General features: G+C 71.5%; 102 protein-coding genes and 5 tRNA genes (2 of these 107 only partly in view). 37 read left to right on the top strand and 70 right to left on the bottom strand.

Translation table 11 applies throughout. From position 1 onward, the window contains the following. From lepB (ACZ592_RS32770) to proS, 10 genes are all read right to left on the bottom strand, one after another. A protein-coding gene (lepB, locus tag ACZ592_RS32770) for a signal peptidase I (protein ID WP_471585307.1) crosses the window boundary here: on the bottom strand, positions 1-801 show its 5' portion. 57 nt of this gene lie to the left of the window's left edge; only the first 801 of its 858 coding nucleotides appear in the window; the start codon lies at positions 799-801; the stop codon falls past the left edge of the window. A 4-nt stretch (positions 802-805) separates the two neighbouring features. Continuing rightward, positions 806-1,891: a signal peptidase I gene (gene lepB, locus ACZ592_RS32765; protein ID WP_471585306.1), complete on the bottom strand. Its 1,086-nt coding sequence runs from the start codon at positions 1,889-1,891 to the stop codon at positions 806-808. Next, entirely contained in the window at positions 1,884-2,606 is a 723-nt protein-coding gene (lepB, locus tag ACZ592_RS32760) for a signal peptidase I (protein ID WP_471585305.1), read from the bottom strand. Before lepB (ACZ592_RS32760) ends, lepB (ACZ592_RS32765) begins: the two co-directional genes overlap by 8 nt. A 45-nt stretch (positions 2,607-2,651) precedes the next feature. Continuing rightward, complete coding sequence (rplS, locus tag ACZ592_RS32755) at positions 2,652-3,002, bottom strand: 50S ribosomal protein L19 (RefSeq protein ID WP_030787595.1); 351 nt, start codon at positions 3,000-3,002, stop codon at positions 2,652-2,654. A 169-nt stretch (positions 3,003-3,171) separates the two neighbouring features. After that, positions 3,172-3,993 carry a tRNA (guanosine(37)-N1)-methyltransferase TrmD gene (trmD, locus tag ACZ592_RS32750; protein WP_471585304.1) on the bottom strand — a complete coding sequence of 274 codons (822 nt, stop codon included), beginning with the start codon at positions 3,991-3,993 and terminating at the stop codon, positions 3,172-3,174. Then, positions 3,993-4,553, bottom strand: a complete 561-nt coding sequence (rimM, locus tag ACZ592_RS32745; RefSeq protein ID WP_471585303.1) for a ribosome maturation factor RimM — start codon at positions 4,551-4,553, stop codon at positions 3,993-3,995. The genes trmD and rimM overlap by 1 nt, the downstream gene beginning before the upstream one ends. 93 nt (positions 4,554-4,646) lie before the next feature. Beyond that, complete coding sequence (locus ACZ592_RS32740; RefSeq protein WP_014176063.1) at positions 4,647-4,886, bottom strand: RNA-binding protein; 240 nt, start codon at positions 4,884-4,886, stop codon at positions 4,647-4,649. Between the two features lie 2 nt (positions 4,887-4,888). Beyond that, positions 4,889-5,326, bottom strand: a complete 438-nt coding sequence (rpsP, locus tag ACZ592_RS32735; RefSeq protein ID WP_471585302.1) for a 30S ribosomal protein S16 — start codon at positions 5,324-5,326, stop codon at positions 4,889-4,891. Between the two features lie 190 nt (positions 5,327-5,516). Next, on the bottom strand, positions 5,517-6,149 hold the full coding sequence (locus ACZ592_RS32730; RefSeq protein WP_471585301.1) for a hypothetical protein: 633 nt from the start codon (positions 6,147-6,149) through the stop codon (positions 5,517-5,519). A gap of 225 nt (positions 6,150-6,374) precedes the next feature. Beyond that, positions 6,375-7,793, bottom strand: a complete 1,419-nt coding sequence (gene proS, locus ACZ592_RS32725; protein ID WP_471585300.1) for a proline--tRNA ligase — start codon at positions 7,791-7,793, stop codon at positions 6,375-6,377. A gap of 216 nt (positions 7,794-8,009) precedes the next feature. On the opposite strand from proS, the gene ACZ592_RS32720 reads away from it, so the two are divergent. Further along, on the top strand, positions 8,010-8,906 hold the full coding sequence (locus ACZ592_RS32720) for an SAM-dependent methyltransferase (protein WP_471585299.1): 897 nt from the start codon (positions 8,010-8,012) through the stop codon (positions 8,904-8,906). 12 nt (positions 8,907-8,918) lie between these two features. On the opposite strand, the gene ftsH is transcribed toward ACZ592_RS32720, so the two are convergent. From ftsH to nsdA, 6 genes are all read right to left on the bottom strand, one after another. Next, the gene (gene ftsH / locus ACZ592_RS32715; protein WP_471585298.1) at positions 8,919-10,853 is read right to left on the bottom strand and encodes an ATP-dependent zinc metalloprotease FtsH; all 1,935 of its coding nucleotides are present in this window, start codon (positions 10,851-10,853) and stop codon (positions 8,919-8,921) included. A gap of 151 nt (positions 10,854-11,004) precedes the next feature. Next, complete coding sequence (gene ffh, locus ACZ592_RS32710) at positions 11,005-12,558, bottom strand: signal recognition particle protein (protein WP_471585297.1); 1,554 nt, start codon at positions 12,556-12,558, stop codon at positions 11,005-11,007. Positions 12,559-13,203: 645 nt separating this feature from the next. Continuing rightward, entirely contained in the window at positions 13,204-15,732 is a 2,529-nt protein-coding gene (locus ACZ592_RS32705) for a [protein-PII] uridylyltransferase (protein ID WP_471585296.1), read from the bottom strand. A gap of 99 nt (positions 15,733-15,831) precedes the next feature. After that, a complete protein-coding gene (locus ACZ592_RS32700; RefSeq protein ID WP_055698112.1) occupies positions 15,832-16,170 on the bottom strand; it encodes a P-II family nitrogen regulator in 339 nt (112 codons plus the stop codon). After that, positions 16,167-17,531, bottom strand: a complete 1,365-nt coding sequence (locus ACZ592_RS32695) for an ammonium transporter (RefSeq protein WP_471585295.1) — start codon at positions 17,529-17,531, stop codon at positions 16,167-16,169. The genes ACZ592_RS32700 and ACZ592_RS32695 overlap by 4 nt, the downstream gene beginning before the upstream one ends. A 335-nt stretch (positions 17,532-17,866) precedes the next feature. Then, positions 17,867-19,342, bottom strand: a complete 1,476-nt coding sequence (gene nsdA, locus ACZ592_RS32690; RefSeq protein WP_471585294.1) for a transcriptional repressor NsdA — start codon at positions 19,340-19,342, stop codon at positions 17,867-17,869. 431 nt (positions 19,343-19,773) lie between these two features. Here nsdA and ACZ592_RS32685 point away from each other — a divergent pair, with 431 nt between their 5' ends. Next, positions 19,774-20,436: a bifunctional DNA primase/polymerase gene (locus ACZ592_RS32685; RefSeq protein WP_471585293.1), complete on the top strand. Its 663-nt coding sequence runs from the start codon at positions 19,774-19,776 to the stop codon at positions 20,434-20,436. 167 nt (positions 20,437-20,603) lie between these two features. On the opposite strand, the gene ftsY is transcribed toward ACZ592_RS32685, so the two are convergent. Beyond that, complete coding sequence (ftsY, locus tag ACZ592_RS32680; RefSeq protein ID WP_471585292.1) at positions 20,604-21,815, bottom strand: signal recognition particle-docking protein FtsY; 1,212 nt, start codon at positions 21,813-21,815, stop codon at positions 20,604-20,606. 198 nt (positions 21,816-22,013) lie between these two features. Between ftsY and ACZ592_RS32675 the strand changes: the two genes are divergently transcribed. Next, positions 22,014-23,471: a purine-cytosine permease family protein gene (locus tag ACZ592_RS32675; RefSeq protein WP_471585291.1), complete on the top strand. Its 1,458-nt coding sequence runs from the start codon at positions 22,014-22,016 to the stop codon at positions 23,469-23,471. A 128-nt stretch (positions 23,472-23,599) separates the two neighbouring features. Continuing rightward, positions 23,600-24,583, top strand: a complete 984-nt coding sequence (locus ACZ592_RS32670) for an LLM class flavin-dependent oxidoreductase (protein WP_471585290.1) — start codon at positions 23,600-23,602, stop codon at positions 24,581-24,583. 52 nt (positions 24,584-24,635) lie between these two features. Here the strand turns inward: ACZ592_RS32670 and ACZ592_RS32665 are convergent, their stop codons facing one another. From ACZ592_RS32665 to ACZ592_RS32650, 4 genes are all read right to left on the bottom strand, one after another. Continuing rightward, complete coding sequence (locus tag ACZ592_RS32665; RefSeq protein ID WP_471585289.1) at positions 24,636-26,060, bottom strand: sugar porter family MFS transporter; 1,425 nt, start codon at positions 26,058-26,060, stop codon at positions 24,636-24,638. A 243-nt stretch (positions 26,061-26,303) separates the two neighbouring features. After that, complete coding sequence (gene smc / locus ACZ592_RS32660; RefSeq protein WP_471585288.1) at positions 26,304-29,855, bottom strand: chromosome segregation protein SMC; 3,552 nt, start codon at positions 29,853-29,855, stop codon at positions 26,304-26,306. A gap of 240 nt (positions 29,856-30,095) precedes the next feature. Then, on the bottom strand, positions 30,096-30,299 hold the full coding sequence (locus ACZ592_RS32655) for a hypothetical protein (protein WP_471585287.1): 204 nt from the start codon (positions 30,297-30,299) through the stop codon (positions 30,096-30,098). A gap of 403 nt (positions 30,300-30,702) precedes the next feature. Further along, positions 30,703-30,984, bottom strand: coding sequence for an acylphosphatase (locus tag ACZ592_RS32650; RefSeq protein ID WP_471585286.1), 282 nt, complete (start codon positions 30,982-30,984; stop codon positions 30,703-30,705). Between the two features lie 220 nt (positions 30,985-31,204). On the opposite strand from ACZ592_RS32650, the gene ACZ592_RS32645 reads away from it, so the two are divergent. Together ACZ592_RS32645 and ACZ592_RS32640 are read left to right on the top strand one after the other, a co-directional pair. Then, positions 31,205-32,059: a CAP domain-containing protein gene (locus ACZ592_RS32645; protein ID WP_471585285.1), complete on the top strand. Its 855-nt coding sequence runs from the start codon at positions 31,205-31,207 to the stop codon at positions 32,057-32,059. Positions 32,060-32,134: 75 nt separating this feature from the next. Beyond that, on the top strand, positions 32,135-32,515 hold the full coding sequence (locus ACZ592_RS32640; protein ID WP_471585284.1) for a winged helix-turn-helix transcriptional regulator: 381 nt from the start codon (positions 32,135-32,137) through the stop codon (positions 32,513-32,515). Here ACZ592_RS32640 and mutM read toward each other — a convergent pair. The 9 genes from mutM to ACZ592_RS32595 form a co-directional block, all read right to left on the bottom strand. Then, positions 32,488-33,348, bottom strand: coding sequence for a bifunctional DNA-formamidopyrimidine glycosylase/DNA-(apurinic or apyrimidinic site) lyase (gene mutM, locus ACZ592_RS32635; protein ID WP_471585283.1), 861 nt, complete (start codon positions 33,346-33,348; stop codon positions 32,488-32,490). The genes ACZ592_RS32640 and mutM overlap by 28 nt on opposite strands. Positions 33,349-33,476: 128 nt before the next feature. Then, entirely contained in the window at positions 33,477-34,295 is an 819-nt protein-coding gene (gene rnc, locus ACZ592_RS32630; RefSeq protein ID WP_471585282.1) for a ribonuclease III, read from the bottom strand. Positions 34,296-34,302: 7 nt separating this feature from the next. Continuing rightward, entirely contained in the window at positions 34,303-34,476 is a 174-nt protein-coding gene (gene rpmF / locus ACZ592_RS32625) for a 50S ribosomal protein L32 (protein WP_026165248.1), read from the bottom strand. 2 nt (positions 34,477-34,478) lie between these two features. Beyond that, positions 34,479-35,129, bottom strand: a complete 651-nt coding sequence (locus ACZ592_RS32620; protein WP_471585354.1) for a YceD family protein — start codon at positions 35,127-35,129, stop codon at positions 34,479-34,481. A gap of 163 nt (positions 35,130-35,292) precedes the next feature. Next, positions 35,293-36,426: a cell division initiation protein gene (locus ACZ592_RS32615; protein ID WP_471585281.1), complete on the bottom strand. Its 1,134-nt coding sequence runs from the start codon at positions 36,424-36,426 to the stop codon at positions 35,293-35,295. A gap of 126 nt (positions 36,427-36,552) precedes the next feature. Further along, positions 36,553-37,032 (bottom strand): pantetheine-phosphate adenylyltransferase, encoded by a 480-nt coding sequence (gene coaD, locus ACZ592_RS32610; RefSeq protein ID WP_471585353.1) that lies wholly within the window; start codon positions 37,030-37,032, stop codon positions 36,553-36,555. A gap of 26 nt (positions 37,033-37,058) precedes the next feature. Further along, entirely contained in the window at positions 37,059-37,688 is a 630-nt protein-coding gene (gene rsmD, locus ACZ592_RS32605; RefSeq protein WP_471585280.1) for a 16S rRNA (guanine(966)-N(2))-methyltransferase RsmD, read from the bottom strand. Between the two features lie 48 nt (positions 37,689-37,736). Next, a complete protein-coding gene (gene recG, locus ACZ592_RS32600; protein WP_471585279.1) occupies positions 37,737-39,980 on the bottom strand; it encodes an ATP-dependent DNA helicase RecG in 2,244 nt (747 codons plus the stop codon). Between the two features lie 128 nt (positions 39,981-40,108). After that, the gene (locus ACZ592_RS32595; protein WP_471585278.1) at positions 40,109-41,773 is read right to left on the bottom strand and encodes a DAK2 domain-containing protein; all 1,665 of its coding nucleotides are present in this window, start codon (positions 41,771-41,773) and stop codon (positions 40,109-40,111) included. 239 nt (positions 41,774-42,012) lie between these two features. On the opposite strand from ACZ592_RS32595, the gene rpmB reads away from it, so the two are divergent. From rpmB to ACZ592_RS32580, 3 genes are all read left to right on the top strand, one after another. Further along, complete coding sequence (gene rpmB, locus ACZ592_RS32590; protein WP_016642993.1) at positions 42,013-42,198, top strand: 50S ribosomal protein L28; 186 nt, start codon at positions 42,013-42,015, stop codon at positions 42,196-42,198. A gap of 160 nt (positions 42,199-42,358) precedes the next feature. Beyond that, positions 42,359-45,430, top strand: coding sequence for an ATP-binding protein (locus tag ACZ592_RS32585; protein WP_471585277.1), 3,072 nt, complete (start codon positions 42,359-42,361; stop codon positions 45,428-45,430). Between the two features lie 34 nt (positions 45,431-45,464). After that, positions 45,465-46,772, top strand: coding sequence for an FAD-dependent monooxygenase (locus ACZ592_RS32580; RefSeq protein ID WP_471585276.1), 1,308 nt, complete (start codon positions 45,465-45,467; stop codon positions 46,770-46,772). A 65-nt stretch (positions 46,773-46,837) separates the two neighbouring features. On the opposite strand, the gene ACZ592_RS32575 is transcribed toward ACZ592_RS32580, so the two are convergent. After that, the gene (locus ACZ592_RS32575; RefSeq protein ID WP_471585275.1) at positions 46,838-47,806 is read right to left on the bottom strand and encodes a thiamine-phosphate kinase; all 969 of its coding nucleotides are present in this window, start codon (positions 47,804-47,806) and stop codon (positions 46,838-46,840) included. Positions 47,807-48,017: 211 nt separating this feature from the next. Between ACZ592_RS32575 and ACZ592_RS32570 the strand changes: the two genes are divergently transcribed. Continuing rightward, positions 48,018-48,251 carry an Lrp/AsnC family transcriptional regulator gene (locus ACZ592_RS32570; RefSeq protein ID WP_016642988.1) on the top strand — a complete coding sequence of 78 codons (234 nt, stop codon included), beginning with the start codon at positions 48,018-48,020 and terminating at the stop codon, positions 48,249-48,251. A 20-nt stretch (positions 48,252-48,271) separates the two neighbouring features. After that, positions 48,272-48,769 (top strand): DUF3515 domain-containing protein, encoded by a 498-nt coding sequence (locus ACZ592_RS32565; RefSeq protein WP_471585274.1) that lies wholly within the window; start codon positions 48,272-48,274, stop codon positions 48,767-48,769. A gap of 22 nt (positions 48,770-48,791) precedes the next feature. Here ACZ592_RS32565 and ACZ592_RS32560 read toward each other — a convergent pair whose 3' ends face one another. The 3 genes from ACZ592_RS32560 to ACZ592_RS32550 are packed head-to-tail and all read right to left on the bottom strand — an operon-like array spanning position 48,792 to position 51,803. Continuing rightward, positions 48,792-49,949 (bottom strand): D-alanine--D-alanine ligase family protein, encoded by a 1,158-nt coding sequence (locus ACZ592_RS32560; RefSeq protein ID WP_471585273.1) that lies wholly within the window; start codon positions 49,947-49,949, stop codon positions 48,792-48,794. 46 nt (positions 49,950-49,995) lie between these two features. After that, positions 49,996-51,024, bottom strand: a complete 1,029-nt coding sequence (locus tag ACZ592_RS32555) for an NAD(P)H-dependent glycerol-3-phosphate dehydrogenase (RefSeq protein WP_471585272.1) — start codon at positions 51,022-51,024, stop codon at positions 49,996-49,998. Next, the gene (locus ACZ592_RS32550) at positions 51,021-51,803 is read right to left on the bottom strand and encodes a lysophospholipid acyltransferase family protein (RefSeq protein ID WP_471585271.1); all 783 of its coding nucleotides are present in this window, start codon (positions 51,801-51,803) and stop codon (positions 51,021-51,023) included. Before ACZ592_RS32550 ends, ACZ592_RS32555 begins: the two co-directional genes overlap by 4 nt. Before the next feature lie 199 nt (positions 51,804-52,002). On the opposite strand from ACZ592_RS32550, the gene cofC reads away from it, so the two are divergent. Both cofC and ACZ592_RS32540 read left to right on the top strand, forming a co-directional pair. Further along, positions 52,003-52,638, top strand: coding sequence for a 2-phospho-L-lactate guanylyltransferase (cofC, locus tag ACZ592_RS32545; RefSeq protein WP_471585270.1), 636 nt, complete (start codon positions 52,003-52,005; stop codon positions 52,636-52,638). 14 nt (positions 52,639-52,652) lie between these two features. Continuing rightward, the gene (locus ACZ592_RS32540) at positions 52,653-52,856 is read left to right on the top strand and encodes a hypothetical protein (protein ID WP_471585269.1); all 204 of its coding nucleotides are present in this window, start codon (positions 52,653-52,655) and stop codon (positions 52,854-52,856) included. Positions 52,857-52,965: 109 nt separating this feature from the next. On the opposite strand, the gene ACZ592_RS32535 is transcribed toward ACZ592_RS32540, so the two are convergent. The 4 genes from ACZ592_RS32535 to leuC all read right to left on the bottom strand — a co-directional run bounded on the left by ACZ592_RS32535 (position 52,966) and on the right by leuC (position 56,352). Continuing rightward, the gene (locus ACZ592_RS32535) at positions 52,966-53,682 is read right to left on the bottom strand and encodes an HU family DNA-binding protein (RefSeq protein WP_471585268.1); all 717 of its coding nucleotides are present in this window, start codon (positions 53,680-53,682) and stop codon (positions 52,966-52,968) included. A gap of 161 nt (positions 53,683-53,843) precedes the next feature. After that, positions 53,844-54,080 carry an SCO5555 family protein gene (locus ACZ592_RS32530; protein WP_471585267.1) on the bottom strand — a complete coding sequence of 79 codons (237 nt, stop codon included), beginning with the start codon at positions 54,078-54,080 and terminating at the stop codon, positions 53,844-53,846. A 248-nt stretch (positions 54,081-54,328) separates the two neighbouring features. Continuing rightward, a complete protein-coding gene (leuD, locus tag ACZ592_RS32525) occupies positions 54,329-54,922 on the bottom strand; it encodes a 3-isopropylmalate dehydratase small subunit (RefSeq protein ID WP_471585266.1) in 594 nt (197 codons plus the stop codon). 5 nt (positions 54,923-54,927) lie between these two features. Then, positions 54,928-56,352, bottom strand: coding sequence for a 3-isopropylmalate dehydratase large subunit (gene leuC / locus ACZ592_RS32520; protein WP_471585265.1), 1,425 nt, complete (start codon positions 56,350-56,352; stop codon positions 54,928-54,930). A 180-nt stretch (positions 56,353-56,532) separates the two neighbouring features. Between leuC and ndgR the strand changes: the two genes are divergently transcribed. Continuing rightward, positions 56,533-57,249: an IclR family transcriptional regulator NdgR gene (gene ndgR / locus ACZ592_RS32515; protein WP_471585264.1), complete on the top strand. Its 717-nt coding sequence runs from the start codon at positions 56,533-56,535 to the stop codon at positions 57,247-57,249. Between the two features lie 177 nt (positions 57,250-57,426). On the opposite strand, the gene ACZ592_RS32510 is transcribed toward ndgR, so the two are convergent. Next, positions 57,427-57,915: a DUF4188 domain-containing protein gene (locus ACZ592_RS32510; RefSeq protein WP_471585263.1), complete on the bottom strand. Its 489-nt coding sequence runs from the start codon at positions 57,913-57,915 to the stop codon at positions 57,427-57,429. 134 nt (positions 57,916-58,049) lie between these two features. On the opposite strand from ACZ592_RS32510, the gene ACZ592_RS32505 reads away from it, so the two are divergent. Next, positions 58,050-58,706 (top strand): MerR family transcriptional regulator, encoded by a 657-nt coding sequence (locus tag ACZ592_RS32505; protein WP_471585262.1) that lies wholly within the window; start codon positions 58,050-58,052, stop codon positions 58,704-58,706. Positions 58,707-58,789: 83 nt separating this feature from the next. On the opposite strand, the gene ACZ592_RS32500 is transcribed toward ACZ592_RS32505, so the two are convergent. The 9 genes from ACZ592_RS32500 to ACZ592_RS32460 form a co-directional block, all read right to left on the bottom strand. Then, positions 58,790-58,862 (bottom strand) — tRNA-Glu (locus ACZ592_RS32500). 28 nt (positions 58,863-58,890) lie between these two features. Then, positions 58,891-58,962, bottom strand: a tRNA-Gln gene (locus tag ACZ592_RS32495). A gap of 31 nt (positions 58,963-58,993) precedes the next feature. Continuing rightward, a tRNA-Glu gene (locus tag ACZ592_RS32490) sits at positions 58,994-59,066 on the bottom strand. Between the two features lie 62 nt (positions 59,067-59,128). Beyond that, positions 59,129-59,201 (bottom strand) — tRNA-Glu (locus tag ACZ592_RS32485). 39 nt (positions 59,202-59,240) lie between these two features. Further along, positions 59,241-59,312 (bottom strand) — tRNA-Gln (locus ACZ592_RS32480). A gap of 86 nt (positions 59,313-59,398) precedes the next feature. Beyond that, a complete protein-coding gene (locus ACZ592_RS32475; RefSeq protein WP_471585261.1) occupies positions 59,399-60,127 on the bottom strand; it encodes an HAD family hydrolase in 729 nt (242 codons plus the stop codon). Positions 60,128-60,205: 78 nt separating this feature from the next. After that, positions 60,206-61,684, bottom strand: a complete 1,479-nt coding sequence (gene gltX, locus ACZ592_RS32470) for a glutamate--tRNA ligase (RefSeq protein WP_471585260.1) — start codon at positions 61,682-61,684, stop codon at positions 60,206-60,208. Further along, positions 61,677-62,453 (bottom strand): fumarylacetoacetate hydrolase family protein, encoded by a 777-nt coding sequence (locus ACZ592_RS32465; RefSeq protein ID WP_471585259.1) that lies wholly within the window; start codon positions 62,451-62,453, stop codon positions 61,677-61,679. The genes gltX and ACZ592_RS32465 overlap by 8 nt, the downstream gene beginning before the upstream one ends. A 140-nt stretch (positions 62,454-62,593) precedes the next feature. Further along, positions 62,594-62,794: a hypothetical protein gene (locus ACZ592_RS32460; RefSeq protein WP_471585258.1), complete on the bottom strand. Its 201-nt coding sequence runs from the start codon at positions 62,792-62,794 to the stop codon at positions 62,594-62,596. Positions 62,795-63,370: 576 nt separating this feature from the next. Here ACZ592_RS32460 and ACZ592_RS32455 point away from each other — a divergent pair. The 9 genes from ACZ592_RS32455 (at position 63,371) to ACZ592_RS32415 (ending at position 77,191) form a co-directional block, all read left to right on the top strand. Further along, positions 63,371-67,282: a sensor histidine kinase gene (locus ACZ592_RS32455; protein ID WP_471585257.1), complete on the top strand. Its 3,912-nt coding sequence runs from the start codon at positions 63,371-63,373 to the stop codon at positions 67,280-67,282. A gap of 9 nt (positions 67,283-67,291) precedes the next feature. Beyond that, positions 67,292-67,705, top strand: a complete 414-nt coding sequence (locus tag ACZ592_RS32450; protein WP_030787430.1) for a roadblock/LC7 domain-containing protein — start codon at positions 67,292-67,294, stop codon at positions 67,703-67,705. Positions 67,706-67,847: 142 nt separating this feature from the next. Next, positions 67,848-68,249 carry a DUF742 domain-containing protein gene (locus ACZ592_RS32445; protein WP_055564453.1) on the top strand — a complete coding sequence of 134 codons (402 nt, stop codon included), beginning with the start codon at positions 67,848-67,850 and terminating at the stop codon, positions 68,247-68,249. Beyond that, complete coding sequence (locus tag ACZ592_RS32440; RefSeq protein WP_471585256.1) at positions 68,230-68,808, top strand: GTP-binding protein; 579 nt, start codon at positions 68,230-68,232, stop codon at positions 68,806-68,808. The genes ACZ592_RS32445 and ACZ592_RS32440 overlap by 20 nt, the downstream gene beginning before the upstream one ends. A 339-nt stretch (positions 68,809-69,147) precedes the next feature. Next, a complete protein-coding gene (locus ACZ592_RS32435) occupies positions 69,148-72,339 on the top strand; it encodes a nitrate- and nitrite sensing domain-containing protein (RefSeq protein WP_471585255.1) in 3,192 nt (1,063 codons plus the stop codon). A 10-nt stretch (positions 72,340-72,349) separates the two neighbouring features. Beyond that, entirely contained in the window at positions 72,350-72,763 is a 414-nt protein-coding gene (locus ACZ592_RS32430) for a roadblock/LC7 domain-containing protein (RefSeq protein WP_055564496.1), read from the top strand. Between the two features lie 95 nt (positions 72,764-72,858). Beyond that, a complete protein-coding gene (locus tag ACZ592_RS32425; protein ID WP_471585254.1) occupies positions 72,859-73,449 on the top strand; it encodes a DUF742 domain-containing protein in 591 nt (196 codons plus the stop codon). Next, positions 73,430-74,014, top strand: coding sequence for a GTP-binding protein (locus tag ACZ592_RS32420; RefSeq protein WP_030361923.1), 585 nt, complete (start codon positions 73,430-73,432; stop codon positions 74,012-74,014). Before ACZ592_RS32425 ends, ACZ592_RS32420 begins: the two co-directional genes overlap by 20 nt. Positions 74,015-74,143: 129 nt before the next feature. Continuing rightward, positions 74,144-77,191: an NACHT domain-containing protein gene (locus ACZ592_RS32415; RefSeq protein WP_471585253.1), complete on the top strand. Its 3,048-nt coding sequence runs from the start codon at positions 74,144-74,146 to the stop codon at positions 77,189-77,191. Between the two features lie 65 nt (positions 77,192-77,256). Here ACZ592_RS32415 and ACZ592_RS32410 read toward each other — a convergent pair whose 3' ends face one another. The 7 genes from ACZ592_RS32410 to ACZ592_RS32380 form a co-directional block, all read right to left on the bottom strand. Further along, positions 77,257-77,448, bottom strand: coding sequence for an acyl-CoA carboxylase subunit epsilon (locus ACZ592_RS32410; RefSeq protein ID WP_471585252.1), 192 nt, complete (start codon positions 77,446-77,448; stop codon positions 77,257-77,259). A 54-nt stretch (positions 77,449-77,502) separates the two neighbouring features. After that, positions 77,503-79,095, bottom strand: coding sequence for an acyl-CoA carboxylase subunit beta (locus ACZ592_RS32405; RefSeq protein ID WP_471585251.1), 1,593 nt, complete (start codon positions 79,093-79,095; stop codon positions 77,503-77,505). Positions 79,096-79,279: 184 nt separating this feature from the next. Next, on the bottom strand, positions 79,280-81,625 hold the full coding sequence (locus ACZ592_RS32400) for a polysaccharide lyase 8 family protein (RefSeq protein ID WP_471585250.1): 2,346 nt from the start codon (positions 81,623-81,625) through the stop codon (positions 79,280-79,282). A 190-nt stretch (positions 81,626-81,815) separates the two neighbouring features. Beyond that, the gene (locus tag ACZ592_RS32395) at positions 81,816-82,694 is read right to left on the bottom strand and encodes an ABC transporter permease (RefSeq protein WP_471585249.1); all 879 of its coding nucleotides are present in this window, start codon (positions 82,692-82,694) and stop codon (positions 81,816-81,818) included. Beyond that, complete coding sequence (locus ACZ592_RS32390) at positions 82,691-83,656, bottom strand: ATP-binding cassette domain-containing protein (protein WP_471585248.1); 966 nt, start codon at positions 83,654-83,656, stop codon at positions 82,691-82,693. Before ACZ592_RS32390 ends, ACZ592_RS32395 begins: the two co-directional genes overlap by 4 nt. Positions 83,657-83,893: 237 nt before the next feature. Next, positions 83,894-84,733 (bottom strand): DUF4097 family beta strand repeat-containing protein, encoded by an 840-nt coding sequence (locus ACZ592_RS32385; RefSeq protein WP_471585247.1) that lies wholly within the window; start codon positions 84,731-84,733, stop codon positions 83,894-83,896. A 132-nt stretch (positions 84,734-84,865) separates the two neighbouring features. Beyond that, positions 84,866-85,420 carry a hypothetical protein gene (locus ACZ592_RS32380; protein ID WP_471585246.1) on the bottom strand — a complete coding sequence of 185 codons (555 nt, stop codon included), beginning with the start codon at positions 85,418-85,420 and terminating at the stop codon, positions 84,866-84,868. Positions 85,421-85,920: 500 nt separating this feature from the next. Here ACZ592_RS32380 and ACZ592_RS32375 point away from each other — a divergent pair, with 500 nt between their 5' ends. Then, positions 85,921-86,541, top strand: a complete 621-nt coding sequence (locus ACZ592_RS32375) for a YceI family protein (RefSeq protein WP_471585245.1) — start codon at positions 85,921-85,923, stop codon at positions 86,539-86,541. A gap of 155 nt (positions 86,542-86,696) precedes the next feature. Beyond that, a complete protein-coding gene (locus ACZ592_RS32370) occupies positions 86,697-87,245 on the top strand; it encodes a hypothetical protein (protein WP_471585244.1) in 549 nt (182 codons plus the stop codon). 181 nt (positions 87,246-87,426) lie between these two features. On the opposite strand, the gene ACZ592_RS32365 is transcribed toward ACZ592_RS32370, so the two are convergent. The 7 genes from ACZ592_RS32365 to ureA form a co-directional block, all read right to left on the bottom strand. Then, positions 87,427-88,344: an alpha/beta fold hydrolase gene (locus ACZ592_RS32365; RefSeq protein WP_471585243.1), complete on the bottom strand. Its 918-nt coding sequence runs from the start codon at positions 88,342-88,344 to the stop codon at positions 87,427-87,429. Positions 88,345-88,522: 178 nt separating this feature from the next. Then, positions 88,523-89,893 (bottom strand): hypothetical protein, encoded by a 1,371-nt coding sequence (locus tag ACZ592_RS32360; protein WP_471585242.1) that lies wholly within the window; start codon positions 89,891-89,893, stop codon positions 88,523-88,525. Positions 89,894-89,979: 86 nt separating this feature from the next. Beyond that, positions 89,980-91,584, bottom strand: a complete 1,605-nt coding sequence (gene cimA / locus ACZ592_RS32355) for a citramalate synthase (RefSeq protein WP_471585241.1) — start codon at positions 91,582-91,584, stop codon at positions 89,980-89,982. Between the two features lie 339 nt (positions 91,585-91,923). Continuing rightward, complete coding sequence (locus tag ACZ592_RS32350; protein WP_471585240.1) at positions 91,924-92,535, bottom strand: TetR/AcrR family transcriptional regulator; 612 nt, start codon at positions 92,533-92,535, stop codon at positions 91,924-91,926. 14 nt (positions 92,536-92,549) lie between these two features. Further along, on the bottom strand, positions 92,550-93,587 hold the full coding sequence (locus ACZ592_RS32345; RefSeq protein ID WP_471585239.1) for an agmatine deiminase family protein: 1,038 nt from the start codon (positions 93,585-93,587) through the stop codon (positions 92,550-92,552). 23 nt (positions 93,588-93,610) lie between these two features. Next, positions 93,611-95,293, bottom strand: a complete 1,683-nt coding sequence (locus ACZ592_RS32340; RefSeq protein ID WP_471585238.1) for an urease subunit alpha — start codon at positions 95,291-95,293, stop codon at positions 93,611-93,613. After that, positions 95,290-95,976: an urease subunit gamma gene (gene ureA, locus ACZ592_RS32335; protein ID WP_471585237.1), complete on the bottom strand. Its 687-nt coding sequence runs from the start codon at positions 95,974-95,976 to the stop codon at positions 95,290-95,292. Before ureA ends, ACZ592_RS32340 begins: the two co-directional genes overlap by 4 nt. Before the next feature lie 154 nt (positions 95,977-96,130). Between ureA and ACZ592_RS32330 the strand changes: the two genes are divergently transcribed. Continuing rightward, entirely contained in the window at positions 96,131-97,579 is a 1,449-nt protein-coding gene (locus ACZ592_RS32330; protein WP_471585236.1) for a cytosine permease, read from the top strand. Positions 97,580-97,649: 70 nt separating this feature from the next. Beyond that, a complete protein-coding gene (locus ACZ592_RS32325) occupies positions 97,650-97,847 on the top strand; it encodes a hypothetical protein (protein WP_471585235.1) in 198 nt (65 codons plus the stop codon). 96 nt (positions 97,848-97,943) lie between these two features. Here ACZ592_RS32325 and ACZ592_RS32320 read toward each other — a convergent pair whose 3' ends face one another. Beyond that, positions 97,944-98,873, bottom strand: coding sequence for a zinc-binding dehydrogenase (locus tag ACZ592_RS32320; RefSeq protein WP_471585234.1), 930 nt, complete (start codon positions 98,871-98,873; stop codon positions 97,944-97,946). Between the two features lie 130 nt (positions 98,874-99,003). Between ACZ592_RS32320 and ACZ592_RS32315 the strand changes: the two genes are divergently transcribed. After that, entirely contained in the window at positions 99,004-99,639 is a 636-nt protein-coding gene (locus ACZ592_RS32315) for a TetR/AcrR family transcriptional regulator (RefSeq protein WP_471585233.1), read from the top strand. A 106-nt stretch (positions 99,640-99,745) separates the two neighbouring features. Here the strand turns inward: ACZ592_RS32315 and ACZ592_RS32310 are convergent, their stop codons facing one another. Beyond that, the gene (locus ACZ592_RS32310) at positions 99,746-100,837 is read right to left on the bottom strand and encodes a branched-chain amino acid aminotransferase (protein ID WP_471585232.1); all 1,092 of its coding nucleotides are present in this window, start codon (positions 100,835-100,837) and stop codon (positions 99,746-99,748) included. 246 nt (positions 100,838-101,083) lie between these two features. Further along, the gene (locus ACZ592_RS32305) at positions 101,084-102,124 is read right to left on the bottom strand and encodes a 3-isopropylmalate dehydrogenase (protein ID WP_471585231.1); all 1,041 of its coding nucleotides are present in this window, start codon (positions 102,122-102,124) and stop codon (positions 101,084-101,086) included. A gap of 198 nt (positions 102,125-102,322) precedes the next feature. Here ACZ592_RS32305 and ACZ592_RS32300 point away from each other — a divergent pair, with 198 nt between their 5' ends. Next, on the top strand, positions 102,323-103,912 hold the full coding sequence (locus ACZ592_RS32300; RefSeq protein WP_471585230.1) for a purple acid phosphatase family protein: 1,590 nt from the start codon (positions 102,323-102,325) through the stop codon (positions 103,910-103,912). 10 nt (positions 103,913-103,922) lie between these two features. Here the strand turns inward: ACZ592_RS32300 and ACZ592_RS32295 are convergent, their stop codons facing one another. Together ACZ592_RS32295 and ACZ592_RS32290 are read right to left on the bottom strand one after the other, a co-directional pair. After that, complete coding sequence (locus tag ACZ592_RS32295; RefSeq protein ID WP_399535932.1) at positions 103,923-104,051, bottom strand: hypothetical protein; 129 nt, start codon at positions 104,049-104,051, stop codon at positions 103,923-103,925. A gap of 205 nt (positions 104,052-104,256) precedes the next feature. Continuing rightward, complete coding sequence (locus tag ACZ592_RS32290; protein WP_471585352.1) at positions 104,257-105,270, bottom strand: LysR family transcriptional regulator; 1,014 nt, start codon at positions 105,268-105,270, stop codon at positions 104,257-104,259. Positions 105,271-106,043: 773 nt separating this feature from the next. On the opposite strand from ACZ592_RS32290, the gene ACZ592_RS32285 reads away from it, so the two are divergent. Then, on the top strand, positions 106,044-107,048 hold the full coding sequence (locus ACZ592_RS32285) for an NADP-dependent oxidoreductase (protein WP_471585229.1): 1,005 nt from the start codon (positions 106,044-106,046) through the stop codon (positions 107,046-107,048). 25 nt (positions 107,049-107,073) lie between these two features. On the opposite strand, the gene ACZ592_RS32280 is transcribed toward ACZ592_RS32285, so the two are convergent. Further along, positions 107,074-107,679, bottom strand: coding sequence for a GNAT family N-acetyltransferase (locus ACZ592_RS32280; protein WP_471585228.1), 606 nt, complete (start codon positions 107,677-107,679; stop codon positions 107,074-107,076). On the opposite strand from ACZ592_RS32280, the gene ACZ592_RS32275 reads away from it, so the two are divergent. The 4 genes from ACZ592_RS32275 to ACZ592_RS32260 all read left to right on the top strand — a co-directional run bounded on the left by ACZ592_RS32275 (position 107,678) and on the right by ACZ592_RS32260 (position 111,216). Then, positions 107,678-108,283, top strand: a complete 606-nt coding sequence (locus tag ACZ592_RS32275) for a CDP-alcohol phosphatidyltransferase family protein (RefSeq protein WP_471585227.1) — start codon at positions 107,678-107,680, stop codon at positions 108,281-108,283. The genes ACZ592_RS32280 and ACZ592_RS32275 overlap by 2 nt on opposite strands. Continuing rightward, positions 108,280-109,143, top strand: coding sequence for a phosphatidate cytidylyltransferase (locus ACZ592_RS32270; RefSeq protein ID WP_471585226.1), 864 nt, complete (start codon positions 108,280-108,282; stop codon positions 109,141-109,143). Before ACZ592_RS32275 ends, ACZ592_RS32270 begins: the two co-directional genes overlap by 4 nt. Positions 109,144-109,256: 113 nt before the next feature. Then, on the top strand, positions 109,257-110,408 hold the full coding sequence (locus ACZ592_RS32265; protein WP_471585225.1) for a lysophospholipid acyltransferase family protein: 1,152 nt from the start codon (positions 109,257-109,259) through the stop codon (positions 110,406-110,408). 100 nt (positions 110,409-110,508) lie between these two features. After that, on the top strand, positions 110,509-111,216 hold the full coding sequence (locus ACZ592_RS32260; protein ID WP_471585224.1) for a nitroreductase family protein: 708 nt from the start codon (positions 110,509-110,511) through the stop codon (positions 111,214-111,216). Here ACZ592_RS32260 and ACZ592_RS32255 read toward each other — a convergent pair. Continuing rightward, a complete protein-coding gene (locus ACZ592_RS32255; protein ID WP_471585223.1) occupies positions 111,195-112,358 on the bottom strand; it encodes an alkene reductase in 1,164 nt (387 codons plus the stop codon). The two genes, ACZ592_RS32260 and ACZ592_RS32255, sit on opposite strands and share 22 nt — an antisense overlap. A 57-nt stretch (positions 112,359-112,415) precedes the next feature. Between ACZ592_RS32255 and ACZ592_RS32250 the strand changes: the two genes are divergently transcribed. Together ACZ592_RS32250 and bla are read left to right on the top strand one after the other, a co-directional pair. After that, positions 112,416-112,781 carry a MerR family transcriptional regulator gene (locus tag ACZ592_RS32250; protein ID WP_471585222.1) on the top strand — a complete coding sequence of 122 codons (366 nt, stop codon included), beginning with the start codon at positions 112,416-112,418 and terminating at the stop codon, positions 112,779-112,781. 191 nt (positions 112,782-112,972) lie between these two features. Beyond that, positions 112,973-113,899 (top strand): class A beta-lactamase, encoded by a 927-nt coding sequence (gene bla / locus ACZ592_RS32245; RefSeq protein ID WP_471585221.1) that lies wholly within the window; start codon positions 112,973-112,975, stop codon positions 113,897-113,899. A gap of 87 nt (positions 113,900-113,986) precedes the next feature. Here bla and pruA read toward each other — a convergent pair whose 3' ends face one another. Next, positions 113,987-114,020, bottom strand: partial view of an L-glutamate gamma-semialdehyde dehydrogenase gene (gene pruA, locus ACZ592_RS32240; protein ID WP_471585220.1) — the 3' end only. It continues 1,598 nt past the right edge of the window; only the last 34 of its 1,632 coding nucleotides appear in the window; its start codon lies beyond the right edge, outside the window; it ends in the stop codon at positions 113,987-113,989.

Raw genomic sequence — 114,020 nt, 5'->3', positions numbered from 1 at the left:
CCGGCGTCGGCGCCACAGCACGATCGGCACGGCACCCGCGAGTCCGATGGCGCCCGGCGCCGCGCTGGAGAGCGCGTTGAGGCCCGGCTGGTCGAAGGTGTCCGGCTTGGGCAGCGTCGCCCAGCGGGTGGGCGGCCAGGCGATGACGATCGCGCGGCCCACGACGTTGTCCACGGGGACGGCGCCGCCGCCGGGCTGGTTCTGGTGGTAGCGGGAGTCCAGCGAGTTCTGCCGGTGGTCACCCATGACCCAGATTTTGCCCTTGGGCACGGTCACCTTGAACTGACCGCCCTGGTCGTCGACGCTGCAGGGGGTGTTGCCCGCGAAGACGTACGGCTCGTTCAGCGCCTTGCCGTTGACCTTCACCGGGCCGGTGCCCTTGCACTCCACGGTGTCGCCGCCGACGCCGATGACGCGCTTGATGAGGTCCTTCTCGTCGGCGGACGGCATCAGACCGACCCAGCCGAGGACCCGCTGGATCGCGTTCGGGTCGGGCGTGGGCTCGCCGTCCAGCCAGTGGCCGGGGTCTTTGAAGACGACGACCTCGCCGCGCTCGGGCTCGGAACCGAACCACGGCGTCAGCTTGTCGACGAGGACGCGGTCGCCCTGCTGCAGCGTGTTCTGCATCGAGTCCGACGGGATCGAGAACGCCTGGACCAGGAAGGTCTTGATGACCAGTGCCAGGACCAGCGCGATGCCGATGAGGAGCGGGAGCTCCTTCCAGAAGGACCGGGGCTTCTTCGGCTGCTTGGCGTCCTCCGCGCGCGTGGCGCCGTCGCCGCCGTGGCCGTCGCCGTCCACGGTGTCACTCCCGGGGGTCGCACCGCCCGCGACGGCGTCGACGCCCGGCTCGTCGGATCGTCCCGGCTGCTCCTCGGGCCCCTCGTGTCCGGATCGTGCGCCGACCGCCAAATCCCCCACATCCACTCCTCAGTCCGTGCCGCCGCCTGCCCCAGATGCGATGCAGGCCCACCACTCCCATAACGAGCGGGAGTTCCGCAGGGGTCGGGAGCCGGATCAATCCGTATCGATCGTCGGCAGCCACCCTATGCGACGCTCGTGTGGCGGTGTCCGATCCCGCACGCGCGTCGGCTACTGCCGCGAACGTCTCCGGAGCATCAAGTTTGCGCCAGTGGCCGAAGGGCCAGGCGATGACCATCGCGCGCCCCACCACCTCGTCCTCGGAGACCGTCCCGTTGAACTTCTCACTGCGGTGGAACCGGGAGTCGGCCGAGTCGCTGCGGTGGTCACCCATCATGAACAGGCGCCCCTTGGGGACCTTCACTTCGAACGCGAAGGCCGAAGGCTTGTCCCCGGGGTGGATGTAGGGCTCGTCCAGCGGCACGCCGTTGACGGTGACCTTGCCGTTCTTGTCGCAGCACTTCACCGTGTCGCCGCCGGCACCGATCACGCGCTTGATCAGGTCCCGCTCGTTGTCGGAGGGCAGCAGACCGATCTGGGTCAGGCCTTCCTTGAGCTGCTTGACGACCACCGGGTCGTCCTTCTTCTTGCCCTGTTCCTCTTCGAGCCAGTTGCCGGGGTCCTTGAAGACGACGACGTCGCCGCGCGACGGCTTCGACCCGAACCAAGGGGTGAGCTTGTCGACAAGGACACGGTCACCGACCCGGATCGTCTGTTCCATGGAGCCCGACGGGATGACGAAGGCCTGCACCAGGAAGGTCTTCAGGACGAGGGCTATCAGCAGCGCCACGCCTATGAGCAGCGGTATCTCCTTGATCGCCGAGCGTCGTCGGCGCCGCTTGACCTTCTTCGCCAGCTTGCGGCGGTCGGCCCGGCCCGGCAGTACGGGACCGTCGGTCGGCCGGGATCCGGTGGGCAGCGGGGTGTCGCCGCGGTGGCCGGCGGCTCGTGTCCGCCCTCGGTTACCCATGGGGGCCGCCCGGTGCCGGCACGCGCGCGTAGCTGTCGGGGCGCTCCAGGGAGGTCCACCGGCCGATCGGCCAGCCGATCCAGTCGGCCCTGCCGATGACCTCGTCCACGGGGATCATGCCGCCGCCGGGCTCCCCCAGGTGGTCGCGGGAGTCCCGGGAGTCGCTGCGGTGGTCTCCGAGCAGGAAGAGGCTGTCCTCGGGGACGACGACGTCGAAGGGGACCTGGGAAGGGGCGTCCCCGGGGTACAGATAGGGCTCGTCGACGGGCTCGCCGTTCACCTTGATCCTCCCCCGCTTGTCACAGCAGACCACCCGGTCTCCCCCTGTGCCCACGACCCGCTTGATGTAGTCGGCGTCCCCGAAGTACCCGCTGCCGTCAAAGACGACCGCGTCACCCCGCTGCGGCTCGGACCCGAAACGGTACGCCAACTTGTTGACGAGTACCCGGTCCCCGGACCGGAACGCGGGCTGCATGGAGCCGCTCGGGATCTGGAAGGGCTGCAGCACGAAGGTGCTGACGACCAGCAGGAACGCCAGGCACAGCAGGAGCGTCAGGGTGAGCCTGCCGCCCGGCAGCCAGTCGGTCAGCCACATGACGACGGAGCGCGACCGTTCCTCCGTCTCCTCGGACGCTTCGGCGACGTGCGGGACGTCTCCGGATCCGGAGGGTGGGGAGGAGCGGTCGCGCTCCGTGTGCTGTGCTTCGGTGTCCATCGGGGCCAGATGCTATCCGGCCCCGCTGTGGACCCGCGCGCGAGCTCAGTTGTCGCGCTTCTCCTTGATCTTCGCGGCCTTGCCGCGCAGGTCACGGAGGTAGTACAGCTTCGCGCGACGCACGTCACCGCGGGTGACGAGCTCGATCTTCTCGACGATCGGGGTGTGCACCGGGAAGGTGCGCTCGACGCCGACGGAGAAGGAGACCTTGCGGACCGTGAAGGTCTCGCGCACGCCGGCACCCTGGCGACGGATGACTACGCCCTTGAACTGCTGCACACGGGAGCGGTTGCCCTCGATGACGCGGACGTGGACGTTGACGGTGTCACCCGGGCGGAAGGCCGGGATGTCGCTGCGCAGCGACGCGCTGTCGACGGAGTCGAGCAGGTTAGCCATGATCGTCTGCTTTCTTCACTGATGCCACAGGTCATCAGCGGAACGTGGTGATGAGGATTCGGTAGCTGATCGCGTCGGGCGGGCGTCTTGGCCCTCTCCGCAGCCGCGGAGAGAAAGCTTCGGCCGCTCCCCCTGTGGCAGGGGCGCACGCTGGACGTACAGCAGCGGCCTATTCTTCCACGGCCTCGGGGTCTGGCCCAAATCGGCCGTCGGGCCCCGGGCGCCACCCCAGGATCGAGAGCATCTCGCGGTCCTTCTTGTCGAAGACTCCGGGATCGCACCGCTCAATGAGATCGGGCCTGTTGCGCGTGGTGCGCCGCAGCGCCTCGTCCCGGCGCCAGCGCGCGATCTTGCCGTGGTGGCCGCTGAGCAGGACGTCGGGGATGCCGTGTCCGCGCCACTGGGGGGGCTTGGTGTACACCGGGCCCTCCAGGAGGTTGGCCATGGCTCCCGGGGCGAAGGAGTCGTCCTGGTGGGACTCGGCATTGCCGAGGACGCCGGGCAGGAGCCGGGCCACGGCCTCCGTGACGACCAGGACGGCGGCTTCCCCGCCCGCGAGGACGTAGTCGCCGATGGAGACCTCGTAGACGGGCATGCGGGTCGCGTACTCGTCCGTGACGCGGCGGTCGATGCCTTCGTAGCGCGCGGGCGTGAAGACCAGCCAGGGGCGTTCGGAGAGCTCCACGGCCAGTTCCTGGGTGAAGGGGCGGCCGCTGGGCGTGGGGACGACCAGGACGGGACCGTGGGCCCCGGACTCATACCCCTCGGCGAGCACGTCGTCGAGGGCCGCGCCCCAGGGCTCGGTCTTCATGACCATGCCGGGGCCGCCGCCGTAGGGGGTGTCGTCGACCGTGTTGTGCCGGTCGTACGTCCACTCCCTGAGGTCGTGCACCTGGACGTCGAGCTGCCCACGCGCGCGTGCCTTGCCCACGAGGGAGACGTTCAGGGGTTCCAGGTACTCCGGGAAGATCGTGACGACGTCGAGCCGCATTACGCCTCGTCCCCGGTGGAGGACTCGTCCCGCGCGGAGGCGACCTCGGCGCGGTCGTCGATCAGCCCGGGCGGCGGGTCGATGACGGCCTTCTGCTCCTCCAGGTCGATCTCGACGACGATCTCCTCGACGAAGGGGATCATCACCTCGCTGCCGTCGGGCCGCTCCACGATGAAGAGGTCCTGCGAGGGCAGGTGGGAGATCTCGGTGATCCGGCCGATCTCGGTGCCGTCCTTCAGGACGACGTCGAGGTCCATGAGCTGGTGGTCGTAGAACTCGTCCTCGTCCTCGGGGAGTTCCTCCGGGTCCACCTCGGCGATCAGGATCGTGTTGCGCAGCGCCTCGGCGCCCGTGCGGTCCCGCACGCCCTCGAAGCGCAGCAGGAGGCGGCCGCTGTGCACCCGGCCGGTCTCGATCGTCAGCGGGCCCGCAGAGGCGGGATCCGTGGCGAGGACGGCGCCGGGACCGAGCCGCAGCTCCGGCTCGTCGGTGCGGACCTCGACGGTGACCTCACCCTTGATGCCGTGCGCACGGCCGATGCGGGCGACTACCAACTGCACTGCGTTTCTCCTCATCCAACGACTACGGGCCGGGGAAGGCCCTGAAGCCCTCCCCGGCCCGAGCCGGTGCTGCTGTGGTTCTGCGAACCCGGTTCAGCGAACCTGGTCCACGTCGACGAGGTCGACGCGGACACCGCGGCCACCGATGGCTCCCACGACGGTGCGCAGAGCGCGTGCGGTGCGGCCGTTGCGGCCGATCACCTTGCCGAGGTCGTCGGGGTGAACCCTGACCTCGAGAACGCGCCCGCGGCGCAGGTTGCGCGAGGCGACCTGCACGTCGTCGGGGTTGTCCACGATGCCCTTCACGAGGTGCTCGAGAGCCTCCTCGAGCATGCTCAGGCCTCGGTCGACTCGGTGGACGCGGCCTCGGCCTCGTCCGCCTTCTTGTCAGCCTTCTTGGCCTTCTGGGTGATGGCTTCGCCCTTGGTGTCGTCGCCCTCGAGGCCCTTGGTGAAGGCCTCGAACGCGGCGCGCTTGTCCTTGGGCTCCGCGACGAGCAGCGGCGCCGGGGCCGGCAGGCCCTTGTGCTTCTGCCAGTCACCGGTGAGCTTCAGGATGGCCATGACCGGCTCGGTCGGCTGGGCGCCGACGGACAGCCAGTACTGGGCACGCTCCGAGTTGACCTCGATGCGCGACGGGTTCTGCACCGGGTGGTACAGACCGATCTCCTCGATGGCCCGGCCGTCACGGCGGGTACGGGAGTCGGCGACGACGATGCGGTAGTGAGGCGAACGGATCTTGCCCAGACGCTTCAGCTTGATCTTGACTGCCACGGGAGTGGTGTCTCCTGGTCTTGACGTGGGTGGGCACAACAGTGATGCCGCGTGGGGTTGCGGTACTCGAGTGCCCGATGGACGCGTCAGCCGGAGGAGAGAGGGGTCCTGTGCGACTGTCGAGTACAGCTAGCCATTGTGCCATACGTCGCCGGGGCGCCCGCACCCGGTCCGGGCGCCCCGGTCCAGCTCAGCCCACGCCCACGCCCACCACGTCCGGGATGCGGAAGGGCTTTCCGCAGCCACCGCACATGATCGGCGCCTGGGCCAGCACGGAGGGGACGACGCGGACGTTCCGTCCGCAGTCGCAGACCGCCTTGACGCGGACGCCGCCCCCGGAGGAGCCGTGCCGGGCGGCGGGGCCCCGGAAACTGCGGGCGGTGTCCGCCGTCGTCGCAGCGGTGTGCGCCTTGAGGGCGCGCTGCAGACGCTCGATGGTCGGGCGGTAGCGCTTCTTCGCCTCGGGGTTGAGTGTGACCAGTGAGAAGCCACTGCTGGGGTGTGGCTCCTCGGGGTGGTCCAGGCCCAGCTCCTCGGCGATCGAGAGGAATCTGCGGTTGTGATAGCGGCCGGCGCGTGAGGTGTCGCGTACGCCGCGCGAGGCGGCGATGCCATGGACTGCCTCGTGAAGCAGTCGCTCGAAGGAGAGCTCGGCGCCGCAGGCGGACGACGACTCTCCGATCAGGGATTCGGGCGCGGCAAGGTCGGGCAGCTCGGGGTGGTGCCGCTGAATGTCGGCCCACGCCTGTGCCAGCTCTGCGGCGAGAACAGGTGGTGTCGTGCTCACGTCGTGACAACGAGCCGGATGCCCTGGGGGTTCCATTCCGGGGCATCTCAAATAATTTGCACGTACCCGTCAGTTGCCGTTGATGCGTCCGGACGAGGGCGGGTGCGCTGATCTGCGGAGAAGCCTCACAGCTCGCACCAAGCCGGTACGTAGTGGCGCGTACGCCCCAGCGCGTAGAGCAAGTCCTCGCGCCGGGGCTTGTGTTGCCACGGCGGGCGCACGAGCCGAGAGCGGGGTGCGCCGGCACCGGAACCGCGCGCCTCAGTAGGCGCGGGCCACGAGAGCGACGTTACCCGGGGTCTCCTCGGCGTCCGGCACCGCCCCGTCCTCGGCGACCAGACACCGTACGGTCACGGAGTGCTCGGCCAGCCGGGCCTCGCCCTCCTCGCCGAGCACGGCCCACGGGATGCGCGCCCAGCCCCCGGCGGCGGTGGCCTCCACGGCCTCGTCGACCGTGGTGACGTCCGAGGTCCGGGACTCGCGGCGGTGCCGGGCCTGGGTCAGGAGGAGCGCCTGGTCCTCCTCGAGGACGGTGGGCAGCAGGGTGGCGAGGGCGTCGATCGCGACCGGCTCCTTGCCGCCCCCGGGAATGCGGCGGGTCACCATCGCGGTGCCGTTCTCCAGGTCGCGCGGCCCGACCTCGACGCGTACCGGCACACCCTTGAGCTCCCAGTCCACCGCGCGCCTCCCGAAGGGCGTGTCCGTGCGGTCGTCGACCTGGACGCGGATGCCCGCGGCCTTCAGGGTCTCGCCGATCTCGCGGACCCTGGCGAGCACGGCGTCGTCGCCCTTGACGGCGAGGACGACGGCCTGGACGGGGGCGAGCCGGGGCGGCACGCGCAGTCCGTCGTCGTCGCCGTGCATCATCACCAGAGCGCCGATCATCCGTGTCGTACTGCCCCAGGAGGTCTGCCAGACCAGCTCCTGCTTGCCCTCCTTGGACAGGTACTGGGTGTGGAAGGCCCTGGCGAAGTTCTGGCCGAGCTCGTGGCTGGTGCCGAGCTGGAGGGCCTTTCCGTCGCCCATCATCCCTTCGAGGGTGAGGGTGTTGATGGCGCCGGCGAAGCGCTCCTTGGCGGTCTTGCGGCCGAGCACGAAGTCCATCGCGAGGACGTCGCGCATGAAGTCTCCGTAGACGTGCCGGTGGATACGGGCCGCGAAGTCACGCGCCTCTTCGTACGTGGCGTGGGCGGTGTGGCCCTCCTGCCAGAGGAACTCCGACGTGCGCAGGAACAGGCGCGGGCGCATCTCCCAGCGGACGACGTTCGCCCACTGGTTGATGAGCAGCGGCAGGTCGCGGTAGCTCTGCACCCACTTGGAGAAGTACTCGTTGACGATCGTCTCCGAGGTGGGCCGGACGACGACCGGCTCCTCGAGTTCCTTGCCGCCCCCGTGGGTGACGACGGCGAGCTCCGGGGCGAAGCCCTCGACGTGTTCCGCCTCGCGGGTCAGATACGACTGCGGGATGAGGAGAGGAAAGTACGCGTTCTGGGTACCCGTCGCCTTGATGCGGGCGTCCATGTCCTGCTGCATCCGCTCCCACAGCCCGTAGCCGTACGGTCGGATCACCATGGTGCCGCGCACCGGGCCGTTATCGGCCAGCTCGGCCTTGTTGATCAGGTCCTGGTACCAGCGCGGAAAGTCGTCCGCCCGGGGCGTGAGCACAGGTGTCTTGGCCATGGCGCGCATGGTAGGGGCGAGCCTTCGGGGAAGGTGAATTCTTTTCCCGGAGGGGCGCACGAGGGTGGTACGCAAGGATTGGCACACAACCCCTGGACGCCACGACGGATGCGGAGTTCTCTGGCATACGGGGGGAGTGCGAGCGCACTGCACGGGGGCGGACGAACCGTTGATTTCCGGCACGGCACTAACTCTCGTTGGATTGGGGCGCTTTCGATGACACCAACACTCGTGCAGTCGCACCACCCCCACGCGGGCACGTCGCCCCGCGTGGAACCGGGTGCACGCGCGCGTGACTGGGCGGAGATCCAGGAACGGATGCTGGTCCCGCTCTATGAAGCGGTGTACGAACGACTCGAAGTGGGACACCACACCCGGCTCCTCGGCCTCGGCTGCGGCTCCGGGCTCGCTCTGCTGATGGCGGCCTCGCGGGGCGCCGCGGTCACCGGCGTCGACCCGGCGCATCCCGAGCGTCTCGCCCTCGCGCGAGAACGCCTGCTGTCCGATGCCACGGGAGGCGCACGCACGCGTGGCGACGCCCGTCTCGTCGACGGCGATCTCGCGGACGTGGCAGCCGCGACGGACACGGCCGCGACCTCGTCCGCCACAGACACGGACGGCCCCGCGTACAACCTCGTCACCGCGTTGCAGCCGATCGGCTGCACGGCGGGCGACTCCGAAGGGTTGTCCGGCCTCTTGGAGGCGGCGGCCCCGCTGGCCGGGCGCGGCGCCCCGATGGTGCTGGCCGGCTGGGGTCCCCCGGAGCGCTGCGCCACCGCTTCCGTGCTGAGGGTGGCGAAGAAGCTCGCCGACCCCATGCGGAGCACGGGCATCTGGCGTCCTGCGCTGCGGGACGACCTGGAGGAGGTCGCGCACCGGGCGGGACTCAAACCGGACGGCTCGGGCCGCGTCGCCTGTCCCTTCGGGTACGCGGACGTGGAGAGCGCGGCCCGGGGGCTGCTCTCGACAGGGTTGTTCGACGCCGCGGTGCGGGCGACCGACCAGGAGCAGGTCGACAAGGAGCTGATGGAAGCGCTGCATCCGCACCGGCGCGAGGACGGGACGGTGTGGATGTCGAACGTCTTCCGCTATCTGATCGCCCTCACTCCGTAGCGGTGCGAAGCGCTAACCGTCCTTGGTCATCCGCGTGATGCCGGCGACCCGGTAGGCCGCCGCCTCCTCCAGCGTCTCGTTCTCAAGAAGGGCCGCGGCCAGCGCGTCCAGCTGGTCCCGGTGGTCGCGCAGCTGGCGGCAGGCGCTCTCGTAGCACTCGTCGACGATCCTTCGCATCTCGACGTCGATGGCGTCGAGGGTCCCGGGTGCGGCGGCGAGCCCGTACGCCTGCTGGGCGTCGTTCGGCAGCGCGGAGAGACGGCCCACGCGCTCGCTCATGCCCCAGCGGCCGACCATGCCTCGGGCGATGTTGGTGACCTGTTCCAAGTCGTTCTCGGCGCCCGTGGTGATGACTCCGTAGACGACGTGTTCGGCGGCCATGCCTCCTAGGGCGCCGATGATGCGACCTCGGAGGTACTCCTCGGTGTAGGCGTACTTGTCTGAGTCCGGGGTCGAGAGCGTCACGCCCAGCGCCCGCCCGCGCGGCACGATGGTGATCTTGCGGACCGGGTCGGCGCCGGGCTGCAGCATGCCGAGCAGGGCGTGCCCGCTCTCGTGGTAGGCCGTTCGCCTGCGCTCCTCCTCGGGCATCACGAGCGGCCGCTCGGCGCCGAGCTGCACCTTCTCCATGGCTTCGGAGAGGTCGGACTGCGTGACCGTCTTCTGCTTGCGCTTGACGGCGATGAGGGCGGCTTCGTTGGCGAGGTTGGCGAGCTCGGCACCGGTCATGCCCGGGGTCGTCCGGGCGACCTGGGCGAGGTCTACGTCGTCGGCCAGCGGGATGGGCCTGGTGTGGATCTTGAGGATCGCCTCGCGTCCGCCCCGGTCGGGGGGCGAGACGTTGACGACCCGGTCGAACCGGCCCGGCCGGGTGAGCGCGGGGTCGAGGATGTCGGCGCGGTTGGTGGCGGCGAGCACGATGACGCCCTCCGCCCCCGAGAAACCGTCCATCTCGGTGAGGATCTGGTTGAGCGTCTGCTCGCGCTCGTCGTGCCCGCCCATCCCGCTGCCGCCGCCCCGCGCGCGTCCGATGGTGTCGATCTCGTCGATGAAGATGATCGACGGCGCGACCTTGCGGGCCTCGGCGAAGAGTTCCCGTACGCGCGAGGCGCCCACGCCCACGATCATCTCGATGAACTCCGACGCGGACGCCGAGAAGAAGGGCACGCCCGCCTCGCCGGCGACCGCACGCGCGAGCAGCGTCTTGCCGGTGCCGGGCGGTCCCGCGAGCAGTACGCCGCGCGGCATCTTGGCGCCCATCTCGCGGTAGGCGTCGGGGTTCTTCAGGAAGTCGACGACGTCGTTGAGCTCGCCCTCGACCTCGTCGATGCCCGCCACGTCCTCGAACGTGGTCCGCTTCGCCCCGGGCTCAAGCTCGACCGGCTTGGGGGGCGTCTTGCGCCCGAGCATGCCTCCCCCGCCGCCCATCCCGGCGCTCATGCGGCGGGCGATGAAGATCCACAGCACGACGAGCAGCAGCATCGGCGCGAGCGAGATGAGGAGGTTGGAGAGGAAGCTGCGCTCCTGCACCACGGGCTCGGCGGTGACGGTGACGTCGTGCTTGGTCAGGTCGCCCCAGAGCTTGTCGTCGGCGAAGGCGGGCCGCTGGGTCGTGAACTTGGTGTAGTTCCCCTTGTCGTCGCCCGGCTTGGGCTGCTCCTTCTTGAGCTGGCCCTGGATCGCGTCACCCTTGGAGTAGATCTTGGTGACGTTGCCGGCGTCGACCTGCTTGCTGAACTCCGTGTACGAGATCGTCGGCTCGTCGCCGTCGTTGAAGAAGGACAGGACGAGGTTGGCGATCAGGTACACGATCAGAGCCGTCAGGATCAGACTTCCCCAGCCGCCCGGCATCTTCTTCTTCGGCGGCGGTGTGGGGGCGGGCGGCGGCGCGCCCTCGGAGCGCCACGGCTGATCGGGCGCCTGGCGCGGTGGCACAGGGTTGCTCATATTCGGACGTTACGTCAGAAATCGAACCCGGGCACCCGCTCCGAGCCGCCCCGGAAAACGCCGGAGGCGCCCCTCCGCAGAGGGACGCCCACACGACGTACAGGCCCCCAGGCCTCGAGGAGACGAGCCGACGCCCGCCCCCACACCGGCCTCAGCCCATGAACTTCTTGAACTCGTCGGGCAGCTCGAAGTCCTTGGCCTGCTGGCCGCCCGGAAGGCCGAGGGCACCGCCGGCCTGACCGGCCGCCTCGCGGCGCGCGGCCGCCTCCTGCTCCTCCTGCTTGCGCTTCATCGGGTTGCCCGACTTGCGCTTGCCCTTGGCCTGCTTCTGCTTCTTCTTCTGCTTGCCGGGGCCACCACCCATGCCCGGCATCCCGGGCATACCCGGCATTCCACCGCCCTGGGCCATGCGGGACATCATCTTCCGCGCCTCGAAGAACCGCTCGACCAGGTTCTTCACGGCACTGACGTCGACACCGGAACCCTTGGCGATACGGGCACGGCGCGAGCCGTTGATGAGCGTCGGCTCCTGGCGCTCGGCGGGCGTCATCGACTTGATGATCGCGGCCGTGCGGTCCACGTCCCGCTCGTCGAGGTTGTTGATCTGGTCCTTGATCTGCCCCATGCCGGGCATCATCCCGAGCAGCTTGCTGATGCTGCCCATCTTCCTGACCTGCTCCATCTGGGCCAGGAAGTCGTCGAGCGTGAAGTCCTGGCCCTTCTTGGAGGCCAGCTTCTCGGCCATCTTCTCGGCCTCTTGCTGCGAGAAGGTCTGCTCGGCCTTCTCGATCAGCGTGAGCATGTCGCCCATGCCGAGGATGCGCGACGCCATGCGGTCCGGGTGGAACGCGTCGAAGTCGTCCAGCTTCTCGCCGTTCGAGGCGAACATGATCTGGCGCCCGGTGACCTGCGCGATCGAGAGCGCGGCACCACCGCGGGCGTCACCGTCGAGCTTGGAGAGCACGACACCGTCGAAGCCGACGCCGTCGCGGAAGGCCTCCGCGGTGTTGACGGCGTCCTGGCCGATCATGGCGTCGACGACGAAGAGCACCTCGTCGGGGCTGACGGCGTCGCGGATGTCCGCGGCCTGCTGCATCAGCTCCTGGTCGATGCCGAGGCGGCCGGCGGTGTCGACGATGACGACGTCGTACTGCTTGGTCTTCGCGAACTCGATGGAGTCCTTGGCGACCTGGACGGGGTCACCGACGCCGTTGCCCGGCTGGGGGGCGTAGACGCCGACGCCCGCGCGCTCCGCGACGACGCTCAGCTGGTTGACGGCGTTGGGGCGCTGCAGGTCACAGGCGACGAGCAGCGGCGAGTGGCCCTGCCCCTTCAGCCAGAGACCGAGCTTTCCCGCGAGGGTCGTCTTACCGGCACCCTGCAGACCCGCGAGCATGATCACGGTCGGCCCGGTCTTGGCGAACCGCAGGCGGCGCGTCTCGCCACCCAGAATGCCAATGAGCTCCTCATTGACGATCTTGATGACCTGCTGGGCGGGGTTGAGGGCCTGGGAAACCTCGGCGCCGGCCGCGCGCTCCTTGACCTGCTTGATGAAGGCGCGGACGACGGGCAGGGCGACGTCCGCCTCGAGCAGGGCGATGCGGATCTCGCGGGCCGTGGCGTCGATGTCCGCCTCGGACAGGCGGCCCTTGCCCCGGAGGTTCTTGAATGTCGCTGCGAGGCGGTCGGAGAGAGTATCGAACACGGCGGTCGCGAATCCTCGGGTCGGGGGAAGGGGGACAGGTCGCCTTCCAGAGTATCTGCCGACCGCGGGTGCCTGGAGCGGTGGTCGAGATTGTTCTCGCCGGGGGGCGTTGGGCAGTGCGGGGTGGGTGGGGGTTGCCCTGCCTGGGCGGGTGCGGGTTCGTCGTGGCCTTTTGCGCAGTTCCCCGCGCCCCTAAAGACCCACTCGCCGTTGCGGGCCGCGCTGCGTGGGCGACTGCGGGTCCGCTGTGGCTTGTCGCGCAGTTCCCCGCGCCCCTGAAAGCAACAGCTCGCCGCCCCCGTACCCCTAAAAGCAACGGCCCGCCGCCTCCACGCCCCAGGAGGCAACGGCCCGCCGCACCCTCGAGGCGCCGACCCGCCCAAAGCCCCCCTGAGGCACCGCCCCACCCGAGGCCACACCCGAGACCCCCAGGAGGCACCGGCCCTGCGGGGCTTGCCCGAAAAGCCCCCGCCGGGCCGCAGCCGCACACGCGCCCGAGGGGGCGCGGGGGTATGTGCGCACGGAGCACCGAGGAAACAATGGCGTCTTTGTTCGTGCAGCGTGGCGCAGGGATAGCGAGTACGTACATACCCCCGCGACCCCGCCCCACAGACGAACCCCAGGCGACACCGCCGGGCCCCAGGCCTACCCCCGCAGCACCCCTTCCACCCCCCGAGCCACCCCCACGGCCCGCTCCCCCGCCAACGGCACCCCATCCACCCCCGTCACATAGAACGCGTCCACCGCGTTCGCCCCCAGCGTCGACACGTGCGCGCTCCGCACCACCACCCCCGCCGCCTCCAACGCCCGCCCGATCCGATGCAGCAGTCCCGGCGCGTCCTGGGCCCGTACCTCGATCACCGTCGCGTGGCGCGAGGCCGCCGGTGCCACCGTCACCCGTGCCGGTGGAGCGAGCGTGCCCCGGCGACGGGGGTACGCCGCCTCCCGCTCCGCCAGCCTCGCCTCGATGTCCAGGGAGCCGTCGAGCGCCCGCGCCAGATCCGCCCGCAACCGCGCGGCCTGCGGCAGCGAACCGAACTCCGCGGCCACCCGCCAGCTCAGCAGGAGCACCGAGGTGTCACGGGGCACGCCCACCGCCACACGGGACCCGACGCCGGAAGGCAACGTCACCCCCCGCAGCTCCGCGGCCCGCACGGTGAGCCGATGCATCGCCAGCACCCCCGCCACCGCCGACAGCACCCCCGGCTGATCCGGCACCGCGACCAGCAACTCCACCCCGACCGGCTCGGAAACCCCGTCCGAACCTGAGGCACCCGACGCGACCGACCGGTCGCCGACCTCGCCCTCTGCCTCTACCCGCGCGCGCAGCGCCAGCACCGGGCCCCCCGTGCGGAACGCCTCCACCGCGAGCCGCTCCTGCTCGGCCGTGGGCGCCGCGTCCTCGGCCTCCTCCGGCGCGGACCCGGACAGCACCGCGGCGACCCGCTTCACCAGGTCGGCGACCAGCGCCCCCCGCCACGCCGACCACGCCGCCGGCCCCGTGGCCAGCGCGTCCGCCTCGGTCAGCGCGTGCAGCAGCTCCAGTGTCCCCACGGAACCCACCGCCTCGGCCACGCCCCGCACCGTCGCCGGGTCGTCGAGGTCACGCCGGGTGGCGGTCTCCACGAGGAGCAGGTGGTGGCGGACGAGGCAGGCGAGAACCGCCACGTCGGACCGGTCGAAGCCGATCCGCGTCGCGACGTCGCGCGCGATGATCTCCCCGGCGGCGGAGTGGTCCCCGGGCCAGCCCTTGCCGATGTCGTGCAGCAGCGCGGCGACGAGCAGCAGGTCGGGACGGCCCACCCGCCGGGTGAGTTCGGATGCGCGGACCGCCGTCTCCACGAGATGGCGGTCGACCGTCCACGTGTGGACGGCGTTCCGCTGGGGCCTGCACCGCACCCGCTCCCAGTCGGGCAGCAGCCGCGTGACGAGGCCCTCGGCCTCCAGTGCCTCCCACACCGCGACGGTCGGCCGCCCCGCGCCGAGCAGCGTCACGAGCTGCTCGCGCGCCTCGGCGGGCCACGGCGTGGGCAGGGGCCGCGCCGCCGCGGCGAGGCGGCGTACGGCGTGCAGCGACAGCGGGAGGCCGGCCTGTGCGGCGGCCGCGGCGGCGCGCAGCGGCAGGACGGGGTCCCGTTCGGGGCGGGCGGCGCGGGCGAGCACGGCCTCGCCGTCCTGTTCGACGACCCCCTCGGCGAGCGGCGAGCGCTCGGCAGTGGCTCCCCGGCCACCGCCCAGCATGGCCCGCAGCCTCGGCCGTACGGACCGCGCCCGCAGCACGCGCCCGACCTCGCGCCAGGTGACGTCGCCCGCGTACGAGACGACGCGGGCGGCCTCGTACACCTGTCGCAGCAGGGTGTCGGCATCCAGCAGGCCCAGCTCGGCGGCGACCTGGTCCTGTTCCTGGAGGGCGAGCCGGTCGGTGGCCCGGCCCGTCGCGAGGTGCAGGGCGTCACGCACGTCGAGGAGGCGTCGCCGGGCGTCGGCGAGCCCTTCGCGCGGGGCGTCCGCGAGCCAGGACGCGGCGACGGCCCGCAGCGCGGTGGCGTCCCGCAGGCCGCCCCGCGCCTCCTTCAGGTCGGGTTCGAGGAGGTAGCTCAACTCGCCCTGGCGCTCGGCACGTTCCTCGCACAGCTCGCGCAGTTCGGGCAGTCGTTTCGGCGCCTGGTTGCGCCAGTCGGCGAGCACGGTGGTGCGCAGCGAGGCCGTCAGTCCGAGGTCGCCCGCGAGGTGGCGTGCGTCGAGGAGCCCGAGGTGCACCTTGAGGTCGTCGCCCGCGGTCTTCCTGGCCTCGGCGGGCGTGCGCACGGAGTGGTCGAGGTCGAGCCCGAGGTCCCAGACGGGGTACCAGAGGCGGTCGGCGAGGGCGGCCACCTCGGCGACGTCCGCGTTCCCGTCGTGCAGGAGGAGGAGGTCCAGGTCGCTGCGGGGCGACAGCTCGCCGCGGCCGTAGCCGCCGACGGCGACGAGTGCGGCGCCCCGGGGCACGCCCGCGGCCTCGCCGCCGGACCGGAAGAGCCCGGCCAGCCACGCGTCCGTCAGTTCGGCGAGGGAGGAACGGCGCGGCGGCCCGGACCGCGACTCCTCCTGGAGGAGTCGCAGCCGGGCCGCCGCGTAGCCGCTGGGTCCGGAGTCTTCCGATTCCGATTCGGTAGATACGTCCACACTCGTCACCCGGCAGCTCCTGTTCTGTACTGCTCTGTCGTGCTCGGTCCCGCTCAGCCTTGTGCCGTCACGCTCGGTTCCGTTCAGCCCTGCCCGCGCGGGCGGGGTTCACAACGCGTCGGGCCCGCGCTCCCCGGTTCGCACCCGGACGGCCGTGTCGACCGGGACGCTCCAGACCTTGCCGTCCCCGATCTTGCCGGTTCGGGCGGCCTTCACCACGACTTCGAGGAGCTGTTCGGCGTCGTCGTCCTCGACGAGCACCTCGATGCGGATCTTCGGCACGAGGTCGACGGTGTATTCGGCGCCCCGGTAGACCTCGGTGTGGCCGCGCTGGCGCCCGTAGCCGCTGGCCTCGGTGACGGTCAGGCCCTGGACGCCGAAGGCCTGCAGGGCTTCCTTGATCTCGTCGAGCCGGTGCGGCTTGACGACCGCGGTGATGAGCTTCATGCGTCCACCTTCTTGTTCCGCTGGGCCTGGGCACGGTCCTGAGCGCCGTCGGGGGCGGGCACCGCCGCCGTGCGCGGGGCGGTGCCGCCGCCCGCGCCGCTGAAGTCGTAGGCCGTCTCGGCGTGTTCGACCTGGTCGATGCCCGCGACCTCGTCGTCCTCCTCGACCCGCATCCCGATCGTCTTGTCGATGAGGAGGGCGAGGATCGCGGAGGCGATCAGGGAGTACGCGAGGACCGCGCCGACCCCGGCGAGCTGCTTCCACAGCTGGGTCAGGCCGCCGCCGTAGAAGAGGCCCTCGGCGTCGGACTGGCCGCCGCCGGTGGCGAAGAAGCCGACGAGGACCGAGCCCACGATGCCGCCGACCAGGTGGACGCCGACGACGTCGAGGGAGTCGTCGTAGCCGAACTTGAACTTGAGTCCGACGGCCATGGCGCAGAGCAGACCGGCGATGGCACCGATGGCGATGGCGCCGAGCGGTGAGCAGGAGCCGCCGGACGGGGTGATGGCGACGAGCCCGGCGACGGCGCCGGAGGCCGCGCCCAGCGTGGTGAAGGCGCCGTGCCGGAGCTTCTCGTAGAGGAGCCAGGCGAGCATGGCGGCGGCGGTGGCGACCTGTGTGTTGACGAACATGAGCGCGCCGACGCCGTCGTCGTTGCCCAGCCACGAGCCGGCGTTGAAGCCGAACCAGCCGAACCAGAGCAGGGCCGCGCCGAGCATCACGAGCGGCAGCGAGTGCGGCCGCATCGGGTCCTTCTTGAAGCCGACGCGCTTGCCGATGACGAGGATCACGCCGAGCGCCGCGGCACCGGCGTTGATGTGCACGGCCGTGCCGCCCGCGAAGTCGATGACGCCGAGCTCGAAGGCCCAGCCGCCGGTGCCCCAGACCCAGTGGGCGACGGGGAAGTACACGACGGTGGCCCACAGGGCGATGAACAGCGCCCAGGCCGTGAACTTCACGCGGTCCGCGAGGGCGCCGCTGATCAGCGCGGGGGTGATGATCGCGAACATCAGCTGGAAGACGGCGAAGACGTAGACCGGGATGGTGTAGCCGTCCCAGAGTTGGTTGATGCCGAGGCCGCTGAGCCCGACGTAGTCGCCCTCCCAGCCGAGGAGGCTGCCGTGGTCGGTGCCGAACGCGACGGAGAAGCCGTACAGCACCCACAGGATGGTGACGATCCCCAGGCTGATGAAGCTCATCATCAGCATGTTCAGGGTGCTCTTGACGCGGACCATGCCTCCGTAGAAGAAGGCGAGACCCGGCGTCATGAGCATCACCAGGGCGGAACAGATGAGCATGAACCCGGTATTGGCGGCAGACAGCTCGGGGGCGTCTGCGGCGATCGTGATGCCTGGGGGCATCGGCGTCTCCTCGTCGTCGTATGCGGCCCGTGCGGGCGAAGCCTGTGCGGTGCCGAGGGGCCCCTGCTCGGGGAGCGCGGGGCGGTGGGCCGGTTGTGCGCCAGAGATTGGCGCAGCGCGGTTTCGGCGCGTGCCCCTCGGTGTTTCGCCGCAGTGACGAAGAGGTCGTACGTGTTACGCGTCCATGAACTGCCGGGTCGCGCGGGGTGCGATTTCCTACCCTGCGCACACGATGAGAACCGGCCGCGGCGGCCATCCGGCTGACCTGGCGCGGGGGAGCCGAGTCGGGCTGTTCGGGATGGTCCTGCCGCGGCCGGGGCCGGGTGTGCCGGGCTTCAGACCGCCTCCGCGGTCTCCGGCATCTCAAGGGCGAGCCGCTCGGTGATCTGGACGACTTCGGCGACGTCCCCGAAGTCCCGCACGGCGGTGTCGACGGTCTTGCGCAGGCGGGTGTTGACCCGCTCGGAGCGGACCTTCTTGGCGATGTCGAGGGCCTGTCCGGTCAGGACGGTGCTCTGCTCGGGCTCGCGTTGAAGCAGGTGGACGGTGGCTTTGCCGATGAGGTTCAGCGCGTACGAACGCTGGTGCTCCAGGTCCTTCTGGAAGAGCTCCACGGCGCGGTCCATGACGGGCTCGGCGAGCGAGGCGTACGTGGGGCTGCGGCCTGCCACGTAGGCCAGGTCGCGGTACGAGTGGGCGTTCTCCCCGTTGAGCTCGGCCTCGGAGAAGAAGCGGATCCAGTCCGGCTCGGGCTCGGTGAACTCCTCGGCGTCGGCGAAGGTGTCCTCGGCCATCCGCACGGCCCGCTTGCACTTGCCGGGCTGGCCCATGCTGGCGTACGCCCGGGCCTCCATCGCATACAGCATGGCCTGGGTGCGCGGGCTCGCCACGTCCCGGCTGCCGTACTGCGCGAGGTGGATCAGTTCGAGCGCGTCGTCGGGCCGGCCGAGGTGGATCATCTGGCGGCTCATGCTGGAGAGGATGTACGACCCGAGGGGCTTCTCGCCCGCCTCCTTCGCGGCGTGCAGCGCCAGGACGAAGTACTTCTGGGCGGTGGGCTGCAGGCCCACGTCGTAGCTCATCCAGCCTGCCAGCTCGGCCAGTTCGCCCGCGACCTTGAACAGGCGCCGGGAGGTGGCCTCGGGCTGGGGCTCCTGGAGCAGGTCCGTCACCTCGTGCAACTGCCCGACGACGGCCTTGCGCCGCAGCCCTCCCCCGCACTGGGCGTCCCACTGGCGGAACATCACCGTCGTGGACTCCAGGAGGTCGAGCTCCGGCTTGGACAGCCGCGCGGGGCGGCGCAGCGCGGCGGACTCGGGCTCCGCGGACGGCGCGGCGGTCGGCGAGGGCACCAGCCAGCGCTGCATGGGCTCGATGAGCGCGGGGCCCGCGGAGAGTGCGAGCGAGGTGCCGAGGAAGCCGCGGCGGGCGAGCATCAGGTCGCTGCGCGAGAACTCGCTGATGAGCGCGACCGTCTGGGGGCCGGTCCAGGGCAGGTCGACGCCGGAGGACGCGGGCGTGCGGTGGGCGGCGCGCAGGCCCAGGTCCTCGACGGCGACGACGCAGCCGAACCGCTCGGAGAACAGCTCGGAGAGGATGCGGGGAATCGGCTCGCGGGGATTCTCGCCGTCGAGCCAGCGACGCACCCGCGAGGTGTCCGTGGAAATGTGGTGGGCACCCAACTGCCGTGCTCTGCGGTTGACTTGACGGGCCAGCTCACCCTTCGACCAGCCACTGCGCACGAACCACGACGTGAGCATCTCGTTGGGGCGCTTCTCAGCGTTCACTCCGCCTCCGCCGTTGCCGCCCACTGGAACGCCCCCATCCCTCATGACGCTTACACGCTGTCCACGCCAAGCCCTAACAGAATGCCGCGTCTTGCGGCCGCCCGTCCGGAGAATGTCACCCATCGAACAGGAAACCGACTTGCCTCCGGCATACCCACGGGTGCTCGAACTCCCGGGGCCGTGTACTGAAAGTAATCCTACGATCACCCCTCTCGCGAGGGCGATCCCGGAAACGCCACCATTCGCCACCCCTTCGAATGAACTCCCGGGCGGCCACAAGCGATTCACTTGACATAGGTCGACGGAAAGTGGGCGGAACGGAGTGCGCCGGGGCGTGTACAGCCGGGCGCACCACCCGGGAGCCCACCGGGCGCCGTCGCCGAACGGACCAGAACAGCGGGTAACGATCCCATTCCGTCACGTAACCGCGGCACGCTCGACCCGTTGGAGGGGGCATGGGCTTCACGATCGGCGGCATCCGGGGTACCGACAAGCCCCGGACCGGAACACGGCGGCGCGGCCGCACGTCGGAGTGCACCACGGTGGCCGAGTACACCGGGCTCTGGGGCTGGGACGCGGTGCCCGGCGCGCGGGCCCAGGACGGTGCCTGCTCGTGCGGGACGGCCGGCTGCGCCGCACCCGGCGCCCACCCCCTGGACTTCGCCCCCGAGGTTCCCGCGGGCGCCACGCTCGACCAAGTGACGGACTCCTGGGCGCAGTTCCCCGGCTCGGCGGTGCTGCTCCCGGTGGGGCGGGCCTTCGACGTGATCGAGGTGGCGGAGACGGCCGGGCGCCGCGCCCTGGTCCGGCTGGAGCGGATGGGGCTCCCCCTGGGACCCGTGGCGGTCACGCCGGACGGCCGCGCGCAGTTCTTCGTCGCCCCCGGCGCCGCGGCCGAACTCCCCCAACTGCTCTACCGGATGGGCTGGGACGACGCCGCCCTCGACCTGCACGGCCTGGGCCTCGGAGACCACATCACCGCCCCGCCGTCCGACCGCGGCGGCCTCGGCCCGGTCCACTGGCTCCGCTCCCCCGCGCTGGACACGGCGACGAACCCGCCCCAGGCCCGCCTCCTGCTCGGCACCCTGGCGTACGTCGCGCACCGGTCACCCGCGTAGGCCCGGTCGCCCGCGTAGGCCCGGTCGGCAGCTCGCCCGCAACGGGCCCGCACACGGAAGGGCCCCTCGCACCTGCACCGTGCGAGGGGCCCTTCTTTCAGGACTGTCAGGGCATGTCAGGGCCGTCAGGGCACTTCAGGACCGTCCGGCCCCGGCCGCTCAGACCCTCATTCGCCAATGAGCGCGTCCACGAACGCCTCGGGCTCGAACGGCGCCAGGTCGTCCGCACCCTCGCCGAGGCCGATCAGCTTGACCGGCACGCCCAGTTCGCGCTGGACGGCGACGACGATGCCGCCCTTGGCGGTGCCGTCGAGCTTCGTCAGGACGATGCCCGTGATGTCGACGACCTCGGCGAAGACCCGCGCCTGCACCAGGCCGTTCTGTCCGGTCGTGGCGTCGAGGACGAGCAGCACCTCGTCGAGCGGGGCGTGCTTCTCGACGACGCGCTTGACCTTGCCGAGCTCGTCCATGAGGCCGGTCTTGGTGTGCAGCCGGCCCGCGGTGTCGATGAGGACGACGTCGGCGCCCTCCGCGATGCCCTCCTTGACCGCGTCGAAGGCGATCGACGCGGGGTCGCCGCCCTCGGGCCCGCGGACCGTGCGGGCGCCGACGCGCTCGCCCCAGGTCTGCAGCTGGTCGGCGGCGGCGGCGCGGAAGGTGTCGGCGGCGCCGAGGACGACCGAGCGGCCGTCGGCGACGAGGACGCGCGCGAGCTTGCCCGTGGTGGTGGTCTTGCCGGTGCCGTTCACCCCGACGACCATCACGATGCCCGGCGTCTCCAGGCCGGACTCGGTCTTCACGGTGCGGTCGAAGTCGGTGCCCTCGGCCGTGCCGAGGAGTGCGACGAGCTCCTCGCGGAGCAGGGTGCGCAGTTCGTCCGGCGTGCGGGTGCCGAGCACGCGTACGCGCTCGCGCAGTCGCTCGACGAGCTCCTGGGTGGGTGCGACGCCGACGTCCGCGGTGAGCAGCGTGTCCTCGATCTCCTCCCAGGTGTCCTCGTCGAGGTGCTCGCGGGACAGCAGCGTGAGCAGCCCCTTGCCGAGCGCGTTCTGCGAGCGGGAGAGCCGGGCGCGGAGCCGGACCAGGCGGCCGGCGGTGGGCTCGGGGGTCTCGATCTCCGGCGCGGCCGGCTCCTCGACGACCGGGGCCGACGGCTCGGCGAGCGGGAGTTCCACCTCCTCGATCGTGCGGCGCGGTTCGTCGCGCGGCGTCTCGGCCTCTTCGCCGACCTTCGGTTCGGCGGGAGGGGCGGTGATGGTGGGCGTGCTGGACGGGGCCTGCGGGGGCAGCTGCTTCTTCTTGCGGCTGCCGATCACGAGCCCGCCGAGCGCGCCGATCACGACCACGGCGATGACTACAGCAAGGATGACGATTTCCATAACCCGTCCAGTATCGGCCATGGCCCCCACAGAGGCCCATCTTGTGGTTTCCTCCAAAGAACATAAGCCCTGGGAGGGTACTACTCGGACTAAAGTACGATGGAGCTCGCCGCATCAACGCGCGTAGAGTCCATCGCGATCACCCCCACCGACGGATCGCAGCGTTGCGAGCCGAGCGAGAGGCACGGACCCACCCCCATGAGCACCACCGCCGAATCCGAAGGCGCACTCGAGACGCGCGGCCTTGAGCCCGTCCCGGACGCCGAGCGCACCGGCCGCACCCGTGAGCTGTTCCCCACCTGGGTGGCGGCCAACATCAGTGTTCTGCTGCTCACCATGGGCGCCGGCCTCATCGTGACCAACGGCCTCAACTTCTGGCAGGCCCTGGTCGTCGCCCTCGTCTCCCCGGTGCTCAGCTACGGCATGGTCGGCCTGATCTCCATCGCCGGCAAGCGCGGCGGCTCTCCCGGCATGACGCTCTCGCGCGCGGTCTTCGGCCAGCGCGGCAACCTCTTCCCCGGCGCGCTGATCTGGGTCGCCCGGTGGGGCTGGGAGACGATCAACGCGGTCACGGGCGCGTACGCGATCATCACCGTCCTGAACATCTGCTTCGGCGTCGAGTCCAGCACCTGGCTCACCGTCGTGACGCTCGTCGCGTTCGTCGCGTGCACGTTCCTCATCAGCGGCCTGGGCCGCAAGGTGCTGCACGTCTGCAACACCTGGGCGACGTACCTCTTCGGCGCGTTCAGCGTCCTCGTCCTGGTCTACCTGGTGGCCAACACCCCCTGGTCGGACGTCTTCTCCCGCTCCGCGGGGTCCACCGCCGCGATGATCGCGGGCATCGGCACCATCGCCGCGGGCGGCATCAGCTGGGTCCCCACGGGACCCGACTTCACCCGCTACCTCCCGCGCCGGGCCTCGAACAAGGCCCTGGTGGGCAACGCGATCGGCGGCGCCGGCATCGTCGTCGTCCCCATGGTCCTGATGGGCGCCGTGATGGCGGTCTCCACCCCGAGCCTGTCCCAGGCGTCGGACCCGGTCTCCTTCCTCGGCAAGCTCCTGCCGACATGGATCGCGGTGCCGTACCTCCTGATGGCCCTGATCGGCATGCTCCTGATCAACTCGATGTCCATGTACTCCGCGGGCTTCACCGCGATGACGCTCGGCATCAAGGTCCCGCGCGCGTGGGCCGTCTCCATCAACGCCATCATCAGCCTGGTCTTCGGCTACCTCCTGATGAACGTGGCCACCAGCTTCATCGGCTCGTTCATCTCCTTCCTGACCCTGCTCGCCGTCGCCTTCTCCGCCTGGATCGGCGTCTTCGGCATCGACATGCTGCGCCGCAAGACCTACGACGGCGAGGCCCTGATGGACACCAGGCGCACCAGCGCCTACTGGTACAAGGCGGGCTTCGCCTGGCAGGCCATGGCCGCGTGGGCCATCGCCCTGGTGGTGGGCCTGCTCTTCACCAAGGTCGACTGGTTCAGCGGCCCGCTCGCCACGTCCTGGATCGGCCGCAACGGCCTGGGCTGGCTGACCACGATCGTCATCGCCGCCGCGCTGTACGCGGTGCTGCCGAAGACCCCGCTCGTCGAGAAGGACGCGGCGCCCACGACCGGCAAGGGCGAGGGCGACAGCGAGCTGGTCTCCGCCTGACCCCCGCCTGATCCCCGCCAAGTTGCCCCCGGAGTACTCCAACTTCCGTACGAGGCTACCCATCTGACACAACGTCAACTAACGTCCCCCTTCGCCGCCGCCCACGCACGGTGAAGGGGGACGTTCCCATGACCGCCACAGTCGTACGTTTCAACCTCGTCGATCCCGCGGCGACGCCCGCCTCGCTGAGCGAGCGCTACCGGGCCGCCCTGGAGATGGCCGCCTACGCGGACGACCGCGGGATCTCCACGGTCCAGACCGAGGAGCACCACGGCGCCGAGAACAACTGGATCTCCTCGCCCTTCACCTTCGCCGGTGCCGTCTTCGGCGCGACCCGGCGCATCGCGGTCACGGTGTCCGCGATCATCGGGCCGCTGCACGACCCGCTGCGGCTCGCCGAGGACATCGCCGTACTCGACCTGCTGAGCGCGGGACGCCTGGTCACGGTGGCGGGCATCGGCTACCGGCCCGAGGAGTACGAGCAGTCGGGTGTCGACTGGAAGCGGCGCGGAAAGCTCCAGGACGAGCTCCTGGAGACGCTGCTCAAGGCCTGGACGGGCGAGCCCTTCACCTTCCGCGACCGCACCGTGCGCATCACCCCGCGCCCCTTCACCCGGCCGCACCCGCTGCTGCTGGTCGGCGGCTCCTCGAAGGCGGCGGCCCGGCGCGCGGCCCGGCTCGGCCTGCCGTTCTTCCCCAGCGCCCACCTGCCGGAGCTGGCGGCGTACTACGACGAGCAGTTGGCGGAGCACGGCACCGAGGGCTGGACGATGATGCCCGCCGCCGAGACCCCGCTCCTGCACATCGCGGACGACCCGGACCGCACCTGGACCCTGCACGGCGAGCACTTCCTGCACGAGGCCCGCACCTACGCCTCCTGGCAGTCCAAGGACATCCGCTCGGCGGTGAAGTCGGCGGCGACGACGGTCGAGGAGCTGCGCGCCGAGGGCGTCTACCGCGTCCTGACGCCCGACGAGTGCCTGACGTACGCGAAGAGCGGCGCCGAGAGCCTCGTCCTGCATCCGCTCGCCGGCGGCATGCCCGTCGACGAGGGCTGGCGGAGCCTGCACCACTTCTGCGAAAACGTACTGCCCCGGCTCAAGGACAGGTGAGAACGAGTCCTTCGGCCGGGGCAGCTTCCTGAAGAGGAGGGGGCAGCGGGGGTTAGCCCATCTCCTCCAGGGCCTTGCCCTTCGTCTCCTTGACGAACTTCATAACGAAGGGGATCGAGATCGCGGCGAACGCGCCGTAGATGATGTACGAGCCGGTCAGGGACCACTCGGACATGCTCGGGAAGGTCTTGGTGATCGCGAAGTTGGCGAGCCACTGGGCGGCCGCCGCGACACCGAGCGCGGCGGCACGGATCCGGTTGGGGAAGATCTCGCCGAGCAACACCCAGACCACCACGCCCCAGGAGAGGGCGAAGAAGAGCACGAAGGCGTTGGCGGCGATGATCGCGGTCAGGCCCTGCGCGTTGGGCAGCGAGACGTTGTCACCGGAGCCGGTCCGGTACGAGAACGCCCAGGCCATGGTGAACAGCGCCGCCGCCATGCCCGCGGAGCCGATGATCGCCAGCGGCTTGCGGCCGATCCGGTCGACGAAGATCATCGCGATGACCGTACCGACGATGTTCACGATCGACGTCTCGAACGAGTACAGGAACGAGCTGGACGGATCCTTGCCGATCGACTGCCACAGCTGGTTCGAGTAGTAGAAGATCACGTTGATGCCGACGAGCTGCTGGAAGACCGAGAGCCCGATGCCGATCCAGACGATCGGCAGGAAGCCGACCTTGCCGAGCAGGTCCTTGAAGGACGGCTTGTGCTCGCGGTGCAGACCGGCCTCGATCTCGGCGGCGCGCGCGTCCAGGTCGATGTCCGTGCCCTCGACCTCGCCGAGCACCTTCTTCGCCTCGGCGGTGCGGCCGACCGAGATCAGAAAGCGCGGCGACTCGGGAATGATGAAGGACAGCAGCCCGTAGAGGAGAGCCGGGACGACCATGACGCCGAGCATCCACTGCCAGGCCTCAAGGCCGAGCAGCTTGCCGCGCTGGTCGCCGTCCGCCATGTTCAGGATTCCCCAGTTGACCAGCTGGGAGACGGCGATGCCGATGACGATGGCGGCCTGCTGGAACGAGGCGAGCCGGCCGCGGTAGGCGGGCGGCGCGACCTCGGCGATGTAGGCCGGGCCGATCACGGAGGCCATGCCGATGCCGATGCCGCCGATGAGCCGCCACACCGTCAGGTCCCAGGCCGCGAAGGGCAGGGACGAACCGATGGCGCTGGCCGCGAAGAGGACGGCGGCGATCTGCATGCAGCGGATGCGGCCGATGCGGTCGGCGATGCGGCCCGCCACGGCGGCGCCGATGGCACAGCCGAGCAGCGCGGTGGCGATGATCCAGCCGAGCATGTTGGCATCGACGTCGAAGCGGTGCTGGATGGCGACGGTCGCGCCATTGATCACCGAACTGTCGTAGCCGAAGAGGAAGCCACCCATCGCGGCGGCCGCCGTAATGAAGATGACATGGCCGAGATGGTCCGGCTGGGCCGCTCTGGCTCCGGACTGAGGCGCCTGCGATGTGCTGGTCACGTGTACTCCTCGGGCCACCGGCAGCGTTGCCGGGGGTGGGGGCGAGCTCTTCAAGTGGCGCACAACTTCACGCCGCCCACCACCTGAAGGTAAAAGCAACGTTGCAGAGACTATGCCTTCAAGTTTCGAAGTCAATAGGGGGGCTGCTGTGAATTTATGGGCACTCTGCGGCTTCATACGTTCAAGCCTTGAAGTATTGGATACGGGGTACCCGGGTGGGCCTTCGGGGCGCCCGGGCGGTCCCTACCGGAGGCGCTGGCTGATGACCTTGGAGACGCCGTCGCCCTGCATCGAGACGCCGTACAGCGCGTCGGCGACCTCCATCGTGCGCTTCTGGTGCGTGATCACGATGAGCTGCGAGGCCTCCTGCAGCTCCTGCATGATGCGGATGAGCCGCTGCAGGTTGGTGTCGTCGAGCGCCGCCTCGACCTCGTCCATCACGTAGAACGGGCTGGGCCGCGCCTTGAAGATGGAGACGAGCAGCGCCACGGCCGTCAGGGACCGTTCACCGCCGGAGAGCAGGGAGAGCCGCTTGACCTTCTTGCCGGGCGGCCGGGCCTCGACGTCGATGCCGGTGGTCAGCATGTTGTCCGGGTCGGTCAGGACGAGCCGGCCGTCGCCGCCGGGGAAGAGCCGCGAGAAGACGCCCTCGAACTCCCGGGCCGTGTCGTAGTAGGCCTCGGTGAAGACCTGTTCGACCCGCTCGTCGACCTCCTTCACCACCTGGAGGAGGTCGGCCCGTGTCTTCTTCAGGTCTTCGAGCTGCTCGCTCAGGAACTTGTGGCGTTCCTCCAGCGCCGCGAACTCTTCGAGGGCCAGCGGGTTCACCTTCCCGAGCTGCTGATACGCCCGTTCGGCGGACTTCAGCCGCTTCTCCTGCTCGCCCCGGACGAACGGCACCGGCTTGTTGCGCGGGTGCTCCGGGTCCTCCGGCAGCTCCTCGCCCTCGGCGGCGGGCGAGGGCGGCACGGGCTGGTCCGGGCCGTAGTCGGCCACGAGTCCCGCCGGTTCCACACCGAGTTCCTCCAGCGCCTTGGCCTCCAGCTGCTCGATCCGCAGCCGCTTCTCGGCACCGAGTACCTCGCCGCGGTGGACTGAATCCGTCAACTTGTCGAGCTCGGCCTTGAGATCGCGCCCCTGGTTGCGCTCGGCGACCAGATCCCGCTCCCGCACCTCCTTGGCCCGCTCGGCGGCGGTACGTTCCTCCTGCGCCCGTACGAGGGAGACCTCGACGTGGGCGAGGAGCTGACGCCCGCCGGACGCGACGGCCTCGGCGACCGCGGCCTCGTGGCGAAGGCGTGCCCTGCGCTGCTCGGCACGCGCGCGTGCCTCGCGTTCCGCGCGCGCGGCCCGGTCCAGGGAGTCGGCGCGGCCCGCGAGCGCCTTGACCCGCTCCTCGTGCGTACGGGCCTGGAGCCGGGCCTCCATCTCGGTCTGCCTGGCGTTGGCGCCGTCGGCGGCGAGCCGGTCGCGCACGGAGGTGTCGGGCTCCTCCTGCACGGGCGTCTCCTCGGCGACGGTCAGCCGCTCGGCCAGCTCCTCGGCCTCCTCGACGGCCCTGTCCAGCGCGTCCTGGGCCTTGGCCGCGGCGGCGGTGCTGCGCTCGGCCTCGCCCGCGGCGCCCCGCGCCTGACCGGCGAGCCGCCCCAGCTGCTGCGCCACGGAGGACTTCTCCCGGTCGGCGGCCCTGCGCCGCTCCCCCAGCTCCTCGACGAGCGCGGCGCACGCGGTGCGCCGCTCCCCCGCGTGCTCCTGCACCTCGGCCAACTCCTCGCACTGCGCCGCCAGGTGCTCCAGCTCGGCGGCGGCCTCGTCGACGGAGGCCTGGACCTCGAGCAGGCTCGGCGCCCCCGCGGACCCGCCGTGGGCGAAATGCGCCCCGAGGAGATCGCCCTCGGCGGTGACGGCGGTCAGCTCCGGATGCGCGTAGACCAGGTCCTCGGCGTCCTCCAGCGTGCCCACGGCGACGGTCCCGCGCAGCAGCCTTCGCACGGCGGGCATCAGGTCGTCGGGCCCGCGTACGAGGTCGGCGACGTGCGGCGGCCCGTCGGAACGTTCCGCCTGCGGGGTGTCGGGGGCGCCGCCGAGCAGCAGCGAGGCCCGTCCTGCGTCCTGCTTGCGGAGCAGGCGGATCGCCTCGGCGGCCGTGGCCGGGCCGTTCACGGCGACGGCGTCGGCGCACGCGCCGAGCGCGGCGGCGACCGGCACCTCGTAGCCGGGGGCGACGGTGAGCAGCGTGGCGGCCGGGCCGAGCAGCCCGGTGAGCTGATCCTTGGCGGCGACCAGCGCGCCGGTGCCGTCCTTGCGGCGCAGGCCGAGCGCGAGGGCCTCGTGGCGGGCGGCGACGGCGGCCCGCTTGCGTTCGGCGGCGGTGGCCGCCTCCCGCGCCGCGCTCAGCGCGGCCTCGGCGTCGGCGAGCTCCCGCTTCGCCGTGTCGTGCCGATCGCCGAGCTCCGCGTCGCCCGCGTCGAGTCCGTCGACCTCTGCCTTGAGCTGCTCGTACTCCTCCTGGGCGGCGCCGGCGCGCTCGCCCGCCTCGTCCCGCGCCACGGCGAGCCGGTCGATCTCGGCCTGGGCGGAGGCCGCCCGTGAACGGGCCGCGTTGACCTGCCCGTGCAGCCGTGCGAGCCCCTCGCGCCGGTCGGCGATGGCCCGTGCCACGTCCTTGAGCCTGCGCTCCTCGACCGCGAGCTGCTGTTCGAGGTCGGCGCGGTGGGTGACCGTGTCGTCCAGGGCGTGCTCGGCCGCCTCGAGCGCCGCCTCCAGTTCGGCCTCCTGCTCGCGGATCCGGGCGGCCTCGCGCTCCATGTCCTCGGGGTCGCGGCCGCGCCGTTCCTCGGGGGGCGCGGCGGTGGCGCTCTTGACCCGCGCGTCGGCCAGGGAGACGGTGCCGCGCACCCGTTCGGCCAGCTGGGACAGCTCGTACCAGGTCTGCTGGGCGCGCTGCAGGCGCGGCGTGAGGCGCCGCACCTCCTCCTCCAGGCGGGCCTCGCGGTTCTGGGCGGCCTTGAGCTCGGCCTCGGCGCCCTCCTTGCGCTCCTTGAGGGCGGCCTCGTCGGCGACCTCGGCGTTCAGCGCCGCGCGCATCCGTACGAGGTCGTCGGCGAGCAGGCGCAGGCGGGTGTCGCGCAGGTCGGCCTGGATGACGGCGGCCCTGCGGGCCACGGCGGCCTGCCTGCCGAGCGGTTTGAGCTGGCGCCGCAGTTCGTCGGTGAGGTCCTGGACGCGCGCGAGGTTGGCCTGCATCGCATCCAGCTTGCGCAGCGCCTTCTCCTTGCGCTTGCGGTGCTTGAGGACGCCTGCGGCCTCCTCGATGAACGCGCGCCGCCCCATCGGGTCGGCGTGCAGCACCCCGTCGAGCTGGCCCTGGCCGACGATGACGTGCATCTCCCGGCCGATGCCGGAGTCGGAGAGCAGTTCCTGGATGTCGAGGAGGCGGCAGGTGTCGCCGTTGATCTGGTACTCGCTGCCGCCGTTGCGGAACATGATCCGCGTGATGGTGACCTCGGCGTACTCGATGGGCAGGGCGCCGTCGGAGTTGTCGATGGTGAGGGACACCTCGGCACGGCCGAGCGGGGGCCGCCCGGTGGTGCCGGCGAAGATGACGTCCTCCATCTTGCCGCCGCGCAGGGACTTGGCGCCCTGCTCGCCCATGACCCAGCTCAGCGCGTCCACGACGTTGGACTTGCCGGAACCGTTGGGACCGACGACGCAGGTGATGCCCGGCTCGAACTTCAGCGTCGTCGCCGACGCGAAGGACTTGAAGCCGCGCAGAGTCAGGGCCTTGAGATGCACGCCGTCGGACTCTACCTTTCACTGACCGTTTCACCCATGAAGGTGCAGGGCACATCAGACGGTAAAGAAAGCGCGTGCGCCGGAGCAAGCAAAGACGCCGGAGCAAGAAAGAAGGGACGCCGAAGCGTCCCTTGCAGATCTGGAGACAAGCGGCTGACACGAACAGCCTGACCACTTGGCTTACCTATGGGCGCAATTGCTGCAAGGCCCTTGTCGCATGCTCTCGTGCACTAGGAGTGGTCAGGTGAGCGCAGGCTCCGCCTGGGGTACGTCGATGCTCTCCAGGAGCGATTCGTGAGAAGCGGCAGCCGCGAGCTCGTCGTTCTCGGCCTGGATCCGAACGAGCTCGGATTCCAGGTCCTGGACGCGCTGCTGGAGCCGTCGCATCTCGGCGAGGAGTCGCGGGTCGCTGCCGCCGACGTAACCGAGAAGCGCCTTTGCCATGATGGATGGTCCTCCACACTGAGTGACCGACCGAAGCGGTGTGGGTCGTGAGGGAATCGCACCCGCGGTGCTTGGCACTCTTGCGTCTTGCGTGGTCTTGCTGGCCGTTCTCACATGCCAAACAGCTAAGGTGCGCGGGGCTTTCAGAGTCTCACCAAAAAGTTTGACGGTCAACACGATCACACCCCGTATTGACGGGCGGCCCGGGGGCGCGCGGCCTCGGAACGGGCGGCGCGGCTACTCCATCGGGGCCCTGGGGGCGTGGAGATCATCCTTACCTGCGGAGCCTGCCACTGCAAGCGATTCTTGGCAACCACCAGGCTTTTCCTGCCTCAGACAGGTGCCGCGGACACTCCCCCGGCACCGCGGCGCCCCCTCCCCGCCGCGTTCGCCCCGGTCACGCTCAGCGAATGGCGAAGGTCTCGTATATGCCACGCGGTGTGTCCCAGATCTCGGTGACTCCGTCCACCCGCCCGGGTGTGTCGCCCTCGCGGAGCCAGTCGAGCAGCTTCTGACAGCCGGCCCGGGGCCCCTCGGCGACGACCTGTACGCGGCCGTCCTCCAGATTGAGAGCAAAACCACTCAGGGCGCCGATCTCCAGCGCCTTGGCCCGCGTGAACCAGCGGAATCCCACGGCCTGCACGCGCCCGCGCACCCAGGCGGTGAGTCGTACGTCTTCGTTCATGGGTGCACGCTAACCGGCCAATTGCTCTCGGAGCACTTCGTCCCCATGCGCCATCGCGTACAGTCGCGACTCGATGAGCCTCACCCATATGGGTGAGTCACGTTGATCTTGGATCTTAACGCACGAAGATCCGAAAGAACGAAAGGCACAGGAGATGGGACGCCACCGACGCTCCGGCGCTGGACAGGCCGCCGCCACCCCTGAATTCCCACCGGGGACGGTGTCGCACCGTCGCAAGGGCCGCGCCTCCACCCCCGTGCGCACGGGTCTGCTCGGCGTCTCCGCCGCCGTGGCGATGGGCGCCGTCGCGGTCGCCGCGGGCGTACTCCCCGGCAGCGACACCTACCAGCTGGGCGGCGGGGGCGATCCCGGCAAGGTGCGCTCGGCCGCCGCACCGACCGAGGTGGACACCCACGGCGGCTCGGACTCGACCGCCGACCGGGGCGAGCCGTCACCGAGCCGCGGCACCGGCCGCTCAAAGGCGCCGGAGCCCACGCCCTCCCGGGCCGCCCCGAAGCCGTCGAAGACGCCCTCCGAGAAGCCTTCGGCACCGGAGCCGGACGCTGACGGGACCGGCAGGAACGACAGGAACGACAGGAACACTGAGGCCCGCAAGGACGAGTCGGCTCCGAGCCCGTCGCGCACGCCCGAGGAGAAGCCCGAGGCTCCCGCGGCGGGCTCCGCGTCGTCCGGCGACGAGAGCGCGGCCGAGGCCGCGGTGCTCACGCTCGTCAATCAGGAGCGGGCCAAGGCGGGCTGCCGTCCCGTCCGGTCCGACCAGCGGCTCGCGAAGCTGGCCGGCGACTTCAGCGCCGACATGGCCGCGCGCGACTTCTTCGACCACACCGACCCGGACGGTGCGACGCCGTGGGACCGCGCGGAGAAGGCCGGCATCTCGAACCTGGGCGGCGAGAACATCGCCCGGGGCCAGGCCGACGCCCGGTCCGTCATGGACGCCTGGATGAACAGCGCAGGCCACCGCGCCAACATCCTCAACTGCGAGTACAAGACCCTCGGCGTCGGAGCGCACTTCGCGGCGGGCGGCCCGTGGTGGACGCAGGACTTCGGCTTCTGACGCACCCTTTCCGGCGCGCCGAGGGACCCTCGGCACTACCGAATAGTTAGCGCTGTGCGGGAGTACGCTGTCGGCATGGAATCCACCGACCTGGCGTACGACGTGTTCTCCCGGCAGTGCCCGTCGCGGAGCACGCTGGAGCACGTCACCGGACGCTGGGGCGCGCTCACCCTCGGAGCCCTGCACGAGAGCACGCTCCGCTTCAACGAACTGCGTCGGCGCGTCGACGGCGTGAGCGAGAAGATGCTGTCCCAGACCCTGCACGCGCTGGAGCGCGACGGCCTGGTGCACCGGGACGCGCAGCCGACCAACCCGCCGCGCGTGGACTACCGGCTCACCCCGCTGGGACAGGAGATCGCCGGGCGGCTGTTGTCCCTGATCCACTTCGTGGAGGGGCGGCAGGACGAGGTCCGCCGGGCGCAGGAGCGTTACGACACGACGCGCGGCGCCCGCTGACAGCGGGGGCAGAAGTAGCTGGACCGGTTCATCCAGGGGCGTCGGCGGATCGCGGTGCCGCAGCGCCGGCACGGCTCGTCCTCCCGGCCGTACGCGTCCAACGACCGGTCGAAATAGCCTGATTCGCCGTTCACGTTGACGTAGAGGCTGTCGAAGCTGGTGCCGCCGACGGAGAGCGCCGCGTTCATCACGTCCCGCACGTGGCCCAGGAGTTCGGCCGTGCGCGGGCGCGTGAAGGCGCCGGTGGGTCGTTCGTAGTGCAGCTTGGCGCGCCACAGCGCCTCGTCCGCGTAGATGTTGCCGACACCGCTGATCAGCGACTGGTCGAGCAGCGCCCGCTTGATCGTCGTACGGCGGCCGCGCAGCGCCAGATGGAAGGCGTCGTCGTCGAACGCGTCGTCGAGCGGGTCCCGCGCGATGTGCGCGATGACGTCCGGGAGGCCGTCGGCGGTGTTGTCGTGGAGCGAGAGCCCGCCGAACGTGCGCTGGTCGACGAAGCGGAGCTCGGTGCCCTGCTCGTCCGCGAACCGCACCCGGATCCTCAAGTGCTTCTCGTCCGGGGCCTCTTCGGGCTGCACGAGCAGCTGCCCGCTCATGCCCAGATGGGCCAGGACGGACTGCGAGGTGTCGGCGAGCGGCAGCCACAGATACTTGCCGCGCCGCTGGGCGAGCCCGATCCGGTGCCCCACGAGACGGGCCCCGAAGTCCTCCCCGCCCGCCACGTGCCGCCGTACCGCACGCGGGTGGAGCACCTGCGCCGCGGCCACGATCCGGCCGCTGACCCACCGCTCCAGACCACGCCGGACGACTTCGACTTCGGGCAGCTCGGGCATGTCCGCTCCGGGGTGACGGGGTGGTGGGCTGGTGGACGGCGGGACGGCCGCCGGGGCGGCGCGGGAAAGAACGGTGCCGGCCGCCCTCTGGTTCAGAGGGCGACCGGCACCAAAAGGAGGGGCGGCCGTCAGGCCGAGGGAGTGTCGGCGGTTCCCTCGGGCTGTGCGGCAGCGGCGGCCTCGGCCGCCTTGATCCGCTCGTCCGCCGCGGCGCGAATCGCACGCCAGGCGGACTCCGCGGCCTGCTGCTCCGCTTCCTTCTTGCTGCGGCCGGTGCCGGTGCCGTACGAGACGCCTCCGACGCGGGCGGCAGCAGTAAAGGTCTTCTCGTGGTCGGGTCCGCTCTCCGTGACGAGGTACTCGGGCACGCCGAGGCTCTCCGTCGCGGTGAGCTCCTGGAGACTGGTCTTCCAGTCCAGGCCCGCACCCAGGTTCGAGGACTTCTCGATCAGCGGGTCGAAGAGCCGGTGCACCAGCTCGCCCGCAGCGTCCAGACCCTGGTCGAGATAGACCGCGCCGATCACCGCTTCAAGGGTGTCGGCGAGGATGGATGCCTTGTCCCGGCCTCCCGTGCCCTCTTCGCCCCGGCCGAGCCGGATGAAGGAGCCGAGTTCGAGGCCGCGACTGACCTCCGCCAGCGCACGCGAATTGACCACCGCGGCCCGCAACTTGGCCAGCTGGCCTTCGGGCAGGTCGGGGTGGGTGCGGTACAGCGTGTCCGTGACGACGAGACCGAGCACCGAGTCCCCGAGGAACTCGAGCCGCTCATTCGTCGGCAGGCCGCCGTTCTCGTACGCGTACGAACGGTGGGTCAGCGCGCGCACCAGAAGGGCGGACTCGAGCTTGTACCCGAGCCGCCCTTCCAGAAGCGTGTGGGACGAGGCCGTTGTCTCCGCCAATTTCTTGGCGTCTTCCGCCTTCTTGGGGCTAGACACGGTGCCTCTCACCAGCCGCTCAGACCTCGAGGACCTGGCGCTTGTTGTAGGTGCCGCAGCTCGGGCACGCGATGTGCTGCTGCTTGGGCTCCTGGCAACGCTCACACGAAACCAGGGTGGGGACCGCAGCCTTCCACTGCGACCGGCGGTGGCGCGTGTTGCTGCGCGACATCTTCCGCTTCGGAACAGCCACGGCTACTTCTCCTGCTTCTCGTCGACGCCCGCTTCCGCTTCGGCGCCGCTCATCTCGTCCTTCTCGCCGTCCTGGATGGTGCCAGCGAGTCCCTGCAATGCCGCCCAACGGATGTCGACGGCATCATGGTGGTGGTCCGGGTCGTCCGCGAGCCGCACTCCGCACTGGGAGCACAGGCCCGGACAGTCGTCCTGGCACACCGGCTGCATCGGCAGTGCGAGCACCACCGCATCACGCAGCACGGGCTCGAGGTCGAACATGCCGTCCTCGAGGTAGAGCCTGTTCTCGTCTTCCTCGGCGTCGTCGGCCGGTTCCGCGGTGCGGCCCCGGTCGTCGGCGTCAGGGTACGAGAACATCTCCTGGAAGTCCGCGTCGAGCTCCAGCTCAAGCGGCTCCAGACACCTTACGCACTCCCCCTCGGCCGACGCACGGGCGGTGCCTGTGACAAGCACCCCTTCCATGACCGACTCGAGACGGATCTCCAGCTGGACCGGGGCGCCCTGCGGCACTCCGACGACCCCTTCGATCCCGAAGGCGCCCGGCGGACCGGGTGCCTCGATCTCGCGGGTCAGCCGCTGCATGGCACCGGGACGCCGACCCAGCTCGTGTGTGTCGAACACGAGGGGGTTTCGGTGGTCGAGGCGCGTGCTCAGGGCTTTTCCTGCTTTCGAATCCTGGAAGTCCGGGGGAGGGCCGCCGCACCGGTGCCGCGTGGACGCGGCTCGTGTGGGCAGCCTGGGTCGCGGACGTATGCGCGACCGAAGAGCCAGGATACTTGACCTTCCGCTCTCGGCCCAATCCGGTCCCGATGTGCCGCTAACGCCCCTGCTCGTACGCGCGCAGCTGCTCCGCGCTGATCATGGTCGTGTCGAAGAGGCTGGTCTCGTCCAGCACCGCGGGCTGCTGGGGCTGGACCTGCGGGTGGTCCTGGGTGTGGTGGTGCGGGTGGTCCTGGGTGTGGTCCTGCATCGGGGCCTGCTGCAGCTGGTCGTAGCCCTGCGGCGGATACCCGTACTGGTCGTGCTGCTGGTACCCGTACGGATCCTGCTGGCCGTACGGGTCCTGCTGGTACCCGTAGGGGACCTGCTGCTGGTATCCGTACGGATCCGGCTGCTGCTGCACCGGCTCGTAGGCCTGGTGCGCCGGCTCGTAGGGCTGCTGGGCCGGGATCGGCGGGGTCGGGGCCTGGACGGGCTGCTGCCGTACGGGCTGCTGCGCGGGCTCCCCGACGGCCGCGGGTCCGGCCAGATCGGCGAGGTACTCGGCGTCGGTGGTGTGCCCCTGGGCCCCGGCGCTCTCCCCCAGGGTGCCGAGCTCGTCGGCGGGGGCCCGGCCGTGCAGGGTCTGACGGCCGCGGCCGACGGCCTCCAGCGTCTTGGCGAGGACCGCCTCGAAGGCGCCGAGCTTGGCGTCGACGTACGCGTCGGCGTTGCGGCGCAGCGTCTCGGGGTCGTGGCTGCGCTCGGGGGCGTCCTCGTCCTCGTACCCCTGCTCGTCGAGGCCGGGTCCGGTGCCGAGGAGCTTCTCGCGGCCGCGGCCGACCGAGCCGAGCGTCTTGGTGAGGACGACCTCGAAGTTGGCGAGCTTGCTGTCCACGTAGTCGTCGGCCTCGACGCGGACCTCGTCGGCGGTCTGGCGGGCCTCGGTGAGGATGCGGTCGGCCTCGCCCTGGGAGCGGCGGGCGACCTCCGTGTCGGAGATCAGGGAGCCGCGCTCGGCGTGCGCGGTCTCGATGATCCGCTCCGCCTCCTGGCGGGCCTGCTCGACCAGCTGCTCGCGGCCTCCGATGAGCTCCTGCGCCTGGGCGAGGGAGCCCGGCAGGGCCTGGCGCACCTCTTCGAGCATCGAGAGCAGATCGGCGCGGTTGACCACGCACGAGGCCGACATGGGCATGGACCGGGCGCTGCCGACCGCCTGGACGATCTCGTCGATCTTCTTCTGCACGTCCACCGTGTGCTCGCCACTCTCTACAGCTGGTTGGGAGACGGACGGGACGACTGTAAGGCCACTGGCCGCCCGTCCGACACCGGGTGACGAGCCGTCAGCGCACGGGCCGCCGGCGCCCCGGCGGGGGCGTCACTTCTTGCCCAGGCGTTCGACCAGGGCCTCGTGGACCACGGGCGGCAGCAGGTGCGCGACGTCGCCGCCCCAGGCCGCGACCTCCTTGACCAGCGAGGAGGAGAGGAAGCTGTAGGTGGGGTTGGTCGGGACGAAGAGGGTCTCGACGCCCGAGAGCCCGTTGTTCATCTGGGCCATCTGGAGTTCGTAGTCGAAGTCGCTGACCGCGCGCAGGCCCTTGACGATGGCCGGAATGTCGCGCTGCTTGCAGAAGTCGACGAGCAGGCCGTGGAAGGCCTCCACCTCGACGTTGCCGAAGTCGGCGGTCACCTGGCGGATCAGTTCGATCCGCTCGTCGATCTCGAACAGGCCCTTCTTCGACTGATTGATCATCACCGCGACGTGCACCACGTCGTACAGCTTGGAGGCGCGGGCGATGATGTCGAGGTGTCCATTGGTGATGGGGTCGAACGACCCCGGACAGACTGCGCGGCGCAACGTGAGTCCCTCGCTCTCCGGTCCGGTCATGGCGCGACGCTGGAGTCGTCGCACGTAGAGGCGGCGCGACCGTACCAAAACGTCCCTTCGCCGTAGCGACGGGACCTGAGGGCCTCGAAACCCTCCGGCCAGCCGAATTCTCCGCCTCTTGTACTGCGTTCAACGGTGACGAGCGCGTCGCCCGTGAGCCAGCCCCCCGAACGGAGTGTGAGCAGGATCTCCCGAAGATCGTCATCGCCGACGGCGTACGGAGGATCGAGGAAGACCAGGTCGTACGGGCCGGCCGGGGTCCCTTCCCGGACGATCTGGGCGGCTTTGCCCGCCCGCACCTCGGCACCGGGCAGCGCGACCGCCCGCACGTTCTCCCGGATGGTGCGCGCCGCCCTGGCGTCCGCCTCGACGAGCAGGGTGTGCGCCGCCCCCCGGGACAGCGCCTCCAGGCCGACGGCGCCTGAACCCGCGTAGAGATCGAGGACGCGTGCTCCGTCGAGCGTGCCCTGGAGTGCCTGCCAGGTGGAGAAGAGGCCCTCGCGCGCGCGGTCGGACGTGGGGCGGGTGCCGTTGCCCGGCGGGACGGCCAGGCGGCGTCCGCCGGCCGTGCCGGCGATCACGCGGGTCATCTGATTCCTTCTGGCTGAGGGGTGGTCCGGCTCCACGATATGGCGTGCGCGGGCGTCTGCCCTCGTCAGCCCGCGCCGGCCGGGTCAGCCCTTGTCGAGGTACTGCTCGCGCTCCGCGTCGAGCAGGGCGTCCAGGGCGGTGCGCAGGGCGGGCAGCCGCTCCAGTTCGGGGTCGTCGGCTACCACGGCGACCGCCTCCCCGCGGGCGGCGGCGATGACCTCCTCGTCCTCGATGACGGCGAGCATGCGCAGGCTGGAGCGGACGCCGGACTGGGCCTGGCCGAGCACGTCGCCCTCGCGCCGCTGCTCCAGGTCGATGCGGGAGAGCTCGAAGCCGTCGAGCGTCGAGGCGACGGCGCCGAGGCGGCCCCTGGCGGGGCTGGCCTCGGGCATGTCGGTGACCAGGAGGCAGAGGCCGGGGGCCGAACCGCGGCCGACGCGGCCGCGGAGCTGGTGCAGCTGGGAGACGCCGAATCGGTCCGCGTCCATGATCACCATGGCGGTGGCGTTCGGGACGTTGACCCCGACCTCGATGACGGTCGTCGCGACCAGGACCTGCGTCTCGCCCGCGGCGAAGCGGCGCATCACCGCGTCCTTGTCGTCGGGCTGCATACGGCCGTGCAGGACCTCGATCCTCAGCCCCTGCAGCGGGCCGCGGGCGAGCTGCTCGGCGACCTCGATGACGGCGAGCGGGGGCCGCTTCTCCGCGGTGGCCTCCTCCTCCGCCTTCTTCTCGGCCTTCTTCGCCTTCTTGTCGGTCTTGCCCGTCTTGCCGGCCTTGTCTGCGGGATCGTCGACGTCGTCGCCGATCCGCGGGCAGACCACGTACGCCTGGTGGCCGTTCTCCACCTCCTCGCGCACGCGCTCCCACGCGCGGGCCAGGAAGTGGGGCTTGTCCTCGGCCGGGACCACATGGCTGGCGATCGGCGAGCGTCCGGCGGGGAGCTGGTCGAGGACCGAGGTCTCCAGGTCGCCGAAGACCGTCATCGCCACCGTGCGCGGAATGGGCGTGGCGGTCATGACCAGCAGGTGCGGGGGCTGCTTGCCCTTGCCGCGCAGGGCGTCACGCTGCTCGACGCCGAAGCGGTGCTGCTCGTCGACGACGACCAGGCCCAGGTCGTGGAACTGGACCTTGTCCTCGATCAGCGCGTGAGTGCCGATGACGATCCCGGCCTCGCCGGTCACCAGGTCGAGCAGGGCCTGGCGGCGGGCGGCCGTCCCCATGGAGCCGGTCAGCAGCGTGACCTTCGTGGCGTGCTCGGTGCCGCCCAGCATGCCGCCCTCGGCCAGCTCGCCCATCATCTCCACGATGGAGCGGTGGTGCTGCTGGGCGAGGACTTCGGTGGGCGCGAGCATCGCGGCCTGCCCGCCCGCGTCCACGACGGCGAGCATGGCGCGCAGGGCGACCATGGTCTTGCCGCTGCCGACCTCTCCCTGCAGGAGGCGGTGCATCGGGTGCTCGGTCGCGAGGTCGTCGAAGATCTCCCCGGAGACCTTCTGCTGTCCCTCGGTGAGCGTGAAGGGCAGCTTGGCGTCGAAGGCGTCGAGGAGGCCGCCTTCCTGGGGCCTGCGGGCCACGGCGGGCAGCTGCGCGTCCGCGTACCGCCGTCGGGCCAGGGCGACCTGGAGGACGAAGGCCTCGTCCCACTTCAGGCGGTCGCGGGCGGCGGCGATGTCCGCCTTCGAGTGCGGCCGGTGGATCTTCAGGAGCGCTTCGGTGAGCGGGAGGAGACCGCGGTCGTCGCGGAGCGCGGGCGGCAGCGGGTCCACGGCCTCCTGGGCGCTCGGCAGGACCATGTCGACCGACTTGGCGATCTTCCAGGACTCCAGCTTGGCGGTGGCCGGGTAGATCGGCAGGAGGGCACCGGCCCAGGAGCCGACGGCTTCGCCGACCTCGTCGGCGTCGGCCTTCAGCAGTTCGTACGCGGGATGGGCCAGCTGCATCTTGCGGTTGAAGACCGACACCTTGCCCGCGAACATCGCGCGGGTGCCGGGCAGCAGGTCCTTGTGCGGCTTGTGGATGCCGCGGCCGAAGAAGACGAGCTGGACCTGTCCGCTGCCGTCGGTGATCGTGACCTCGAGGCGCTGGCCCCTGCCGCCGTTGAACGTCAGGATGCGCGCGCTCGCGACCTGGGCGACCACCGTGACGTGCTCGTCCAGCGGGAGGTCGGCGAGGCGCGTGAGCTCACCGCGCTCGGCGTAGCGCCGGGGGTAGTGGTGCAGGAGGTCGCCGACCGTGTGCAGGTCGAGATGGTCGGCCATCACCTTCGCCGTGGCGGGGCCGACCACTTTCTTCAGGGGTTCTTCGAGCGCGGGCACGAGATCCATTGCACACCACGGCACTGACAATCCGCCGAACGTCCCCCGGATCCACCGTCCGTACGCCGTGTCAGCCGGGGCCGCCGTGCCGGGTCTTGTCCGTCTCCGCCCGCGCGCTCCCGCGCCCGCTCGCGCCGCTACTCGACGCCGATCAGCATCAGCGCCGCCTGGCGTCCGCCGCGGTAGACCACGGTGTCGACGGCCAGGTACGCCTCGCGCACGTGCTTCTCCAGGTGGTCGGCGACGGTGTCGGGCACGGACTCGCCGAGCACGAGCGTGACCATCTCGCCGCCCGCCGACAGCATGCGGTCCAGGACGGACACGGCGGTGCGGGCCACCTCGGAGCCGATCACCGCGACGTCACCGTCGATGATGCCGAGCATGTCCCCGGCCTGGCAGATGCCCGCCATCGTCCAGGACTGCCGCTCGGCGACGGCCAGTTCGCCGTACCGGGTCGCACCGGCCGCGGAGGTCATGGCGACGACGTCCTCGTCGAAGCGGCGGTCCGGCTCGTGCACGGCGATGGCCGCGATGCCCTGGACCGCGGAGCGCGTGGGGATCAGCGCGACCCGGACGCCTTCCGTGCGGGCCTGCTCGGCGGCGGCCGCCGCCGTGTGCCGCAGCTCGGCGTCGTTCGGCAGGAGCACCACCTCGCGGGCGTGGGCCCGCCGGATGGCGTCGACGAGCTCGCCGCTGACGGGCGGCTCCCCCACGCGCGCGGGCACGGTGGTGGCGCCGGCCTCGGCGTACAGCCCGGCGAGGCCCTCGCCGGGCACGACGGCGACGATGGCCCGCCCCGCGCGCTCGCGGGGCGGCTGCGCGGTGGTGTGGGCGTCGCCGACCCCGAAGTGGGTGATGCGGATGCGGTGGGGGCGGCCCGCCTCCACGCCCGCCTCGACGGCCGCTCCCGCGTCGTCGACGTGCACGTGGACGTTCCAGAGGCCGTCGCCGCCGACCACGACGAGGGAGTCGCCGAGCCGGTCGAGGCGGGCCCGCAGCCGGGTGACGGCGGCGTCGTCCGCCTCCAGGAGGTAGATCACCTCGAAGGCGGGGCCGCCCTCGTCGGCGGGCGGCTCCTCGCACTCGACGGCCGCCACGCGTGTGTGCGGGCTCTCCGCGCCCTTGGGGACCACGGTCTCGCCCGCCAGGGCGGCGACCAGCGCCCCCAGGACCGCGACGAGCCCCCGGCCGCCGGCGTCCACCACTCCCGCGCGCCCGAGCACCGCGAGCTGTCCCGGCGTCGCCTCCAGGGCCGCGCAGGCGCCTTCGTACGCCGCCCTGGCGACCGTGCCGCAGTCGCCTGCGGTGCCCGCAGCCGCCTTCGCCGCCGCCGTGGCCACCGTCAGGACGGTGCCCTCCACGGGGTGGGCGACCGCTTGGTAGGCGGAGTCGGCCGCCTGCCGCAGTGCGAGTTCCAGGGCCGGCCCGTCGGCGTGATCTGCCTCACCGGCCTCGGTGCTGACCGTGCTGTCAGTGCCGTCGGCACCGCCGATGACCTGGGCCATCCCCCGCAGCAGCTGCGACAGGATCGTGCCCGAGTTCCCGCGGGCCCCGATGAGCGCTCCGTGCGCCATCGCGCGCACCGTCTCGGCCAGTGAAGGGAGGGCCGGATCGTGGCCCGTGAACGCCGCGTCGACCGCCTGCGAGGCGGATTCCACGGTCAGATAGAGGTTCGTCCCCGTGTCCCCGTCGGCGACCGGATAGACGTTGATGGAGTCGATCTCCTCGCGCGCCCTGCCGAGGGCGTCCAGAGCCAGTCGGCACCAGGCGCGCACCGCGACCGCGTCGAGGTTCTGCGGCACCTGTTCGCCTCCTTGACCATCCGGAATGGACGCAGCGTAGACCCAGGGTGAACAGCGGGCCCGGGGCGGGGGACGGACGAGCCATGGTAGTTTCGTTGTACCGAAGCAGTCGTTGTATGCTGCTCCGGTTGCCCGATACACATCGGGACATTCCTCCTGGCAACGCCACTCCGATCATTGCACTGATCCCGGCATGCCGGGATTAACCGTAAGTGCATCTGAAGTCTTTGGAGTGACCCGTGGCTGCCAACTGCGACGTCTGCGGCAAGGGGCCGGGCTTCGGCAACAACATCTCGCACTCGCACCGCCGTACGCCCCGTCGCTGGAACCCGAACATCCAGCGTGTGCGTGCCGTGGTGAGCGGGACGCCGAAGCGCCTCAACGCCTGCACCTCGTGCATCAAGGCCGGCAAGGTCTCGCGCTGACGTCAGCGCGGCCACCTAGCTGGTTGCTGAAAGAGCCGGTTCCCTTCGGGGAACCGGCTCTTTCGTATGTCCCGGCCCCCCTTCGCATGTCCCGGCCCCCCTGTAGGTCTGCACGCCTTCGCTCCCCCACGCGCGCGTGGGGGCTGCCAGAATCTGGCGGATGCGCTTCGGCATCCTCGGCCCCCTCGACGTACGCGCCCCCGACGGCACCCCGCTCGATCCCGGCGGGCCGCGCCCCCGCGCGCTGCTGACCCTGCTGCTCCTCGACGCGGGCCGCGCGGTCTCCGCGACGGGGCTGACCGGCCGCCTCTACGGCGACGAGCCGCCCGCGGGCGCCGCGAACGCCCTGCAGTCCCAGGTATCCCGGCTGCGCAAGCGCCTCGGCCTGGCCATCGAGGCCGTCCCCACCGGCTACCGCATCGCCGTCTCCCCCGAAGACGTCGACCTGCACCGCTTCGAGCGGCTGGCCCACGAGGGCCACCGGGCCCTCGCGTCCGGGGACCACCGCCGTGCCGCGGACCTCCTGAACGAGGCGCTCGGCCTGTGGCGCGGGCCCGCGCTCGCCGATCTGCCGGACGCCCTCCCCCTGGCCGTACGCCTGGACGAGCTGCGGCTGACCGCCGTGCAGGACCGGATCGAGGCGGATCTCGCGCTGGGCGGCGGCGCCGAGCTCGTCCCTGAGCTGCGCGAGCTGATCGCCGTGCACCCGCTGAGCGAGCGGCTGCACGGACAGCTGATGCGGGCGCTGCATGCGGGCGGGCGGCCCGCGCAGGCGCTCAGCGCCTACGAGGACGCCCGGCGTGCCCTCGCCGACGAGCTCGGCACGGATCCCTCCCCCGAGCTGTCCGCGCTCCATCTGGAGCTGCTCCAGGGCCGGGAGCCGGCCAGGCAGCGGGGCGTGCCCGCGCAGCTGACGCGGTTCGTCGGCCGGGCCGAGGAGCTCGCGCGGATCGGCTCGCTGCTGGGCGGGCACCGGCTCCTGACGCTCACGGGGCCGGGCGGCGCGGGCAAGACGCGGCTCGCGGTGGAGGCGGCCCGCGCGCTGCCCGACGTCTGCTTCGTGGAGCTGGCGCCGCTCGCCGACGGCTCCCGGGTGACGTACGCGATCCTCGCGGCGCTCGGCGTGCGGGACGGCTTCCACACCCAGGGCGGCGACATCACTGAGCGGCTGCTGTCCGCGCTGCACGGCCGTGAGCTGCTGCTCGTCCTGGACAACTGCGAGCACTTGGTCGACGACGCGGCCCGGGTCGCCGGACTGCTGCTCGGGGCCTGCCCGGGTGTGCGGGTGCTCGCCACCAGCAGGGAGGGGCTCGGCATCACGGGCGAGGCCCTGTGGCCGGTGCCGCCGCTGGCCGCCGGGCCCGCGGCCCGCCTCTTCGCCGAGCGGGCCGCCGCCGTACGCCCCGACCTGGCGGGCCCCCGCGACGAACGCGAGCGGCGACTGACCGACGAGATCTGCGCGGCCCTGGACGGGCTGCCGCTCGCCATCGAACTGGCCGCCGCCCGCCTGCGCACCCTCACCCTGGAGGAGCTCGCCGCACGGCTCGGCGACCGCTTCCGGCTGCTCTCGCGCGGCGACCGCACCAAGGCGCCCCGGCACCGCACCCTGCACGCGGTCGTGGAGTGGAGCTGGGAACTGCTCGACGACGAGGAGCGGGAGCTGGCCCGCCGGCTGACGGTGTTCTCCGGAGGGGCCACGTGCGACGCCGTGGAAGCGGTCTGCGGGATCCCGCACCCGGAGGATCTGCTCGCCTCCCTCGTGGAGAAGTCGTTCCTCGACGTGGTCGACGGGCGCTACGGGATGCTGCGGACCATCCGCGCGTTCTGCGCGGGGCACCTGGCCGGCGCCGGCGAGGAGGAGCGGCTGCGGGCCGCGCACGCGGCGTACTTCCTGCGGCTGGCGGAGGCCGCCGAGCCGCTGCTGCGCGGCCGTGCGCAACTGCCCTGGCTGGCCCGGCTCGACGCCGAGGTGACGAACCTCGACGCGGCGCTGCGCCACCTGACCCGTGCCGAGCCGCACGACGGGCTCCGGCTGATGGCCGCACTGTCCTGGTACTGGCGGCTGCGCGGCCGCTACGGGGAGCGGACGGCCCTCGCCGTCGAACTCCTGGACGCCGTGGGCCCCGTGCCGCCCGATGGCCTCCTTGAGGAGTACGTCCTCTGTCTGATCAACACGATCGTGGGCGACGGCGACGACCCCGGCGAACCGGCACGCCTCACGCGCGCGGACGAGCTGTTCGACGCTCTCGAAGGGCCGCTGCGGCTGCCGTACCTGGTCGTCCTCTGGTCGGTGGCGGGCGGCCCCGCGCGGTCGCGGACGGACCGGGTGCGGGCCCAGGTCGGCGACCACCCCTGGAGTGTGGCCCTCCTCGATCTCGGACTGGGCTTCCAGGAGATGTTCGCCGGCCGCGCCCAGGCGGCGGAGGCGGCCTTCGCCCGGTCCCTGGCGGACTTCCGCAGGACCGGCGACCGCTGGGGCACGGCCAACTGTCTCGACCCGCTGGGCATGTTCGCCGACTGGCGGGGCGACCGGGAGCAGGCGCTCGCCCTGCTCGACGAAGGCCTGCTCCACGTCAGGGAGTTGGGGGCTCCGGAGGAGACCGCCGACCTGCTGAACCAGCGCGCCACCGTCCTGCTGCACCGGGGCGACTACGAGGAGGCCGCAGCCCACTACACGCACGCGGCGGCCCTGGCCCGCACGGTCGGGGTCCCCGACAAGGTGGCGATCGCCCGGCGCGGCCTGGGGAACGTGGCCCGGCTGTCCGGCGACCCGGCACGCGCGCGTGAGCACTACGAAGCCGCTCTGGAGCTGTGCGCCGCCAACTGGTTCAGCCTCGGCGAGAGCGTGCGGACCCTGGTCGGGCTCGGCCGTGCGGCGCTCGCCGAGTCCCGTACGGAGGCGGCCGCCGACTGGTTCGAGCAGGCCCGCGCCCTGGCCTGGGGCACGGGCGGGCGGGCCACGGACTCCGGCACTCTCGACTCGGGCATCCTCGACTCGGGCATCGGCACGCTCGCGGAGGTGGCCGAGGCGTTGGCGGCCGTCGCCGTCGGCCCCGAGGAGGCGGCCCGGCTCCTGGGCGCCGCCCACGGCCTGCGCGGCACGCTGATCGCGGGCGACCCCGACGTCGTGGCCGTCGAGGAGGCCGCCCGCGCGGGGCTGTCCCCGCAGGCGTACGAGAAGGCCTTCGAGCAGGGCAGGAGCCTGCGGTCAGCGGCGGTCAGGAAACGGTAGGCGAACGGTCAGGGGTCCCCCGGACGCTTGCGGCATGACGAACTCGACGCACCCGAAGAAGAGCCCGGACACCGCCACCGCCACCGCCACCAGCCTCGCCCACCTGAAGGTCCTGATCTCCGGGGCCAGCGTCGCGGGCCCCGCCCTCGCTCTCTGGCTCGCCCGTTACGGAGCCCGTGTCACTGTCCTGGAGAAGGCGCCCGCCCTGCGCGAGGGCGGCTTCGCCGTCGACTTCCGCGGCGACGTCCACCGCACGGTGCTGCGGCGCACGGGCATCTGGGACGAGGTGCACCGCAGGCAGACGCACATGGGCCGGCAGACCCTCGTGGAGGCCGACGGCACGGAGCGCGTCGATCTGCCCGCGTTCCTGATGAGCGGCGATGTGGAGATCTTCCGCGGCGACCTCTCCCAGATCCTGTACGAACGCACCGCGGACCGCGTGGAGTACGTCTTCGGGGACTCCGTCGCCTCGCTGACCGAGGACTCCGAAGGCATCGACGTGACCTTCGACCGCGGCGCTCCCCGCCGCTTCGACCTCGTCGTCGGGGCCGACGGGCTGCACTCGCACACCCGCCGTCTGGCCTTCGGCGACGAGTCCCGGTACCTGCGCCACCTCGGGTACTACGTGGCGGGCTTCGGCGTCCCCAACCATCTCGGACTCGACCGCACCGCCCGCATCTACAGCGAGCCGGGCCGCACCGTCATGATCAACAACTATGACGGCGATCCGGACCGGGCGGGGGTGGGCCTGGTCTTCCGGTCCGCGCCGCTGGACCACGACCGGCACGACGTCGACCGGCAGAAGGAGATCCTCGCGGAACGGTTCGCGGGCATGGGCTGGACGCACGCCGCCAAGGCCCTGGAAGGCCTCCAGGACGCCGAGGACCTGTACTTCGACGCCATCGCGCAGATCCACGTCGACCGCCTCTCCCAGGGCCGTGTGGTGCTGCTCGGCGACGCCGGGTACGGCGCCACGATGGGCGGCATGGGGACGGGCACCGCGTTGGTGGCCGCGTACGTCCTGGCCGGTGAGCTCGCGGCGGCACGCGGGGACCACCGGGTCGGCTTCGCCTCCTACGAGGCGCTGATCCGCGACTACGCCAAGGGCTGCCAGAAGTCCTCGGGCAACGCCGGGCCCTTCCTCGCCCCGCCGACCGAGAAGAAGATCCGCAGCCGCGACCGCGCGTACCGCATGCTCAGCTCGCGCCTTTTGGCCGGCTTCTTCAAGAAGCTGACGGAGAAGGCGGCCGGCGACCTGGTACTCAAGGAGTACGTGCCGCTGCCCGCGCGGGGCCACGGCTCCCCTGCGCGGGACCACGCCTTTTTGAACCCTCGTCCGTGAGGGGCGAGTTGGGCGGCCTCGGTGCGCACGAACCTCCTGCCGGCGTCAGGACCGGGGCGGGACGCTCACCCGTCGTCCCCGTCGTCCCCGAAGTGGTCCCAGCCCTTGCTGGCCCACGGGGCGCCGTCGACGGTCACCTGAGGCAGCGCGGAGGGGTTCAGGACCTCGCCGATGACCTTCCAGCGGGCGGGCAGCTTCACGTCCGGCGGGAACGTCGCCACGATCGCGTGGTCCTCGCCGCCGTTGAGCACCCACTGCAGCGGGTCGACGCCGACGGCCTGCCCGATGTCGTTCATCTGCGAGGGCACGTCGACGTCCCCGGAGCGGATGTCGATGCGCACCTTGCTGGCGTCGGCGATGTGCCCGAGGTCGGCGATCAGGCCGTCGCTGACGTCCGTCATGGAGGTCGCGCCGAGACCGGCGGCCGCGGGGCCCGCGTGGTAGGGCGGCTCGGGCCTGCGGTGGGCCTCCACGAAGGCGCGCGGCGAGCGGAAGCCGCGGGAGAGCACGGCGTGCCCGGCGGCGGACCAGCCGAGCCAGCCCGTCACGGCGACGACGTCGCCGGGCTGGGCCCCCGCGCGCGTGACGGGTTCGTGGTTGCGCAGGTCGCCCAGGGCGGTGATCGCGACGGTGATCGTGTCGCCGCGCACGACGTCGCCGCCCACGACGGCCGCCCCCGCGACCTGGCACTCGTCCCTGAGGCCGTCCATCAGCTCGGTGGGCCAGCTCGCGGGGAGCTCGGCGGGCACGACCAGGCCGAGCAGCAGCGCGGTCGGCACGGCACCCATGGCGGCGATGTCGGCGAGGTTCTGCGCGGCGGCCTTGCGGCCCACGTCGTAGGCGGTGGACCAGTCGCGGCGGAAATGCCGCCCTTCCAGGAGGATGTCGGTGCTCGCCACGACCCTGCGGTCCGGCGCGGACACGACCGCGGCGTCATCGCCCGGGCCGAGCCGTACGGCCGGAGTGGAGGTAAGCCGCGAGGTGAGCTCTCTGATGAGCCCGAACTCCCCCAACTCGCCCACGGATCCCTTCACCGAGTCTCACCATGCCCTTTCACGCTGCCCGGCCCCCGGTCGCGAGCCGTCTCTGTCGTCGGTACGGTCGATGTGACCGTCAACTTCTGCTGGCCGTCCACCACGATGTGCGCGCCACAGGTCACCCGGGTCTCCCCGCGGCGTGCGGCGACGCGGTACCGTGGCGTCCCTTTCTCCCCCACATGATCCTCGTGGCCGCCCTGGAGGTTCCGTGGTACAGGCGTACATCCTGATCCAAACAGAGGTCGGCAAGGCGTCGACCGTCGCCGAGCTGATCGGCAAGATCCCAGGAGTGATCCAGGCCGAGGACGTGACCGGACCCTACGATGTCATCGTGCGCGCGCAGGCGGACACGGTCGACGAACTCGGCCGCATGGTGGTCGCCAAGGTCCAGCAAGTGGACGGCATCACCCGAACTCTGACCTGCCCGGTCGTGCACTTGTAGCCCCCGTCTACCCTGGCCCGGTGAACTTCCCCCACCTCCGGCGCCGCTGCCTCACAGGAACGTCCGCCCTCGCCCTGTTGATCACGACAGCGGCCTGCTCATCTACGGACGACGAGGCGTCAGTGGTGGTTCCGTCCCCGGCCGCGAAGGCCGCGGGACTCTGCCGGGACCTGCACGAACAGCTCCCGGAGAAGGTCGAAGGGCTGGGGCGCACCGACCCCGGCCCCAAGTCCGCTCTCACCGCGGGGTGGGGAGACCCGGCGATCATACTGCGCTGCGGCGTGCAGCGGCCCCCCGAGATGATCGACCCCGCCTACGCGGCGAAGAACGGGGTGCGGGTGAACGGTGTCGCCTGGCTGCTGCAGAAGCGCGACGACGGCTCCTACACCTTCACCACGGGGGCGCGCCTCGCCTACGTGGAGGTGACGCTGCCCAAGGAGCGGACGGGGGACGGCCTGGGCCCGCTCACGGACTTCGCCGCCCCCGTCAAGAAGGCCATCCCCAAGGGGATCGCCTGAGCGCCACCGGGGCGCCGGAGCGCTAGCGCAGCCCCGTGGAGCGGTTGAGGGCCGCCTGGATGAGGCGGTCCACCAGCTCCGCGTAGCCGACTCCGCTCTTCTCCCACATCTGCGGGTACATCGAGATGGGCGTGAAGCCCGGCATCGTGTTGATCTCGTTGATGACGAACCGGCCGTCTTCGGTGAGGAAGAAGTCCGCGCGCACCAGACCCTCGCAGGACGCCGCCTCGAACGCCTCGACGGCGAGCCGCTGGATCTCAGCGGTCTCCTCCGGCGTCAGCGGGGCCGGCACGATCCCGGGAGTCGAGTCGATGTACTTCGCGTCGAAGTCGTAGTAGTCGTGCGACTGCACCGGCGGGATCTCGGCCGGGACGCTCGCGCGGGGGCCGTCCTCGAACTCCAGGACACCGCACTCGATCTCACGGCCGCGCAGCAGCGCCTCGACGAGGATCTTCGGGTCGTGGCGCTGGGCCTCCGCGATCGCCGCGTCGAGGCCGTCGAAGGAGTCGACCTTCGTGATGCCGATCGAGGAGCCCGCGCGCGCGGGCTTGATGAACAGCGGCCAGCCGTGCTCGCCCGCGAACTCCGCGATACGCCGGCGGGCGCCCGCCTCGTCCTGCTGCCACTCGCGGGGGCGGATCACCAGGTACGGCCCGACGTCCAGGCCGAAGGAGGTGAACACCCGCTTCATGTAGTCCTTGTCCTGGCCGACGGCCGAGGCGAGGACTCCGGAGCCTACGTAGGGCACTCCGGAGAGTTCGAGCAGACCCTGGAGGGTGCCGTCCTCTCCGTAGGGACCGTGCAGCATCGGGAAGACGACGTCGACCTCGCCGAGCGCCTTGGGAACGGAGCCGGGCTCGCTGTAGACGACCTCACGGTTGCCCGGGTCGACCGGAAGCACGACGCCGCCCTCCACGGAGTCGGCCAGTTCGGTGACGTTCGGCATCCGGCGGTCGGCGATGGCCATCCGCTCGGGCTCGTCCGCGGTCAGCGCCCACCGGCCGTCCGTGGTGATGCCGATCGGCAGGACGTCGTACTTGGAGCGGTCGATGGCGCGCAGCACGGCACCGGCCGTGACGACGGAGATGCCGTGCTCCGAGCTGCGACCGCCGAACACGACGGCCACACGCGGCTTGCGGAGCGGCTGCTCAGGGCTTTGGGGGAGGTTCTCGCTGCTCATATCGCGTTGAGAGTACCCGTTGGCCCGAACGTAGTCAGGCGTGCCGTCAGCGGCGCTCGGGCTTGGCGCTGCGCGACATGAGGTCCTTGAGGGCGACCACCGGGGGCGTTCCCTCGTGCACGATCCCGACGACCGTCTCCGTGATCGGCATGTCGACACCGTGTCTGCGCGCCAGATCCAGCACGGACTCGCAGGACTTGACGCCCTCCGCGGTCTGCTTGGTGACCGCGATGGTCTCCTGCAGGGTCATGCCCTTGCCGAGGTTGGTGCCGAAGGTGTGGTTGCGCGACAGCGGCGAGGAGCAGGTGGCCACCAGGTCGCCCAGGCCCGCGAGGCCGGAGAAGGTCAGCGGGTCGGCGCCCATGGCGAGGCCGAGGCGGGTGGTCTCCGCGAGGCCGCGCGTGATGAGCGAGCCCTTGGCGTTGTCGCCGAGGCCCATGCCGTCGGCGATGCCCACGGCGAGACCGATGACGTTCTTGACGGCACCGCCGAGTTCACAGCCGACCACGTCGGTGTTCGTGTACGGCCGGAAGTACGGCGTGTGGCAGGCCGTCTGGAGGCGCTGCGCGACCGCTTCGTCCCGGCAGGCGACGACGGCGGCCGCGGGCTGCCGTGCGGCGATCTCCCGGGCGAGGTTGGGCCCGGTGACGACGGCGATCCGCTCCCCGGGGACCTTCGTGACGTCCTCGACGACCTCGCTCATCCGCATCGCGGAGCCCAGTTCGACGCCCTTCATGAGGGAGACGATGACGGTGCGGGGGGCCAGCAGCGGCGCCCACTCGGCGAGGTTCCCGCGCAGCGTCTGCGAGGGCACGGCGAGGATCGTGAAGTCGGCGCCGGCCGCGGCATCGGCCGGATCGGTGGTCGCCCGGAGGTTCTCGGGGAGCCGGACGCCGGGGAGGTAGTCCGGGTTGGTGCGCGTGGAGTTGACCGCGTCGGCGAGTTCGGCGCGGCGGCCCCACAGGGTGACGTCGCAGCCGGCGTCGGCGAGGACCATGCCGAAGGCCGTGCCCCAGGAGCCCGTTCCGAAGACGGCGGCCTTCACCGGGCCTGCCGAGTTCACGGGGTTCGTCACTTGCTGTCCTCCGGGGTGCTCTCTGCGGTGCTCTGCGCGGCACTGCGGCCGGCTGCCTTGCGTCGTTGTTCCAGCCGTGCCGTGCGCGGGTCGTACGGCGTCTCGGGGGCCTTCTCGTCCCTGACCTCCTCCAGGAGTTCGGTGATCGCGGCCATGATGGTCTCGGTCACCGCCCGCAGGACGTCGGGCGTCGGCTCCTTGTCGTAGTAGCGCGACAGGTCGACGGGCGGTCCGGCCTTCACCTGGAGGGTCTTGCGCGGGAAGAAGGCGGGCTTCTTGCTGTACGGCGGGAGCGCGAGGTTGGCGCCCCACTGGGCGACGGGGACCACCGGGCACTTGGTCTTCAGGGCGACCCGCGCGGCACCGGACTTGGCCGTCATCGGCCACATGTCGGGGTCCCTGGTGAGGGTTCCCTCGGGGTAGAAGGCGACGCACTCGCCGCGCTCGATGGCGTCGACCGCGGCGCGGAAGGCGTCGAGCGCGTTCGTGGTCTCGCGGTAGACCGGGATCTGGCCCGTGCCCTTCATGACCTTGGCGACGAACCCGCGCTTGAAAAGCCCGTCCTTTGCCAGGAAACGCGGCACTCGTCCGGTGTTGTACTGGAAGTGCGCGTAGGAGAACGGGTCGATATGCGAGTTGTGATTCACGGCGGTGATGAATCCACCGTCGGCCGGAATGTGTTCCATTCCACGCCAGTCCCGCTTGAACAGAACCACCAGCGGCGGTTTTGCAATGACCGCCGCGAGGCGGTACCAGAAGCCGATTCTGCGGCGGGACACGCGGACACCTTCCTCCATGAACCTGGTCGGCCGCACAAGTGTCGCCCCAGGCTGCCGGTCTGTCGAGAACACCGTACGCCCACCCGTCTCCCGCCACCCGCCCCTGTCACGGGGCGCCGCACACCGCCCCCTGGCCGCTCTCCCGTACGCCACCACCCCAGCAGGTCACAATGGGCTCGACGAGAAGGACGGAGCGCCCGTGCAGTGGACCCTGGTCATCCCCCTGAAACCGCTGGCGCGCGCCAAGAGCAGGCTCGCCGCCGCCTCCGGTGACGGTCTGCGCCCCGGCCTCGCCCTGGCGTTCGCGCAGGACACGGTGGCTGCCGCGCTCGCGTGCCGCTCGGTGCGGGGTGTGGCGGTCGTCACGGGCGACGCCCTGGCGGGGCGCGAGCTGGCCGCGCTGGGGGCGAGGATCGTGTCCGACGAGCCGGGCGGGGGCCTGAACGCCGCTCTGGCGCACGGAGCGGCCCGCGTGCGCGCCGAACGCCCCCAGACGCCCGTGGCGGCCCTGAACGCCGATCTGCCGGCGCTGCGGCCCCCGGAATTGGCCCGCGCCCTCGACGGCGCCGCCCTATTCCCCCGCGCATTCATGCCGGATGCCGCGGGAATCGGGACGACACTGCTGTGTGCGGCGCCGGGAGTGGAATTGCGTCCCGCGTTCGGCACGGCCTCACGGAGTCGGCACACGGCCTCGGGGGCCGTGGAACTCGCGCTCGACGGCGTGGATTCCGTGCGCCAGGACGTGGATACCGGGGACGACCTGCGGGCCGCGCTCTCCCTGGGCGTGGGACCGCGTACGTCGGCGGCCGCGGCCCGGTTGCTCATCGCCGACTGAGTACGCTGCTCCTCATGCAGGCGACCGCGTACACCTACGACTCCGAGACCCGCAGCGGCAGCGTGCTGCTCGACGACGGGACCCCCGTGCCCTTCGAGGCCGCCGCGTTCGACGCGGGCGGGCTGCGGCTGCTGCGGCCGGGGCAGCGGGTGCGCATCGAGGTCGACGGCGGGGCCGAGGCCCGCCGCATCACCCTGGTGACCCTGCAGACGTTCTGAACCCGGGCGCACGCTCCGGGCCCGGCGCACCCCGACTCCGCACGGACACACGACGCGGGCCGGGCTCCCCCGTGGGAGTCCGGCCCGGCGCGTGAGTGCCTTCGTGCCCTTACTTCTTGCGGGCCGTGGCCTTCTTGGCGGTCGTCTTGCGCGCCGTCGACTTCTTGGCGGGCGCCTTCTTGGCCGTCGCCTTCTTCGCGGGCGCGGTCTTCTTGGCGGTCGCCTTCTTCGCCGGAGCGGCCTTCTTGGCGGTGGTCTTCTTCGCCGTGGCCTTCTTCGCCGTGGTGGTGGCCGTGGCCTTCTTGGCGGTGGCGGCCTTCTTCGCCGTCGCCTTCTTGGCCGTGGCCGCCTTCTTCGCCGTCGCCGTGGTCTTCTTGGCGGTGGCCTTCTTGGCGGTGGCGGCCTTCTTGGCCGTCGCCTTCTTGGCGGTGGTCGCCTTCTTGGCGGTGGTCGCCTTCTTGGCCGCGGCCTTCTTGACCGTCGCCGAAGCTCCGCCGGTCAGGCTGCCCTTGGGGGCCTTCTTGACCGCGACGTCGTTCTTCGGGAGCTTCTTCGAGCCGCTGACCAGGTCCTTGAAGCCCTGACCAGCGCGGAAGCGCGGAACCGAGGTCTTCTTGACCCGCACGCGCTCCCCGGTCTGGGGGTTGCGGGCGTAACGGGCCGGACGGTCGACCTTCTCGAACGAGCCGAAGCCGGTGACCGAAACCCGGTCCCCGCTGACCACGGCACGGACGACGGCGTCCAGGACCGCGTCGACGGCGTCGGCTGCCTGCTGGCGGCCGCCCACCTTGTCGGCAATCGCTTCTACGAGCTGCGCCTTGTTCACGTCTTCCCCTTCGGAGACATTGCCGGGAGCGAAATACTCCGGCTTTTTCGCACGTTAGGCAGATATATACCGCAAATCAAACACGAAACGGGCTAATCACCCTTGTGCCGCAACGAAGTGGCCCATCTCAGAGTTCCTCGAAGGCCCGTTGAGGCTGCGGATCAGCTGTCTTGGGGGAATCGGCCCTCGTCTGCTTCGTCGAGGGACGCCATCAATCGCTCCAGACGCCTTGCCGCATCGGCGAGATCGTGTTTGGCCGCGGCCGTAATGACCAGCAGCTTCCGGGTCAGCGCCATCCGTACGCCCTCCGGGACTTGCAGTGCGCGCACCCTTGCGTGCGCTTCCTTCAGTTGGTCCGCGACGAGCCCGTAGAGCTCGAGTTGGCTGTCACGTCCCATGCACCGATTGTGCCATCTGGGGCGAGTTGTCGCCTCCGCAGGGGGTAACTGCCGCCGTCCGCCGACTTCCTGAGGGTACCCCGTCCCGCCGAGTACAAGGGGATTTCCAGCCTCTTCTTCCTTCTCGGGCACGGGAGTTGAGACCACCCGTTCAGGTCAGCGGGCGCCCCCGGGAGGGCGCACACAGATGTACCCCCAACCGTCCACGATTGGGGGTACATCAGGGTGTTGCGAGGTGTTGCGGGGTGTCAGACCCGCACCGTCCGCGGCTTGTACGAGGGCCGTCCGGACTCGTACGTGGCGATGTCCGGCTCGTTCTGCAGGGTGATGCTGATGTCGTCCAGGCCGTTCAGGAGGCGCCAGCGGGCGTTCTCGTCGAGCTCGAAGTCGGCGGTGATGCCCTCCGCGCGGACCTGGCGGTCCTCCAGGTCGACGGTGATCTCGGCCTGCGGGTCGTTCTCCGTCAGCTCCCAGAGCGCGTCCACGACCTTCTGGTCGAGCACCACGGTGAGCAGGCCGTTCTTCAGCGAGTTGCCGCGGAAGATGTCGGCGAAGCGGGACGAGATGACGGTCTTGAAGCCGAAGTTCTGCAGCGCCCACACCGCGTGCTCACGGGAGGATCCGGTGCCGAAGTCGGGTCCGGCCACCAGGACCGTGGAGCCTTGGCGCTCGGGACGGTTGAGGACGAACTCGGAGTCCTTGCGCCAGGCCTCGAAGAGCCCGTCCTCGAAGCCATCCCTGGTGACCTTCTTCAGCCAGTGGGCGGGGATGATCTGGTCGGTGTCGACGTTGCTGCGGCGCAGCGGAACGGCCCGGCCGGTGTGCTTGGTGAATGCTTCCATGGCTCTCAGACTCCGGCGGTCACGGGGGCGTCGGACAGGTCGGCGGGCGAGGCGAGGGTGCCGGTGACCGCGGTGGCGGCGGCGACCTGCGGGGAGACCAGATGGGTGCGTCCGCCCTTGCCCTGCCTGCCCTCGAAGTTGCGGTTCGACGTGGAGGCGGAGCGCTCGCCGGGCGCCAGTTGGTCGGGGTTCATGCCCAGGCACATCGAGCAGCCCGCGTGCCGCCATTCGGCCCCCGCGGCGGTGAAGACCTTGTCCAGACCCTCGTCGATGGCCTGCAGCGCGACCCGGACCGAGCCCGGGACGACCAGCATCCGCACGCCGTCGGCGACTTTGCGGCCCTCCACGATGGAGGCCGCCGCCCGCAGATCCTCGATACGGCCGTTGGTGCACGAACCTACGAAGACGGTGTCGACCTTGATGTCCCGCAACGGCTGCCCTGCGGTCAACCCCATGTACTCCAGGGCCTTTTCGGCGGCGTACCGCTCCGAAGCGTCTTCGTACGAAGCCGGATCGGGGACGGTCGCCGAAAGCGGCGCTCCCTGGCCCGGGTTGGTGCCCCAGGTCACGAACGGCGCCAGCGAGGCGGCGTCGATGTAGACCTCCGCGTCGAAGACCGCGTCGTCATCGGTCTTCAGGGTCTTCCAGTACGCGACCGCGGCGTCCCAGTCCTCGCCCTGCGGGGCATGGGCGCGGCCCTGGATGTAGTCGAAGGTGGTCTCGTCCGGGGCGATCATCCCGGCGCGGGCGCCCGCCTCGATGGACATGTTGCAGATGGTCATGCGGGCCTCCATCGAGAGCTTCTCGATGGCCGGGCCGCGGTACTCCAGGACGTAGCCCTGGCCGCCGCCGGTGCCGATCTTCGCGATGATCGCGAGGATCAGGTCCTTGGCCGTGACGCCGTCGGGCAGTTCGCCGTCGACGGTGATGGCCATGGTCTTCGGGCGGGACATCGGCAGCGTCTGGGTGGCGAGCACGTGCTCGACCTGGGAGGTGCCGATGCCGAACGCCAGCGCGCCGAAGGCGCCGTGGGTGGAGGTGTGCGAGTCGCCGCAGACCACCGTGGTGCCGGGCTGGGTCAGTCCCAGCTGCGGTCCCACCACGTGGACGACGCCCTGCTCGACGTCGCCCAGCGGGTGCAGGCGCACGCCGAACTCGGCGCAGTTCTTGCGCAGGGTCTCCAGCTGGGCCCGCGAGACCGGGTCGGCGATGGGCTTGTCGATGTCGAGGGTCGGGGTGTTGTGATCCTCGGTCGCGATGGTGAGGTCGAGCCGCCGCACCTGGCGGCCTGCCTGGCGGAGGCCGTCGAAGGCCTGGGGGCTGGTCACCTCGTGCAGCAGGTGCAGATCGATGAAGAGGAGGTCGGGCTCGCCCTCGGCGCGCCGGACGACGTGGTCGTCCCAGACCTTCTCCGCGAGTGTCCTACCCATCGCTTTCCCTCCGACCGGCCGCATCGCCGGCCCAACTAGAGAATCCGTTCGCCGACGCGCGTACCCCTCGTGCCGCACGTCGACCGCCGATCCGTTGGTCCGCGGATCGCTCGTACAGAGTGGCGCGTTCCACGGAAAATTGAACTTGCGTTTCACAGAGTGAGACGCGAGTATCGACGCATGGACAACTCTAGCGGCGTCGGCGTCCTGGACAAGGCAGCCCTTGTCCTGGGCGCTCTGGAGTCCGGTCCGGCCACCCTCGCGGGCTTGGTCGCGGCCACCGGGCTCGCACGACCCACGGCCCATCGCCTGGCCGTGGCACTGGAACACCACCGGATGGTGGCGCGGGACATGCAGGGCCGTTTCATTCTGGGCCCTCGCCTCGCCGAGCTCGCGGCGGCGGCGGGCGAGGACCGCCTGCTCGCCACGGCGGGCCCGGTCCTCACACACCTGCGCGACGTCACGGGCGAGAGCGCGCAGCTCTACCGCCGCCAGGGCGACATGCGCATCTGCGTGGCGGCCGCCGAGCGCCTCTCGGGCCTGCGGGACACCGTCCCCGTCGGTTCGACGCTCACGATGAAGGCCGGCTCGTCCGCCCAGATCCTGATGGCCTGGGAGGAGCCGGAGCGCCTGCACCGCGGCCTCCAGGGCGCCCGCTACACGGCCACGGCCCTTTCGGGTGTACGCCGCCGGGGCTGGGCCCAGTCGATCGGCGAGCGCGAGCCGGGCGTCGCGTCCGTCTCCGCACCGGTGCGCGGCCCCTCGAACCGCGTGGTCGCCGCCGTCTCGGTCTCCGGACCCATCGAGCGGCTGACCCGCCACCCCGGCCGCATGCACGCACAGGCGGTCATCGACGCGGCGGGCCGCCTCTCCGAGGCCCTGCGCCGCACCGGCTGACCCAGCCCGGCGCCACGGGGGCGCCACTTCGAGCGGGCACACACACAAGCGCCGGAAGGAACCGCCTCAACGCCGCGGCGGCCCCTTCCGGCGCTTTTCCGCGCTCGCGCCGGTGTTCGTGTCCGTATTCGTGTCCGTATTCGTGTCCGCGTTCGCGCCTCTGCGAAGCGGTGAACTTCAGGCGGTGGCCTTCAGGCGGTCGGCCGCCCGTTCCCCGCGACGACCCACCGGAATCACGCCGGTCGCCTCGCCCAGGCCGAACGGCGGCATGTTCACGTAGACCGCCTCATGGGCGCCGGCCGGCACGACGAACGTCTCGTGCCAGAAGCCGACCTTGCCCTTGCCGTCCTTGATCCGCCGGTTGAAGGCCGCCCACGCGGGCCGGTGCTCCTTGTCCGCCGCCGCCGAGTAGGCCAGCAGCTTCTCCGGCGACTCCCAGTACTGGACGACGTACAGCACGCGGGGCCCGCCCAGCAGGAGCCGGTATCCCAGCATGCCGCTCCCCCGGTCCCGCGACAGTTCCTTGAGCATCCGCGGCATGGCCAGGCAGACGGGCCACCAGCTGCGTACGGCGAGGACGTCGTTGATGCGCATCCCGATGTGGAAGACGACCACGCCTCCCTGTGCGTCGGCGGTCATGCGCCCTTCGATCGGCTTGCTGCTCATGGCGGTTCCCCCTTGACGGAGCCTTGGCCGAACATTGGATAGTTCCGCTATCCATGATTGGATAGTGCCACTCTCCAAAGAGGGACGCAAGAGGAGGCACGACAGGATGGGCACGAGTCGATGAGCACGGTCCGATGAGGCTGGCGGAGCTGAGCCGGCGCAGCGGGGTCCCCACGGCGACGATCAAGTACTACTTGCGCGAGGGACTGCTGCCGCCGGGGCAGCGCGTGACGGCGACACAGTCCGAGTACGACGACTCCCACGTGCAGCGACTCCGCCTCGTACGGGCGCTGATCCAGGTGGGCCGGGTTCCGATCGCGTCCGCGCGCGAGGTCCTGACCGCGCTGGAGGACGAGTCGCTGGATCACAACTCCCGCCTGGGCACGGCGGTCTGGGCACTGCCGCACGGTCCGGAGCCCACCGAGGACGACGAGGTGACCGAGGAGGCGCGCCGCACGGTGGACGCGCTGCTCGCGCGGCTCGACTGGCCGTACGCGCAGGGGTACGGGCAGGGATCCCCGGCCTACCGGATGCTGGTGACCGCGGTCGCCACGCTCTCCCGGCTCGGATATCCGTGCGCCGTCGAGGACTTGGCGCCCTATGCGCACGCGGGTCGCCAACTCGCGGTGTCCGACCTGGACTTGATCGAGCGGTACGAGTCGCCCGACCGCCAGCTGGAGGCGGCCGTCGCGCTCACGGTGCTGTACGAGCCGGTGCTGCTGAGCCTGCGCCGCATCGCCCAGGCCGAGGAGTCCCACCGCCGCTTCGGCGAGCGGGACGCGCAGGAGTGAGCGACGCCGGGGACGAGCGGGCCGCCCGCGAGCGGGAAACGACGAAGGGGCCCTCCCGAATGGGAAGGCCCCTTGCCGTTCTGTACCCCCGACCGGATTCGAACCGGCGCTACCGCCTTGAGAGGGCGGCGTGCTAGGCCGCTACACAACGGGGGCAAGGATCTTGCTTGTTCACTTGATCCAGCTGGGCTACCAGGACTCGAACCTAAACTAACGGAACCAGAAACCGTCGTGCTGCCAATTACACCATAGCCCAATGTGGTCTAGACCAGGTCCAGTACCAACCGTACCCCCGACCGGATTCGAACCGGCGCTACCGCCTTGAGAGGGCGGCGTGCTAGGCCGCTACACAACGGGGGCCCTAGCGATCCTGCATCAGAAACAGTGGGTGCGACCCGATCTGTCCCCGCGGGAAGGATCTGTACCCCCGACCGGATTCGAACCGGCGCTACCGCCTTGAGAGGGCGGCGTGCTAGGCCGCTACACAACGGGGGCCTGCGGATGAGATCCGCGGTTGCAGATGAGCTCTGCGAGCTGGCCTACCAGGACTCGAACCTAGACTAACGGAACCAGAAACCGTCGTGCTGCCAATTACACCATAGGCCATCAAAGCGCAACCCCTTGCGGGATTTTCTCTGACTTGCGCTTCCCTGCCGGACCTTTCGGCCCTCTCGGGCGGCGCAGGAAGAACATTACCCGAAGGTGGACGGCGCTCCAAAACGGGTATCCATGCGCAGCAACGCGGGGAGCTCGGCGAGGCGTGAGATGCGGTGCACGCCCGACGGACCGTCCTGCGCCGAGCCGTTGCGGTCGAGCCAGATCCCGAGGAGGCCCGCGTCCCTGGCGCCCCGCGCGTCGGTCTCCGGCTGGTCCCCGACGTAGGCGATCTCGGCGGGTTCCAGGCCCAGGGCCGTGCAGACCGCGAGGAAGGCCTCCGCCGCGGGCTTGGAGAAGCCCAGCTCGGCGGCGCACAGGACGGTCTCGAAGCGGCCGCGGATGCCGAGGATGCTCAGCTTGCGGTCCTGGACGGCCAGGGCGGAGTTCGAGAGGACCGCCTGGCGGTAGTCGCCGGCGAGGGCGTCCAGGGTGGGGACGGTGTCGGGGAAGAGCGACCAGGCCGACTCGTAGTGCCCGACGTAGCGCGAGAACCACGCGTCGGCGTCGGGGTCGGAGAGGGCGGGGAGTTCGAGGAAGTCCCGCACGCGGTCGCGGCGCTGCTCCTCGAAGGCCACCTCGCCCGCGCCGAAGCGGGCCCAGTGGCGCTCGGTGAGGCGCCGCCACAGGGTCAGGGCGCGCTCGGCGGACTCGTACCGCTCCAGGAGTCCCTCGGCGGTGAGGTGCGCGTGCATGCCGGTGGCATCGGCACGCGCGTAGTCGAAGATCGTGTCGTCGACGTCCCAGACCACGGCTTTGACCGGCATGACTCCGACGGTAGGCGAAGGACCCGGGAGCCGTCCCGGCTTCCGGGTCCTTCGTGGGTGCCGCGCGGGCGCTCCGGGCTAGGCGGTGAGCTTCGCCAGGGCCGCGTCGATGCGGGCGAGCGTCTTCTCCCGGCCCAGGATCTCCAGGGACTCGAAGAGGGGCAGACCGACCGTGCGGCCGGTGACGGCGACGCGGACCGGGGCCTGCGCCTTGCCGAGCTTCAGGCCGTGCTCCTCGCCGGCGGCCAGGACGGCCTCCTTGAGGGACTCGGGGGAGGTCCAGTCGGCGGTCTCCAGCTTGGCGCGGGCCGTGCGCAGCAGGGCGTCGGAGCCCTCCTTCATGGCCTTCGTCCAGGACGGCTCGTCGAAGACGGGCTCCGCGCGGAACAGGAAGTCGACGTTGGCCGTGATCTCCGAGAGGACCTTCAGGCGGGTCTGCGCGTGCGGCGCGATCGCCTGCCAGGCCGCCTCGTCGAACTCCTCGGGCGCCCAGTTGGCGTGCGGGGCCCGCAGCCAGGGCTCGCAGGCCTCGGCGAAGGCCTTCACGTCCAGCATGCGGATGTGGTCGGCGTTGATCGCCTCGGCCTTCTTCAGGTCGAAGCGGGCCGGGTTGGAGTTCACGTCCGCGAGGTCGAACTTCTCGATCATCTCGGGGATGGTGAAGACGTCCTGGTCCGCGGAGAACGACCAGCCCAGGAGGGACAGGTAGTTCAGCAGGCCCTCGGGGAGGAAACCGCGCTCGCGGTAGAGGTTCAGGGACGCCTGCGGGTCACGCTTGGAGAGCTTCTTGTTGCCCTCGCCCATGACGTACGGCAGGTGCCCGAACTCGGGGACGCTCTGTGCGATGCCGAGCTGGATCAGCGCCTTGTAGAGGCCGATCTGGCGGGGCGTGGAGGAGAGCAGGTCCTCGCCGCGCAGGACGTGGGTGACCTCCATCAGGGCGTCGTCGACCGGGTTGACCAGCGTGTACAGCGGGGCGCCGTTGGCGCGCACGATGCCGTAGTCGGTGACGTTCTCCGCCTGGACCGTGATCTCGCCGCGGACCAGGTCGGTGAAGGTGGTGGCCTCGTCGGGCATCCGGAAGCGCACGATGTGGCTGCGGCCCTCGGCCTCGTACGCCTGCTTCTGCTCGGCGGTCAGGTCGCGGCAGTGACCGTCGTAACCGGACGGCTTGCCGGCGGCGCGGGCGGCCTCGCGGCGGGCGTCCAGTTCCTCGGTGGTGCAGTAGCAGGGGTAGGCGTGGCCGCCGTCCAGGAGCTTCTGGGCGACGTCCTTGTAGATGTCCATGCGCTGCGACTGGCGGTACGGCGCGTGCGGGCCGCCGACCTCGGGGCCCTCGTCCCAGTCGAAGCCCAGCCAGCGCATCGAGTCCAGGAGCTGCTCGTAGGACTCCTCGGAGTCGCGAGCCGCGTCGGTGTCCTCGATGCGGAAGACCAGGGTGCCCTCGTTGTGCCGGGCGTAGGCCCAGTTGAAGAGGGCGGTGCGGACCAGGCCCACGTGGGGGTTGCCGGTCGGCGAGGGACAGAACCGTACGCGTACGGGGGTCGCGTTAGCCACGCTTGATCACCTTGTTGGTGAGAGTGCCGATGCCTTCGATGGTGACGGCGACCTCGTCGCCGACGTTGAGGGGCCCGACGCCTGCCGGGGTGCCCGTGAGGATGACGTCGCCCGGGAGCAGCGTCATGGCCTCGGAGATGTTCACGATCAGGTCCTCGATGGAGTTGACCATCTCGCTGGTGCGGCCGAGCTGGCGCTGGTTGCCGTTGACCGTGCACTGGATGGTGAGGTCGCCCGGGTCGAGCTCCGTCTCCACCCAGGGGCCGAGCGGGCAGGCACTGTCGAAGCCCTTGGCCCTGGCCCACTGCTTCTCGCGGCGCTGGACGTCGCGCGCGGTGACGTCGTTGGCGCAGGTGTAGCCGAAGATCACGTCCTTGACCCGCTCGCGCGGGACCTCGCGGCACATCCGGCCGATGACCACGGCCAGCTCGGCCTCGTGGTGCAGCTCCTCGGAGAACGAGGGGTACGTGATGGCGTCGCCGGTGCCGACCAGCGAGGTCGACGGCTTCAGGAACGCGAAGGGAGTGTCGGGCACTTCACTGCCGAGCTCTGCCGCGTGCTCCCGGTAGTTGCGGCCGAAGGCCACGATCTTGTTCGGAAGCACCGGCGGCAGCAGGCGCACCTTGCTCAGCGGGACCTTCGTGCCGGACCGTTCGAATTCGGCGTACGGGATGCCCTTGATGATGTCGAGGACGAGCCCGTCGGGGCCCTCCCCTTCGACTACGCCGTAGCCGACATTGCCGTCGATGGAGAACCTGGCGATGCGCACGCTCTAGCCTCTTGAGGTGGTTGCGGAGTGACACCCCAGGCTAACGCGGTGGCCTGCGGCCCGCCGACGGCCTCCCGTGCGTGGCCCCGCGTCTTCGCCCGTGCCGATCGCCGCTCGGCGGCCGTCCGGCGGCCTCGCCCTCAGACGCCGGACGGGCTGGAGCCCTCCGGAGCGACCATGAGGATCGTGCGCTTGGGGTTGGCGGTCTGCGTCGGCAGCTCGGCCGCGTGCTCCGGCAGCTCCGGTGCGGCCTGGAACTCGTCCGCGTCCGTGAGGTGCGCAAGAGTGGTGCGGCGCGGGTTGGCTATGTTGCGGAACATCGTCGACTTCACAGTCTTCATCTGCTGTTCGGACCTTGTCGGTTCAGGCGTCTTCTGATCGGACGCGGCTTGTCGGATTCGCCATCCCTGTAAAGCGTCAGGCTAAACATCCAATTCCCGGCCAAAGTCCGGAAGACGCCATGATCTTCGTGTGAGTTTGCTCACGAGGTAGCGGACAAAAGGGTCAATTCTCAGCACGGGCCAGCCCTCCGGAAACGGACATTGTGCCATTGAAGGCATCATTCCGCTCCTGATCATGAAGACTGGGACACCCCCCATCGGTAGGAGCTTTGTAAGGATCGGTCCGTTTTTTACTAGATCACTTTCTACGTCTCGTGACCCCTCACTCACACCGTGTCACGTAGGTCGTGCCGCGACACACGGGCCTTGTTGGAGATCCGGCACTGTGCTGGAATTCCCGGGACCGCCGCGGGATCGAACCGGCGCGCAGGGGCGCAACGCAGCGCCGAGTGGCGGCGGGAAGGGGGAGCAGCGCCGGTCACTCACGACCACCCATGGGGCGCTCGCCGCCCCACGACGCCGACACCGTCCCGCCGTTCATCCGGCAGGACGCCTGGTCCAGAGGTTGCGACGCTAGTGCAGGGACGTTTCAAGAGGGATGGCAAGGGGTCTCCCCAGGCCGACCGCGGCCGAGGGGATGCTCCGGCGGAGCCGGAGCGCGGCTCCTCGCCCCAGCACGCCCAGGGCCCCGGACCGGGTACGCCCGGCGACAGCGGCCCCGGCGCCGCGCGCCAGGGCACGACGGGCGGCGGCCCGACGGCCGCCCCTGCCAAGGGCAAGGGCAAGGGTTCGGCGGGCGCCAAGACGCCGACCGGTCCCGGCTCGCGAATAGCCCTGCGCAACTGGCGCATCTCCACCCGTCTGGTCTCGCTGCTCGCGCTCCCCGTGATCACCGCGACCTCGCTCGGCGCACTCCGCATCAACTCGTCCCTGGACGAGATCCAGCAGCTCGACAACATGAAGCTGCTGACGGAGATGACCAAGCAGGCCACCGAGCTGGCCGCCGCCCTCCAGGAGGAGCGCGACAAGTCGGCCGGCCCCCTGGCCCACGGCGCGAAGGCCTCCGACTACACGGTCAAGGGCGCACGCGACAAGACCGACCGCGTCTACCGCAACTTCCTGCAGAGCACCCAGGACCTGAATGACACCGACGGCGAGAAGGGCCTTCTCGGCGTCCGGCACAGCGCCGTCCAGATCACCCAGCAGCTGGGCGGCATCAACGACGTCCGCAAGGAGGCCTACGCGGACAAGGCCTCCACCTCGCAGACCGTCGAGGCCTACAGCCAGCTCGTCGAGCAGCTCCTCAAGCTCTCGCAGGACATGGCGCAGGCGACCAGCAACCCCGAGATGATCCAGCGCACGCGTTCGCTGGCCGCCTTCTCCTCCGCCAAGGAGTACGCGTCCGTCCAGCGCGCGATCATCGCCGCGGCCCTGCCGGCGAACGACAGCGACTACGGCAAGATCTCCGAGACGGACCGCACCTTCGGCCTGAGCGCCAACGAGAAGCAGCGCTCCGAGCTCACGACCTTCAGCAAGATCTACGCGGGCAACGCCGCCGAGCTGACCAAGCCCATCGACGGCGGCAACCCCGCGGTCAAGGCCGCCGACGAGTACGCCAAGCGCGTGCTCGAGCAGGAGGGCGGCATCAAGCTCCAGGACAAGCGGTCGTACAAGGACTGGGTCGACGCCGACACCACCAAGATCGACGCGATGTCCAAGATCGAGCTGACGCTGCTCGGCGAGATGGAGCAGAAGGCCCGCGAGCTGCGCAACGAGTCGGAGCAGTCGGCCATCCTCAACGGTGCGCTGATCCTGCTCGTGCTCGGCGTCTCGCTCGTCGGCGCGTTCGTCGTGGCCCGGTCCATGATCCGCTCGCTGCGCCGGCTGCAGGACACCGCGACCAAGGTCGCCCAGGACCGCCTGCCCGAGCTGGTCAAGCAGCTCTCCGAGGCCGACCCGCAGGACGTGGACACCTCCGTCGAGTCCGTCGGTGTGCACTCCCGGGACGAGATCGGCCAGGTGGCCGCGGCCTTCGACGACGTGCACCGCGAGGCCGTCCGCCTCGCCGCCGAGCAGGCCCTCCTGCGGGGCAACGTCAACGCGATGTTCACCAACCTCTCGCGCCGTTCGCAGGGCCTCATCCAGCGCCAGCTCTCGCTCATCTCCGAGCTGGAGTCGCGCGAGGCCGACCCGGACCAGCTCTCCTCGCTCTTCAAGCTCGACCACCTCGCGACCCGCATGCGCCGTAACGGCGAGAACCTCCTCGTCCTCGCCGGTGAGGAGCCGGGCCGCCGCTGGACCCGGCCGGTCCCGCTCGTCGACGTGCTGCGTGCCGCCGCGTCCGAGGTGGAGCAGTACGAGCGCATCGAGCTCTCCGCGGTCCCGACGACCGAGGTCGCCGGGCGCGTGGTCAACGACCTCGTGCACCTCCTCGCCGAGCTGCTGGAGAACGCGACCTCCTTCTCCTCGCCGCAGACCAAGGTCAAGGTCACCGGTCACGCGCTGCCCGACGGCCGCGTGCTGATCGAGATCCACGACACCGGCATCGGCCTCTCCCCGGAGGACCTGGCGGCCATCAACGAGCGGCTCGCCTCGCCGCCCACCGTGGACGTCTCCGTCTCCCGCCGCATGGGTCTGTTCGTGGTCGGCCGTCTCTCCCAGCGCCACGGCATCCGCATCCAGCTCCGCCCGTCCGACTCCGGCGGCACGACCGCGCTGGTCATGCTGCCCGTCGATGTCGCCCAGGGCGGCAAGAAGGTGCCCGGCAAGCCCGGTGCGCCCACCCCGACCGGCGGCCCCGCCGCGGCCCAGGCCTCGGCAGGTGCCGCGGCCGCGCGTCGCGGTGTCGGCGCGGGCAACAACGGACCCTCGCTGCCCGGCGGCCCCGGCCGCGGCGCGGGCCCGGGTGGCGGCGGCCAGGGCGGTCCCGGGCTGCTCGGCGCGGGTGCGCCGCGCCAGCAGGTCGCGGGCTCCGGTCCGCGCGCCGCGCTGCCCTCCCGCGACACCGGCCAGCAGCGTCCGCAGGGCGGTCAGCCGCAGGCGCCGCAGGGCGGTCGCGGCGGCAACGCGCAGCAGCCTCCGGTGCCCCAGCAGCGTACGAACGCCATGAACCCCGACCCCTCGGCCGGCGCGGACGCGTCGGGCCAGGGCCGCAGGCCTCAGCTGCCGCCCCGCGGCGGCCCGCGTGCCGAGCTGCCCGGCGGCAACCCCGCGCCGAGCGGGTCCGACGGCTACTCCCCGCAGCAGCGCGTGCCCAGCTGGAGCGACGAGAACGCGCAGCCGCAGGTCTCGCGCGAGCCCTTCGACACCCCGCGCGGGCACGAGGAGCACGAGTCCACGGGCCAGTTCCCGCAGGCCGACACCACCGGGCAGTTCCCGCTGCACACGGCCGACGACCGGCAGGGCCCCGGCTCCACCGCCGAGTTCGCCCGCCCGGACTTCGACGGACCGCCGCCCGGCACCCAGGCGCCGCAGGACACCGGCTCCACCGGTTCCACCGACGCCTCCGGCCAGTTCGTGCGCTCGGACGTCTTCGGCGGCCAGGGCGCACCGCGCCAGGACCGGCCGTCCGCGCCGCGGGAACCGTCCCTGTTCCAGCAGACCGCGCAGGACCGGCAGGCCCAGCAGAGCCGGCAGGACCAGGCGAACGGCGCCGCGCAGCGCGGCGGCCGGGAGAACCCCGACTACACCGTGCCGCGCCCGCCGGCCCCGCGCCGGAGCCAGGGCGACCCCCACCAGGGCATCCCCCAGCAGCCGCAGACGCCCGGGCAGCAGGGGCAGGCGCCGCAGCAGGGTCAGGCGCCGCAGCAGGGTCAGCCGCAGCGCGACCAGCAGCAGCACGACCAGCAGCAGCCGCAGCAGTACCACCAGCCCCTGCAGCCCACCGAGCCCGAGCCCCTGCCCCCGGCCGGCCCCGGTGACGGGCGTACCCCGCTGTTCGACACGCTGGAGACCAACTGGTTCCAGCAGCAGAACGAGCAGGCCGCCCCGCAGCAGCAGGAGCAGCACCGGCCCGCGCCGCAGCAGGAGCAGCCGGGCGGGCAGGCCCCGGAGCCGCCGCGGCGCCAGGCCCCCGAGCCGGTGCGCCAGCAGGCGCCCGAGCCGCCACAGCGTCCGCTTCCCTCGCGCCCCCAGCGCCAGGACCCGGCCGCGGCACCCTCGGGCCAGGGCGGCACCAACGGCGCGGGCATGCCCGCCGGTTGGCGCTCCTCCCCCAATGACGAGCTGGGCCGCCAGGCCGAGCGGGTCCGGCAGCCGTCCGCGGGCGGCGTCACCACGTCCGGACTGCCGCGCCGCGTCCCTCGGGCCAATCTGGTCGCGGGCACGGCCCAGCAACAGCAGGACAGCACAGGTCCGCAGGTCTCGCGTGCCCCCGAAGAGGTACGCGGCCGGCTGACGAATCTCCGTCGGGGCATCCAGCAGGGGCGCCAGGCCGGTACCGGCCAGACCGGCAGTTTCCCTCGCCCCACTCACCAGCAGGAGCGTTAGTTGAGTCCGATGAGCCAGGCGGCACAGAATCTGAACTGGTTGATCACCAACTTCGTGGACAACACCCCCGGGGTGTCCCACACGGTCGTGGTCTCCGCCGACGGCCTCCTTCTGGCCATGTCCGAAGGCTTCCCCCGGGACCGCGCCGACCAGCTCGCCGCGGTCGCCTCCGGGCTGACCTCGCTCACCGCGGGGGCCTCCCGGATCTTCGAGGGCGGCACCGTCACGCAGACCGTGGTGGAGATGGAGCGGGGGTTCCTCTTCATCATGTCCGTCTCCGACGGCTCGTCCCTGGCCGTCCTCGCGCACCCCGAGTGCGACATCGGCCTCGTCGGGTACGAGATGGCGCTCCTCGTCGACCGCGCGGGCGCCGTCCTCACTCCCGACCTCCGCGCCGAGCTGCAGGGCAGCCTGCTCCACTAGCCCCCGAGCACGCTCCGAAGCCTTACCCCTTCGGCCGCCCCACCGACCGAACGTACTGACCAACCGTCCGGCCGCCACACTGCCCCCACCGGCTCTGTCAGACGGCACACGCAGATGACCTGCTGTCCCGCCCGGAGGATCCATGACCCCGCCCACCGCCTCTCACAACCCGTACGGGGACGCTTCGTACGGAATGGAGGGCGACCAGCCGCTGGTGCGTCCCTACGCGATGACCGGCGGCCGGACCCGGCCCCGCTACCAGCTCGCCATCGAGGCGCTGGTGAGCACCACGGCCGACCCGGCCCAGCTGATGGGGCTGCTCCCCGAGCACCAGCGGATCTGCCACCTGTGCCGCGAGGTCAAGTCGGTGGCCGAGGTCTCGGCGCTCCTGTCGATGCCGCTCGGTGTGGCCCGGATCCTCGTGGCGGACCTGGCCGAGGCCGGCCTCGTCGCCATTCACCAGCCCGGCGGGGACGAGAACGCCGGCGGCCAGCCTGACGTGACACTGCTCGAAAGGGTGCTCAGTGGACTTCGCAAGCTCTAGCGGCGGCGGCCGTTCCACCACTTCCGCGAAGATCGTGGTGGCGGGCGGCTTCGGCGTGGGCAAGACCACGTTCGTCGGGGCGGTATCCGAGATCAATCCGCTGCGCACCGAGGCCGTCATGACGTCCGCTTCCGCGGGCATCGACGACCTGACCCACACCGGGGACAAGACGACGACCACCGTCGCCATGGACTTCGGACGCATCACCCTGGACCAGGACCTGATCCTGTACCTCTTCGGTACGCCCGGCCAGGACCGTTTCTGGTTCATGTGGGACGACCTGGTCCGTGGCGCGATCGGCGCGGTCGTGCTCGTGGACACCCGCCGTCTCGCCGACTGCTTCCCGGCCGTCGACTACTTCGAGAACAGCGGGCTGCCGTTCGTCATCGCCCTCAACGGCTTCGACGGCCACCAGCCGTACACGCCCGACGAGGTGCGCGAGGCACTGCAGATCGGCCCGGGTACGCCGATCATCACGACCGATGCCCGACACCGTGCAGACGCAAAGAGTGGCCTGATCACGCTGGTCGAGCACGCACTGATGGCACGACTCAAGTAGGCAGGTCCGTACGGCAGTTGCCGTAGTACACCCGGAGCGATCTGTGTCCTTTGACACGGTCGCGGGCCGTGTTCATAACGTTTCGACAGAGAATTGCCAGGTGACCGCCACACATCGCGGTCACCTGGTGTCGCTGCGCTCACAAGAGCCCCGTCTTTTGGCGGGGCTCGCTCTTTTTGACCGATTTATCTGAGGCTTACACCACGTGGAAGCCGCGCTTCCCGGTGTTTGGAAGAGCAGCCCCTGACGTGCTGGAATGCGCTGAACTGCCCAGTAGCACGGGCCTTGGAGACGACAGCGGCACGACGTGAGTGCCGCCGCCGAGAGGTTGTTGGTCGAGTGAGGCGAAGCAAGCCGAGTCCCGCGGCATCCCCGACCGGGGACGCACGGGGCAACTTCACCCCGCCGCCGCGCACAGCGGCGTCCCCCGTCGACACGGCCGCGGCGGCCGCCGCGCCCGGCAGCGACTCCGCGCCCTCCTCCGGTGGACGGATGTCCCCCCGCAACTGGCGCGTACCGACCCGGCTGAACGCGATCCTGCTCATACCCGTGCTGGTCGGCCTGGTCATGGGCGGCTTCCAGGTGAAGGGCTCCATCGACACCTGGAACGAGGCCCAGGACGCCGAGAACACCGCCCGGCTGGTGCGGGCCTCCCTCGACTACGGCAACCGTCTCATCGAGGAGCGCGACATCTCCGCCGCTCCGCTCCTGGCCGGCAAGCGGAACGACCCCGCTGTGGTCAAGGCGCGCAAGGCCACCGACCGGGCCGCCGCCGACTTCAAGGCCGCCGCCGAGAAGATGCCGGACAAGGAAGGCCTCAACCGCCGGCTCGACGGCTTCCACAAGGTCGAGCCGAAGCTGGCTCCGCTGCGCCAGGCCGCGTACACCACCAAGCTCCCGGGCGTGCAGACCGAAGAGGGCTACGTCGCCATCCAGCACCCCCTGATGGAGTTCGCCAACGAGCTCGGTCTGGGCACCGGCAACATCACCAGCTACGGCCGCACGGTCTACGCGATCTCCCTCTCCAAGGCCGCGCTCTCCCTGCAGCGCTCCATCGGCTCGCACCTCCTGGTGAAGCCGGGCCCCGGCAACGGCTCGCTGACGCTGCAGCGCACCTCCCTCTCCTCCTACGCCTACCTCGAGCGCATCGCCGTCGAGGAGTACACCGGCGGTGGCACTCCCGAGGACGTCGCCAAGCTGGAGGACGCCAAGAAGGAGCTGACGGCCGCCGGCGAGAAGCAGGCCAAGGAGGCCGCGGCCGCCGCGAAGGCCCAGGGCAAGGCGTTCGTGCCGCCGCCCTCGCAGGAGAAGATGGTCGCCGGCATCGCCGGTCTCGCCAGCACCCAGCCGAGCGCCCGCGTCGAGCTGGCCGGCAAGGGCATCACCCGTCAGGCCTGGTGGGCCACGACCACCGCCAAGTTCGACGCGTACCGCACCATCGAGTCGGACCTCGCCGACAAGGCCGTGGACGAGGCGTCCGACATCGCCGCCACCGCGCAGCGCAACGCCTACATCACCGGCGCCATCGTGGTCCTCGCGCTGCTCGCCGCCTTCATCCTGGCCGGGCTCATGGCCCGCCAGATGTCCCGCGCGATGCGCAAGCTGCGCACCGCCGCCTTCGGCATCGCCGAGCAGCACCTGCCGATGCTGGTCGACCAGCTCTCGCGCACCGACCCGGGCCGCGTCGACACCCGCGTCCAGCCCATCCCGATCACGTCCACGGACGAGATCGGCGAGGTCGCCCGCGCCTTCGACCAGGTGCACCGCGAGGCCGTCCGGCTCGCCGCCGAGCAGGCCCTGCTCCGCGGCAACATCAACGCGATCTTCACCAACCTCTCGCGCCGCAACCAGTCGCTGATCGAGGGCCAGCTGACCCTCATCACCGACCTGGAGAACAACGAGGCCGACCCGGACCAGCTGGAGAGCCTCTTCCGCCTGGACCACCTGGCGACCCGCATGCGCCGCAACGGCGAGAACCTGCTGGTCCTCTCCGGCGAGGAGCCGGGCCGCCGCTGGGACCAGCCGGTCCCGCTGGTCGACGTGCTGCGCGCCGCCTCCTCCGAGGTGGAACAGTACGAGCGCATCGAGCTCTCCGGCGTACCGGAGGCCGAGATCCACGGCCTGGCCGTGACCGACCTCGTGCACCTGCTCGCCGAGCTCCTGGAGAACGCCACCACGTTCTCCTCGCCGCAGACCAAGGTCCGCGTCACCGCGACCCGGCTGCCCGACGGCCGCATCATGGTCGAGATCCACGACAAGGGCATCGGCCTCACCGCCGAGGACTTCGCGGACATCAACCACAAGCTGGCCAACCCGCCGACCGTGGACGCCGCGATCTCGCAGCGCATGGGCCTGTTCGTGGTCGGGCGGCTCTCCGACCGGCACGGCATCCGCGTCCAGCTGCGCCCCTCGGGCGAGCAGGCGGGCACGACCTCGCTGGTCATGCTGCCGGACGCGATCACGCACGGCGGTGGCGGCGACCACGCGGGGCACGACTCCGAGTTCACCGTCTCCTCGATCATCCCGGAGCAGCAGTCCCTGGCGCCCGAGCCGCTGCGCACGGCCGCCGAGCTGGGCTTCGACGACACCCGCTACCCCGGTGACGGCGGCGAGGCGCAGCCGGACCTCGACCCGGTCGGCCGTTCGCTGATGCGTGAGGAGCGCCGTGCGGCGCTGGAGGCGCAGGCCCACCAGCCCGGCGACCACCGTCCGCTCTTCCGCGACGAGGTCGACCCGCAGCAGCAGTCGCAGCCCGGTCACGGTGCGTACGAGCAGCAGGGTTACGCGCAGCAGGGCGGCTACGACCAGGGCGGGGCGTACGAGAACGACCCGTACACCACCGGCCAGTACGCCACCCCGCAGTACGCGCAGGACGGGTACGGCGACGGGCAGCAGTACGCGAACGAGGCGTACTACGCGGACCAGGAGCAGACCCGGCACGGCCGGCAGCCGCAGCACGGCCAGCCTGCCCAGGACGGCTATCAGGACCCGCAGATCGCCTATCCGGAGCGGTCCCATCAGGACGACTGGCCCGGCAATGAGGGCTATCAGCAGGAGTACGGCCAGGAAGCGGAATCTGCGCAGGCGGGCCACGAGGCCGACGCCGAGCGCGTAGGCTTCGACCGGCCTGGACCGACTCCGTCCGTCGTCCACGAGATGACCGACGCGGGCCTGCCCCGCAGGGGTTCCTCTGGAGGGAACGAGAACGGAAGCTCTCCCGCCGAGAGCGAGGGCCGGGACGACTGGCGTTCGTCGAACGACGAGCGCTGGCAGCGGGCCGAACGCCTCAAGGAGCCGAAGGCGGGCGGGGTCACCTCGTCCGGGCTCCCCCGGCGGGTTCCCAAGGCCAACCTGGTCGAGGGCACCGCGGAGCAGACACCGCAGGGCGGCCCCCAGGTCTCCCGCGACCCCGAGGACGTGCGGGGCAGGCTGAGCAACCTGCGTCGCGGCGTCCAGCGGGGACGCAGCGCAGGCAGTGACACGAATGGCCAGGGCTTCAGCCCTGATAGCACCTACAACCAGGAGCGTTAGTGTGAGCCCGATGAGCCAGGCGGCGCAGAACCTGAACTGGTTGATCACCAACTTCGTGGACAACACCCCCGGGGTGTCCCACACGGTGGTGGTCTCCGCCGACGGACTCCTTCTGGCGATGTCCGAAGGCTTCCCGCGCGACCGCGCCGACCAGCTCGCGGCCGTCGCCTCGGGTCTGACCTCGCTGACCGCCGGGGCCTCCCGGATCTTCGAGGGCGGCTCCGTGACCCAGACCGTTGTGGAGATGGAGAGAGGATTTCTCTTCATCATGTCCATCTCCGACGGCTCCTCGCTCGCCGTTCTCGCCCACCCGGATGCGGACATCGGTCTCGTTGGGTACGAAATGGCACTTCTTGTCGATCGTGCGGGCACGGTCCTCACTCCGGACCTGCGCGCGGAGCTCCAGGGGAGCCTTCTCAACTAACAGACAGACGGTGCGTTTTCGCGTGCCGGGGCCGTAAGGTTTCGGGACGCGGCTCCACAGTGATGGTGCCCGGCACAGTTGGAGGAGGAAGCAACGTGGCAACACCCCAAGACGGTTCGTCTTCGGCGAACTGGTCCCCTGGTCACGGCCAGGGTGGCCAGCACGACGGCGGGCCGAACCGGTACAACTTCCCCTCCGCGCCGAGCCACCGCCGCCAGCCGTACGCCCCGCCGCAGCAGCCCGGGCCGCGCCCGTACGACCAGGGCACACCGGCGCACGCGCCCCGTATCCAGCCCGTTCAGCCCCAGCGGCGCGCCCCCGAACCGGCGCCCGCGGGGTCGGCGAACAACCCCCTGGTGCGCCCGTACGCCATGACGGGTGGCCGCACCAGGCCGCGCTACCAGCTCGCCATCGAGGCACTGGTGCACACCACCGCACAACCGCACCAGTTGCAGGGCCAGTTGCCCGAGCATCAGCGCATCTGCAACCTGTGCCGGGAGATCAAGTCGGTCGCCGAGATCTCGGCGTTGCTCTCGATCCCCCTCGGCGTCGCCCGGATCCTCGTCGCCGACCTGGCGGAGGCCGGACTTGTCGCCATCCATCAGCCCGGCGGCGACGAGACCGCCGGCGGCCAGCCAGACGTGACACTGCTCGAAAGGGTGCTCAGTGGACTTCGCAAGCTCTAGCGGCGGAGCAACAGCCCGCTCCACCACCAGCGCGAAAATCGTGGTGGCGGGCGGCTTCGGCGTGGGCAAGACCACGTTCGTCGGGGCGGTCTCTGAGATCAACCCGCTGCGCACCGAGGCCGTCATGACGTCCGCGTCCGCGGGCATCGACGACCTGACCCACACCGGGGACAAGACCACCACGACGGTGGCCATGGACTTCGGTCGCATCACCCTGGACCAGGACCTCATCCTGTACCTCTTCGGTACGCCGGGGCAGGACCGTTTCTGGTTCATGTGGGACGACTTGGTCCGTGGCGCGATCGGCGCGGTCGTCCTGGTCGACACGAGGCGGCTCGCCGACTGCTTCCCCGCCGTCGACTACTTCGAGAACTCCGGGCTGCCCTTCGTCATCGCCCTCAACGGCTTCGACGGCCACCAGCCGTACACGCCCGACGAGGTGCGCGAGGCGCTGCAGATCGGCCCGGACACCCCCATCATCACGACCGACGCACGCCACCGCGCGGACGCGAAGAGCGCGCTGATCACCCTGGTCGAGCACGCGCTGATGGCGCGGCTCCGCTAGCCGGCCGGCCCTCGGGCGCGGGGACACCCGCGCCGCCCCCTCTGCTGAACCCGCCGGCGGGCGGGGTCCGCGTACCGCTTTACGGCGGAACGGACCCCGCCCGTCGGCGCGTTCGCCCACAATGCGCACATGAGTGCTGAGGCAGCGGCGATCAGGCTGGGCGGAGCGGTGGCGACGCGCGCGGTGCGGCTCTGGCTCGCCCCCAAGGAACGCGAGCAGCAGGCGCGCGCCCCCATGGGCGAGCTGATCCGGGTCCGGGTGCCGGGGCTGCGGGCACGCCGTGGCGTCGAGCGGCAGTTCGAGCAGATAGCCGACGCGGTGGCGGGTCGTGTCCAGCCGCTCCTGGAGCACGAGTTCCGTGACCTGACGGAACACGGCAGGGAGGCGGTCCTCCAAGCCGTCGTCGACACCTTCGCGCGAGCCGGCCTCTCGGACGAGGCGGTCCTTGGTTCCGACGCGGACCCGGCCGAGCTGACCCGGCGTGTACGGGCCTCGGTGCCGATGCCGAGCGGCTTCAGCGAGGTCGAGGAGCGACTCTACGAGGTGGTGCTCGGCGAGTGCTGCGACTGCTACGTACGCGTCCTGCGCAGGCTGCCCGTGTTCACCGAGCGGGCGGTGGGCGAACTGCTCGCGCGGACGACCTCGTTGGGCGACGAGCTGGAGAAGGTCCTGGAACGGCTGCCCGCCCGCTCGCTCTACGCGCCGGAGGGAACCCGCGAGGACGAGGCGTTCCGACGCCACTACCTGGACCTGATCAGCCGCACCCTCGACGAGATCGAGCTGTTCGGGCTCGGCCCGGCCGACCAGGCGCCACGCACCAGGCTGTCGGTGGCGTACGTGAGCCTGCGGGCGTCGGAGGACGACGGCGGCCTCGGCCGGGTCCGGGCGAAGCCGGTGCTCAGGAGCGGCGCACGGCTCTGGGAGCCCGGCGAGGACGGACCGTCCTCCACCATGCGGGTGGAGGCCGCACTGCGGGGCTCCCCCAGGGTGCTGCTGCGCGGCGAGGCCGGATCGGGGAAGACCACGCTGCTCCAGTGGCTCGCGGTGACGGCGGCGCGCGGCACCTTCACCGGTGCGCTCGCCGAGTGGAACGGCCTGATCCCGGTCCTGGTCAAGCTGCGCCGGTACGCCGGGGAGCCGCCGCCCTCCCCGGAGGCGATGCTGGACCGGGTGGCGGGGCCGCTGAGCGGACTCATGCCGAAGGGCTGGCTGCACCGGGCGTTCGCCGACGGGCGGGTGCTGCTCCTGGTGGACGGCGTGGACGAGCTCCTCGCCGGTGAGCGGCGCGGGGTGCGCGACTGGCTGCGGGGGCTGCTGCGCCTCTACGCCGACACCCGCGTCGTGGTCACCTCGCGGCCCGCCGCGGCCCGGATGGACTGGCTGCGCTCCGAGCGGTTCACCGCGCTGCAGCTGGAACGGATGACGCCCACCGACCTGGCCTCCTTCATCCGCCAGTGGCATCAGGCGGTGCACGGGCAGGACGCGGGGCTGCCCTGCCCGCCGGAAGAGCTGCCGCGCTACGAGCGTTCCTTGCTGACCAGCCTCCAGGACCGCCCGCACCTCCAGGCCCTGGCCACCAACCCGCTGCTCGCGGCACTGCTGTGTGCCCTGCACCTGGCGCGCAGGGGCCAGCTGCCCCGCAACCGCATGGAGCTGTACCGGATGACCCTGGAGGTCCTGGTGCAGCAGCGGGACACGGACCGGGGCGTGCGCAGCGACCTGCGCGCTCCCCTGACCCTGACGGACAAGCTCTGTCTGCTGCGGGACCTGGCGTGGCGCCTGTCCGACAACAGCCGCACCGAGATCACCGTCGAACGGGCGGCGTCCCACGTCACGGCGAAGCTCGCGGCCATGCGGCATCTGGACGGGCTCGAAGGCCCCGCCGTCCTGGACCACCTCGTGCACCGCTCCGGGGTGCTGCGCTCCCCCGTCGAGGGCCGCCTGGACTTCCTGCACCGCACGTTCCAGGAGTACCTGGCGGCGCAGGAGGCCGCGGTCGAGGACCGGATCGGGAACCTGGTGGGGCGGGCCCATCTGGACCTGTGGCGGGAGACGGTGGTGATGGCCGCGGGCCACGCGAACCGTACGCAGCAGGAGGAGCTGCTCGGCGGCATCCTGAAGCGGGCGGACGAGGAGCAGCGGCACGCGCGGACGCTGCGGCTCGTCGCCGCGTCGTGCCAGGAGACGATGGCGACGGTGCCGGACGGCCTCGCGGCCCTGCTCGACGAGGCGGTGGTGCGGCTGGTGCCGCCGCGGCGCCGTTCGGAGGCCGCGTCGCTGGCCGCGGTGGGGTCACCCCTGCTGCGGCGGCTGCCGGAGACGCTCGACGGACTGAGCGATGCCGCCGCGGAGGCGACGGTCATGACGGCGGCGCGGATCGGCGGGGACGCGGCGCTCGCCCGGCTGGCGGTGTACGCCACGGACCCGAGGTGGGCCGTCCACACCCGGCTGCTGGATGCCTGGGAGTACTTCGACCCGGACGACTACGCGGAGCTGGTGCTCCGGCAGCTGCCCCTGGACGGTGACCACGTCCTCAGCCTGACCCTCAGGCACTCCGGGCAGTGGAAGGCGGCCACCCGGCTCAGGCACGCCCAGTGGGCCTCGGTGCGTTACCCCTTCGCCTCGGACCTGGGCTGCCTCGACGAGCTGCCGCCGCTCGCGGGGCTGTGGCTGCACCAGCTGCGCGGCGACGTCGACTTCTCCGCCCTGCGCGGACAGCGGGACCTGCGGGTGCTGGGCCTGAACGGGCGGGACCGGCTCCGGAACGCGCCTGATCCGGCGGAGCTGCCCGAACTCCGACTCCTGACCCTGACGTCGTGGTCGGCTCCGCCGCCGCTGGCCGAGCTGGCCTCGCTCGGCACCCTCACCTCTCTGCAGCTGGGTGATCTCGGTTCCGGCTACGACCTGGGACCGCTGGCCAGGTTCCACAAGCTGGACGAACTCGAACTGGCCGGGACCGGCGGGCCGCTCGGCATCGCCGACGTGGGGCAGGTGGAGCGGCTGGACCTCGCCTCCTACGATCTCAGCGACTGGGCCCCACTGCGCGGCGCCTTCCCGCGGTGGCTCCGTTCCCTGACGGGCTGCGTCCTGCCGCCCGACGTCGAGCCCCGCCCCCACTGCGGGATCCGGAACTGCCGCACGCCCGACGGCCACCCCCACCCCGCCAACACCCGGTAGGAACGCGCACGGGCCCCGCCCTCCCGAAGGAGAACGGGGCCCGGAAGGCAGCGGAGCCGAAAGACTCAGCCCTGCCAGCTGTGCGGCGCCCGGAAGCCCGGGGTCCGCTCCAGCCGACGCCAGCCGGCCTTGTCGCGGCCTCGGCGCGCGGGGGCGGCGGGCTGGGCGGCGGCGCGGGCCAGCAGGATCGCGGTGATGGCCGCGACCTCCTCGGGCTCGGCGTGGCCCTTCTCGACGCGAATGTCGGGGTTACTCATCTGCGGCGTTCTCCTTGTGGGCTACTGCGGCGCGGGGCGGGGGCGGGGGTGCTGCTACTGCGGGGGGTTGCCGTGCTTGCGCGAGGGCAGGTCGGCGTGCTTGTTGCGGAGCATCGCCAGGGACTTGATCAGGACCTCACGGGTCTCGGCCGGGTCGATGACATCGTCGACCAGACCCCGCTCGGCGGCGTAGTACGGATGCATCAGCTCCGCCTTGTACTCCTTGACCATCCGCGTACGCATCGCCTCGGGGTCCTCGGCAGCGGCGATCTGCCGCCGGAAGATCACATTGGCTGCGCCCTCGGCACCCATCACCGCGATCTCGTTCGTCGGCCACGCATACGTCAGATCCGCGCCAATGGACTGCGAGTCCATCACGATGTACGCGCCGCCGTAGGCCTTGCGCAGGATCAGCGAGATCCGCGGCACCGTCGCGTTGCAGTACGCGTAGAGCAGCTTGGCTCCGTGCCGGATGATCCCGCCGTGCTCCTGGTCCACACCCGGCAGGAAGCCGGGGACGTCCAGGAGGGTGAGGATCGGGATGTTGAAGGCGTCACACATCTGCACGAAGCGGGCGGCCTTCTCCGACGCCTCGATGTCCAGCACACCCGCCAGCGCCTGCGGCTGATTGGCGACGATGCCCACCACCTGGCCGTCCAGGCGGGCCAGGGCGCAGACGATGTTGCGTGCCCAGCGCTCGTGGACCTCAAGGTAGTCGCCGTCGTCGACGAGCTCCTCGATGACCTTGGTCATGTCGTAGGGCCGGTTGCCGTCCGCGGGAACCAGATCGAGCAGAACCTCCGAACGGCGCCCGGCAGGGTCCTGCGATGCGTGGGCCGGCGGGTTCTCCCGGTTGTTGGAGGGCAGCATCGAGATCAGGTAGCGGACCTCGGCCAGGCAGGTCTCTTCGTCGTCGTAGGCGAAGTGCGCCACGCCCGAGGTCTCGGCGTGCACGTCCGCGCCGCCCAGACCGTTCTGCGTGATCTCCTCACCCGTCACCGCACGGACCACGTCCGGGCCGGTGATGAACATCTGCGACGTCTCACGGACCATGAACACGAAGTCGGTCAGGGCCGGCGAGTAGGCCGCGCCGCCCGCGCACGGGCCGAGCATCACGCTGATCTGCGGGATGACGCCGGACGCCTTCGTGTTGCGCTGGAAGATGCCGCCGTAGCCGGCCAGCGCCGAGACACCCTCCTGGATACGGGCACCCGCCCCGTCGTTCAACGAGACCAGCGGGGCACCGGCCGCGATGGCCATGTCCATGATCTTGTGGATCTTCGTGGCGTGCGCCTCGCCCAGCGCGCCGCCGAAGATCCGGAAGTCGTGCGCGTAGACGAAGACCGTACGGCCCTCCACCGTGCCCCACCCGGTGATGACACCGTCGGTGTAGGGCTTCTTGGCCTCCAGGCCGAAGCCGGTGGCCCGGTGCCTGCGCAGCTGCTCGACCTCGTTGAACGAGTCCGGGTCAAGGAGCAGCTCGATCCGCTCGCGCGCGGTCAGCTTGCCCTTGGCGTGCTGGGCCTCGGTCGCCTTCTCGCTCGGCCCGCGCAGCGCCTCCGCACGGATCTCGTGCAGTTCGGCCACGCGTCCGCGCGAGTCGGTGGGCTCGCCTCCAGAGGAAGCGGTCTCGTCCAAAACGGTCATGTAGCGACCTTACGGAGCGCCCCTGGGGAAACGGACCGTCGACTCTGTACAGTCTCCGGGCCGTTTTCCTGGCACCCCCGAACAGAAGAGCGTGACAGCCATGAAGAAGTGACGGCTCAGACGCTCCACCGCTGTAGGGGTTCCACAAAAGGATCGTGTTGCGGTGGCTTTCCGGGGCTCCCCGTCAGCTGAGAGACACCTCACACCGGTGGCTCGCGCAGGCCTTCCCCGGCGTGATCCGCAGCCGCAGCGAGCGGCCGGTGGCGAGCACCTCGACCGAGGGGTCCTTGCCGAGCACTCGGGACACGGGCCGGTTCCAGGTGAATTCGAGGGATTCTCCGGTGCGCGGGGGTTCGCTCACATGCACCGTAGCGCGTCGTCCCCGGCGCCGGACGAGCACGCTCGCGGGTGCGGAGACGGCGAGCTGCCCGGCCTTGCCCGCCTGCCAGAAGTTCGCCGCGGTCAGCCCCAGTGAGTCGACGGCGACGACCTGGGCCCGCGCCGAATTGGCGAGGACCGACAACCAGCGGCGGTCGGCCGCCCGGGCCTCCAGGGTGCGGCGCGAGGCGCCGGGCATCAGGACATACGCATACGTAGCGTCCGTGGGGTCCTTTCCGTGGTCCAGCCACAGGGTCTGCCAGCGCCGGGTCCTGCGCTCCGTCGAGCTGGTGGTGTTGATGTCGGACCAGGCTCCGGCGCGGTCCTCGCGGAGGGTTTCCAAGGCGGACGTGCCGCCGGGGAAGACCCAGCCGCCATGCCCTTCGAGGTGGGCCCAGCGAGGCCGCGCGCGGTCGTCCAGGGTGAAGGCGGCGGTGCCGGCCTCGCCCAGGTTGCGGTTGTCGACGACCGTCTCGACCGGGACCCCGTCGGCGGCGTTGATCCCGGCGCCCAGGCAGACCACGGCGTCGGCGACGCAGAACCAGGAGGCGCGGGCCTCGAGCGTGGAGCCGAGGCCCTTGACGTGCTGGCCGACGGCCGCGAACTCGCCGTCGCTCGCGCCGCCCACCCAGGCCGCGGCGGGCCGGGCCGCGCCCCACTCGCCGCCCGCCTTGTCGGCGAGCCGCTTGGTGGAGACGGTCGTGCCGGGCAGCCGGTAGGGGTCGACGGTCGGCCAGAACCAGTCGGTGTACTGGTCGCCGCCCTTGCCCGCGGCCCACCAGTAGAGCATTCCGGCGCCGGTGTGCCAGCCGCGCGGATTCTCGCCGTTGCCGCACTCGTAGTACGAGATCCGCTCCGAGGCCATGGAGAGGTTCGCGGTGAAGCCGGGGCGCCGGTGCACGGCCCGGTCCATGGCTGGGAACAGCCGGTGCTCCACCGGCTCGGGCGTGGCCCGCACCGGGGAGTGGGCCACGGCGTGCAGCCGTGCCAGGTCGGCGACGCCGAGCTGGCGGGCGGTGAGGACGGGAGTGACGGTGTCCCGCTCGATCCAGCCCTTGATGCGGCCGTGCCAGCGCTCCCGCTCGGCCGCGCTCGCACCGCCCGCGAGCAGCGCCATGGCGGCGATGAGGCCCTGCCCGTGGAAGTGGTCGCTGCGCATGATCTTGCGGTCGTCGCCCTTGAGGTAACCGCGGCTGATGGCACGGCCGTTGACGCTGTCCATCATCAGGCCGTCGACGATCAGGGGCGCGTACGCCCGCTCGACGCTGTCGAGGATGATCTGCTTCTTGGGGTCGGTGACGGCCCACGTCGACCCGTCGAGCAGGGCGAAGAGGCGACCGAGGCCGTCGAGCATGACCTGGCCGTACGTGCCCGAGTAGGCGATCCAGGTGTGCTGGATGAAGGAGCCGTCCTCGTAGAGGCCGTCGCCCTTGGTGACGTAGGGGAAGACGGGCGAGAGGGCGTCGCGGGCGAGGGCCACCTTCGCCGGGTTCCTGCCGAGGATGCCGCGCAGGACGACGGAGCGGCACAGGTCGACGCGGTTGGCGCCGGTGGAGGTGCCGGTGTAGTCGCCGATGGCGGAGTCGGGCACGAAGTGGTCGACGGCTGCGCAGGCCTTGTCCCTGCGGTCCGCGCCGAGCTCGTCATGGAGGGCCGCGACGATGTCCATGAGCAGCCGGGGGCTGCCTATCTGCCACTCCCACCAGTTGCCGTAGCGGGTGGTGGAGGGGTTGTAGACGGTGGAGAGCACGTGGTCGAAGCCGCGGAGGACGTCGGCGAGGAGTCCGCTGTCGCCCGTCGACCCGGTGCCTTCGCAGACGTACGCCTGGGTCATCGTCCAGAGCCTGCTGAAGCTCAGGGTGACGCCGGCCGGCGGGTCGAACGGGGCGTCGGGCCACAGGGACTTGGCGGCCGGGGCCATGGCCCCGCGGAAGGTGCGGGCGAGGTCGCCGGTCTCCTTGAGGCGGGTGGCGTACGGCTCCGTGGCGGGGTCGTAGCCGGTGCCGAGGGAGAGTTCCAGCCAGCGTCGCCGGAGTGCGTCGAACTCGTCGTCACCCTCCTTCGCGTACGCCTGGGACGGGAGGATCGGCATCAGGGCTCCGGCGGTTCCGAAAGCGATTACGGCGAGAAATGTGCGGCGGGTGGGCGTCATGCGACATGGGTGTACCAAGGTATGGAAAGCGCTGTCTATACCTCTGACACATCCGTCGGCCGTGGGGTGCGGGGTGTGGGGTGCGGGGCACTCTCGCCGCACGGCCCGCACCCCACCGTCCCCCGCGCGACCCCCAGCACGCGGCACCCGGTACACGGCACCCGGCCCACAGCCTCCGGCCGGAAGCGGCTCAGCGCGTGGCGTCGCGCCGGAAGAGCGAACGCGCCCAGACGTAGCCGAGCAGGGCGAGCGCGAGGCCCCAACCCACCGCCAGCGGGCCGAACTTGCCGATCTCGCCACCGTTCAGGAGTCCGCGCAGGGTCTCGGTGAAGGCGGTGTAGGGCTGCCACTCGGCGAAGTGGCGCAGCCAGTCCGGCATCGAGTCGAGCGGCACGAACACACTGCTGAGGAAGGGCAGCAGGAAGGAGAAGGGCAGGGCGATGCTGCTGGCCGACTCCGGCGCCCCGACGAGCTGGCCGAGGGCGACCGCGACCCAGGTGAGAGCGGTGCACATGAGGGTGAGGAGTGCCGCGACGGCGAGCCACTCGACGGGTTCGGCGCCCGTCCTGAAACCCACGAGGAAGGCGACCCCGAGCACGAACACGATGCTGACCAGCGTCTGGAGGACCGCGCCCACGGCCCGGCCGGTCAGGATCGAGGGGCCGTTGATCGGCATGGTCCTGAAGCGGGCCACGATGCCCTCGGTCATGTCGGTGCAGACGCCGACCGTGGTCGGCAGGACGCCCGAGCCCACGGCCATCAGGAGGATGCCGGGGACGAGGTAGTCGATGTAGTCGCCGGCCCCCTGACCGCCCGTGCCGGCCGACATCGCGCCGCCGAAGACGTAGTTGAAGAGCAGCAGCATGGCGAGGGGCATGCCGACCAGGCTGATCGTCATGGCCGGGTAGCGGCGGGCGTGGCGGAGATTGCGGCGCAGCATCGTCAAGGAGTTGCGCAGCGCCGAGGGTCGGGCGGGCCGGTGCAGGCGGGTGACGGCCGGGGCCGTGGCGGACGTGGTGGCGGAGGCGGACGTGGTGGCAGAGGCGGACGTGGTGGCGGAGGCGGTCATCGGGTCGTCGCTTTCTCGCTGTCGGGGCGGCCGGTCACGGCGAAGAAGACGTCGTCCAGGTCGGGGGCGTCGATGGTGACTCCCTCGACCTCGATCTCGGCGGCCTCGATCGGGTCGAGCACCGCCTTGACGGACTTCACGCTGCCGTCGCCGGGGATCTGGAGGGTCAGGGCGTCCTCGTCGCGGGTGCCGGCGCCGAGAACCCGCGCGGCCTCCTCCAGGGCGGCGAGGTCGGCGAAGCGCAGCTGGACGTGACCGCCGGGGACGAGGCGCTTCAGCTCGCCGGGCGTGCCTTCCGCGACGAGCTTCCCGCCGCTCAACACGGCGATGCGGTCGGCGAGTTGGTCGGCCTCCTCCAGGTACTGCGTGGTCAGCAGGACGGTGACGCCGTCGCCGACGAGCTCGCGGACGATCTCCCACATGCCGTGGCGGCTGCGCGGGTCGAGGCCGGTGGTCGGCTCGTCGAGGAAGATCACGCTCGGGGCGCCGACCAGGGTCATCGCGATGTCGAGCCGGCGCCGCATGCCGCCGGAGTACGTGGCGGCGGGCTTCCGCGCGGCCTCGGCCAGGTCGAAGCGGTCCACGAGGTCCGCGGCGAGCCGCCGGGCCCCGTGCCGGCCGTATCCGTACAGGTCGGCCATGAGGAGCAGGTTCTCCTCGCCGGTCAGGAGATGGTCGACGGCGGAGAACTGGCCGGTGACGCCGATCTCGGCGCGTACCTTCTCCGGCTCGCGGTTCAGGTCGTGGCCCGCGATCCGCACCTCACCGGCGTCGGCGCTGATGAGCGTCGAGAGGATCTGTACCGCGGTGGTCTTGCCCGCGCCGTTGGGGCCGAGCAGGGAGAAGACCGTTCCTTGCGGGATGTGCAGGTCGATTCCGTCGAGCACGGTCTTGTCACCGAAGGACTTGCGCAGACCGGTGGCGGTGATCGCCGCAGGACGGGTCGGGTGGGGCGTGGCCATGTCCGTTCCTTTTCGGGTGCGGGCAGCCTCCGTACCGGACACCAGTTCGAAACTGATCCCGGACGGCTGCCCGGGCGGCAGCTGGGGGTGGGGAGGGGGCGGGTGAAGGTGGGATGCGGTGGCGCGCGGTGCGAGGTGCGAGGTGCGAGGTGCGATGGATCGAACGACACCAGGCGCGATGCGGTACGGCGGGACGGTCCGCGTCAGGCGCGATGCCGTACGGCGGGACGGTCCACGTCAGGCGCGGTGGACCTCGATGTCGCCCATGCTCGTGCGGGCCCGTACCTTCAGCGTCCGCTCGGGCTCACCCGGCGCCTGCGACTCGTCCAGGGACTGGCGCACGTTGCCGGCCTTCGTCTGTACGTCGAGCCAGGCGGCCGTGCCCTGGCGGATGCCGATGCCGATCTTGCCCGCGGCGGTTTCGAGGACGGCCTCGCCGCACGTCAGCTCGCCGACGCCGATGGCACCGACGGCGGTCCTGAGGGTGACGTCACCGGCCGCGCGGTCGACGGTGACGGAGCCGTTGGACGCCTTCGCGCTGATGGCGCCCTGGATGTCGCCGAGGCTGGTGGCGCCGTTGGAGTTCTTGGTCGTCACCGTCCCCGCGACCGCGCCGAGGCGGATCTCGCCCGAGCCCGTGGAGACGTCGGCGGAGCCGTCCGCGCGGCCCACGGAGATCTCCCCGTAGCCGGTCTTCAGGCGGACTCCGGCCGCCCGCTCGATCCGCACGTCGCCCGCGGACGTCTTGAACTCGCAGTCACCGAGCCTGCCTTCGGCGGTGAAGTGGGTCATGACGGTGGTGGCGTGCAGCTCGGACCCGGCCGGCAGCGCGATCTCCACGTCGACCGACGGGTTCTTGCCGAACAGGGAGCGCTCCTTGGGCCCCTTGACCAGCAGCTTCCCATGGGCGAAGTCGACGCGGGTGCGCTCGGCCGCCTTGACGTCCTCGTCCCGGGTCGCACTGGTGGGGCGGACGTCCACGACGGTGTCGGTACGGTCACCGGCCACGACTCGGAGCGATCCCACGTTGAGGGTGACGGTGGCGGTGATGGGCTTCGGGGTGTCGAAAGCAGGCATGGCTGTCCCGTCCTCATGGCTCGGAGCGAAATGAAGTGAAGTCCTGTGCGTACGTACGGGGGTTGGGGCCGTAGGAGCTGCCGGATCCGTCAGACCCATAAGCGCCGTCAGCGCCGTCAGCGCCGTCTGGGGTCAGCGCACCCAGCCGGTGAAGCCGTTGCCGGAGGAACGGCGGGCCTCACGACGGCCCGCCGACGCGGCCGTGCGGCCGTCGGGCTGGTCCACGGCGGCGGAGACCGCGCGGACCAGCCAGGCGTTGACCGAGAGGCCGTCCCGGCTCGCGGCCTCCTCGACCCGGGTCTTGACGTGCGCCGGGAGGCGGAGGTTGATCCGGGCGGTGGCGCCGTCGTCCGCCGCGTCGGGGGCGGCGGCCGGCGGCAGCGGGGCCGGTGACGCCGACATGAGCGCCGCGTACTCGGCCTGGGCGTCGAACGGCTCGGCGGTGGGCGGCGGTGTCACCACGAACTCGGGGTCGAGCCCGCGCAGTCGCAGATCGACCGAGCCCGGCGCCAGGTCGCTGGTGATCTCTTCCGCTGCCGCGGACAGCGCGTTCAGCAGAGTGAGCCGGGCGGCCGACTCGAGCGGGGCGGTGAGGCGCTCGGCCAGGGCACGGGCCTCGTCGCCGCCCGCTTCGGCCGCCACGGCGAGCTCCAGCCGGAGCTGGTCGACGTACTGCGTGAGGTTCATGACGCCATACTGGCACCACATTGATGCCATCGCAAGCCCCAATGGCGCGAACACCGCGCCAAATGACGCCACGATGACCTCTTCTCGCAGGTCAGGATGGGTGGCGCTACACGTGGCAGCGCCATGGCGTCGTCATGGCGCCACACGACGCCACATGCCGTCACGCACCTCCGCGTGCCGCCGCGTGCCGCCGCGTGCCGCCGCGCGGCAGCGCTCAAGTTCGGCGCACAAGCGCCGCGCGGAATCGCCGGGACGTGGCGAGACTGGAGTGCGGCACGAAGTGGCGACGCAAAGCGAACGACACGAAGCGAGCGGCACAAAAGCGAGCGGCACGAAGCGGCACACACGGACCCGACCTCTTCACCACTTCGAGTGATCATGTCGACACGCCACGCTAGACGTTGAACATTGAACCGAATCGCGCTACATTCAATCTCGTTGAACTCGTTGAACTTTCAACAGCAGCTCTCCATCGGAGCTCGTCCCCCAAGGAGCACGTCATGGGAATCTTCGGCCGCAAGAACGACGACACCACCACCGCCACCCCGGCCGCCGCCACCTCCGCGGTCAGCCCGGACCTCGCCGCGCTGACCGGCGAGTACACGATCGACCCGGCGCACACGACGATCGGCTTCGTCGCCCGCCACGCCATGGTCACGAACGTCAAGGGGTCCTTCCTGGACTTCTCGGGCACGCTGCACCTGGACGGCACGGACCCGTCCGCTTCGACGGCCTCCCTCGACGTGAAGATGGAGAGCATCGACACCGGCAACGCGGACCGCGACGGCCACCTGAAGAGCGCGGACTTCTTCAAGACCGACGAGTTCCCCGAGATGACGTTCCGTTCCACCAAGGCGGAGGCGCTGGGCGGCGACGACTACCGCGTCACCGGCGACCTGACGATCCTCGGTACGACGCGGCCGCTCTCCATCGACCTGGAGTTCAACGGCGCGGCCAAGGACCCGTTCGGCAACGAGCGCGTGGGCTTCGAGGGCAAGGCGGAGATCCTGCGCTCCGAGTGGGGCCTCACCTGGAACGCGGCGCTGGAGACCGGCGGCATGCTCGTCTCCGACAAGATCAAGCTGACCTTCGACATCTCGGCCATCAAGGCCGGTTCCTGAGACCGGGTGCGACGCCCGTACCGGCGCCGCACCGCGGCAGGTACCGCTCCCTCGCCACCCGTCCCGTCCACGCACCCACCCATCCATCCGTCGGCCCCGTCACACCGGGGCGCCGGTGGGTGGGTGGCGCGTGTGGTGCGCGCTACCGTTTCGCCGTGCCCGAGTTCATACAGCAACTGCCCGCGCTCATCGGCGTGATCGTCGGCGCGCTCGGCTCGTACCTGGCCATCATGCGCGGCGACCGGATGCGGTTCCGGCGGGAGCAGGAGGCCCGCTGGGAGGAACGCCGGCTCGCGGTCTACACCGAGTACGCCCGGGTGCTGCGCCAGACCGTCAGCCTCACCTACCGGGTCGCCGCCCACCTCGGCAACGACCCGCACCCCCACCCCCTCTCCCCCGAGCAGGCGGTGCCCCACTTCACCGAGGCCGCGGAGGCACGGGACCCGGCCGGCGAGGCGCTGCTCATGCTCGGCGCGCCGGAGGTGGTCGACGAGGCGCGGGCGTGGGTCCTCCTCGTCATCGGGATGGAACGCTTCCTGCGCGCGGACATCCACGACCCCGAGGCGTGGGCGGCGCTGCTGGAGCGGCAGCGGGCCGCGCGCGAGGCGTACTACGCGGCGGTACGGCGGGACTTGGCGCTGCCGCCGGGGCATTCGGGACGCTGGCCGGTGACGGTTCCCGCCGCGGCCCCGGGCACGGACTGACCCACCCGGCACGGACCGACCCGTCCGATCCGGCACGGACCGACCCACCCGGCACGGACCGACCCGCCCGGCACGGACCGACCCGTCCGATCCGGCACGGACCGACCCACCCGATACGGACCGACCCGTCCGGTGCGGCTGGCTCACCCAGTACGGACTGCCCCACCCGATACGGGCCGGCTCACCGCGCGCCGACGCCGAGCGTGTGCTCCAGGATCGCCTTCGCCAAGGGCGCGTGCACCGCGGGCGGCAGCGAGTGGCCCATGCCCTCGATCTCCACCAGGCGTGAACCGGCGACGACTTGGGCCAGGTGCTGGGGGTGCGGGACCGGGAAGACCGGCTCGGCGGTGGCACAGACGACGAGCGTGGGCACCTCGGTGCGGGCCAGTTCGTCCGTGCGGAGCATTCCGGAGTCATCGGCCCGAGCGTGCGCGGACGACTCCAGATAGCCGCCCGTGTGCTCCACGATGCGCTGCTCCAGCGCCCTGAAGTACGCGCTGTCGTACGGAAGCTGGTCACCACTCAGCAGGCGCCAGTGCGCCACGCGCCGGTCCAGCTCCGCCTCGACGCCCTCGTCGGCGACGGGACGGGACCACACCTCCAGGATCTCCGGCGCGATGCCGGGGAGTTCGGCGACGGGCACCTGCACCCCGTCGGGCCGCACGTACGGCGTCCCGCTGAGCGCGCACGTCCCCAGCAGGGTCGCGCTCAGCAGCCGCTCGGGGTGGTCGGCGAGCACCAGTTGGCAGAGCATGCCGCCCAGTGACATGCCGACGATGTGCGCGCGCTCGATCCCGAGGCCGTCCAGGACCGCGACCGCGTCCCGCGCCAGGTCGGTGACGGCGTACGGGTTCTCGTCGAAGGGCCGGCCCGACCGCCCCGTGTCGCGGTGGTCGTAGCGGATGACGTGGTGGTGCGCGGCGAGCGCGTCCACCAGCGGCTCGGGCCAGCCGAGCCCGGAGGCCTGGGCGCCCATGACGAGCAGCAGCGCGGGGGCGTCGGGCGCGCCGCGCCGCTCGGTCCACAGCCGCACGCCCGGCGCGACGTCGACGTACTGCTCCTGGGGGTGCTGCCCGGTCTGTCCCTGGTCCTGCGGCATGAGCCGTCCTCCCCGTGTGCGGGAACGCATGAGATGAATTGAACAAGACGAACCGTATCGTCTCGCAAACTTCTCGTACGGTCAAGCCGCCTTCGCTGTCGCCGTCGGGCAAGGCCGGGCAGGGCAGGCGCACAGGAGCTGCCACCGAAGAGGGGAGCTGCGGCCGAGGGGCGAGGGGCTAGAACCCGCCCCCTCCCCCGAAGTCGCCCCCTCCCCCGAAGTCCCCGCCCCCGCCGAAGTCGCCTCCGCCGCCGAAGTCACCGGGGTCGAAGTCCGCGCCGGAGAAGTCGCCGCCCTCGTAACCGCCGCCGAAGTCCCCGTACCCGGAGCCGTAGTCCGACGCGTACGCGGGGCTCGACATCATGCCGCCGAGCATCGTGCCGACCAGCAGGCCGGGCAGCAGCCCGCCGCCGAAGTAGCCGCCGGCCCACGGCCCGTACGCGGGTCCCGCCTCCCAGTAGGGGCGCCGCTCGCCGGACTCCGTGACGACGGTCCGCGCCTTCGGGTCCTCGCCGTCCGCCAGGCGTGCCGCGTCCGCCGCGCACACCGGGACCGAACGCTCCGGCCCGCCCGCGGGCGCCCATGTCGCGTCCTGGACCGAGGGGCCGTGGCGCGGGTCGAAGAAGCAGGGGGCGCGCCGCTCCGGCAGCTCGCGCCCCTCCCGTCGCGCGGCGAGCAGGGCCAGGGAGAAACGGCCGTCCTCGAGCGCCTGGGTGACGGCACGCACGTCCTCGGGGCGCCTCGCCGCGGCCATGTACGACTTCGCCTTCTCGTACGCGTCGAGGGAGCGCTCGTAGTCCGCGCGCATCGCGTCGTCCGCGCCCGCCTCCGCGGGGTGGAAGTCGAGCCGGTCCAGTTCCTCGCCGAACGCGGTGATGTCCTCGTCGACGACGACGGCCAGCTTGTCCAGCGCCTCGCGCTGCATCTCCTCGTGCCGCCGCTTCTTGCGCCGGACCACGGCGTACGCGCCGCCGGCGCCGGCCACGACCACCACCCCGACCCCGACCAGGGCGCCCACCGAGACCCCGTCGTCCGATCCCGCGCCCCAGGACTCGGGCGCCTTGCCGCCGGCCTGGACGAGGGCCTGGCCGACGAAGCGGTCGAGCTGGACGGGGGTGTCCTGGCCCTGGACCAGCGAGACGAGGTTGTTGACGGCGTTGCCGCTCAGCACCGCGCGGTCGGCCTTCGCGTCGAACCCGCCGCCGAGCCGGACCGCGTACACACCGGTCACGCCGGTCTCGGTGCGCAGCCGCCCGAAGATGTCCTGCTGGGGGAAGCTGTCCGGCAGCACGGCCACGAACACCGGCTTGTCGGCCTTCTTGATCTTCTTCGCGAGGGCGTCCGCCTGCTCGTCGGACAGCTGGTCCGACGCCGCGGGATCCACGTACACCGGGCTCTTCTTCCAGGCGTCGGCCACCACCGACGCGCTGGAGGCGTCCGGCGCCGCCGGTGCCGCGAGCACCCCGGGCGCCGCCGTGAAGGACACGGCACCCAGGGCGAACAGCAGCCCCGACAGTCCGACGGTGATCCGCTTCGTCCGATTCCTCATACTTCGAACGTAACCCAGCCGGACGCGGGACGGGCGCCCGCGGGGGGTCCCGACGGGCGGCGGCCACGGCGGCGGGCCGCTGGTGTCTAGTCGACCGGCTCGACCCCGGCCCGCAGCAGGCCGAAGGTGTAGGCGTCCTCCAGCGCGCCCCACGAGGCCGCGATGACGTTCTCCGCGACGCCGACGGTCGACCACTCGCCGACGCCGTCGGACGTGGAGATCAGCACGCGCGTGGTGGAGGACGTGCCGTGCTTGCCCTCCAGGATGCGGACCTTGTAGTCGACGAGCTCCAGCTTGGCGAGCTGCGGGTAGATCCGCTCCAGGCCGACCCGCAGCGCCCGGTCGAGGGCGTTGACCGGGCCGTTGCCCTCGGCGGTGGCGACGATGCGCTCGCCCTTGGCCCACAGCTTCACGGTGGCCTCGTTGGCGTGCGTGCCGTCGGGGCGGTCCTCGACGATGGCGCGCCAGGACTCGATGCGGAAGTAGCGGCGGGCCCGGCCCTCGGCTTCCTCGCGGAGCAGCAGCTCGAAGGAGGCGTCGGCGGCCTCGTACGTGTAGCCCTGGAGCTCGCGCTCCTTGACGCGGTCCACGACCCGGCCGATCAGCTCGCGGTCGTCGCCGAGGTCGACGCCGAGCTCCTTGCCCTTGAGCTCGATGGAGGCGCGGCCCGCCATGTCGGAGACGAGCATGCGGATGCGGTTGCCGACGAGGTCCGGGTCGATGTGCTGGTAGAGGTCCGGGTCGACCTTGATCGCGGAGGCGTGCAGTCCTGCCTTGTGCGCGAACGCGGAGACGCCGACGTAGGGCTGGTGGGTCGAGGGGGTCAGGTTCACGACCTCGGCGATGGCGTGCGAGACGCGGGTCATCTCGCGCAGCGCGCCCTCGGGCAGCACCTGCTTGCCGTACTTGAGCTCCAGGGCCGCGACGACGGGGAAGAGGTTGGCGTTGCCCACGCGCTCGCCGTAGCCGTTGGCGGTGCACTGCACGTGCGTGGCGCCCGCGTCGACGGCGGCCAGGGTGTTGGCGACGGCGCAGCCCGTGTCGTCCTGGGCGTGGATGCCGAGCCGGGCGCCGGTGTCGGCGGCGACGGTGCCCACCACGGCCTGGATCTGTGCGGGCAGCATGCCGCCGTTGGTGTCGCACAGGACGACGACGTCGGCGCCGGCCTCGGCGGCGGCCCGTACGACGGACTTGGCGTACTCGGGGTTGGCGCGGTAGCCGTCGAAGAAGTGCTCGCAGTCGACGAAGACCCGGCGGCCCTGGGAGACGAGGTAGGAGACGGTGTCGCGGACCATCTCCAGGTTCTCGTCGAGGGTGGTGCGCAGGGCCAGTTCGACGTGCCGGTCGTGGGACTTGGCGACGAGGGTGATGACGGGGGCGCCGGCCGCGAGGAGGGCGTTGACCTGGGGGTCGTCGGCCGCCTTGGCGTTCGCGCGGCGGGTGGCGCCGAAGGCGACGAGCTGGGCGTGCCGGAAGGTGATCTCCTGCTGGGCCCGCGCGAAGAACTCGGTGTCGCGCGGGTTGGCGCCGGGCCAGCCGCCCTCGATGAAGCCCACGCCGAAGTCGTCCAGGTGCCGCGCGATGGTCAGCTTGTCCGCGACGGTGAGGTTGATGCCTTCGCGCTGCGCGCCGTCGCGCAGCGTCGTGTCGAAGACGTGGAAGGAATCGTCGGGTGTGCTGGTTTCCGTCATGCTGATCTGGCTCCTGTGTCGGATCTCGGTCTACCGGAATGACCGGCTCCACCACCCCCAATGATCCCTCGCGCTCCGTGTCCGGCTGCAGTTGGGCCGGGAAACGAAAAAACCCCTCGCGGGTGCGAGAGGTCTGCGCGCGGGTCGAGGCGACGGTGTCCGCCCGTACGTGATGGATACGAGGCGGTCACTGCGGACCGGCGCGCCTGCTGCCAATAATCATGGCGAACGAGAGCACGGAGGCAGCTTGCCACGCTTCGCCGGCGGGCGGGACCCCGTCTCACGATGCGGGCGGCGCGGTAGCGGGCCGCCCGCACCCCGCGAAGGCGTCGCTCGTCCTCAGCGCGCGCCCGGGACGAGCGCGGCGTCCAGGAACTCCCTCACGTGCGACAGGACGTGGTCCCGTCCGGTCCCCCGCAGCCCGATCGCCACATGGATGGAGAAGCCGTCGAGCAGCGCCCGCAGCCGGGCCGCGAAGCGGTCGGCGTCGACCGGCCCGAACTCGCCGCGCGAGACGCCCTCGGCGAGCAGCGCCGCCAGGTCGCGGTGCCAGGCGCCCTCGATCGCGGCCTGCCGGTCGCGACCCTCCTCGTCGGCGTTGAGGGAGCGGTTCCAGACCTCGAGCCAGAGCGTCCAGTGGGGGTCGCCCGCGGCATCGGGGACGTACAGCTCGACGTAGGCGTCCAGGCGTTCGCGGGCCGTGCCCTGCCGGGCGAGGAGGCGGCCCCGCTCGGCGCCGAGACGTCCCTCGCTCCACTCCAGGGTGCGCAGGAGCAGTTCGTCCTTGGTGCGGAAGTAGTAGAGGAGGTGGCCGGAGCTCATGCCGACCTCGCGGCCGAGCGCGGCCATGGTGAGCTTCTCCAGGCCGCGCTCGGCGATCATCTCCATGGCGGCCGCCAACACGTCCTCGCGCGGCGGGGCGTTCTTCCGCGCGCGAACCTGACCGGCCATCCCGTACTCCTTGGTCACACCTTCGGCTGCTGCTGGGTGATGCAGTGGATGCCACCACCCCCGGCAAAGATCGTACGGGCGTCGACGAGCGTCACCGTCCGGTCGGGGAAGAGACCGCGGAAGATGCCGGCCGCGAGCTCGTCGTGCGGGTCGCCGAAGGCGCACAGGACGACGCCGCCGTTGCAGAGGTAATGGTTGATGTAGGAGTAGTCGACCCAGCCCTCGGCGTCCTTGAGGACGGTCGGCGCGGGCACCTCGACGATCCGCAGGGTGCGGCCGCGCGCATCCGTCTGCCCCGTGAGCGTCGCGACGATCTCCTTGCTGACCTCGAAGTCGGGGTGCGCGGGGTCGCGTTGGGAGTGGACGAGGACCACGCCGGGCGCGGCGAAGGCGGCGACGATGTCGACGTGGCCGAGGGTGCCGAAGCCGTGGCCGGGGTAGTCGGCGGTGAGGCCGCGCGGCAGCCAGATCGCCTTGGAGGTGCCCAGCTGGGCGTGGACCTCCGCCTCGACCTGCTCCCTGGTCCAGCCGGGGTTGCGCTCGGGGCCGAGCTGCACGGTCTCGGTGAGCAGGACGGTGCCCTCGCCGTCGACGTGCAGACCGCCGCCCTCGTTCACGAGCCGCGAGGCGTAGGTGCGCGCGCCCGCCAGGCCGGCGACGTGCGCCCCGATCTTGGCGTCGTGGTCCCAGCGGGCCCACTCCTGCGCGCCCCAGCCGTTGAACGTCCAGTCGACGGCGGCCAGCGCCCCCTTGCCGTCGGTGAGGAAGGTGGGCCCGATGTCCCGCATCCATGCGTCGTCGAGCTGCCGCTCGCTCACCTCGATGTCCGGCCCGAGGAGCTCCTTGGCGTACGTGGCCTGGGCGGGCCCGCAGACCACGGTGACGGGCTCGAAGCGGCGCACGGCACGGGCCACGTTCGCCCACGCGATGCGGGACTCGTCCAGGCCCTCGGGGTCGTCGAAGGTGGGGTTGGGGCACGGCCACGCCATCCAGGTGCGCTCGTGCGGGGCCCACTCGGCGGGCATGCGAAAGCCGTCGGCGGCTGCGGTCATGACGTACACCTTCAGATTCGTGGTCAGAGGAAGTAGAGGCGGTTGAGGGAGACGGAGTCGGCGGGCTCGGAGCGGACCGGGTCGCCGTCGAGGGTGACGAGGCCGGTGCGCTGGTTCACGTCGACGGCTCCGGTGCGGGAGTTCAGGCGCAGGTCGGCGGGGCCGATGCCGCGGGTGCCGCGCACGGCGACCCTCCTGCGGCGGGTGGGCATCGTGTCGTTGCCCTGGTCGACGGCTGCCTGCGCGACGAAGGCCACGGAGATGTCGGCGGGCACGGCGCCGTGGGCCCCGAACAGCGGGCCCAGGACGAGGGGTTCGCAGGTGTCGGTGGCCGCGTTGGGATCGCCGGTGACGCCGAAGGCGGGGAAGCCGGACTTGAGGACCATCTGCGGCTTCGCGCCGAAGTACTGGGGTCGCCACAGGACGATGTCGGCCATCTTGCCGACCTCGATGGAGCCGACCTCGTGGGCGAGGCCGTGGGCGAGGGCGGGGTTGATGGTGAGCTTGGCGATGTAGCGCAGCACGCGCGCGTTGTCGTCGTGCTCGCCGTCGCCCTCCATCGGGCCCAGCTCGGCCTTCATCTTCCCGGCCATCGCGAAGGTCCTGCGGACGGTCTCGCCCGCGCGGCCCATGCCCTGCGCGTCGGACGACGTGATGCCGATGGCGCCCAGGTCGTGCAGCACGTCCTCCGCGCCCATCGTCCCGGCCCGGATCCGGTCCCGGGCCATCGCCGCGTCACCCGGCAGGTCGGTCTTCAGGTCGTGGACGGAGACGATCATCCCGTAGTGCTCGGCCACCGCGTCCCGCCCGAAGGGCAGCGTGGGATTGGTCGACGAGCCGATGACGTTCGGGACGCCCGCCATCTTCAGCACGTTCGGCACGTGCCCGCCGCCGCACCCCTCGATGTGGAAGGCGTGGATCGTCCGCCCTTCCAGCACCTTCAAGGTGTCCTCGACGGAGAGGCATTCGTTCAGCCCGTCACTGTGCAGGGCGACTTGGACGTCGTGCTCCTCAGCGACCCGCAGCGCCGTGTCGAGCGCGCGGGTGTGTGCGCCCATGTCCTCGTGCACCTTGAACCCGGACGCGCCGCCCTCGGCGAGCGCCTCGATCAGCGGGGCGTCGTGGGAGGAGGAGCCGCGGCCGAGGAAGCCGATGTTGACCGGCCAGGCGTCGAAGGCGTTGAACGCGTGCCGCAGCGCCCACGGCGAGTTGACGCCCACGCCCCACACGGGCCCGAACTCCTGGCCGATGATCGTGGTCACTCCGGAGGCCAGCGACGCCTCCATGATCCGCGGCGACAGCAGGTGCACGTGCGTGTCCACGGATCCGGCGGTGGCGATCAGCCCCTCGCCCGACACGATGGACGTGCCGGTGCCGACGACGACGTCGACGCCGTCGAGGGTGTCGGGATTCCCCGCCCGCCCGATGGCGTGGATACGGCCTTCCCTGATGCCGATGGACACCTTGCGGATGCCCTGCACCGCGTCGATGACGACGACATTGCTGATGACGACGTCACAGGTCTCGCGGACCGCCGCCGCCTTCAGATGCAGCCCGTCCCGGGCCGTCTTGCCGAACCCGGCGAGGAACTCGTCGCCGTACCGCTGCGCGTCGGACTCGACCCGGATCGTCAGGCCGGAGTCGCCGAGCCGGACGTGGTCGCCGGCGCGGGGGCCGTGCGTGGAGGCGTACTCATGGGGGTTCACCGGTTCTCCTCCGCTCCGAGGTAGCCGCAGGCGGTGGCCCTGCGCAGGGCCTCTTCCTTCGCGCCGGGCGCGTCCAGCGGGCCGTCCACCAGGCCCGCGAAGCCGATGGCGATCCGCTGTCCGCCGATCGGCAGCAGTCCGACCTCGACGCGCTCGCCGGGGCCGAAGCGCACGGAGGATCCCGCGGGGACGGCGAGGCGCAGGCCGTAGGCGGCCGCGCGGTCGAAGTCGAGCCGGGGGTTGGCCTCGAAGAAGTGGAAGTGGGAGGTCACGGAGACGGGCACGGTCGCCGTGTTGTGGACGGTCAGCGTCACGGCCGGCTCGGCGTCGGCGTGCGGGGGCCCCGGCAGCAGCGCTCCGGGCGCCGCGTCGCCGAGGCCGGGGCCGATCGGGTCGGAGACCACCGCGAGGCGGGACCCGTCGTCGAAGACGGCCTCCACGTGCACCTCGGTCACCACGTCCGCGACGCCGGGCAGCACGTCGTCGGGGCCGAGGACCGCGCGGGCCCGCTCGACGGCCTCGGCGAGCCGGGCACCGTCCCTGGCCGCCTCGCAGACCGTGTCGGCGATCAGCGCGGTCGCCTCGGGGACGTTGAGTCTGAGGCCGCGCGCCTTGCGCGACCTGGCGAGCTCGGCGGCCCCGAAGAGCAGCAGCCGATCGCGTTCGGTGGGCGTGAGTCGCACGCGCCGTACCTCCTTGTTGCACGTTTAGAGCACCACTCTAACTACGAAATCCGCATGCAGGAAGCATTGACGTGCGAGGGCTCCAGGAGTCACATTGAGCGCTGCTCAAACGTGGGGCAATCATCGGGACCAAGCGAGCGTCAGGGGCACCCTCATGCCGATAGAACAGCGCGGAGTCGACACCATCCCGGACGGGGAACGCACCAGCGGCCCCCGCGATCTCGTGTCGATCCTCATCGGCTCCAACCTCTGCCTGGGAGTGATCGTCTTCGGCTGGCTGCCGGTGTCGTTCGGCCTCGGCTGGTGGGAGTCGGTGAGCGCGGTGGTGGCGGGCACGGTGATCGGCACGGCACTGACCGCACCGCTCGCGCTGGTCTCGCTGCGCACCGGGACGAACCTCTCCACGTCCTCGGGCGCCCAGTTCGGAGTGCGCGGCCGGCTTGTCGGGTCGGTCGTGGGCCTGCTGCTCTCCCTCGGCTACACCGCGCTGACCATCTGGATCGGCGGCGACGTGATGGTCGGCACCCTGCACCGCCTGCTCGGCCTGCCGGCCGGCGGACTCTCGTACTCCGTGGTCTACGCCCTGCTCGCGGCGGCCACCGTGACCGGCGCCGTCTACGGCTACCGCGTCCTGCTGCGCCTCTCCCGCGTCCTCGCGGTCGGCATGACGGCACTGCTCGCCCTCGGCGTCATCGCGTACGCCCCCGACTTCACGGCCTCCGCGCTGCCGGGGGCGGGCGGCTACGCGCTCGGTTCGTTCTGGCCGACGTGGCTGCTCGCCCTGGTCGCGGCCGGCCTGTCAGGGCCGATCGCCTTCATCACCCTGCTCGGCGACTACACCCGCTACGTCTCGCCCGCCCGGCACAGCTCCCGCACGGTCCTCGGCGCGGCCTGGCTGGGGCTGATCGCGGGACTGCTGATCCCCCAGCTCTTCGGCACGTTCACGGCGTTCGCGGCCCGCGCCGCCCTGGAGTACGCGGGCGGGCTCGTCGACGCGTCCCCCGCCTGGTACCTGGTGCCGCTGCTGCTCGCCGCCTCCGCGGGCTCGGTCGGCAACGCGGGCCTGATGCTCTACTCCATGGGCCTCGACCTGGACGCGATCCTGCCCCGCGCCTCCCGCGCCCGCGCCACGTACACGGTCGCCGCCGTCGCCACCGCCTGCGTCTTCGTCGGCCACTACGCGTGGGAGGCGCAGGACGCGATGACGTCCTTCGTGCTCCTGCTGACCGCCATCGGCACGCCGTGGGCGGTCATCACCCTGATCGGCTTCGCGCGCTGCCGCGGCACGTACGACGCGGACGCCCTGCAGGTCTTCAACCGCCGTTCCCAGGGCGGCGTCTACTGGTACCGCGCCGGGTGGCACGTCCGGGCCACCGCCTCCTGGGCCCTCGGCGCGGCGGTCGGCCTCCTCGCGGTCTCCCTGCCCTCGTACGAGGGTCCGCTGCTCGACCTGACGGGCGGGGTCGACTGCAGCTTCCTGCTGTCGGGGGTGGTGGGCGGCGCGGCCTATCTGACACTGACGGCCCGGGAGCGGCCCGCCGCCGTCGGGGGCTCGACCACGGACCCGGCCCCGCTGCCCGTCTCCGCGGATCACGTAGCCTGACCGGGACCATGATCAACGGGGATCGCCTCGGCAGCACGGAGATCCCCGCGCCAGTACGGGGAGCCCAGCCATGGAAGAACTCATAGAACTCGGCGTCCGCGCGGCCCGAAGCGCGGGGACCGCGGTCATCGGCCTCGTCGACGTCTTCGGCAGCGGACCGCTCACCCCGGTGGGGTCGAACGTACCGAAGCAGGACGACGCGGCGGGCGACGGATCGAGCGACGGGAAGAGCGGCGACGGGAAGGCCGAGGAGGACGGCGGGTCCTGACCCCAGGGCCGGACCCGCACCCCGCCCCGCCCCGAACCGCCCCGCCCCGCCCCACCCCGGACATCGGCTGCCGACCGCCTCTCAGCCGATGCCCCCTCAGCCGATGTCCAGGATCGCCTTGCCGTGCAGCCGGCGGTCGAGCAGCGCGTCGACCGCCTCCGGCGCCTTCGCCCAGGCACCCCGCCACGCCTGCCCCGCGTCGAGGTCCCCGGCGGCGACCCGGGAGGCCAGCCAGGCCAGGTCGGGGCCGAGGTCCGGGCAGTCCAGGAGGTAGAACGTGGCGATCGTACGGTTGTGGCGGCCGCCGTCGCCGAAGAGTGCCCCGTAGGGGAAGTGTTCGTCGTCGCCGCCCGTGTGGCCGACCGAGACGAGCGTGCCGTTCGGCGCCAACCGACCGAATGCCTCGACCAGTTGATGTCCGGCCACCATGTCCACCACGCCGTCCACCGGCGCGCTCGCCGCCGCGGGCGAGGCGACCACCTCGTGCGCGCCGAGGCGGCGCAGCTCCGCGCCCTGCGCCGCGGGGTCCCGCGTCACCGCGACGACCTCCGCCCCGCCCAGCCGCGCGAGCTGCACCGCGTACCGGCCGACTCCTCCGGTGGCCCCGGTGACGAGGACGCGCCTGCCGAGCAGCGGGCCGATCCGGTTCAGGGCGCGCAGGGCGCTCGCCCCGGCGACGGGGACCGTGCTGATCGCGCCGAGGTCGGCACCCTCGGGCACCGCACCGACGAAGTCCGTCGCCACGGCGCGCAGTTCGGCCCAGCCGCCGGCCTCCCCCAGCGTCACCACGGGCGTACCCGCCGGTGGCCCCGAGCCGTCGGCGGCGGCCCGCTCGACCACGCCCGCCGCGTCCCAGCCGAGCACCGAACCCTCGGGGGAGCCTTCGATGCCCCATTTCACCTCGCCGTAGTTCAGGGAGGTCGCCGCGACCCGGACCAGGGCCTGGTGCGGGCCGGGGACGGGGTCGGGAGCCTCGCCGAGACGCAGTCCACCGGGGGCGGTTCGATCGACCAGGAGTGCACGCATGGCAGGTGAGCCTCTCAGGGAAGGGCAGGCGGGAGCCGGTCAGCCCTGACGGGGCACCGACATGCGCAATAGTGCCACTGAGTGGCAGAAGCCATCAAGGGGCATTCGCTCCCCGGGATACACTTCCGTCATGGACGCCACGGACATCGACCGGCTGCCCCTGCGGGAGCGCAAGAAGCTGCGGACGCGGCAGGCCCTCGTCGACACGGCCCTCGACCTGTTCACGGAGCGCGGCTTCGACGGCGTCACGCTCGACGCGCTGTGCGATGCGGTGGAGGTCAGCAAGCGCACGTTCTTCCGCACGTTCAGCAGCAAGGAAGACGTGGCGATGGCGCCGCTGCAGGACATGTGGGCGGCGTTCCTCGACGAGCTGGCGGCGGCGGAGCCCGCCGCGGGGCAGCCGCTGTTCGACGTCCTGCGGGACGCGCTGCTCGCGGCGCTGGAACGGATGCCGGCCGTGGGCTGGACGGACCGGGTGCTGCTCAGCCGGCGCCTCGCGGCTCTCACTCCGTCCATGGACGCGCACGGGCTGGCCTTCTGCGACCGTACGAGCCGTACGGCGCTGGACGTCGCGCGGGAGCGGTTCGCCCTGCCGGCGGACGCGGAGCTGCGGGCGCGGCTCGCCGTCGACGTGCTGGTCGCGGCGTTCCACCGGGCGCTGGAGGCGTGGGCGCAGGCGCCCGCCCCCACGCGGGACGGCCTGACGGCGTCCCTGCGGGATGCCTGCGGTGCGGTGCCGGGGAGCCTCACTCTCGCGGCGCGTTGACTTCGGCCGCGGCCCCGGCGGGAGCTGCCCGCACGACCCGCGGCGGAAGGCGGACAGCAGAAACCCCGCGCCCCCGAGGGGGACGCGGGGCAACACGTTCAGTGCCTCAGCCGAGCCCGTGCATCCAGCCGTGCCCGTCCTTCGCCGTCCCGCGCTGGATGTCAAGCAGCGCCTCACGGAGCTTCACCGTGACCTCGCCCGGCTCGCCCCCGCTCTGCTGCCACTCGCCCGCGTTGCACTTGACCGTGCCGACGGGCGTGATGACCGCGGCGGTGCCGCAGGCGAAGACCTCGGTGAGGGAGCCGTTCGCGGAGTCGGTCTTCCACTGCTCGATGGAGACGCGGCCCTCCTCGGACTCGTAACCGAGGTCACGGGCGACCGCGAGGAGCGAGTCGCGGGTGACGCCGGCGAGGAGGGAGCCCGTCAGGGTGGGGGTGACGATCTTGTTCCCGTACACGAAGTACAGGTTCATGCCGCCCAGTTCCTCGACCCACTTGTGCTCGACGGCGTCGAGGTAGGCGACCTGGTCGCAGCCCTTCGCGGCGGCCTCGGCCTGCGCGAGCAGCGACGCGGCGTAGTTGCCGCCGGTCTTGGCGTCGCCCATGCCGCCGGGGACGGCGCGCACGCGGTCCTCGGAGAGCCAGATCGAGACGGGCTTCACGCCACCGGGGAAGTAGGCGCCGGCGGGCGAGGCGATGACGACGAAGAGGTACTCGTTGGCGGGCTTCACGCCCAGGCCGACCTCCGTGGCGATCATGAACGGGCGCAGGTAGAGCGACTCCTCGCCGCCGTGCGCGGGAACCCACGCCTTGTCCTGCTTGACCAGCAGGTCGCACGCCTCGATGAACGTGTCGACGGGCAGCTCCGGCATGGCGAGGCGGCGCGCGGACGCCTGGAAGCGGCGGGCGTTGGCGTCGGGGCGGAAGGTGGCCACCGTGCCGTCGGGCTGACGGTAGGCCTTGAGGCCCTCGAAGATCTCCTGGGCGTAGTGCAGGACATTCGTCGCCGGGTCGAGCGCCAGCGGACCGTACGGCACGAGCTGGCCGTCGTGCCAGCCGCGCCCCTCCGTCCACTTGATCGTCACCATGTGATCGGTGAAGTGGCGGCCGAACCCGGGGTTCGCCAGGATCGCCTCGCGCTCGGCGGTGGCCAGCGGCGTCGAGGAGGGCTTGAGCTCGATGGTCGGCGTCGTCGTCATGAGTACTTCGTCCTTCACGTGTGATGGTGACGGACCGCGCTCACATCCGTACGTCCGGTACTAGGACGTCCGAGTTTCCCAGCTGCTTTCACGGCCCCACGTTCGATTATCGCTCGTGGGGTCCCGAGGAAGAAACGGCATGTTTGCGGCCCAGGGGTCGATGGTGACACCCGGGGGCCGGATACGAGAAGCCGCCGGGCGTCTGGCGCGGCCCGGCGGCTTCTGGTCGATCTTGGCGCTGCCGGGTCAGCCCGCCACGCGTACGGCGAGCGCGTCGCCGATCTGCTCGGTGCTGCGCACGGTGTCGCCGCGCTCGGAGAGGTCGGCCGAGACCGCCTCTTCGATGCGGGCCGCCTCCGTCTCGTGGCCGAGGTGGCGCAGCAGGAGCGCGACGGACAGGACGGTGGCCGAGGGGTCGGCCTTGCCCTGGCCCGCGATGTCCGGCGCCGAGCCGTGCACCGGCTCGAACATGGACGGGAACTCGCGGCTCGGGTTGATGTTCCCGGAGGCCGCGACGCCGATGCCGCCGGAGACGGCCGCGGCGAGGTCGGTGATGATGTCGCCGAAGAGGTTGTCGGTGACGATCACGTCGAAGCGCGCGGGGTCGGTGACGAGGTAGATCGTCGCCGCGTCCACGTGAATGTAGTCGGTGGTGACCTCGGGGAACTCCTTGGCCACCTGGTGGAAGACGTTCGTCCACAGGTGTCCGGCGTAGGCGAGGACGTTGTTCTTGTGGACCAGCGTCAGCTTCTTGCGCGGGCGGGCCTGCGCACGGGCGAAGGCGTCACGGACCACGCGCTCCACGCCGAAGGCGGTGTTGACGGAGACCTCGGTGGCCACCTCGTGCGGGGTGCCGGTGCGGATCGAGCCGCCGTTGCCCGTATAGGGGCCCTCGGTGCCCTCGCGGACCACGATGAAGTCGATCTCGGGCTGACCCTTGAGGGGGGTCGCCACGCCGGGGAGCAGCTTCGAGGGCCGCAGGTTGACGTGGTGGTCGAAAAGGAAACGGAGCTTCAGCAGGAAGCCGCGCTCCAGGACGCCGGACGGGACCGAGGGGTCGCCGATCGCGCCGAGGAGGATCGCGTCGTGCTGCTTGAGCGCCTCGACGTCCGCGTCGGTGAGGGTCTCACCCGTGGCGTGGTAGCGCTTGGCGCCGAAGTCGAACTCCTTCGTCTCCAGCTTCACATCCTGGGGAAGGGCGGCGTTGAGGACCTTGAGCCCCTGGGCCACGACCTCTTGGCCGATGCCGTCTCCGGGGATGACTGCGAGATTGATGCTGCGAGACATGTCCGCACCCTACTCCGCGTCCCACGGGATGACATGCGGCGTCCGGCATGCGGACATCCCTGGTCGTCGCGCTCGTGCGTCGCCACGTCGGCCCGCACGGACCCCCGCGGCGCCTCCCGCGCGTACGCCACCACATGGCCACTCCCCCTTCATCTCCAGGTGGGCCGGGAGTTGGGGTCCGCTGGGAAGTTCCCCCTCATGGACACTCCCCACGTCGGCATTCCGGAGCGGCTCGCGGCCAACATGAGCATGCCGGAGCAACACGCCTACCTGCGCGGCACGTTCTCCCGCCGCAAGGTGCTCGCGAGTTCGTTCGCGGCGGCCGGGACGGTGGGCGGCGCGAGCCTGCTCGCGGGCAGTTCGGGCAGCGCCCACGGCGCGGGCCGCCCGGCCGCCCGCCCGCTCGCGGCGCCGTCCGCGCCGGTGCGGGTCGACGGGAAGCTGGTCGCGCCCTTCGGCCGGCATCTGGCCTTCGGCGCCGACCCACGGACGCAGATGCGGGTCTCCTGGCAGGTCCCGTTCGCGGTCAAGTCCCCCTACCTGCGCGTGGGGTCGAAGCCCTGGGAGCTGAGCCAGAAGGTCGAGGCCGAGGTGCGAGACCTGCACACCCCGGCCCTGTCGAAGAAGCTGCCCGCCGTCGAGCAGTACTACCTGCACGCGGCGCTCGACGGCCTGCGCCCCGGCACGACGTACTACTACGGCGTCGGGCACGACGGCTTCGACCCGGCCTCGCCCGAGCGGATGGCGACGGTCGGCACCTTCAGGACGGCGCCCGCGCGGCCGGAGACGTTCGTCTTCACGGCCTTCGGCGACCAGGGCGTCAGCTACCACGCCCTCGCCAACGACCAGGTGATCCTGGGCCAGAACCCCTCGTTCCATCTGCATGCGGGCGACATCTGCTACGCGGACACCACCGGGCACGGCAAGGAGTCGGACACCTACGACGCGCGCGTGTGGGACACCTTCCTCGCGCAGACGGAGACCGTCGCGAAGTCGGTGCCGTGGATGGTGACCACCGGTAACCACGACATGGAGGCCTGGTACTCGCCGAACGGCTACGGCGGCCAGCGGGCCCGCTGGTCGCTCCCCGAGAACGGCTTCGACCCGCAGAACGCGCCGGGCGTCTACTCCTTCCGGTACGGCAACGTCGGCGTCGTCGCCCTGGACGCCAACGACGTCTCGTACGAGATCCCCGCCAACAGGGGCTACACGGAAGGACGGCAGACCGCCTGGCTCGACCGGCGGCTGCGGGAGCTGCGCGCGGACGAGCACGTCGACTTCGTGGTGGTCTTCTTCCACCACTGCATGTACTCGACGTCGACGCACGCCTCCGACGGCGGGGTGCGCGACGCGTGGCTCGAGCTGTTCACGCGGCACCAGGTGGACCTGGTCGTCAACGGCCACAACCACGTCTACGAACGCACGGACGCGATCAAGGACGGCAGGGTCGGCAAGCCCGTGCCGGTCGGCGCGTCGACCGATCCGACGCGCGACGGCATCGTGTACGTCACCGCGGGCGGCGCGGGCAAGGACCTGTACGGCTTCGGCCCCGGGGTGAAGGACAGCTACGAGGGCAACGTCCACGATCACGACCACGTCGTGACCTTCCACTGGACGAAGGCGAAGCTGCCCGACCCGGACACCGTGGAGTGGTCACGGGTGCGCTACACCGGCTTCTCGTTCCTCGCGGTGGAGGCGACGGCCGGTGCGCACCCGAAACTGTCGGTCGCGGCGCTCGCCGAGAGCGGCGAGCGCATCGACCACTTCGAGGTGGTGCGCAGCGCCTAGCGGTCCGGGCTCAGTGGCCCGTCTCGCCGCCGTTGTCCCGGCGGTCGAGGGCTCGCTGGAGAGCGGCGGCGGCGTTCCTGCGCTCGGTGTCGCTGGTGCGGGAGGTGTGGCGGACTCGGCGGGCGGTCGTCTCGGCCATGGGAGATCCACTCCTTGAGGGAAGGGTGTTTTTCGAGACTCCCCCACTACGGCCTGGCGTGTGGGGGGACCCCCAACGGGCGGGGAGCGGTGGAGCGGCAGGGGTTGCCTGCGTGCGGCTCCGGCTCACGGCCGCCATTCGCTTGATCGAGCGAGACGTTCGGCTTCTACAACGCTAAGGGAGGACGGAGCGTCTGTCTCCACAATTACTCGGACTTCCTACTATCTGAGACGGCACTCGCCCGGACACCCTCGGGACGGCCCTCCGTCGGTCCCCTCCGCAAGCCTCTGAGCTCGCGAATCAGGGCCCGGACGGCGATCGAGGCCGCCATTTCGGGCGTGGTGACGTAGCCCACGGAGCGGGTGGGGCGCTCCGTTCCGAGATCAGTGATCTCGACAGTGTCCGGTGCTCCGGTCAGGGAGAGGGCGGGCATGATCGCCATACCGTGACCGTTGCTCACCATCGAGAGCACCGCTCCGTCGTCCTCGGCCAGGACGGTCGCCCGGGGGATCCAGTCCTGCCTGCGCCACCACGCCCGCGTGTACGAGCCGCAGTTCTCGTGCCAGTCCACCAGCGGCAGTGCGCGCGGGTCGGGGTGGCCCGCCGGGTGGACCAGCGCGTACGGCTCTTCGAGGAGTACGTCGCCGACGAGCCCGGCGGGCACGGGCGGTGTCGCCCCGGCCGCCGTCCCTCCGGCCGCCGTCGCCCCGGCCGACGTCCCCCCGATCGTCGCGATGCCGATGTCCGCCCGCCCCTCGGCGACCTCGCCCGCCGTCCCCGCGCCCAGCTCGCGCACCACGCGTACCTCCGGCTCGATGCCGGGGTGGCGGGTGGCCAGGCGTTCCAGGGCGGCCGGGAGCAGGTGCAGGGCGGCGCTGCGGAAGGCGGCGATGCGCAGCGTCCCCTTCACCGGGCCGCCGGTGCCGCCCGCGCCCGGCTGGGCAGCCCGCTCGGCCCCGCGCGCCTCCGCGACGAGGGTGTCGAGCAGCCGCAGCACCCGCCGGGCGTGCGCGGCCGCGACGGCACCCGCCGGCGTCGGCGTCGCACCCTTCCTGCCGCGTTCGAAGAGCACGGCACCGATCTTGCGTTCGATGCCGCGGACGGAGTGGGAGACCGCCGACTGCGTCAGGCCGAGCACCTGCGCGGCCGCCGAGAAGCCGCGCTCACGGTCGACGGCGACCAGAATCCGCAGCTCGTGCGGCGCGAGGTCGGCGGGCAACGAGGCGGTGGCCCTGGCGGGCGGCGACGAGCCGGGCACCCCGGTGGCCGACGACGAGGCGGCGACCTCAGCCGTCCGCGACACGACAGTGGCCCGTGCGGGCAGCGAAGACGCGGTCGTCCCGGCGGACCGCGACGCAGTGGCGCCCCGTACGGCGGGCAACGAGGCGGCGACCCCGGCGGGCAGCGACGAACCGGGCACCTCGGTGGCCGACGACGAGGCGGCGACCTCAGCGGTCCGCGACGCGGTGGTCGTCCTGGCGGGCGGCGAAGACGCGGTCGTCCCGGCGAACCGCGACGCAGTGACGCCCCGTACGGCGGGCACCGAGGCGGCGACCCCGGCGGGCGGCGACGAGCCGGGCACCCCGGTGGCCGACGACGAGGCGGCGACCTCAGCCGTCCACGACACGGCAGTGGCCCGTGCGGGCAGCGAAGAAGCGGTCGTCCCGGCGGACCGCGACGCAGTGACGCCCCGTACGGCGGGCACCGAGGCGGCGACCCCGGCGGGCGGCGACGAACCGGGCACCCCGGTGGCCGACGACGAGGCGGCGACCTCAGCGGTCCGCGACGCGGTGGTCGTCCTGGTGGGCGGCGAAGACGCGGTGGCGCGGGGAGTCTGTGAACCGGCGGTGGCCCCTGCGGCGCTGCCCCGACCCGGGAAGGCGGACGTCGTCACGCTGTTCACCTGCTTCTATGAGGGACCCTCATGGGGCGGGCCGTTCCATGAGCGCAACCCACTGCCCGGCCCCCGCATTCCTTCCTACCGTCACGGACATGACCGAGACCGCACTCACCGTGCACCAGACCGCCCGCCCCCACGGCTTCCCCACCCCCGGCCACTTCGCCTTCGTGGAGTCCCCGCTCCCCCGGCCCGCGCCCGGCACCGCCCTGGTCGAGAGCCTCTACTGGTCCGTCGACCCGTACCACCGCGAGATGATGGACGGTGACTTCGCGCTCCACGCCCCGCTGGAGGGCCGCACCCTCGGCCGTGTCGTGGAGTCCCGCGTCCCCGCGCTGCCCGAGGGCGAGATCGTCCTGCACCGGCAGGGCTGGCGCACGCACGCCGTGGTGACGCCGGACGAGGTGCGCCGCCTGCCCCGCTTCGACGGCGTGCCCCTCTCCGCCTACCTGAGCATCCTCGGCGGCACGGGCCTGACCGCGTACGTCGGCCTCACCCGCATCGCCGAACTCCGCGAGGGGCAGGACCTCTTCGTCTCCGCGGCGGCGGGCGGCGTCGGCACGGCGGCCGGGCGCCTCGCCCGGCTGATGGGTGCGGGCCGCATCGTCGGCAGCACGGGCACCGCGGCGAAGGCGGCCCACCTGACCGAACACGTCGGCTACGACGAGGTCTTCGACCACCACGCGGGCCCCATCACGGACCTCCTGGCCGACGCGGCCCCCGACGGCATCGACCTGTACGTCGACAACGTGGGCGGCGAACACCTGGAGGCCGCGATCTCCGCCCTGCGCGAGCGCGGCCGGATCGTGCGGATCGGCACCATCGCGCAGTACAACGCGACGGGCGCGCCGTACGCCCTGCGCAACCTCCCCGACATCGTCGAGAAGAGCCTGCGCATGGAGGGCTTCCTCGTGCGCGACTACCCGCACCTGCAGGAGGAGTTGTACGAGTTCGTGGTGCCGCACCTGCAGAGCGGCCGCATCCGGCTCGACGAGACGGTGGTCCAGGGGTTCGACCGGATCGTGGAGGCGTTCCTGGGGATGCTGCGCGGCGAGAACCTGGGAAAGATCATCGTGCGGGCGTCGGGGGCCGGGAGCTGACGCCCGTACGCCCCTTCGGCGCGCGTCAGTACACATCTCCGTCGCGCCAGTCGATGAGGAACTCGTGCGCCGGGTCCAGATCCGCTCCCCACAACAGCGGCGGGTCCTCCTCCGGCATGTGGACGACGCCCGCCGGGCCGAGCGTGCCGACCGCGCCCTGCCACTCCTGCCAGCCGCGCGCGAGATAGAGCCGCTTCCCGTCGGAGGAGGCCGACAGCGCCCCCAGCGCGTACGCCCCGTCGACGACCCGCTCCAGGGCGCCCATCACCTGTCCGCCGAGACCCTGGCGCTGCCGGTCGGGGCGGACGGCGACCGCCTCGACGTAACCGACGCGCAGCGAACGGCCGTTGTGCAGGATCCGCCGCTGCACCACGGAGCCGTGCGCGAGCAGGGTGCCCGCCCCGTCGTCGACCAGGGCGTGGATGCCACCGAGGCCGTGTTCCCAGTCCTCGTCGCTGAAGTCGCCGTCGAAGGCCATGTCCATCAGGGCGCGCGCGGCGCGCAGTTCGGCGGCCGTCAGATCGCTGGTGTGGGCGGTACGCAGGGGGTTCACGTCCTCACCGTACTCAGGCCGCAGCTGAGTACGCACCCCGATTCGGGCGCGCCCGTCCGGCGGCAGAGTCGTTCCCATGAACGGCCTCTACGCTCTCAAGCCCTGGTACGCGGACAAGTTGTCCGGCGTGCGTGCGGCGCTCGTCCGCCGCGAGGTGTCGCCCGACACCCTGACGCTGGCGGGCGTGGTGTGCGCGGCGGGCGCCGCCGCCTCCCTCGCCCTGCTGCCCTTCGGCGTCTCGGCCCCGCTGGTGGCGGTGCTGCTCGCCGCACGCCTGGCCTTCGCGAACCTGGACGGCGCGCTCGCCCGTGACGCGGGCCGTACGACGCGCAGGGGCGCCCTGCTCAACGAACTGGGCGACCGCGCGGCCGACTTGGCCGTCCTCGCGGGCTTCCTGGCACTGGCCCCGCTGTGGCTGGTGGCGACGGCGGGCCTCGCGGCGACGCTGCCGTCCTGGGTGTCGCTCGCGGGCGCCGCCGCGGGCGCGGGGCGCCTGAACGGCGGCCCGGTCGGCAAGACGGAGCGCTGCGCGCTCGTCGTGGTGGCGGCGGCGTCCGGCTGGGTGGTGCCGGTCCTCGTGGTGATCGCGGCGGGCTCCGCGCTGACGGCGGGGCTGCGGCTGGCGCGGCTCTGGCGCGAACTGGGCACTCCCGCCCCGGCCGGCGCGGGCGGTGCGCGATGAGTGCGGCGTTCGTCGCGGGCGAGGTGGCGGGGCGGGCCCTGCCGGTGGTCGCCGGGGTGCTGGGCGCGGGCGGGGTGGCCGTGGCGGCGCTGCCCTCGCGGGTCGGGATGCGGGCGGAGCTGCGCAAGCGGTGGCGGACCTGGGCGCTGGCCGCACCGCTCTTCCTCGGGGCGTTCCTCGTGGGGCGGGCGGGGGCGTGCGCGCTGGCGGCCGGGCTCGGAGTGGTCGCGGTGGGCGAGTACGCGCGGATGGCCGCACTGTCCCGGGGCGAGCGGACGGTCCTCGGCGGCGCGGCGGTGGCCCTGCCGGGCCTCGCGTGGGCCGCGCCCGGCGCCCTCGACCTGCGCACGGCCGGCGTCCTGCTGATCGCCGCCGCGGCGGTGCCGCTCTTCTCCGGAGACTCCTCCGAGGGCTTCACGCGCGCGTGCCGCACGGTCTTCGGGCTCCTGTGGATCCCCGTCTCGCTCAGCGGGCTCGTCCTGCTCGGCGACACGGCGGTGGCGGTGGGCGTCGCGGTGGCGTTCGGCGACGTCGGCGCGTGGTGCGGCGGCACGGCGCTCGGCCGCGGCGGGCCGCTCGCACGCCCGCTGTCCCCGCTGTCTCCCCGCAAGACCTGGGCGGGCGTCGTGGGAGCCGCCGCGGCGACGGCCGCCGCACTGGCCGCGCTCGGCGCGTTCTCCCCCGCGCTGTGGGCGGCGGTGCTCGTCGGCGGTGTTCTCGGCGACCTCCTGGAGTCGATGGTCAAGCGCGAGGCGGGCGTGAAGGACGCGGGCAGCTGGCTGCCGGGCTTCGGCGGCCTGCTCGACCGGATCGATTCCCTGCTGGTGGCGCTGTTGCTGACGATGGTGGTGACGTGGTGAGCACCGAGGGACAGCGGCCGGCGCCGGGCGCGTGTCCAGCCCGCCCGGCGCTTGAGGACGAGCGCGGCGGAGCCGGTGACCGACCGGGCCCCGGGCCCGCCGCGAGGATCTCCATGGCCTCGGTACTGCGCCGCGCCCTGTGGTGGACGCTGCTCACGCTCACCGGCGGTGTCGAGCGCCGGGGCCGGCTCCCCCGCGGCGGCTGCGTCGTGGTCGCCAACCACTCCTCGCACGCCGACACCGCGGCCCTGCTCGCCGCGCTGGACGCCCGGCACGCCCCGGCGATCGGCGCGGCGGCCGACTACTGGTTCGCCTCACCGTGGCGGCGGCGGATCTGCAGCCGGCTGGCGGCGGGCTTCCCGGTGCGCCGCACCGGCGGCGGCATGGCCGACCTGCTGGCCAGGTCGGCGGAGCTGCGGGCGGGCCGTGCCGTGGTCCTCTTCCCCGAGGGCACCCGCGCACGGGACGGCGAGCTGGGGTCCTTCCACCGCGGGGCGCTCGTCCTCGCGGAGCACGCGGGCGTGCCGGTCGTGCCGGTCGCCATCGCGGGCACGGACCGGCTGCTGCCCAAGCACGGCAGGCTCCGCCCGGCCCTGGTACGGGTGGCCGTCGGCGCGCCGCTGCCCGCGTCGGCCACGCCGCCGGAGGCCCGCGACGCGGTGGCGGCCCTGCACCTTCGTACGACGTCCGAGCCTCTCGCCGACTCCCGCGCGCGCGGGCGGATCGCCGCGGTCGCGGGCTCCCGTGCCGGTCTGGCGCTCGGCTTCGCGTGGGCGTGCGCGGAGGCGCTGAGCTGGCCGCTGATGCCGGAGCTGTTCCTGGCGATCGCGTGCGTGGCGGTGCCGAGGCGGGCCCTGAAGCTGTCGCTCGCGGCGCTCGCCGGCAGCCTCGTGGGCGGCCTGCTCGCCCTCCAACTCGCCGCGTCGGGCGTGCGGTTGCCGCAGCCCCTCACCACGGACCGGATGCGGGCCGAGGTCCGCCACGAGCTCTCCGTCGAGTCGGCGGCGGCCGTCCGCCGCCAGCCCTGGAACGGCATCCCCTTCAAGGTGTACGCACGCGAGGCGGGCCGCGCCGACGTCGCACCGGCCGCCTGGCTGGCCCGGTCGGCGCTCTCGCGCGGTTCCCGCACGCTCACGGTGGGCCTGGCCTTCGGCGCCTTCGGGTTCCTGGCGCACCGGATGCGGCGGCACTACGGGCTGTATCTGGTGCTGCTCGGCGGTGGGTTCGCCGTGGGGCTCGCGCTGATCGTGGCGGGCTGGAGCTGATCCGGCGGGTACCGCCTCCGATCGCACCCTTGCGGCCGACGGCGGCGCGAATTGGTCTGCACCATGGCGCGGGCGCGGCCCCCCGGCGCAGAATCTGACCATGTCTGAGACCGAAGAGCAGCAAGAGTGGACCCCCATCCACGGCGAGCCGTACCGCTCCGTCCCATACCGCCCCGCGCGCATGCCGGAACCCGAATCCCTCGCGCACGCGGCCGAGTTGAAAGAGCGGATGCAGGAGCGCCGGACGGTGCGGCAGTTCGCGCCGGACCCCGTGCCCGCGCAGGTCGTCCGGGATGCCATCGCGTGCGCGGCGACGGCGCCGTCCGGCGCGCATCAGCAGCCGTGGACGTTCGTCCTCGTCCAGGACCCGGAGATCCGCCGCGCCATCCGTGCGGCGGCCGAGCACGAGGAGCAGATCTCCTACGACGGGCGGCTCGGCGAGGAGTGGCTCGCGGCCCTTCGTCCGCTCGGCACGGACGAGGTGAAGCCGCACCTGACGGACGCGCCCGCGCTGATCGTCGTCTTCCAGCAGCGGTACTGGCTGGGCGAGGACGGCACCAAGCACAAGCACTACTACGTCGACGAGTCGGTCGGCATCGCGGTGGGGATGCTGCTCTCCGCGCTGCACCTGTCCGGCCTGGCCGCGCTGATCCACACCCCGAGCCCGATGCGGTTCCTGTCCCAGGTGCTGGGCCGCCCGGAGAACGAGAAGGCGTTCGCGGTGATCCCCGTGGGGTACCCGGCGCCGGACTGCCAGGTCCCCGACCTCGTGCGCAAGTCGCTCGATCAGGTACTCGTGGAGGTCTGAGCAGAGGTCTGAGCAGAGGCCTGAGCAGACACCAGCTCCCGCTCCACGAAGGGGTGGTCCGCCTCCATGAACGGGTAGTCCGTGTAGCCGCGCGCGCCGTTCGTGTACAGGTGGGCCGCGTCGATCTCCTGGAGCGGCGCGCCCACCGCGAGGCGCTGGGGCAGGTCGGGGTTGGAGATGAACGCCCGCCCGTAGGAGACGAGGTCGGCGAGGCCGGACGCGAGGACGGCCTCGCCCGCCTCCTTGGTCGTCGGGTCGCCGTTCTCGCCGACGTTGCCGATGAGCAGGCCGTGCCAGTGGGGGCGCAGGTCGGCGAGGGCCGGGTAGCGGTCGTTGTCGGTGAGGTGGAGGTAGGCGAGGCCGAGGCCGTCGATCTCGTCGAGCAGCGCGCGGTAGACGGGCCCGGGGTCGGCCTCGGCCATGCCGAACTGCGGGTTGCCCGGTGAGAGGCGCAGGCCGAGCCGTTCGGCGCCGATGGCGTCGGCGGTGGCGCGGACGACCTCGACGGCGAAGCGGATGCGGTCGGCGATCGAGCCCCTGCCGTACGCGTCGTCGCGGAGGTTGGTGTTGTCCGCGAGGAACTGGTGGATCAAGTAGCTGTTGGCGCCGTGCAGTTCCACCCCGTCGAAGCCGGCGGCGACGGCGTTGCGGGCCGCGTCGGCGAAGTCCTGGACCGCGGTGCGGATGTCGTCGAGGGTCATCTCGCGCGGGGCGAGGTAGTCGGGCTTGGTGCCGTCCGGGCCGTGCGCGTGGCCGGGCGGGGTCACGGCGGAGGGGGCGAGCGGCAGGTCGCCGTCGATGCGGGCCAGCGGGTGGCCGTTGCGGCCGCCGTGCATCAGCTGGGCGTATATCCGGCCGCCCGCGGCGTGCACCGCGTCGGTGACGCGCCGCCAGCCCTCGATGTGCGCGGCGGTCTGCAGCCCCGGGTAGCGCCAGCCGCTCTGGCCCCGGCTGCTGGGCCAGATGCCCTCGGTGACGATGAGTCCCGCGCTCGCGCGCTGGGCGTAGTGGTCGGCGACGACGGGCAGCGGAGTGCCGTCGTCGGCGGCGCGGGCGCGGGTCATGGGGGCCATGACGAGGCGGTTGGGGAGGAGGCCGATGGGGCCGGCGGAATAGGGGGCGAGGAGCGTCTTGTTCGTCATGCCGGAAAGGTAGGACCTGACACCGGTGTTAATTTCAAGTGCGGAGGCCGCGGCGGCATGAGGATCGGCGAGCTGGCGAAGCGTACCGCTGTGAGCGAGCGGTCCCTGCGCTACTACGAGAAGCAGGGCCTGCTGGCCGCGGACCGGACGCCGGGCGGCCACCGCGACTACCCACAGGCCGCGGTCGACCGGGTCGTACACATCCAGGAACTGTTCGCGGCGGGTCTGTGCAGTGCGAAGATCGCCCAACTCCTCCCGTGCCTGCGGGACAAGGACGGCGGCCCGTCCACGAAGGCGACGCCGTGGCTGGTCGACGAGCTGTCCCGGGAGCGCGGCCGCATCGACCGCCAGGTGGCGGAGCTGCTGCGGGCCAGGGAGGTCCTGGACGAGGTGATCACGGCGGCGACCGTGCAGACCGGCTGAACGCCCCCCCGGGGATCTCGCCGCGGAGCGAGTGATCTCCCCGCGGTACGGGCGGGTACCGCCCCTGCAGGCACCCGGCCCGCCCGAACGGGCAGGCCGGCCCACCCGAACGGGCAACCCCGCCGCCCGGGCCCACACCCGCCCCGCACGCCCCTCCCGCCCCCGGCGCCGCCCCCGGTACGGTCGGGATCATGACCTCAACTCCCTCCCGCAGAACGCTTCTGGGAGCCGCGGCCGTGGCCCCCGTGCTCCTCTCGGTGCCCGGCACCGCACACGCGGCGGGCGCCGCCCCGGCCCCCGGCCCCGACACCGCGTCCGGCGCCGCGCACGACGTGAACCGCCGCCTGCGCGAGCTCGAAGAGAGCTACCCAGGCCGCATCGGCGTCCACGCCCTGGACACCGGCACCGGCAGAGCGGTCGGCTACCGCGCGCACGAACGCTTCGCGATCGCCTCGACGTTCAAGGTCCTTGCCGCCTCGGCGATCCTGCGCAGGGCGCGGGAGCGGGAGCCGGGCCTGCTCGACGTGCTGATCCGGTACAGCCGTGCGGACCTCGTCGCGGCCTCGCCGCGCACCGAGCTGCACCTCGAAACCGGCATGACCGTACGGGAGTTGTGCGACGCGACCATCACGTACAGCGACAACACGGCCGCCAATCTGCTGATGCGGCGGCTCGGCGGCCCCTCCGCCATCACCGAGTTCGCCCGCTCGCTCGGCGACTCCCGCACCCGCCTGGACCGGTGGGAGACCGACCTCAACACCAACCTCCCCGGCGACCGGCGGGACACCACGACCGCGGCGTCCATGACCGCGAACCTGCACGAGCTGGTGCTCGGGGACGCCCTCGACCCGCTGGACCGCGGGCAGCTGACCCGGTGGCTCCTGGAGAACACCACGGGCGACAAGCGGATCCGCGCCGGCCTCCCGAAGGGCTGGCGGGTCGGCGACAAGACCGGCTCCCCCGCCTACGGAGGGGTCAACGACGTGGCCGTCGCCTGGCCGCCGCAGGGCAGGCCCCTGATCGTCTCCGTCTACACGACGCGCCTCGACCCGGACACCCCCGGCGAGGACCGCATCGCCGAGGACATCACGCGCATCGTCGTCGACGCGCTCGGCTGACCCCGGACACGACACCGCCTCCGACCGGGGTGGGGCCCAGGTCGGAGGCGGGGTTCAGGGGCGGGCCGCAGGGGCCCGGGGCGGGCGTCAGCCCATGTGCGGGTAGCCGTACTCGGTCGGC

It is taken from the genome of Streptomyces sp. NPDC040622 (genome assembly GCF_055593965.1).
Note: the sequence above shows the minus strand (reverse complement) of the source record. Positions and strands in the feature narration are given on the sequence as shown.

Coding starts and splice junctions, on each gene's coding strand:
- ACZ592_RS32580 (WP_471585276.1), top strand. CDS start 45,465: ATGACGAACTCGACGCACCCGAAGAAGAGCCCGGACACCGCCACCGCC.
- ACZ592_RS32400 (WP_471585250.1), bottom strand. CDS start 81,625: ATGACGCCCACCCGCCGCACATTTCTCGCCGTAATCGCTTTCGGAACC.
- ACZ592_RS32650 (WP_471585286.1), bottom strand. CDS start 30,984: ATGAACGAAGACGTACGACTCACCGCCTGGGTGCGCGGGCGCGTGCAG.
- ACZ592_RS32405 (WP_471585251.1), bottom strand. CDS start 79,095: ATGACCGTTTTGGACGAGACCGCTTCCTCTGGAGGCGAGCCCACCGAC.
- ACZ592_RS32695 (WP_471585295.1), bottom strand. CDS start 17,531: ATGCCCCCAGGCATCACGATCGCCGCAGACGCCCCCGAGCTGTCTGCC.
- ACZ592_RS32730 (WP_471585301.1), bottom strand. CDS start 6,149: ATGGAACCCCCAGGGCATCCGGCTCGTTGTCACGACGTGAGCACGACA.
- ACZ592_RS32270 (WP_471585226.1), top strand. CDS start 108,280: ATGAGTGCGGCGTTCGTCGCGGGCGAGGTGGCGGGGCGGGCCCTGCCG.
- leuD (WP_471585266.1), bottom strand. CDS start 54,922: ATGGAAGCATTCACCAAGCACACCGGCCGGGCCGTTCCGCTGCGCCGC.
- ndgR (WP_471585264.1), top strand. CDS start 56,533: ATGGACAACTCTAGCGGCGTCGGCGTCCTGGACAAGGCAGCCCTTGTC.
- rplS (WP_030787595.1), bottom strand. CDS start 3,002: ATGGCTAACCTGCTCGACTCCGTCGACAGCGCGTCGCTGCGCAGCGAC.
- ACZ592_RS32295 (WP_399535932.1), bottom strand. CDS start 104,051: ATGGCCGAGACGACCGCCCGCCGAGTCCGCCACACCTCCCGCACCAGC.
- ACZ592_RS32365 (WP_471585243.1), bottom strand. CDS start 88,344: ATGCCGCAGGACCAGGGACAGACCGGGCAGCACCCCCAGGAGCAGTAC.
- ACZ592_RS32325 (WP_471585235.1), top strand. CDS start 97,650: ATGGAAGAACTCATAGAACTCGGCGTCCGCGCGGCCCGAAGCGCGGGG.
- ACZ592_RS32540 (WP_471585269.1), top strand. CDS start 52,653: ATGCAGGCGACCGCGTACACCTACGACTCCGAGACCCGCAGCGGCAGC.
- ACZ592_RS32530 (WP_471585267.1), bottom strand. CDS start 54,080: ATGGGACGTGACAGCCAACTCGAGCTCTACGGGCTCGTCGCGGACCAA.
- ACZ592_RS32330 (WP_471585236.1), top strand. CDS start 96,131: ATGCCGATAGAACAGCGCGGAGTCGACACCATCCCGGACGGGGAACGC.
- ACZ592_RS32445 (WP_055564453.1), top strand. CDS start 67,848: ATGACCCCGCCCACCGCCTCTCACAACCCGTACGGGGACGCTTCGTAC.
- ACZ592_RS32430 (WP_055564496.1), top strand. CDS start 72,350: ATGAGCCAGGCGGCGCAGAACCTGAACTGGTTGATCACCAACTTCGTG.
- ACZ592_RS32685 (WP_471585293.1), top strand. CDS start 19,774: ATGGGCTTCACGATCGGCGGCATCCGGGGTACCGACAAGCCCCGGACC.
- ACZ592_RS32350 (WP_471585240.1), bottom strand. CDS start 92,535: ATGGCCGGTCAGGTTCGCGCGCGGAAGAACGCCCCGCCGCGCGAGGAC.
- ACZ592_RS32450 (WP_030787430.1), top strand. CDS start 67,292: ATGAGCCAGGCGGCACAGAATCTGAACTGGTTGATCACCAACTTCGTG.
- proS (WP_471585300.1), bottom strand. CDS start 7,793: ATGGCCAAGACACCTGTGCTCACGCCCCGGGCGGACGACTTTCCGCGC.
- ACZ592_RS32275 (WP_471585227.1), top strand. CDS start 107,678: ATGAACGGCCTCTACGCTCTCAAGCCCTGGTACGCGGACAAGTTGTCC.
- bla (WP_471585221.1), top strand. CDS start 112,973: ATGACCTCAACTCCCTCCCGCAGAACGCTTCTGGGAGCCGCGGCCGTG.
- ACZ592_RS32505 (WP_471585262.1), top strand. CDS start 58,050: ATGAGGCTGGCGGAGCTGAGCCGGCGCAGCGGGGTCCCCACGGCGACG.
- leuC (WP_471585265.1), bottom strand. CDS start 56,352: ATGGGTAGGACACTCGCGGAGAAGGTCTGGGACGACCACGTCGTCCGG.
- ACZ592_RS32585 (WP_471585277.1), top strand. CDS start 42,359: ATGCGCTTCGGCATCCTCGGCCCCCTCGACGTACGCGCCCCCGACGGC.
- ftsH (WP_471585298.1), bottom strand. CDS start 10,853: ATGAGCAACCCTGTGCCACCGCGCCAGGCGCCCGATCAGCCGTGGCGC.
- ACZ592_RS32475 (WP_471585261.1), bottom strand. CDS start 60,127: ATGCCGGTCAAAGCCGTGGTCTGGGACGTCGACGACACGATCTTCGAC.
- ACZ592_RS32640 (WP_471585284.1), top strand. CDS start 32,135: ATGGAATCCACCGACCTGGCGTACGACGTGTTCTCCCGGCAGTGCCCG.
- ACZ592_RS32510 (WP_471585263.1), bottom strand. CDS start 57,915: ATGAGCAGCAAGCCGATCGAAGGGCGCATGACCGCCGACGCACAGGGA.
- ACZ592_RS32280 (WP_471585228.1), bottom strand. CDS start 107,679: ATGGGAACGACTCTGCCGCCGGACGGGCGCGCCCGAATCGGGGTGCGT.
- ACZ592_RS32560 (WP_471585273.1), bottom strand. CDS start 49,949: ATGAGCAGCGAGAACCTCCCCCAAAGCCCTGAGCAGCCGCTCCGCAAG.
- ACZ592_RS32395 (WP_471585249.1), bottom strand. CDS start 82,694: ATGACCGCCTCCGCCACCACGTCCGCCTCTGCCACCACGTCCGCCTCC.
- ACZ592_RS32700 (WP_055698112.1), bottom strand. CDS start 16,170: ATGAAGCTCATCACCGCGGTCGTCAAGCCGCACCGGCTCGACGAGATC.
- ACZ592_RS32670 (WP_471585290.1), top strand. CDS start 23,600: ATGACCGCCACAGTCGTACGTTTCAACCTCGTCGATCCCGCGGCGACG.
- ACZ592_RS32675 (WP_471585291.1), top strand. CDS start 22,014: ATGAGCACCACCGCCGAATCCGAAGGCGCACTCGAGACGCGCGGCCTT.
- ACZ592_RS32320 (WP_471585234.1), bottom strand. CDS start 98,873: ATGCGTGCACTCCTGGTCGATCGAACCGCCCCCGGTGGACTGCGTCTC.
- ACZ592_RS32310 (WP_471585232.1), bottom strand. CDS start 100,837: ATGACGACGACGCCGACCATCGAGCTCAAGCCCTCCTCGACGCCGCTG.
- recG (WP_471585279.1), bottom strand. CDS start 39,980: ATGGATCTCGTGCCCGCGCTCGAAGAACCCCTGAAGAAAGTGGTCGGC.
- ACZ592_RS32305 (WP_471585231.1), bottom strand. CDS start 102,124: ATGTCTCGCAGCATCAATCTCGCAGTCATCCCCGGAGACGGCATCGGC.
- lepB (WP_471585306.1), bottom strand. CDS start 1,891: ATGGGTAACCGAGGGCGGACACGAGCCGCCGGCCACCGCGGCGACACC.
- ACZ592_RS32315 (WP_471585233.1), top strand. CDS start 99,004: ATGGACGCCACGGACATCGACCGGCTGCCCCTGCGGGAGCGCAAGAAG.
- ACZ592_RS32300 (WP_471585230.1), top strand. CDS start 102,323: ATGGACACTCCCCACGTCGGCATTCCGGAGCGGCTCGCGGCCAACATG.
- ACZ592_RS32250 (WP_471585222.1), top strand. CDS start 112,416: ATGAGGATCGGCGAGCTGGCGAAGCGTACCGCTGTGAGCGAGCGGTCC.
- ACZ592_RS32285 (WP_471585229.1), top strand. CDS start 106,044: ATGACCGAGACCGCACTCACCGTGCACCAGACCGCCCGCCCCCACGGC.
- ACZ592_RS32390 (WP_471585248.1), bottom strand. CDS start 83,656: ATGGCCACGCCCCACCCGACCCGTCCTGCGGCGATCACCGCCACCGGT.
- ACZ592_RS32360 (WP_471585242.1), bottom strand. CDS start 89,893: ATGAGGAATCGGACGAAGCGGATCACCGTCGGACTGTCGGGGCTGCTG.
- ACZ592_RS32655 (WP_471585287.1), bottom strand. CDS start 30,299: ATGGCAAAGGCGCTTCTCGGTTACGTCGGCGGCAGCGACCCGCGACTC.
- ACZ592_RS32265 (WP_471585225.1), top strand. CDS start 109,257: ATGGCCTCGGTACTGCGCCGCGCCCTGTGGTGGACGCTGCTCACGCTC.
- ACZ592_RS32415 (WP_471585253.1), top strand. CDS start 74,144: ATGAGTGCTGAGGCAGCGGCGATCAGGCTGGGCGGAGCGGTGGCGACG.
- mutM (WP_471585283.1), bottom strand. CDS start 33,348: ATGCCCGAGCTGCCCGAAGTCGAAGTCGTCCGGCGTGGTCTGGAGCGG.
- ACZ592_RS32740 (WP_014176063.1), bottom strand. CDS start 4,886: ATGCTCGAGGAGGCTCTCGAGCACCTCGTGAAGGGCATCGTGGACAAC.
- ACZ592_RS32345 (WP_471585239.1), bottom strand. CDS start 93,587: ATGACCGCAGCCGCCGACGGCTTTCGCATGCCCGCCGAGTGGGCCCCG.
- ACZ592_RS32380 (WP_471585246.1), bottom strand. CDS start 85,420: ATGAACCTCACGCAGTACGTCGACCAGCTCCGGCTGGAGCTCGCCGTG.
- ftsY (WP_471585292.1), bottom strand. CDS start 21,815: ATGGAAATCGTCATCCTTGCTGTAGTCATCGCCGTGGTCGTGATCGGC.
- ACZ592_RS32410 (WP_471585252.1), bottom strand. CDS start 77,448: ATGAGTAACCCCGACATTCGCGTCGAGAAGGGCCACGCCGAGCCCGAG.
- ACZ592_RS32375 (WP_471585245.1), top strand. CDS start 85,921: ATGGGAATCTTCGGCCGCAAGAACGACGACACCACCACCGCCACCCCG.
- ACZ592_RS32385 (WP_471585247.1), bottom strand. CDS start 84,733: ATGCCTGCTTTCGACACCCCGAAGCCCATCACCGCCACCGTCACCCTC.
- cimA (WP_471585241.1), bottom strand. CDS start 91,584: ATGACGGAAACCAGCACACCCGACGATTCCTTCCACGTCTTCGACACG.
- ACZ592_RS32720 (WP_471585299.1), top strand. CDS start 8,010: ATGACACCAACACTCGTGCAGTCGCACCACCCCCACGCGGGCACGTCG.
- ACZ592_RS32255 (WP_471585223.1), bottom strand. CDS start 112,358: ATGACGAACAAGACGCTCCTCGCCCCCTATTCCGCCGGCCCCATCGGC.
- trmD (WP_471585304.1), bottom strand. CDS start 3,993: ATGCGGCTCGACGTCGTCACGATCTTCCCGGAGTACCTGGAACCCCTG.
- ACZ592_RS32460 (WP_471585258.1), bottom strand. CDS start 62,794: ATGAAGACTGTGAAGTCGACGATGTTCCGCAACATAGCCAACCCGCGC.
- ACZ592_RS32260 (WP_471585224.1), top strand. CDS start 110,509: ATGTCTGAGACCGAAGAGCAGCAAGAGTGGACCCCCATCCACGGCGAG.
- lepB (WP_471585305.1), bottom strand. CDS start 2,606: ATGGACACCGAAGCACAGCACACGGAGCGCGACCGCTCCTCCCCACCC.